The 108,838-nt window shown below is 64.3% G+C and carries 113 protein-coding genes, 1 tRNA gene and 1 pseudogene (1 of these 115 cut by a window edge); 58 read left to right on the top strand and 57 right to left on the bottom strand.

Annotated elements, in window-relative coordinates:
- The 4 genes from RAD16_RS03725 to RAD16_RS03710 form a co-directional block, all read left to right on the top strand.
- Positions 1 to 2,488 carry the 3' portion of a glycosyltransferase gene (locus RAD16_RS03725; RefSeq protein WP_458156526.1) on the top strand. It extends 182 nt beyond the left edge of the window, so the window shows 2,488 of its 2,670 coding nt (coding positions 183–2,670); its start codon lies beyond the left edge, outside the window; the stop codon is at positions 2,486 to 2,488.
- Positions 2,489 to 2,812: 324 nt separating this feature from the next.
- A tRNA-Lys gene (locus RAD16_RS03720) sits at positions 2,813 to 2,888 on the top strand.
- Between the two features lie 528 nt (positions 2,889 to 3,416).
- Positions 3,417 to 3,710: a hypothetical protein gene (locus tag RAD16_RS03715; protein ID WP_458156525.1), complete on the top strand. Its 294-nt coding sequence runs from the start codon at positions 3,417 to 3,419 to the stop codon at positions 3,708 to 3,710.
- Between the two features lie 486 nt (positions 3,711 to 4,196).
- Positions 4,197 to 4,706: a hypothetical protein gene (locus tag RAD16_RS03710; protein WP_458156524.1), complete on the top strand. Its 510-nt coding sequence runs from the start codon at positions 4,197 to 4,199 to the stop codon at positions 4,704 to 4,706.
- Positions 4,707 to 4,783: 77 nt separating this feature from the next.
- On the opposite strand, the gene RAD16_RS03705 is transcribed toward RAD16_RS03710, so the two are convergent.
- A complete protein-coding gene (locus tag RAD16_RS03705; RefSeq protein WP_458156523.1) occupies positions 4,784 to 5,449 on the bottom strand; it encodes a hypothetical protein in 666 nt (221 codons plus the stop codon).
- Positions 5,450 to 5,756: 307 nt separating this feature from the next.
- Here RAD16_RS03705 and RAD16_RS03700 point away from each other — a divergent pair, with 307 nt between their 5' ends.
- The 4 genes from RAD16_RS03700 (at position 5,757) to RAD16_RS03685 (ending at position 7,937) form a co-directional block, all read left to right on the top strand.
- Positions 5,757 to 6,230: a hypothetical protein gene (locus tag RAD16_RS03700; protein WP_458156522.1), complete on the top strand. Its 474-nt coding sequence runs from the start codon at positions 5,757 to 5,759 to the stop codon at positions 6,228 to 6,230.
- 163 nt (positions 6,231 to 6,393) lie between these two features.
- Complete coding sequence (locus RAD16_RS03695) at positions 6,394 to 6,564, top strand: hypothetical protein (RefSeq protein ID WP_326904485.1); 171 nt, start codon at positions 6,394 to 6,396, stop codon at positions 6,562 to 6,564.
- A gap of 703 nt (positions 6,565 to 7,267) precedes the next feature.
- The gene (locus RAD16_RS03690) at positions 7,268 to 7,507 is read left to right on the top strand and encodes a hypothetical protein (protein ID WP_458156521.1); all 240 of its coding nucleotides are present in this window, start codon (positions 7,268 to 7,270) and stop codon (positions 7,505 to 7,507) included.
- A 184-nt stretch (positions 7,508 to 7,691) separates the two neighbouring features.
- Complete coding sequence (locus tag RAD16_RS03685) at positions 7,692 to 7,937, top strand: hypothetical protein (protein ID WP_458156520.1); 246 nt, start codon at positions 7,692 to 7,694, stop codon at positions 7,935 to 7,937.
- Positions 7,938 to 8,019: 82 nt separating this feature from the next.
- On the opposite strand, the gene RAD16_RS03680 is transcribed toward RAD16_RS03685, so the two are convergent.
- Positions 8,020 to 8,412, bottom strand: a complete 393-nt coding sequence (locus tag RAD16_RS03680) for an NUDIX hydrolase (protein WP_458156519.1) — start codon at positions 8,410 to 8,412, stop codon at positions 8,020 to 8,022.
- 100 nt (positions 8,413 to 8,512) lie between these two features.
- Entirely contained in the window at positions 8,513 to 9,598 is a 1,086-nt protein-coding gene (locus tag RAD16_RS03675; RefSeq protein WP_458156942.1) for an AI-2E family transporter, read from the bottom strand.
- A 242-nt stretch (positions 9,599 to 9,840) separates the two neighbouring features.
- Here RAD16_RS03675 and RAD16_RS03670 point away from each other — a divergent pair, with 242 nt between their 5' ends.
- A complete protein-coding gene (locus RAD16_RS03670) occupies positions 9,841 to 10,068 on the top strand; it encodes a hypothetical protein (protein WP_458156518.1) in 228 nt (75 codons plus the stop codon).
- A 201-nt stretch (positions 10,069 to 10,269) separates the two neighbouring features.
- Positions 10,270 to 12,315 (top strand): acetoacetate--CoA ligase, encoded by a 2,046-nt coding sequence (locus tag RAD16_RS03665; RefSeq protein ID WP_458156517.1) that lies wholly within the window; start codon positions 10,270 to 10,272, stop codon positions 12,313 to 12,315.
- A gap of 7 nt (positions 12,316 to 12,322) precedes the next feature.
- On the opposite strand, the gene RAD16_RS03660 is transcribed toward RAD16_RS03665, so the two are convergent.
- On the bottom strand, positions 12,323 to 12,535 hold the full coding sequence (locus RAD16_RS03660) for a hypothetical protein (RefSeq protein ID WP_458156516.1): 213 nt from the start codon (positions 12,533 to 12,535) through the stop codon (positions 12,323 to 12,325).
- 206 nt (positions 12,536 to 12,741) lie between these two features.
- Between RAD16_RS03660 and RAD16_RS03655 the strand changes: the two genes are divergently transcribed.
- Positions 12,742 to 13,044, top strand: a complete 303-nt coding sequence (locus RAD16_RS03655; RefSeq protein WP_011087444.1) for a hypothetical protein — start codon at positions 12,742 to 12,744, stop codon at positions 13,042 to 13,044.
- A 106-nt stretch (positions 13,045 to 13,150) separates the two neighbouring features.
- Here the strand turns inward: RAD16_RS03655 and RAD16_RS03650 are convergent, their stop codons facing one another.
- Together RAD16_RS03650 and RAD16_RS03645 are read right to left on the bottom strand one after the other, a co-directional pair.
- Positions 13,151 to 13,387 carry a hypothetical protein gene (locus RAD16_RS03650; RefSeq protein WP_458156515.1) on the bottom strand — a complete coding sequence of 79 codons (237 nt, stop codon included), beginning with the start codon at positions 13,385 to 13,387 and terminating at the stop codon, positions 13,151 to 13,153.
- A 336-nt stretch (positions 13,388 to 13,723) separates the two neighbouring features.
- Entirely contained in the window at positions 13,724 to 14,008 is a 285-nt protein-coding gene (locus tag RAD16_RS03645; protein WP_458156514.1) for a hypothetical protein, read from the bottom strand.
- Between the two features lie 188 nt (positions 14,009 to 14,196).
- Here RAD16_RS03645 and RAD16_RS03640 point away from each other — a divergent pair, with 188 nt between their 5' ends.
- The 3 genes from RAD16_RS03640 (at position 14,197) to RAD16_RS03630 (ending at position 15,809) form a co-directional block, all read left to right on the top strand.
- Positions 14,197 to 14,784 carry a formyltransferase family protein gene (locus tag RAD16_RS03640; RefSeq protein ID WP_458156513.1) on the top strand — a complete coding sequence of 196 codons (588 nt, stop codon included), beginning with the start codon at positions 14,197 to 14,199 and terminating at the stop codon, positions 14,782 to 14,784.
- Positions 14,785 to 14,968: 184 nt separating this feature from the next.
- Entirely contained in the window at positions 14,969 to 15,319 is a 351-nt protein-coding gene (locus tag RAD16_RS03635) for a hypothetical protein (protein WP_458156512.1), read from the top strand.
- Positions 15,264 to 15,809, top strand: a complete 546-nt coding sequence (locus RAD16_RS03630; protein ID WP_458156511.1) for a hypothetical protein — start codon at positions 15,264 to 15,266, stop codon at positions 15,807 to 15,809. The genes RAD16_RS03635 and RAD16_RS03630 overlap by 56 nt, the downstream gene beginning before the upstream one ends.
- A gap of 52 nt (positions 15,810 to 15,861) precedes the next feature.
- Here RAD16_RS03630 and RAD16_RS03625 read toward each other — a convergent pair.
- Positions 15,862 to 16,262 (bottom strand): annotated as a pseudogene (locus RAD16_RS03625) (RidA family protein).
- Positions 16,263 to 16,414: 152 nt separating this feature from the next.
- Here RAD16_RS03625 and RAD16_RS03620 point away from each other — a divergent pair.
- Complete coding sequence (locus RAD16_RS03620) at positions 16,415 to 17,290, top strand: DMT family transporter (RefSeq protein WP_458156510.1); 876 nt, start codon at positions 16,415 to 16,417, stop codon at positions 17,288 to 17,290.
- Between the two features lie 200 nt (positions 17,291 to 17,490).
- Entirely contained in the window at positions 17,491 to 18,924 is a 1,434-nt protein-coding gene (locus RAD16_RS03615; protein ID WP_458156509.1) for a caspase family protein, read from the top strand.
- Positions 18,925 to 18,977: 53 nt separating this feature from the next.
- On the opposite strand, the gene RAD16_RS03610 is transcribed toward RAD16_RS03615, so the two are convergent.
- On the bottom strand, positions 18,978 to 19,937 hold the full coding sequence (locus tag RAD16_RS03610) for a LysR family transcriptional regulator (RefSeq protein WP_458156508.1): 960 nt from the start codon (positions 19,935 to 19,937) through the stop codon (positions 18,978 to 18,980).
- Between the two features lie 124 nt (positions 19,938 to 20,061).
- Here RAD16_RS03610 and solA point away from each other — a divergent pair, with 124 nt between their 5' ends.
- From solA to RAD16_RS03585, 5 genes are all read left to right on the top strand, one after another.
- Positions 20,062 to 21,231, top strand: coding sequence for an N-methyl-L-tryptophan oxidase (solA, locus tag RAD16_RS03605; RefSeq protein ID WP_458156941.1), 1,170 nt, complete (start codon positions 20,062 to 20,064; stop codon positions 21,229 to 21,231).
- A 76-nt stretch (positions 21,232 to 21,307) separates the two neighbouring features.
- Positions 21,308 to 22,120 (top strand): transporter substrate-binding domain-containing protein, encoded by an 813-nt coding sequence (locus RAD16_RS03600; RefSeq protein ID WP_458156507.1) that lies wholly within the window; start codon positions 21,308 to 21,310, stop codon positions 22,118 to 22,120.
- A gap of 98 nt (positions 22,121 to 22,218) precedes the next feature.
- The gene (locus RAD16_RS03595; protein ID WP_458156506.1) at positions 22,219 to 22,962 is read left to right on the top strand and encodes an amino acid ABC transporter permease; all 744 of its coding nucleotides are present in this window, start codon (positions 22,219 to 22,221) and stop codon (positions 22,960 to 22,962) included.
- Complete coding sequence (locus RAD16_RS03590) at positions 22,959 to 23,801, top strand: amino acid ABC transporter permease (RefSeq protein ID WP_458156505.1); 843 nt, start codon at positions 22,959 to 22,961, stop codon at positions 23,799 to 23,801. The genes RAD16_RS03595 and RAD16_RS03590 overlap by 4 nt, the downstream gene beginning before the upstream one ends.
- Positions 23,802 to 23,811: 10 nt before the next feature.
- Entirely contained in the window at positions 23,812 to 24,564 is a 753-nt protein-coding gene (locus RAD16_RS03585) for an amino acid ABC transporter ATP-binding protein (protein WP_458156504.1), read from the top strand.
- Between the two features lie 36 nt (positions 24,565 to 24,600).
- Here RAD16_RS03585 and RAD16_RS03580 read toward each other — a convergent pair whose 3' ends face one another.
- A complete protein-coding gene (locus RAD16_RS03580) occupies positions 24,601 to 24,840 on the bottom strand; it encodes a BrnA antitoxin family protein (protein WP_326904507.1) in 240 nt (79 codons plus the stop codon).
- A 3-nt stretch (positions 24,841 to 24,843) separates the two neighbouring features.
- On the bottom strand, positions 24,844 to 25,821 hold the full coding sequence (cysK, locus tag RAD16_RS03575; protein ID WP_458156503.1) for a cysteine synthase A: 978 nt from the start codon (positions 25,819 to 25,821) through the stop codon (positions 24,844 to 24,846).
- A 367-nt stretch (positions 25,822 to 26,188) separates the two neighbouring features.
- Here cysK and RAD16_RS03570 point away from each other — a divergent pair, with 367 nt between their 5' ends.
- Both RAD16_RS03570 and RAD16_RS03565 read left to right on the top strand, forming a co-directional pair.
- Positions 26,189 to 27,298: an acyltransferase family protein gene (locus tag RAD16_RS03570; protein ID WP_458156502.1), complete on the top strand. Its 1,110-nt coding sequence runs from the start codon at positions 26,189 to 26,191 to the stop codon at positions 27,296 to 27,298.
- A gap of 209 nt (positions 27,299 to 27,507) precedes the next feature.
- Entirely contained in the window at positions 27,508 to 27,726 is a 219-nt protein-coding gene (locus tag RAD16_RS03565) for a hypothetical protein (protein ID WP_458156501.1), read from the top strand.
- 1 nt (position 27,727) lies between these two features.
- Here the strand turns inward: RAD16_RS03565 and tgt are convergent, their stop codons facing one another.
- Complete coding sequence (tgt, locus tag RAD16_RS03560) at positions 27,728 to 28,861, bottom strand: tRNA guanosine(34) transglycosylase Tgt (protein WP_458156500.1); 1,134 nt, start codon at positions 28,859 to 28,861, stop codon at positions 27,728 to 27,730.
- A 257-nt stretch (positions 28,862 to 29,118) separates the two neighbouring features.
- On the opposite strand from tgt, the gene RAD16_RS03555 reads away from it, so the two are divergent.
- The 4 genes from RAD16_RS03555 (at position 29,119) to RAD16_RS03540 (ending at position 33,299) form a co-directional block, all read left to right on the top strand.
- Positions 29,119 to 30,252 (top strand): patatin-like phospholipase family protein, encoded by a 1,134-nt coding sequence (locus tag RAD16_RS03555; protein ID WP_458156499.1) that lies wholly within the window; start codon positions 29,119 to 29,121, stop codon positions 30,250 to 30,252.
- A gap of 129 nt (positions 30,253 to 30,381) precedes the next feature.
- Entirely contained in the window at positions 30,382 to 31,140 is a 759-nt protein-coding gene (locus RAD16_RS03550) for a TetR/AcrR family transcriptional regulator (protein ID WP_458156498.1), read from the top strand.
- A gap of 251 nt (positions 31,141 to 31,391) precedes the next feature.
- The gene (locus RAD16_RS03545; protein ID WP_458156497.1) at positions 31,392 to 31,994 is read left to right on the top strand and encodes a PepSY domain-containing protein; all 603 of its coding nucleotides are present in this window, start codon (positions 31,392 to 31,394) and stop codon (positions 31,992 to 31,994) included.
- Between the two features lie 267 nt (positions 31,995 to 32,261).
- Positions 32,262 to 33,299, top strand: coding sequence for an aspartate-semialdehyde dehydrogenase (locus RAD16_RS03540; RefSeq protein WP_458156496.1), 1,038 nt, complete (start codon positions 32,262 to 32,264; stop codon positions 33,297 to 33,299).
- Between the two features lie 120 nt (positions 33,300 to 33,419).
- Here RAD16_RS03540 and RAD16_RS03535 read toward each other — a convergent pair whose 3' ends face one another.
- The 7 genes from RAD16_RS03535 to coaD are packed head-to-tail and all read right to left on the bottom strand — an operon-like array spanning position 33,420 to position 37,250.
- Positions 33,420 to 33,815, bottom strand: coding sequence for a type II toxin-antitoxin system VapC family toxin (locus RAD16_RS03535; protein ID WP_458156495.1), 396 nt, complete (start codon positions 33,813 to 33,815; stop codon positions 33,420 to 33,422).
- Complete coding sequence (locus RAD16_RS03530; protein WP_458156494.1) at positions 33,815 to 34,057, bottom strand: type II toxin-antitoxin system VapB family antitoxin; 243 nt, start codon at positions 34,055 to 34,057, stop codon at positions 33,815 to 33,817. Before RAD16_RS03530 ends, RAD16_RS03535 begins: the two co-directional genes overlap by 1 nt.
- Before the next feature lie 56 nt (positions 34,058 to 34,113).
- On the bottom strand, positions 34,114 to 35,187 hold the full coding sequence (gene queA / locus RAD16_RS03525) for a tRNA preQ1(34) S-adenosylmethionine ribosyltransferase-isomerase QueA (RefSeq protein ID WP_458156493.1): 1,074 nt from the start codon (positions 35,185 to 35,187) through the stop codon (positions 34,114 to 34,116).
- Between the two features lie 51 nt (positions 35,188 to 35,238).
- Positions 35,239 to 35,703, bottom strand: a complete 465-nt coding sequence (locus tag RAD16_RS03520; protein WP_128951691.1) for a peptidylprolyl isomerase — start codon at positions 35,701 to 35,703, stop codon at positions 35,239 to 35,241.
- Positions 35,700 to 36,113, bottom strand: a complete 414-nt coding sequence (locus tag RAD16_RS03515) for a hypothetical protein (RefSeq protein ID WP_458156492.1) — start codon at positions 36,111 to 36,113, stop codon at positions 35,700 to 35,702. The genes RAD16_RS03520 and RAD16_RS03515 overlap by 4 nt, the downstream gene beginning before the upstream one ends.
- 14 nt (positions 36,114 to 36,127) lie before the next feature.
- Positions 36,128 to 36,715, bottom strand: coding sequence for a peptidylprolyl isomerase (locus tag RAD16_RS03510; protein ID WP_458156491.1), 588 nt, complete (start codon positions 36,713 to 36,715; stop codon positions 36,128 to 36,130).
- Positions 36,716 to 36,752: 37 nt separating this feature from the next.
- Complete coding sequence (gene coaD / locus RAD16_RS03505) at positions 36,753 to 37,250, bottom strand: pantetheine-phosphate adenylyltransferase (protein ID WP_458156490.1); 498 nt, start codon at positions 37,248 to 37,250, stop codon at positions 36,753 to 36,755.
- A 293-nt stretch (positions 37,251 to 37,543) separates the two neighbouring features.
- On the opposite strand from coaD, the gene RAD16_RS03500 reads away from it, so the two are divergent.
- Both RAD16_RS03500 and RAD16_RS03495 read left to right on the top strand, forming a co-directional pair.
- Positions 37,544 to 37,801, top strand: a complete 258-nt coding sequence (locus RAD16_RS03500) for a hypothetical protein (RefSeq protein ID WP_458156489.1) — start codon at positions 37,544 to 37,546, stop codon at positions 37,799 to 37,801.
- Positions 37,802 to 37,998: 197 nt separating this feature from the next.
- Complete coding sequence (locus RAD16_RS03495) at positions 37,999 to 39,852, top strand: potassium transporter Kup (RefSeq protein ID WP_458156488.1); 1,854 nt, start codon at positions 37,999 to 38,001, stop codon at positions 39,850 to 39,852.
- Between the two features lie 103 nt (positions 39,853 to 39,955).
- Here RAD16_RS03495 and gyrA read toward each other — a convergent pair whose 3' ends face one another.
- Positions 39,956 to 42,700, bottom strand: a complete 2,745-nt coding sequence (gene gyrA / locus RAD16_RS03490) for a DNA gyrase subunit A (protein ID WP_458156487.1) — start codon at positions 42,698 to 42,700, stop codon at positions 39,956 to 39,958.
- Between the two features lie 167 nt (positions 42,701 to 42,867).
- The gene (locus RAD16_RS03485) at positions 42,868 to 43,266 is read right to left on the bottom strand and encodes a DUF2306 domain-containing protein (RefSeq protein WP_458156486.1); all 399 of its coding nucleotides are present in this window, start codon (positions 43,264 to 43,266) and stop codon (positions 42,868 to 42,870) included.
- A gap of 301 nt (positions 43,267 to 43,567) precedes the next feature.
- On the opposite strand from RAD16_RS03485, the gene RAD16_RS03480 reads away from it, so the two are divergent.
- A complete protein-coding gene (locus tag RAD16_RS03480; RefSeq protein WP_458156485.1) occupies positions 43,568 to 43,918 on the top strand; it encodes a low molecular weight protein tyrosine phosphatase family protein in 351 nt (116 codons plus the stop codon).
- A gap of 11 nt (positions 43,919 to 43,929) precedes the next feature.
- Here the strand turns inward: RAD16_RS03480 and RAD16_RS03475 are convergent, their stop codons facing one another.
- Positions 43,930 to 44,424: a single-stranded DNA-binding protein gene (locus RAD16_RS03475; RefSeq protein WP_458156484.1), complete on the bottom strand. Its 495-nt coding sequence runs from the start codon at positions 44,422 to 44,424 to the stop codon at positions 43,930 to 43,932.
- Between the two features lie 451 nt (positions 44,425 to 44,875).
- Here RAD16_RS03475 and RAD16_RS03470 point away from each other — a divergent pair, with 451 nt between their 5' ends.
- The 6 genes from RAD16_RS03470 (at position 44,876) to RAD16_RS03445 (ending at position 52,462) form a co-directional block, all read left to right on the top strand.
- Positions 44,876 to 45,655 (top strand): outer membrane protein, encoded by a 780-nt coding sequence (locus tag RAD16_RS03470; RefSeq protein ID WP_458156483.1) that lies wholly within the window; start codon positions 44,876 to 44,878, stop codon positions 45,653 to 45,655.
- Between the two features lie 236 nt (positions 45,656 to 45,891).
- The gene (locus tag RAD16_RS03465; protein ID WP_458156482.1) at positions 45,892 to 46,560 is read left to right on the top strand and encodes an outer membrane protein; all 669 of its coding nucleotides are present in this window, start codon (positions 45,892 to 45,894) and stop codon (positions 46,558 to 46,560) included.
- Positions 46,561 to 46,790: 230 nt separating this feature from the next.
- Positions 46,791 to 47,543 carry an outer membrane protein gene (locus tag RAD16_RS03460; protein ID WP_458156481.1) on the top strand — a complete coding sequence of 251 codons (753 nt, stop codon included), beginning with the start codon at positions 46,791 to 46,793 and terminating at the stop codon, positions 47,541 to 47,543.
- 149 nt (positions 47,544 to 47,692) lie between these two features.
- A complete protein-coding gene (locus RAD16_RS03455) occupies positions 47,693 to 48,445 on the top strand; it encodes an outer membrane protein (RefSeq protein WP_458156480.1) in 753 nt (250 codons plus the stop codon).
- A gap of 350 nt (positions 48,446 to 48,795) precedes the next feature.
- Positions 48,796 to 51,777: an excinuclease ABC subunit UvrA gene (gene uvrA / locus RAD16_RS03450; protein WP_458156479.1), complete on the top strand. Its 2,982-nt coding sequence runs from the start codon at positions 48,796 to 48,798 to the stop codon at positions 51,775 to 51,777.
- 121 nt (positions 51,778 to 51,898) lie between these two features.
- Positions 51,899 to 52,462, top strand: coding sequence for a DinB family protein (locus tag RAD16_RS03445; protein ID WP_458156478.1), 564 nt, complete (start codon positions 51,899 to 51,901; stop codon positions 52,460 to 52,462).
- Between the two features lie 9 nt (positions 52,463 to 52,471).
- Here RAD16_RS03445 and RAD16_RS03440 read toward each other — a convergent pair whose 3' ends face one another.
- Entirely contained in the window at positions 52,472 to 53,008 is a 537-nt protein-coding gene (locus tag RAD16_RS03440) for an RNA 2'-phosphotransferase (RefSeq protein WP_458156477.1), read from the bottom strand.
- A gap of 73 nt (positions 53,009 to 53,081) precedes the next feature.
- On the opposite strand from RAD16_RS03440, the gene RAD16_RS03435 reads away from it, so the two are divergent.
- Complete coding sequence (locus RAD16_RS03435; RefSeq protein WP_458156476.1) at positions 53,082 to 53,405, top strand: hypothetical protein; 324 nt, start codon at positions 53,082 to 53,084, stop codon at positions 53,403 to 53,405.
- 49 nt (positions 53,406 to 53,454) lie between these two features.
- Here RAD16_RS03435 and RAD16_RS03430 read toward each other — a convergent pair whose 3' ends face one another.
- Entirely contained in the window at positions 53,455 to 53,682 is a 228-nt protein-coding gene (locus RAD16_RS03430) for a DUF433 domain-containing protein (RefSeq protein ID WP_458156475.1), read from the bottom strand.
- A 92-nt stretch (positions 53,683 to 53,774) separates the two neighbouring features.
- Between RAD16_RS03430 and RAD16_RS03425 the strand changes: the two genes are divergently transcribed.
- Entirely contained in the window at positions 53,775 to 54,416 is a 642-nt protein-coding gene (locus tag RAD16_RS03425; protein ID WP_458156474.1) for an HAD-IA family hydrolase, read from the top strand.
- Between the two features lie 29 nt (positions 54,417 to 54,445).
- The gene (locus tag RAD16_RS03420; protein WP_458156473.1) at positions 54,446 to 55,372 is read left to right on the top strand and encodes a nucleoside hydrolase; all 927 of its coding nucleotides are present in this window, start codon (positions 54,446 to 54,448) and stop codon (positions 55,370 to 55,372) included.
- Between the two features lie 54 nt (positions 55,373 to 55,426).
- On the opposite strand, the gene RAD16_RS03415 is transcribed toward RAD16_RS03420, so the two are convergent.
- From RAD16_RS03415 to RAD16_RS03405, 3 genes are all read right to left on the bottom strand, one after another.
- Positions 55,427 to 55,657 (bottom strand): hypothetical protein, encoded by a 231-nt coding sequence (locus RAD16_RS03415; protein ID WP_458156472.1) that lies wholly within the window; start codon positions 55,655 to 55,657, stop codon positions 55,427 to 55,429.
- A gap of 191 nt (positions 55,658 to 55,848) precedes the next feature.
- A complete protein-coding gene (locus tag RAD16_RS03410; protein ID WP_458156471.1) occupies positions 55,849 to 56,802 on the bottom strand; it encodes a YVTN family beta-propeller repeat protein in 954 nt (317 codons plus the stop codon).
- Positions 56,803 to 56,804: 2 nt separating this feature from the next.
- Positions 56,805 to 57,371: an SRPBCC family protein gene (locus RAD16_RS03405; RefSeq protein ID WP_458156470.1), complete on the bottom strand. Its 567-nt coding sequence runs from the start codon at positions 57,369 to 57,371 to the stop codon at positions 56,805 to 56,807.
- A 1,340-nt stretch (positions 57,372 to 58,711) separates the two neighbouring features.
- Between RAD16_RS03405 and RAD16_RS03400 the strand changes: the two genes are divergently transcribed.
- Entirely contained in the window at positions 58,712 to 59,137 is a 426-nt protein-coding gene (locus RAD16_RS03400; protein WP_458156469.1) for a hypothetical protein, read from the top strand.
- 417 nt (positions 59,138 to 59,554) lie between these two features.
- The gene (locus RAD16_RS03395; RefSeq protein WP_458156468.1) at positions 59,555 to 61,624 is read left to right on the top strand and encodes a DUF1217 domain-containing protein; all 2,070 of its coding nucleotides are present in this window, start codon (positions 59,555 to 59,557) and stop codon (positions 61,622 to 61,624) included.
- Between the two features lie 13 nt (positions 61,625 to 61,637).
- Here RAD16_RS03395 and RAD16_RS03390 read toward each other — a convergent pair whose 3' ends face one another.
- The 3 genes from RAD16_RS03390 to RAD16_RS03380 all read right to left on the bottom strand — a co-directional run bounded on the left by RAD16_RS03390 (position 61,638) and on the right by RAD16_RS03380 (position 64,718).
- The gene (locus RAD16_RS03390; RefSeq protein WP_458156467.1) at positions 61,638 to 62,498 is read right to left on the bottom strand and encodes a PCC domain-containing protein; all 861 of its coding nucleotides are present in this window, start codon (positions 62,496 to 62,498) and stop codon (positions 61,638 to 61,640) included.
- A 9-nt stretch (positions 62,499 to 62,507) separates the two neighbouring features.
- Complete coding sequence (locus RAD16_RS03385) at positions 62,508 to 64,115, bottom strand: acyl-CoA synthetase (protein ID WP_458156466.1); 1,608 nt, start codon at positions 64,113 to 64,115, stop codon at positions 62,508 to 62,510.
- Positions 64,116 to 64,220: 105 nt separating this feature from the next.
- The gene (locus RAD16_RS03380) at positions 64,221 to 64,718 is read right to left on the bottom strand and encodes a hypothetical protein (protein ID WP_458156465.1); all 498 of its coding nucleotides are present in this window, start codon (positions 64,716 to 64,718) and stop codon (positions 64,221 to 64,223) included.
- Positions 64,719 to 64,812: 94 nt separating this feature from the next.
- Between RAD16_RS03380 and RAD16_RS03375 the strand changes: the two genes are divergently transcribed.
- From RAD16_RS03375 to RAD16_RS03365, 3 genes are all read left to right on the top strand, one after another.
- On the top strand, positions 64,813 to 65,175 hold the full coding sequence (locus tag RAD16_RS03375; protein ID WP_458156464.1) for a hypothetical protein: 363 nt from the start codon (positions 64,813 to 64,815) through the stop codon (positions 65,173 to 65,175).
- Positions 65,176 to 65,266: 91 nt separating this feature from the next.
- Entirely contained in the window at positions 65,267 to 65,782 is a 516-nt protein-coding gene (locus tag RAD16_RS03370) for a DUF3828 domain-containing protein (protein WP_458156463.1), read from the top strand.
- 11 nt (positions 65,783 to 65,793) lie between these two features.
- The gene (locus tag RAD16_RS03365; protein WP_458156462.1) at positions 65,794 to 66,069 is read left to right on the top strand and encodes a GNAT family N-acetyltransferase; all 276 of its coding nucleotides are present in this window, start codon (positions 65,794 to 65,796) and stop codon (positions 66,067 to 66,069) included.
- A 49-nt stretch (positions 66,070 to 66,118) separates the two neighbouring features.
- Here RAD16_RS03365 and RAD16_RS03360 read toward each other — a convergent pair whose 3' ends face one another.
- Together RAD16_RS03360 and RAD16_RS03355 are read right to left on the bottom strand one after the other, a co-directional pair.
- Positions 66,119 to 66,517, bottom strand: a complete 399-nt coding sequence (locus RAD16_RS03360) for an SPW repeat protein (RefSeq protein WP_458156461.1) — start codon at positions 66,515 to 66,517, stop codon at positions 66,119 to 66,121.
- Positions 66,518 to 66,689: 172 nt separating this feature from the next.
- Positions 66,690 to 67,625, bottom strand: a complete 936-nt coding sequence (locus tag RAD16_RS03355; protein ID WP_458156460.1) for a tetratricopeptide repeat protein — start codon at positions 67,623 to 67,625, stop codon at positions 66,690 to 66,692.
- A 104-nt stretch (positions 67,626 to 67,729) separates the two neighbouring features.
- Between RAD16_RS03355 and RAD16_RS03350 the strand changes: the two genes are divergently transcribed.
- On the top strand, positions 67,730 to 68,005 hold the full coding sequence (locus RAD16_RS03350) for a GNAT family N-acetyltransferase (protein WP_458156459.1): 276 nt from the start codon (positions 67,730 to 67,732) through the stop codon (positions 68,003 to 68,005).
- A gap of 52 nt (positions 68,006 to 68,057) precedes the next feature.
- Here RAD16_RS03350 and RAD16_RS03345 read toward each other — a convergent pair whose 3' ends face one another.
- Positions 68,058 to 68,459, bottom strand: coding sequence for a DUF3597 domain-containing protein (locus RAD16_RS03345; RefSeq protein WP_458156458.1), 402 nt, complete (start codon positions 68,457 to 68,459; stop codon positions 68,058 to 68,060).
- Between the two features lie 335 nt (positions 68,460 to 68,794).
- On the opposite strand from RAD16_RS03345, the gene RAD16_RS03340 reads away from it, so the two are divergent.
- Both RAD16_RS03340 and RAD16_RS03335 read left to right on the top strand, forming a co-directional pair.
- A complete protein-coding gene (locus RAD16_RS03340) occupies positions 68,795 to 69,703 on the top strand; it encodes a DUF2189 domain-containing protein (RefSeq protein ID WP_458156457.1) in 909 nt (302 codons plus the stop codon).
- 135 nt (positions 69,704 to 69,838) lie between these two features.
- Complete coding sequence (locus tag RAD16_RS03335; protein ID WP_458156456.1) at positions 69,839 to 70,663, top strand: lytic murein transglycosylase; 825 nt, start codon at positions 69,839 to 69,841, stop codon at positions 70,661 to 70,663.
- Positions 70,664 to 70,735: 72 nt separating this feature from the next.
- On the opposite strand, the gene RAD16_RS03330 is transcribed toward RAD16_RS03335, so the two are convergent.
- On the bottom strand, positions 70,736 to 71,047 hold the full coding sequence (locus RAD16_RS03330) for a hypothetical protein (RefSeq protein ID WP_458156455.1): 312 nt from the start codon (positions 71,045 to 71,047) through the stop codon (positions 70,736 to 70,738).
- A gap of 655 nt (positions 71,048 to 71,702) precedes the next feature.
- Between RAD16_RS03330 and RAD16_RS03325 the strand changes: the two genes are divergently transcribed.
- From RAD16_RS03325 to RAD16_RS03305, 5 genes are all read left to right on the top strand, one after another.
- Entirely contained in the window at positions 71,703 to 71,855 is a 153-nt protein-coding gene (locus tag RAD16_RS03325; protein WP_007590701.1) for a DUF1127 domain-containing protein, read from the top strand.
- 125 nt (positions 71,856 to 71,980) lie between these two features.
- Positions 71,981 to 73,408 carry a methylenetetrahydrofolate--tRNA-(uracil(54)-C(5))-methyltransferase (FADH(2)-oxidizing) TrmFO gene (gene trmFO / locus RAD16_RS03320; RefSeq protein WP_458156454.1) on the top strand — a complete coding sequence of 476 codons (1,428 nt, stop codon included), beginning with the start codon at positions 71,981 to 71,983 and terminating at the stop codon, positions 73,406 to 73,408.
- A gap of 7 nt (positions 73,409 to 73,415) precedes the next feature.
- Positions 73,416 to 74,510 carry a serine/threonine protein kinase gene (locus tag RAD16_RS03315; RefSeq protein WP_458156453.1) on the top strand — a complete coding sequence of 365 codons (1,095 nt, stop codon included), beginning with the start codon at positions 73,416 to 73,418 and terminating at the stop codon, positions 74,508 to 74,510.
- Positions 74,511 to 74,602: 92 nt separating this feature from the next.
- Complete coding sequence (locus RAD16_RS03310; RefSeq protein WP_458156452.1) at positions 74,603 to 75,166, top strand: CAP domain-containing protein; 564 nt, start codon at positions 74,603 to 74,605, stop codon at positions 75,164 to 75,166.
- A 78-nt stretch (positions 75,167 to 75,244) separates the two neighbouring features.
- Positions 75,245 to 76,423, top strand: coding sequence for an aminotransferase class V-fold PLP-dependent enzyme (locus RAD16_RS03305; protein ID WP_458156451.1), 1,179 nt, complete (start codon positions 75,245 to 75,247; stop codon positions 76,421 to 76,423).
- Positions 76,424 to 76,449: 26 nt separating this feature from the next.
- Here RAD16_RS03305 and RAD16_RS03300 read toward each other — a convergent pair whose 3' ends face one another.
- Complete coding sequence (locus tag RAD16_RS03300) at positions 76,450 to 76,911, bottom strand: cupin domain-containing protein (RefSeq protein WP_458156450.1); 462 nt, start codon at positions 76,909 to 76,911, stop codon at positions 76,450 to 76,452.
- Positions 76,912 to 77,038: 127 nt separating this feature from the next.
- Between RAD16_RS03300 and RAD16_RS03295 the strand changes: the two genes are divergently transcribed.
- Positions 77,039 to 78,580 carry a winged helix-turn-helix domain-containing protein gene (locus RAD16_RS03295; RefSeq protein ID WP_458156940.1) on the top strand — a complete coding sequence of 514 codons (1,542 nt, stop codon included), beginning with the start codon at positions 77,039 to 77,041 and terminating at the stop codon, positions 78,578 to 78,580.
- 14 nt (positions 78,581 to 78,594) lie between these two features.
- Here RAD16_RS03295 and RAD16_RS03290 read toward each other — a convergent pair whose 3' ends face one another.
- From RAD16_RS03290 to yajC, 6 genes are all read right to left on the bottom strand, one after another.
- The gene (locus RAD16_RS03290) at positions 78,595 to 79,839 is read right to left on the bottom strand and encodes a threonine ammonia-lyase (protein WP_458156449.1); all 1,245 of its coding nucleotides are present in this window, start codon (positions 79,837 to 79,839) and stop codon (positions 78,595 to 78,597) included.
- Positions 79,840 to 79,884: 45 nt separating this feature from the next.
- On the bottom strand, positions 79,885 to 80,748 hold the full coding sequence (locus RAD16_RS03285) for a phytoene/squalene synthase family protein (protein ID WP_458156448.1): 864 nt from the start codon (positions 80,746 to 80,748) through the stop codon (positions 79,885 to 79,887).
- Positions 80,745 to 81,128 (bottom strand): Mth938-like domain-containing protein, encoded by a 384-nt coding sequence (locus RAD16_RS03280; protein ID WP_326904553.1) that lies wholly within the window; start codon positions 81,126 to 81,128, stop codon positions 80,745 to 80,747. Before RAD16_RS03280 ends, RAD16_RS03285 begins: the two co-directional genes overlap by 4 nt.
- Before the next feature lie 60 nt (positions 81,129 to 81,188).
- Complete coding sequence (secF, locus tag RAD16_RS03275; RefSeq protein WP_458156447.1) at positions 81,189 to 82,208, bottom strand: protein translocase subunit SecF; 1,020 nt, start codon at positions 82,206 to 82,208, stop codon at positions 81,189 to 81,191.
- Positions 82,209 to 82,218: 10 nt separating this feature from the next.
- Positions 82,219 to 83,823, bottom strand: a complete 1,605-nt coding sequence (gene secD / locus RAD16_RS03270; RefSeq protein ID WP_326904555.1) for a protein translocase subunit SecD — start codon at positions 83,821 to 83,823, stop codon at positions 82,219 to 82,221.
- Positions 83,824 to 83,892: 69 nt separating this feature from the next.
- On the bottom strand, positions 83,893 to 84,270 hold the full coding sequence (gene yajC, locus RAD16_RS03265) for a preprotein translocase subunit YajC (protein WP_028171851.1): 378 nt from the start codon (positions 84,268 to 84,270) through the stop codon (positions 83,893 to 83,895).
- 181 nt (positions 84,271 to 84,451) lie between these two features.
- On the opposite strand from yajC, the gene RAD16_RS03260 reads away from it, so the two are divergent.
- On the top strand, positions 84,452 to 85,444 hold the full coding sequence (locus RAD16_RS03260; RefSeq protein WP_458156446.1) for an ATP-binding protein: 993 nt from the start codon (positions 84,452 to 84,454) through the stop codon (positions 85,442 to 85,444).
- A 192-nt stretch (positions 85,445 to 85,636) separates the two neighbouring features.
- Here the strand turns inward: RAD16_RS03260 and RAD16_RS03255 are convergent, their stop codons facing one another.
- Both RAD16_RS03255 and RAD16_RS03250 read right to left on the bottom strand, forming a co-directional pair.
- Positions 85,637 to 87,040 carry a LysM peptidoglycan-binding domain-containing M23 family metallopeptidase gene (locus tag RAD16_RS03255; protein ID WP_458156445.1) on the bottom strand — a complete coding sequence of 468 codons (1,404 nt, stop codon included), beginning with the start codon at positions 87,038 to 87,040 and terminating at the stop codon, positions 85,637 to 85,639.
- A 109-nt stretch (positions 87,041 to 87,149) separates the two neighbouring features.
- Entirely contained in the window at positions 87,150 to 87,800 is a 651-nt protein-coding gene (locus RAD16_RS03250; RefSeq protein ID WP_458156444.1) for a protein-L-isoaspartate(D-aspartate) O-methyltransferase, read from the bottom strand.
- 240 nt (positions 87,801 to 88,040) lie between these two features.
- On the opposite strand from RAD16_RS03250, the gene RAD16_RS03245 reads away from it, so the two are divergent.
- Positions 88,041 to 88,412, top strand: a complete 372-nt coding sequence (locus tag RAD16_RS03245; protein WP_458156443.1) for a response regulator — start codon at positions 88,041 to 88,043, stop codon at positions 88,410 to 88,412.
- A 3-nt stretch (positions 88,413 to 88,415) separates the two neighbouring features.
- Here RAD16_RS03245 and surE read toward each other — a convergent pair whose 3' ends face one another.
- Complete coding sequence (surE, locus tag RAD16_RS03240; RefSeq protein ID WP_326904564.1) at positions 88,416 to 89,183, bottom strand: 5'/3'-nucleotidase SurE; 768 nt, start codon at positions 89,181 to 89,183, stop codon at positions 88,416 to 88,418.
- 386 nt (positions 89,184 to 89,569) lie between these two features.
- Here surE and RAD16_RS03235 point away from each other — a divergent pair, with 386 nt between their 5' ends.
- Complete coding sequence (locus tag RAD16_RS03235; protein WP_458156442.1) at positions 89,570 to 90,157, top strand: hypothetical protein; 588 nt, start codon at positions 89,570 to 89,572, stop codon at positions 90,155 to 90,157.
- On the opposite strand, the gene RAD16_RS03230 is transcribed toward RAD16_RS03235, so the two are convergent.
- The 11 genes from RAD16_RS03230 to RAD16_RS03180 all read right to left on the bottom strand — a co-directional run bounded on the left by RAD16_RS03230 (position 90,154) and on the right by RAD16_RS03180 (position 101,450).
- The gene (locus RAD16_RS03230) at positions 90,154 to 90,516 is read right to left on the bottom strand and encodes a hypothetical protein (protein WP_458156441.1); all 363 of its coding nucleotides are present in this window, start codon (positions 90,514 to 90,516) and stop codon (positions 90,154 to 90,156) included. The genes RAD16_RS03235 and RAD16_RS03230 overlap by 4 nt on opposite strands.
- A gap of 154 nt (positions 90,517 to 90,670) precedes the next feature.
- Complete coding sequence (gene serS / locus RAD16_RS03225) at positions 90,671 to 92,002, bottom strand: serine--tRNA ligase (RefSeq protein ID WP_458156440.1); 1,332 nt, start codon at positions 92,000 to 92,002, stop codon at positions 90,671 to 90,673.
- Between the two features lie 189 nt (positions 92,003 to 92,191).
- Positions 92,192 to 93,004, bottom strand: coding sequence for a twin-arginine translocase subunit TatC (gene tatC, locus RAD16_RS03220; protein WP_458156439.1), 813 nt, complete (start codon positions 93,002 to 93,004; stop codon positions 92,192 to 92,194).
- Positions 93,001 to 93,540, bottom strand: coding sequence for a Sec-independent protein translocase protein TatB (gene tatB / locus RAD16_RS03215; protein ID WP_458156438.1), 540 nt, complete (start codon positions 93,538 to 93,540; stop codon positions 93,001 to 93,003). Before tatB ends, tatC begins: the two co-directional genes overlap by 4 nt.
- 88 nt (positions 93,541 to 93,628) lie before the next feature.
- Positions 93,629 to 93,862: a twin-arginine translocase TatA/TatE family subunit gene (locus RAD16_RS03210; RefSeq protein WP_326904570.1), complete on the bottom strand. Its 234-nt coding sequence runs from the start codon at positions 93,860 to 93,862 to the stop codon at positions 93,629 to 93,631.
- A 167-nt stretch (positions 93,863 to 94,029) separates the two neighbouring features.
- Entirely contained in the window at positions 94,030 to 94,788 is a 759-nt protein-coding gene (scpB, locus tag RAD16_RS03205; RefSeq protein WP_458156437.1) for an SMC-Scp complex subunit ScpB, read from the bottom strand.
- Between the two features lie 21 nt (positions 94,789 to 94,809).
- Positions 94,810 to 95,649: a segregation and condensation protein A gene (locus RAD16_RS03200; RefSeq protein WP_298245628.1), complete on the bottom strand. Its 840-nt coding sequence runs from the start codon at positions 95,647 to 95,649 to the stop codon at positions 94,810 to 94,812.
- Complete coding sequence (nagZ, locus tag RAD16_RS03195) at positions 95,646 to 96,674, bottom strand: beta-N-acetylhexosaminidase (protein ID WP_458156436.1); 1,029 nt, start codon at positions 96,672 to 96,674, stop codon at positions 95,646 to 95,648. Before nagZ ends, RAD16_RS03200 begins: the two co-directional genes overlap by 4 nt.
- Before the next feature lie 52 nt (positions 96,675 to 96,726).
- Entirely contained in the window at positions 96,727 to 98,301 is a 1,575-nt protein-coding gene (locus RAD16_RS03190) for an SPOR domain-containing protein (protein WP_458156939.1), read from the bottom strand.
- 140 nt (positions 98,302 to 98,441) lie between these two features.
- Positions 98,442 to 100,232 carry an arginine--tRNA ligase gene (gene argS, locus RAD16_RS03185; protein ID WP_458156435.1) on the bottom strand — a complete coding sequence of 597 codons (1,791 nt, stop codon included), beginning with the start codon at positions 100,230 to 100,232 and terminating at the stop codon, positions 98,442 to 98,444.
- A gap of 9 nt (positions 100,233 to 100,241) precedes the next feature.
- Positions 100,242 to 101,450: a deoxyguanosinetriphosphate triphosphohydrolase gene (locus tag RAD16_RS03180; protein WP_458156434.1), complete on the bottom strand. Its 1,209-nt coding sequence runs from the start codon at positions 101,448 to 101,450 to the stop codon at positions 100,242 to 100,244.
- 136 nt (positions 101,451 to 101,586) lie between these two features.
- Between RAD16_RS03180 and erpA the strand changes: the two genes are divergently transcribed.
- Complete coding sequence (erpA, locus tag RAD16_RS03175) at positions 101,587 to 101,916, top strand: iron-sulfur cluster insertion protein ErpA (RefSeq protein ID WP_326904575.1); 330 nt, start codon at positions 101,587 to 101,589, stop codon at positions 101,914 to 101,916.
- An 8-nt stretch (positions 101,917 to 101,924) separates the two neighbouring features.
- On the opposite strand, the gene RAD16_RS03170 is transcribed toward erpA, so the two are convergent.
- On the bottom strand, positions 101,925 to 104,255 hold the full coding sequence (locus tag RAD16_RS03170; RefSeq protein ID WP_458156433.1) for an ATP-binding protein: 2,331 nt from the start codon (positions 104,253 to 104,255) through the stop codon (positions 101,925 to 101,927).
- 134 nt (positions 104,256 to 104,389) lie between these two features.
- Between RAD16_RS03170 and xth the strand changes: the two genes are divergently transcribed.
- On the top strand, positions 104,390 to 105,187 hold the full coding sequence (xth, locus tag RAD16_RS03165; RefSeq protein WP_458156432.1) for an exodeoxyribonuclease III: 798 nt from the start codon (positions 104,390 to 104,392) through the stop codon (positions 105,185 to 105,187).
- Positions 105,188 to 105,256: 69 nt separating this feature from the next.
- Here xth and RAD16_RS03160 read toward each other — a convergent pair whose 3' ends face one another.
- Together RAD16_RS03160 and ilvD are read right to left on the bottom strand one after the other, a co-directional pair.
- Positions 105,257 to 106,078: a tetratricopeptide repeat protein gene (locus tag RAD16_RS03160; protein WP_458156431.1), complete on the bottom strand. Its 822-nt coding sequence runs from the start codon at positions 106,076 to 106,078 to the stop codon at positions 105,257 to 105,259.
- Positions 106,065 to 107,789 carry a dihydroxy-acid dehydratase gene (gene ilvD / locus RAD16_RS03155; protein ID WP_458156938.1) on the bottom strand — a complete coding sequence of 575 codons (1,725 nt, stop codon included), beginning with the start codon at positions 107,787 to 107,789 and terminating at the stop codon, positions 106,065 to 106,067. Before ilvD ends, RAD16_RS03160 begins: the two co-directional genes overlap by 14 nt.
- Between the last annotated feature and the right edge of the window lie 1,049 nt (positions 107,790 to 108,838).

The following is a 108,838-nucleotide window of genomic DNA, read 5'->3' as shown; positions in this document are numbered from 1 at the left end:
CGCCGACCTGAAAACGCTGTCGACGATGACGCGCGCGATCCGCCTCTATTCGTCCACCGGCGGCGTGGAACTGGTGCCGCCGATCGCGGCCGAGTTCGGCCTCAAGGTCACCGTCGGTGCCTGGATCGACAAGGATCCAGATCGCAACAAGCGCGAGATCGAAGCCGCGATCGCGCTCGCCCGCAAGAACAGCAACGTCGTCGGCGTCGTGGTCGGCAACGAGGTGATTTATCGCGGCGAGCAGAAGGTCGAAGACCTCATCGACATGATCAAGAAGGTGAAGGGCTCGGTGCGCGTGCCCGTCACCACCGGTGAGATCTGGAACATCTGGCGCGACAATCCCGACCTTGCCTCCAACGTCGACTTCATCGCCGCCCACGTGCTGCCCTATTGGGAAAACTTCCGTTCGGACCAGGCGGTCGACCAGGCCGTCGACCGCTACAATCTGTTGCGCAATTTGTTCCCCGGCAAGCGCATCGTGATCGCCGAGTTCGGCTGGCCGAGCCAGGGCTACAATCTGCGCAACGCCGATCCGGGCTCGTTCCAGCAGGCGCTGACCTTGCGCAACTTCGTCAGCCGCGCCGAAGCCATCGGCATGGAATACAACATCGTCGAAGCCATCGATCAGCCCTGGAAGTTCTTCGAAGGCGGCGTCGGTCCGTATTGGGGCATCCTCAACGCCAACCGCGAGGCGAAATTCGCCTGGACCGGCCCGGTGGAGAATCCTGACTACTGGAAGCTGATGACGATCGCGCTGCTGGTCGGTATCCTCCTGTCGCTGCCGATCCTGCGGCTGGAACAGCCGACCGCCAAGCAGGCGTTCCTGCTGTCGGCGACCGCCAACGGCGTCGGCGCCTGGGCCGCGACTGTGTTCGCGTTCTGGAACGGCCACTACTTCATCTTCGGCTCGGCCTTCGCGCTGACGCTCGGCATGATCCTGCTTGTTCCGCTGGTCCTGATCGCGATGGCGCGCATCGACGAGATCGCGGCCGTGGCCCTCGGCCGTCCGCCGCAGCGGCTGCTCGCCAAGAGCACGCCGGTCGAGAACGCGCCGGAGAATTACTTCCCAAAGGTCTCGATCCACATCCCCGCTTATTTCGAGCCGGTCGAGATGCTCAAGCAGACGCTCGATGCGCTGTCGCGGCTGAACTATCCGAACTACGAATGCGTGGTCATCATCAACAACACGCCCGATCCCGCGTTCTGGCAGCCGATCCAGGACCATTGCCGCGCGCTCGGTGAACGCTTCAAGTTCATCAACGCCGAAAAGGTGCAAGGCTTCAAGGCCGGCGCGCTGCGCATCGCGATGGACCGCACCGCCGTCGACGCCGAGATCATCGGCATCCTCGATGCCGACTACGTCGTCGATCCCGACTGGCTGAAGGACCTCGTGCCGGCTTTCGCCGATCCGCGCGTCGGCCTCGTGCAGGCGCCGCAGGAGCACCGCGACGGCGATCTGTCGATCATGCACTACATCATGAACGGCGAATATGCCGGCTTCTTCGACATCGGCATGGTCCAGCGCAACGAGGCCAACGCCATCATCGTGCACGGCACGATGTGCCTGATCCGCCGCGCCGCGATGGACATGGCCGGCGGCTGGTCATCCGACACGATCTGCGAGGACTCCGATCTCGGCCTGGCCATCCAGGAGCTCGGCTGGACCACCCACTACACCCGCTACCGCTACGGCCAGGGCCTGCTGCCCGACACCTATGAGGCCTTCAAGAAGCAGCGCCACCGCTGGGCCTATGGCGGCCTCCAGATCGTCAAGAAGCACTGGCGCCACTTCCTGCCCGGCAAGAGCCGGCTGACGCCCGACCAGAAGCGCGAATACGGTTTGGGCTGGCTGAACTGGCTCGGAGCCGAAAGCCTCGGCGTGGTCGTGGCGCTGCTCAACCTCATCTGGGTGCCGATCGTCGCCTTCGCCGACATCGCCATCCCCGACAAGATTTTGACGCTGCCGATCATCGGCGCCTTCATCGTCTCGCTCGCGCACTTCCTGTCGATGTACCGCGCGCGCGTCGCGATCAAACCCGGCCAGATGCTGGGCGCCATGATCGCCGCGATGAGCGTGCAATGGACGGTGTCGCGCGCGGTCGCGCAAGGGTTGATCACCGAGCACATTGCCTTCGCGCGCACCTCCAAGGGCGGCCTGTCCCGGATGTCGATCGAGTTCCAGGCGTTCTGGGAGGCCGTGATCGGCACCCTGCTCCTGGTCGGCGCCGGCGTGCTGGTGGCGTCCAACAGCTTCCGGCAGATCACCGAGATCTACATCTTCGCCGGCGTGCTGGTGCTGCAGAGCCTGCCGTTCCTGGCGGCCGTGGCGATCGCCATCCTCGAGCTGAGCCGCATCAACTCGTTCCAGTTCTGGCGGGACAGCGCGATCCGCACGGCCGAGCTGATCGGCCTGCGCCCGGTCGCGCTGCCGACCCCCGCCGGCACGCCGCAGGCCGTGCCAAACGAGGTCCGGCGCGAGGCGAACTGACGGGACGAACATCGTCGGCGCGGGCAAGACGTCCGCGCCGACGGCCGTCCGCAGTGTTCGGCGTGGATAGCCACGCACCAATCAGGTTGAGATTTCCGGCCTAAACGACGGATAGCGCGGGCAAATCCCCGGTCCTGCCTCGAGTTTCGGCAGCCACCCAAGCTATTGACCTCCGCAGCCGGTGCCCCTACACAGCGCGGGCCGAAAGCATGATCCGGAAACAGCCGGTTTTCCCCGCGACGCGAATTTCAAGCGCAGCGGCAAGACATGCTTCTCGAATGTCCGACAACGATGGCGATCTCGAAAGCCATCCAGCGGCCATGGGAGCGCGTAGCTCAGCCGGTAGAGCACGTGACTTTTAATCACGGGGTCCTGGGTTCGAGCCCCAGCGCGCTCACCACTTAAAATCAAAGACTTAAACCCAAAGCTTCCACCGCCTGATTGAAGTCCAATTTCCGGCTGTGCACACGCCCTGCACACAGCCGGGGACCCATGAGGTACTGGACACCATCCGGCTTCCTTGTGTTGCTCGCGACCATCGTTCCAGTGCTGATCGGCGGGCGCTTGCAGAGATGCCATCGCAAGTGCGGACTTCTCCACACCCACGAAGGGCAGTAGCTCGCGCCCATTCCGCGGCCCAAGGGATCGATAATTTGCCTCCGGCTTGTGTCGCTTTTCGATGGCGGGATGCGGCTCCGAAAGATCACCTTCGGTGACATGCGCGAACAAACTCAATGCGTGAATTGGCAGAAGCAGGTTTGCCGCAGTCTACCAGAACGCCCCAACTGCCGAATTCTTATAGCCGGAAATCGGCCCGGCTAGTCGGCGAGAAAAGCGACCTCGTCAACGTATGGATGTAGGGTATATTGGCTGAGGTAAGAAGTTTCACTGTTCGTGCAGAGGTGCCCATCATCAAGGAACTGATCCAATGGCAACAGCAGAAGATGTGGAAATCGAAAGGCTTAAACTTGCGAATGATCTGGGGCGCTACGGCCTGAAGGGCACGCTCTATGGCGCATGGGCTGCGCTGGCGGCCTTCGTTATTATCGCCGTCGCTCAAATGGTAACGGGCAAAACGGTGGTAGACGGTTGGGCATTCACCGCGCTGGTGTTCATCATAGTGCTTCCAATCACCGCTTTCGGAGCCTTCGTGTTCCAAAGGGCTTTCTCGATCGAGGGCAAATTACCTGGCAGCAGCTTCAAAACTAGATCGGACGGGTAGCGATCGAGTGCACTGCGATTGAGTGCTAAGCTCATTCGTCACTCCGACAGCGCAATTGTGTGCACTGTCAATGTAATGTGAGCAGGTAGAGCGTACTAAACGGCCTATTTCTGAGAGAAACAGCGTGCGTGACGCAGACAGATTCTGTGGGCCCGCCAGCGAACGAGTCTGGCGAAGGCTCCGCGTCGGAATCCTCGTCACAGGGCTCGTCGTCAACCGTGAAGTCCTCGTCGACGTCGATGGTGCTGTCGAGCCCGTCGATTAGGCGTTTGATCTCGTCCCGGCCGGTCGCAGGCCGACGTTCTGCCCGACTTTGAGCGGGCGATCCGCGGCCCGTAATCGCCGGTCAGACCTGAGCACCAAATTGATCGACTCGTTCCAAGCCGCATCGGTCGTTTGGACGACGCGCGCCTCATCGGGAGCGCGGTACACACGCCCGCGCAGCATCAAAGATGCGGCATCTACTTTTTTCATTTGGAGGTCGAGATGCGTTTCGCTGAATTCGCTAAAATCACCACCGCTTTGCTTCTGTTTGCCGGAACGGCCTGGAACTGCGCAAGCATTCCGGCACAAGCTGGACAGGTCCAGCGGCTCACCAATCTCTACTACGAAGACATTTTTGCAGGCGTGAACTGCACAAACACGAATCACTGCAGCGGCGTCTCATCGCCGACTCCGTCGGACGGCTACCTTTCCATCAATCACGTGTACTGCAACGTTACGACGCGCGCGCAACTTCAGCTGATGTATTTTCAAGTCTGGACGGCACCTCCGAGCTCGGGCGGCACCGTGCTCCGGACCGTATTTCTCGGTTTTCCACCGGTCACCGCGAACGCAGCAAATGGATTCTATTTCTATAACTTCGATCAGAACGTTTTTTTCTTCGTCGGCCAGAACAGATATGTGGTACTGTCGGGCCAGACGATCCCGGGCGATACACAGGGGGTTAGTCTGAATTGCAGCATCACCGGCACCATGATTCCACCGCCCACGTGAGCGAGAATATCGGCGGTGCCATGGTCTGCAAGCGCTCCGCGCTCGCCAAAGCCCGTATTGGCGAGCCTGCGGTGTCATCAGCTCTCCGGCGCGGCAACCGTCGCCGGCGCAGTCAGTGGGGCTCCTCCAACCGAAACGGGCCCGACGGATTTCGACTGCCGGACCATCCGCTTGCGCAGCGCTGCGGGTAGTCCGTAGCGGGCATGCGCTTTCCGGATGGAGGACGTCACGTCCGACGTCATCGTGCTCTGCAGCGTGTCGACCTTCGCGATGAGCGTGGACAGCTGCGAGGATATCTTCCTCACATCGACCCGCTCGTCAGTGATGCTCTGTCGCAGCGACAGGAGCACCATTGAATCCTGCTGCATCAGAGCCGCATTTTGCTGCAAGGCCTGGTTGTTCTCCTGCAGCGAGGCCGTGTGCTGCTGCTGGGCCGACTGGATGTCCTTCAAGGCCGCGGCAACCGGGTCCGCCTTCGGCGCGGGAGCGTCCCCGCGCGGAAGCAATTCGGCCAAGCGGCTGACATTCAGCGACGGAAGGTCGGACGGCCAGGTGTAGATGGCGGCCGCGCCATTGATCGCCAGGGCACACACCGACAGGGCCAGGACCGATGTCCGGCTGGACTGCTTGATCGGCGCTGGAGCTTCAGGGGCTGCGGGCTCGGGCGCTGCGGCGAGCGCCAGTGCTGCGGGGTCGAGTTGTTCGACAAGGCCTTGCGCTTCGGATGTCGTGGTCACGTGCATTGACCTCAAATGAGCGGGCAAAAGGAGGCCAACGCCGGAACGTCCTCGCGGACCCCTCCTTTACGCAGCACTCACTTACAACTGTCGAAAATTGTGAGCTTTTCGGCTTAATTCCACGTTAGCGAAATGGCTGCCGGACCCGTCAAGCCAGCCCGGCAGATTACGGGGGGCGATGCGACAGCGCCCGCGGTGGCGGTTCGCAAGACGCCCCCGATCCCCAACTCAGGTTTGAACCTTTCGCGGGCGGGAACCTACCAATGCCCAGCCTCACCGCTACGCTACCCGCAGCTTATATTCAGAGATCAAAATGCGTTTTGCAGAATTTGCCACATCGGCTGTTGTTGCCGCGGCGCTCTTTGCTGGAAGCCAGGTCCATGCAGCGCCCGTCGTGGTCGGCACATACTATGACGAAACAATCAGCGGCACATGCAGCAGCCAAACCAATTGCAGCGTGTTCTTTGCGCAGACGCCAGCGAACAAGATGGTGATGGTCAAAAAGCTGCACTGCAAAATTCAAACCACGCAGCCCATTTACGTCGGCGGCCTGTTTATTTCAACGGACGGCATTCCAAACGCGATCCAACGCTGGTTACCGCTCCCCCTTCCGAACGTCGCATATACCGGGCCCGCATCCAACACGGACTTCAATGCGTACTTTGATATGACCACGGAATGGCTTATCGGCCAGGGACGCTTTCCATTCGTCAGAGTCAGCACGGCGACTACGAGCAATTCCGTGATCTTATGCACCCTGATCGGCGCGCTGGTCGATCCGTCATAGTCACCGGAGCGGAAGCTGCTACGCGATATTGAACCACGGTCGGTGGATGACAGCGGCGGCGGCCGGATCAGCACTGTCCCCTGTTCCATGCCCCTCACCCCAAAAAAGCCGGCAGACAACCCGTGAGAAAGGTGTAGGATTCGGCAAAATCCGGAGGAATGGCATGTTTGAAATCAGCGGTTTCGACACGGCAGGCGTCGTCAGCCTCAAGCGGCTGTCTCTCGCCGCCGCCCTCAAGAAGGCCAAAGAGCTGATCGAGGACGGGTGCTGGGACGTTCAGATCGTTGATCCAAATGGCCGGGTCTACACTTCGTTTGAGGAGCAGGCCGCCTAGCCGCCTCGCCTGCCCAGCCAGACGTCACCCAGCCGGATCGCGCTTCGCGAAGCCTTGGCGTGGCTAGGGCCATTTGGCGTGGCCAGGGTCCACCACGGTCCAAACGAAAAACCCCAGCGCCTGGTAGGGAGCGCTGGGGTGTTTTCAAAATATCAATCGGTAAAGCAATGGGGCCTTCGTAGCAGCGGCCTCAGAGATCGCGTGTGAACTGGTTCACACGTCGTCTGATTTTTCTATCCTCCCCGGCCGACATTGGACGAGGCATTGTTCAGCCATCGCTGTGTTGCTTCATCGCTCCAGCCGGGGACCGCGAAGCGCGCCCGGGGATCGACCTCCGCACCGGACGGATCGACCGCGGGATAGCGCGGATGATGTGTGCGGGGACGATGCACCGTCGCAGCGTTGGCAGCGGTACACAGGACAATCAACAGACCCATCGCCAGACCAGAGCGCATCGGACCAGATCCAATCGAACATCGCCCCTCGGCTGATGTGATGCGCCAACGGTCCCGCCGCAATCCGACATGGCATCACAGCTCGGCGATGGGCCGGTGGCGGCACGTTCTCGCGATAGTACGAACCGTGGCCGTGACGGATGTCACATTCCAGTGCCGCGGATCTGCTCCCGCGGCGGGGCGCGCCGCATTTGCGTTTGAGCTGCGCCACACCCCGCGTTAGCCTCAGCCTTTTTCAGGAGGCTCATTTGAGAACATTCATTTTCATCGCCGCCGTCGTGCTCCTTTCGACCGTCCCTGCCCGCGCGCAGGCACTGGTCGACCCCAACAAGGTTGCACCCGAATATCGCGAGGCGGCCGAGAAGCGCCGGGCCGAACAGGTGCGGCAGCGCGAATGCGCGCTCAAGGCGGATCTCGAGAAGGTGCTGCCACGGGATCGCACCGCCTATCTCAACCAGTGCCTGGATGCGATAGCTGCCAGGCAATAGCGGCCGCGCCTGCTGTCATCGCGACGGGCGGACGTCGCTCGGCCGTGAACGCTGAAGACTGGTCAGCCCCCCTGACCATTCAAACATTCTTCAGACATTTGGGCTCACGTGGCGATCCATTTCCAATGACCATTGTTGTCCGCGAATGAGCTCGGTCCAGATTCAGTGCACGCGGTGCAAGGGCGTGTTTCGCGATCGCGCCGGGCGATTGCAGGACGGCTATTCCAGGCAATGTCCGAGCTGCGAGGTCGTGCTGTTCTTCGCCGAAGACTCCCAGCACCCCTTCATCAAGCGCGCGATGCGCGATGCCCGCAAGATCCGTAAGGCGCTGCGCGAGGCCGAAGCAGCGCGGATCGCAGCACCGCAACCGCAGGCGGGGCCGTCGCGGAGATTTGCCGGACGAACGCGCGCGGCGCAGCGATCGGATTAGAGGGCGCGCCAAGCTATCCCGGGGCAACGCCGGGCGATTTGTCGCACCACAACGCGCTCGACCCGCACAGCGCGCGCGGCCCTCAGCTCCGGCGCCGCTTCCTCGGAAACAGGCGATCGCGGATATAGCGCGAGGTCGCAGTCAGGCGAATGCCGCGCGGCTTCTGCCAGGCGGCGCGATCGATCTCGTTCTTGTCGCCGATCGCCAGCCTGCCCTTGGCGCCCTTGGCGATGAAGATCGCATCGCTCATCTTGCGGCCGGAGCGCTTGTTCCGGGCCGTCACTTCCTTCCAGAGGCTGATCCGGCCGAGCTTCAGCTTGGGCAGCTCTTCCTTGATCTCCCGCCGCAGGCAATCCTTGTCGGACTCGCGCGCGCGCTTGCGGCCGCCCGGGAACATCCACAGGCCGTCCGATCGTCGTCTGACCAACAAAACCTTGCCGCGCCTTGCGGCAACCAGCTTGGAAGACTTCGCCATTCCTAATCGTAGGCTCGAAAACAGAATCTCGCCTATCGTAACTTGTCTAGGCCAATAGACAAGTTCGCCGGGAACTTTGATCACAGCGCATGCGGGAGGCTCAGCCTTCGCTCACTCCCGCCCGGTCCTCCGTCCGGATCCAGGCCATCGCCATTTCCCATGCCACGGACAGGATGATCGGCCCGATGAACAGGCCGACGATGCCGTGAGCGAGCGTGCCGCCGATCACGCCGACGAAGATCACGATGGTCGGCGTGGTCAGGCCGCGCCCCATCACCAGCGGCTTCAGCATGGTGTCGATGAAGCCGACGAGGACGAGGAAGATCGTCAGCAGCAGCGCCGTGGTGACGTCCTTGGCGGTCCAGATCCAGATGATGACGGGCAACAGCACGAGGAAGGCGCCGATCTGCACGATCGAGAGCAGCAGCACGATGAAGGCGAGCAGGCCCGCACTCGGCACGGCCGCGAGCTTGAAGCCGAAGCCGGCCAGCAGCGCCTGCACCACGGCGACGCCGATCACGCCCTGCGCCACCGCACGGATGGTGGCGCCTGCGAGCTCCAGGAAATGCTCGCTCTGCTCGGGCACGATCCTGACCAGGAAGTTGCGGCCGGCCGCGACCAGCCGCGGACCGTGCGGAAACAGGAAGCCGGCAACGAACACCGACAGCAGGAACTGGACGGTGCCGAGACCGGCATCCCCCGCAAGCGACAACAACGGTCCGGCCAGCGGCTGGAGATATGGCGCCACCTCGCGCAGCACCGCGCGGATGTTGGTGTAGGCCTGGTCCCAGAGCTCAAAGAGCCACGGGCCGACCAGCGGCCACGACTTCAGCTGCTCCGGCGCCGATTGCAGCGCGAGGTCGCCGGTGCTGAGCTGGTGCGCCAGCTCGCGCACGCCGTCCACGGCGCTGATGCCAAGCCAGGTCGCCGGGCCAATGACGATGCCGAGCGTGATCAGGGTGAGGATCGCCGCCGCGGTCTTGGGCCGGCCGCCGAGGATCTTGGCGACCCAGCTGAAGGCCGGATAGAACGCGACCGCGAGCACGCCGCTCCAGGCCAGGATCGGCACGAACGGGCGGATGATCAGGAAGGTCCAGATGATCAGCAGGCCGAGCAGACCAAGCCGGATCACGAGCTGGATGATATCCTCTCCCGTGAGGAGCTGACGGAGGCTTTTCACGGGCAGGGCTTTCCTTGCGGCATCACGCGGGTTCCGGCACTGGCACAATCCCGGGTTATTGCGAGCCCCGCATCCGCCGTCAAGACGACCGGTTCGAGGCCCGGCGCTGGAGCGACCTGGAACTTCCTGCAATGTCCGCCGGCGGGTTTGGCTAACGGCGATTAACCGGATTTCCGCAGGCCGGTTTACGCCGATGCAAACGCCCGTCCTTACGCTTGCCGTCGAACATCCGAGAAGACCGAGCTGCAATGGCCAACAGCATCTGGACGACCGAAGAATTCACCTGCGCGGGTTGCAGCATGAACTACACCGCGACACGGGAGGAGCACAGCGAGGCGCATACCGGCAGCTTCAAATGCAGCATTTGCAGCGGCGTGGTGCACAGCTGGTCCGGCAAGCATCATTTCTTCGGCTGGCAGGCGGTGAAGACCAGGCCGCCGGTGTTCGGACGGCGCTGGGCCGGGGTCGAGTGGTAGGCTGAGGCAAGCTTCGCACTGCCGTAGCCCGGATGGAGCGCAGCGAAATCCGGGACAGCAATTGCGTCATTCCATGATTCCCGGATCGCGCTACGCTCCATCCGGGCTGCGAACTGTCATTGCGCTCTGCGTGAGCGATGGCTTCTACGACGCTGCGGCAGGGGCTACACTTGCCCTCCCCGCAATAGAAGCCGTTACGCAATGACCGCTCCTTTCGTTCCCCAGATCGCCCTCTATCGTAACTGGCTCGCCGCGCAGCGCGGCCTCACCTTCGCGAATTACGAGGAGATGCGGCAATGGTCGGTCCGCGACCTCGACGCGTTCTGGCGCAGCATCTGGGACTATTACGATCTGCAATCGCCGACGCCGTTCGCGGCCGTAATCACCGAGCGCAAGATGCCCGGCGCGGTGTGGTTTCCCGGCGCGCAGGTGAACTACGCGCGGCAGGTGTTCCGGCACGTGGACGCGGCGCACGCCGCCGGACTGCCCGCGATCGTCAGTTGCGGCGAGGACGGCATAGTCACTGAGACGAGCTGGCCCGAGCTGCGGCGCAAGGCAGCCGCGCTCGCGCTGCATCTCAAGGATAAGGGCATCAAGCCCGGCGACCGCGTCGCGGCGTACCTCCCCAACATCCCCGAGACCATTATCGCGTTTCTCGCGAGCGCCAGCATCGGCGCAGTCTGGAGTGTTTGCGCGCCCGACATGGCCGCACCCGCCGTGATCGACCGCTTCAAGCAGATCGAGCCGAGAGTGCTGATTGCCTGCGACGCCGTCGCCTATGCCGGTCGCAAGCATGACCGCAAGGATGTCGTCGCCGAGCTGCGGCGATCGCTGCCGAGCGTCGAACACGTCATCCTGCACAGCGAGGCCGCCGCGCCCGCGGCGCCGGACGCTCTGCTCTCCGATATCACCGCAAGGACCGGCGCTGCGATCGACGCGTTCGAGCCGATGTGGCTACCGTTCGATCATCCGCTGTGGATCGTCTATTCCAGCGGCACCACCGGCCTGCCGAAACCCATCGTGCACGGCCATGGCGGCATCGTCATCGTGGTGCTGGCGTTGCTCGGCCTGCACAACGATATCGGCTGCTCCTATCACGAGAACTCGTTCGGCGAGCGCTATCACTGGTACTCGTCGACCGGCTGGATCATGTGGAATTCGCAGGTCGGCGGCCTGCTCAGCGGCACCACCTGCTGCATCTTCGACGGCAGCCCCGGCGGCGCCAAGGACAAGCCGGACTGGACCACGCTGTGGCGCTTCGTGGCGCAGTCGAAGGCGACGTTCTTCGGCGCGGGCGCGGCGTTCTTCGCGAACTGCGCCAAGGCCGAGATCGATCTTGCCGCCGCCGGCGATCTCTCACGCCTGCGCTGCCTCGGCTCGACCGGCTCGCCGCTGAGCGCCGACACGCAAGGCTGGTTCAACGACCGCTTCGCGGCGCTGTCGAAAATCAACGGCAGCAAGGCGCAGGCCGATATCTGGTGGGCCAACATCTCCGGCGGTACCGATTTCGCCGGCGCCTTCATCGGCGGCAACCGCGAATTGCCGCAGACGCCGGGCGCGATGCAGTGCCGCCTGCTCGGTGCTGCCGTCGAAGCCTTCAGTGAACACGGCCGCGCGGTGATCGGCGAGGTCGGCGAGCTCGTCTGCACCGAGCCGATGCCGTCGATGCCGCTCTACTTCTGGAACGACAAGGACGGTGCGCGCTATCGCGCCAGCTATTTCGAGACCTATCCGGATAATTTCGACGGCAGCGGCCGCGGGCCGGTGTGGCGGCATGGCGACTGGCTCAAGGTCGAACCGGACAGCTCCTGCATCATCTACGGCCGCAGCGATGCCACCATCAACCGCCACGGCCTGCGCATGGGCACGAGCGAGCTCTATTCCGCGATCGAGGCTCTGCCTGAGGTGCTCGACAGCCTCGTCGTCGATCTCGAATATCTCGGCCGTGACAGCTACATGCCGCTGTTCGTGGTGCTGCGCGAGGGCGTCGCCTTCGACGGCGCAATGCAGGCGAAGATCAACAAGGCGATCGAGGCCGGCCTCTCCCGCCGCTTCCTGCCGAACGAGATCTTTGCCGTCGCCGAGATCCCGCGCACTCTCTCTGGCAAGAAGCAGGAGCTGCCGATCAAGAAGCTCTTGCTCGGCCAGCCCGTCGAGAAGGTCATCAACAAGGAGGCGATGGCCAATCCCGCCTGCCTCGACTGGTACCTCGCCTTCGCGCGCGATTATCTCGCCCGGTCTGCGTGAGAGGCCTTCAGCCACCGCCGAAATTGGAGGGGTCGAGATTCCTGTTCTCCGATGGCGGGATCGGCGGCCACCCCGGAAACTTGTACCAGCCGGGCGGCACCGGCGCGTCCTCGGCGGGACGAACGACGACATGACGGTGCCTTGGCGCGCGATGCACCGGCGCGGCCAGCGCCGGCGCGCACAGCGAGATCAAGAGAGCGAGGGCCAGGACAGACCGCATTGAACGTGCTCCAGACGTCCACCCACCTCCCGATGTGGTGCGGGACTGACGCGGAGCCCACGGCCTTGCGGGTCACGATCGGTCACATCGGCGGCATTCCGGATGCGGCAAGCCCAGCCGATCGGCCGAATTGCACCGATGCCGTTTGCACTCCGTTCACCGATCGCGGCTAGATCAGGATGGAACCTCCGCCACGAACACCTGACATGGCTGACCTCAACGCCGTCCTCACCAGGCTCAACGACCGTCTGCTCCGCCTCGAGGGCGAGCTGTTCGTGCTGCGCTCGCTGGCGCGCGCGACACTGACGGCCGGCGACGATCATGCGGCGCGGATGCGCAAGCTGGTGGAGGCTGCGAAGGTTGCGCTCGACGACGAGGCGAAACGCGAGCTCGACAAGCCGACGCGCAAATATGTCGATGCGGCAACGGCGCTGGTGGAAGAGCTGCTGGTGGAGCCGACCCCGGCGCGTCCGCTCTTCACCGTCATCGATGGCGGCCGGCGCGACTGAACGTCCTAAAGCGCGATCAGATTAGGATGAATCGTCATCGCGCTTTAGGTTGTTGTTTGAGCATGATCTTTTCGGAAAACCGCTGCGCACTTTTCCGGATCATGCTCTAGCGAAGCCGCGTCGCACCGGGCTCGGGTGCATCCGCCGCGAGCCTGGTCAGTCCAGCCTCGATGATCGCGATCTCCTCGTCGATCTTGTCGATCGGCAGGCTGAAATCATAACGGCCGGACCGGCTTTTCAGATCGACTGCGAGCCGCTGCCTGTGCATCATCAGCTCGTCGAGGCCACGGCGGTTCTTCAGCCGCACATAGGCGTCCACAATCTGTTCAATTGCGCTCGGCATAACATCGGTCCCGGCGAAAAAACCCGCGCGGCGCACCCACGCCGGCGGGACCTTTTCGGTGTCGCGGTACGCAATACAAATCCGCGACGGATTCGTCGATACGACAAGCAGGTTGAGAACGTATTACCGTCTGATGATTTCGTGACGCGCGGCACGAAAAAGCCGCTGGCGACACGCCAGCGGCCAAAGCCGGGTTCGAAAACGGGTCCGTAATGAAATTTGGCCAGCCCCGGATGGGCTGGTTCTAACCGCACACAAAGATTCCTTCTGTTAAAAAATGAAACGGAGGAGCCGCCTCATTGATCATTTGCTGCCGACCGTGGCAGCGCTGCAACGCTAATCGACGACGCAAAAATACTTGCGCGGCAGCTTGCGGTAGGCGCTGTAGCGGTAATACGGCCTGTAAGCGTAGCCACGATAGATCGCCGGCGGCTCCTCGCCGTAATAGGCGTCGTGGTAGAAATTGTAAGGCACCCCTTCAACGCAGCGATAGGCATCCCAGGTCGGGCCGATGACCGGCGCCACCCCGATCTCGGGTGGCACTTCCGGGTAAGGCCCGCCAGCCCAGGCTGGGCCGGCCACGATCAGTGCCGCGAGGAGGAAAAACCACGGGCTTCGCATGCGCTCGCTCCCGATACGGTGCAGTCCGCGTATGGAAGCATCGGAGATGCCGGCTGCGCAATCGCGAATTTGATGCGCCCCGCGCCCTCGCATTGTTGATAACCGGGGCAAACGGCCCGCGGGTGGTGACAGGACGTCCGGACGTGTTATCGGGAGGATAACGCAGCTGCGAGACGGATCGGACACCCATGCGCATTACCCTCGTCGGCTCCCGCCATTTCGGCGTGACCACCCTGAACATGCTCCGGGAGCACAGCGTCTCGATCGTGCGGGTCGTGGTGGCCGATGCAGATGACCGCCTCGCCGCGACCGCCAAGGCAGCCGGCATCGACGTGGTGGTCCAGGCCAACCCGAAGCTCGTGGTGGCCTCCGAGATCGGTCCCGACACCGATCTGATCATCACCGCCCACAGCCACGCCCGGATCGGCAAGGACGCCCTGGCCGCGTCCAAGTTCGGCGGCATCGGCTATCACCCATCGCTGCTGCCGCGTCACCGCGGCAAGGCGGCGGTGGAATGGACCATCAAGGAAGGCGATCCGATCGCCGGCGGCACGATCTACCATCTCGCCGATCGCATGGACGCCGGCGCCATCGCCGCCCAGGACTGGTGCTTCGTCAAGAAGGGCGAGACCGCCCGCGAGCTCTGGGAGCGCGCGCTGGCGCCGCTCGGCCTCAAGCTGCTGGCCGACGTGATCGACTACATCAAGGTCCACAAGGCGCTGCCGGCCAAGACTCAGGACGAGCAGTTCGCGACTTCGGCGCCGAGTCTGTCCTGAGTTCCCTCCCGATGTTAACGATTAACGCGAAGCCGCATTGATTTTGCTTCGAAAATTGGAGCCAAAAACGCAAATAAACCATTGTTTCCACAGGAACAATTTTCGGTTTGGCATTGCAACAAATTTCCGTCACATTTCGTCCGAATAAGCGTCAGCATCTCAGACAGTTTCAAGGACGGAATTCATGCGTTTTGCTCGCATCGCGGCGTTCTGTGCCGCTTCAGTTTTCGCCGGCACCCTCGCCGCTCCCGCCTTCGCCCAGAGCCCCTATGACGGCAACTGGCACGTCACCATCGTCACCAAGAGCGGCACCTGCGAGCCGACCGCAAGCTCCATGCTGACGGTTGCCGACGGCAAGATCACCGCGCCCGGCGCTAACGTTTCCGGCACCATCGGCAGCGGGGGTCTTGTGAAAGTTTCGATCAATGGTGCATATGCCAACGGTCAACTCAACGGCAACGCCGGATCGGGGAAGTGGAATGGAGCATCTGCAGGCATACCGTGCAGCGGGCGGTGGGAAGCATCGCGCCAATAAACCTAGCGAGGCTCGCGCCTGGAACCGGCGGCTGCTGATTGCGGCCGCCGTCTTGTTTGCGGCGGGGCTCGTCAACTCTGAAAGCAAGGCCCAGTCCGGTCCGTTTGCCCCGCTGGCGGGCAGTTGGAGTGGCGTCGGCACCGTCACGCTGGACGATGGCTCGACCGAGCGGATTCGCTGCCGGGCCAAATATGCCCCGATCGGACCGACCATGGAGATGTCGCTGACCTGCGCCAGCGACGCCTACAAGTTCAACCTCGGTGCCAGCGTCCGGGCCGAAGGCGGCGCCATCGCCGGCAACTGGTCCGAGGCCAGCCGCAACATCTCCGGCTCCCTCCAGGGCCGCGGCGCCGGCGGCAATTACGAGCTGGTCGCCTCCACCGCCGGCTTCAACGCCAACATCTCGCTGAAGACGAGCGGCAACAAGCAGGCCGTCACGATGCGCGCGGACAGCCAGTTCCGCGGCGCCAACATCACGCTGTCGAAGTAAGACGACAGCACGGTGAGACGACAATCGGCCCGGCGATCTCGCCGGGCCTTTTTCATGCGCCTGGCACGAACGCCGTGACCTCGATCTCGACCTTGGCGCGCTCGTCCACGAGGCCGCCGATATAGAGCAGTGTCGAAGGCGGGAAATTGCGCCCCCTAGCGTCTCCTTCCAGGCTGCGCCGATGCCGGCGCCCGCCGCCTCATATTCGCTGCGGCTGGTCAGGTACCAGGTGAGGCGCACGATGTGCTCGGGGCCAGCGCCGGCCTCACTCAACAGTTTGATGATCCGCTTCAGGGCGGTGGCGACCTGCGCGGCCATGTCGGGCGCATAATTGCCGGTCTCGTCGCCGCCGGTCTGGCCGGCCAACACCACCCAGCGGCCCGGCCCTTCGGCCACGACGCCATGAGAAAAGCCGCGCGGTTTCTTCCATTCGGCCGGCTGCAGGATTTGCATGAGCGAAGTTCTCCCTTTTCTTGTCGTTGTTCATCCAAGCCTTAGCACGCCGCCCTGCATCGCTGCATCCGCAGATTTGGCCGTTGCAAACGGCCACGATGTCGCCGATACCGGCCGTCCTTTTGGATTCAACTCTCCCTGCATCCCGCCCGATGAGCACGACACCGTCCAAACCGATGGCTGCACTGTGGATGGCCGGCTGGCTGTCGATGATGCTGGTCATGGCGGTGGCCGGACGCGAGACCACGCGCGAGCTCAACGTTTTCGAAATCATGGAGATCCGGTCGCTGTCGGGCTTCGTGCTGCTGGCGCCGATCATCTACCGCGCCGGCGGCTTCAAGGTGCTCAGGACATCACGCCTGCAACACCACCTCGCACGCAACCTCGTGCACTATGTTGCCCAACTCGGCTGGTTCTTCGCGCTGACGCTGATCCCGATCGGCCAGGTGGTGGCGATCGAGTTCACCATGCCGATCTGGACCGCGATCCTCGCGGCGACGTTGCTGTCCGAACGAATGACGTCGTGGAAGGTGGCGGCGATCATGCTTGGCCTCATCGGCGTGATCGTGATCGTCCGCCCCGCGACCGGCGAGATCAATCCGGGTCAGCTCATTGCGCTTGGTGCTGCCATGGGATTTGGCGTGTCGATGGCGCTGGTCAAATCATTGACCCGCACCGAGAGCGCGCTCTCGATCCTGTTCTGGATGCTGGTGGTGCAGTCGGTCGCGGGCTTCGTCCCGACGCTGTTCGTCTGGACCTGGCCGTCCGCCCATGCCTGGGCCTGGGTCGGCGTGATCGCGGTCTGCGGCACATTCTCGCACTACTGCCTCGCCAGCGCGATGCGCTACGCCGATGCGACCATCGTGGTCCCCATGGACTTCCTCAGGGTTCCCCTCACCGCCACTGCCGGCTGGCTGCTCTATTCGGAGCGGCTCGACGCCTGGACCGTGCTCGGCGCGGCGCTGATCCTGTGCGGCAACCTCTTGAATTTGAAACCGGCGCCGCCCGTCCCCGCCCGCGCGCAGTGAACCCGTGCGCCATCTCGCGCGACAAACATAGTGGTCGAGCGTGATTTGGATCACGTTGGAGCGGCATTCCATCGTGCACATTCGACCGCGAAGTAATGGGTTGGGCGAACTGTCGTTTTGCTAGCGCGAAACCGGGCGTGTCGTGTAAGTTCGTTGCCGATTTGTTGCTGCCTGCAATTCGATTCTGTTGGGGATTTCAGATGCGCACTCTTACCCTCCTCGCCTCGCTGATGTGCATGGCGCTGTCAGTCAGCGCCGCACAGGCCGACCGCCGCGTCGCCTTCGTCGTCGGCAATGGCAGCTATAAGAACGTCGCACAGCTGCCGAACCCGCCGATCGACGCCAAGGCCATGGCGTCGACGCTGCGCAATGTCGGCTTCGAGGTGATCGAAGGATCCAATCTCAGCCGCGACCAGATGACGGAGAAGCTGCTCGATTTCGGCCGCAAGGCGCAGGGCTCCGACATCGCGCTGTTCTATTATGCCGGCCACGGCATCGCCGTCGGCGGCACCAACTACCTGCTGCCTGTCGATGCCGACATCAAGTCGGAGATGGACGTCAAGCTGGGCGCCGCCATCAACATCGACCTGACGCTCGAGCAGACCATGGGCGATGCCAAGGTCAAGCTCGTCTTCCTCGACGCCTGCCGCGACAATCCGTTCGCCGCCAAGATCAAGTCGAACTCGGCGACCCGCAGCGTCAACGTGCAGAGCGGCCTTGCCGAGATGAAGTCTGGCGAAGGCACGCTGATCGCGTTCGCGACCGGCCCGGGCCAGACCGCGCTCGACGGCCAGGAAGGGAACAACAGCCCGTTCACCCGCGCCCTGATCGACAACATCACCAAGCCGGGCATCGAGATCCAACAGGCGATGACCTCGGTGCGCGCCCAGGTCAACGAAGAGACCCACAAGGGCCAGCTGCCCTGGGGCCACACCAACCTGATCGGCGCGGTGTATCTGAACCAGGCGCCGACGACACAGGTCGCCAATGCGGCGCCGACCGCCGCTGGCGTCGTGCCGGCAGCGAGCGCCGGCAGCTCTGATGGTGTCGAACTCGAATATTGGCGCTCCGTGAAGGAGTCCAATAAGCCGGAAGAGCTCAACGCCTATCTCTCGGCCTATCCGAACGGCCAGTTCAAGGCGCTGGCGCTGGCGCGGATTGCTGCAATCAAGAGCGGCCCGTCGACCACGACGCGCAACCTGAATTCAGGCATCGATCCCGCCACCTTCACCGATGATGCGAGCCAGCTCACCGAGGACCAGATCGGCCTCGACAAGGGTCAGCGCCGCGACGTGCAGCGCCGCCTCACCGGCCTCGGCTTCGACACCAAGGTGACCGGCGTCTTCAGCGACGAGACTCGCACGGTGCTCAAGCGCTGGCAGGCGGCCCGCGGCTATCCCTCGTCCGGCTACCTCAACAAGCTTCAGCACAAGGCCCTGCTCTCCGAGATCGTGGCGGCCGCGCCGGCCACCGCGAGCGACGACAGCCCCAAGCCGGCCCGGCGTGCGGCACCTGCCCAGGCGCAGAGCGCACCGGTTCAGCAGCAGCACCGCAACAGCGGTGGCGGCGATGCCGGCGCAGCCTTCGTCGGCGGTGTCGTCGGCGGCATGATGGGCGGCATGTTCCGCCGCTGAGACGAAATCAAATCGCAAACAAAAAGCCCGGCTCACGCCGGGCTTTTTCGTTGCTAATAGTCCTGAGTGAACCAGGGCACGAGCGCCCGGATGCGCGGCATCGCCTGCATCGTAATGCTGGTCCGGGCCATCTCCGCGATACGCGGCGCCAGTAACGAGATATCGCCGCGGCGGGTCACCAGAAGCAGCTCGCGAAAAAATCCAGGGCCCGGTAGCGGCAGAGCGCTGACCTGCGCCGCGTGAGCCAGACCCTGCAGCAGACAGAGCGGCGTGGTGATCGCCACGCCCATCCCGGTCGCGACCATCGCAACCAGGCTGTCGGAGGTGTCGAACTCGAAGGCCCGCGGCGGACGAATACCCATACGGCTCAGATGGCGTTCGACCTGAGCGCCCACGTAAGACCGCTCGCTGTGCCGGACCAGCCGGTACCGGGCGAGGATTTCGCGCAAATCAAGGTCGGCGAATTCGCCTTCCAGTCCGCGTGGCACCACGAGCAGATACGGTTCGCGATAGAACGGGAAGCGTTCGACGTCATACAAATCGTCCATGGCATCGCACGTGATCGCCGCATCGATCATGCGCCGGACCAACGCCTCTGCATGCGAGTTGGCAAGACCCGACCATGCCGACAGGCTGAGCGCGATCGATCCCGTCATCAGCTCCTTGACGAGATGCGCGCCGACCGTGCCCGCGTAGGAATCGACGAGGCCGAGCCTCAGCTCAACACGCTCAGACTGTTCTGCCGCAGCGCGGAGCGTACCGAGGAGCGCTTCAAAGTCCCGGTTCAGATCGAGAACGCGGTCGGCAAGGATGCGTCCCGCCCGCGTCGCCGTGAGCGGCCTGCGGCTGCGGTTGAAGAACGCGACGCCGACCGCCGCTTCGGCGCGCCGCACCGCCTGAGATACCGCCGATTGCGTCATCCCGAATTGGCGGGACGCTTCCAGCATGCTGCCGGTATCAGCGACCGCGGCAACGATCTGGAGGCTTCGCAGGTCCGGAGGGGCTGAGGTCATTCCACGACTTAAGCAAAAGTCATGTGAACATGCAAATTTGCTTCATCATATGAATTATACTTGTCGGGTAGCCGATCTGGAGAGCAAGCTCTGTGCAGTTTCAATAATTGAGCAGCTTCAATTCATGAGCGAGCGAGCGGACATTCTGGTGATCGGCCTCGGCGCCATGGGCAGCGCGGCGCTCTATCAACTGGCCAAGCGCGGGGTGAAGGCGGTCGGCCTCGATCGTTTTGCCCCGCCCCACATGATGGGGTCCAGCCACGGCGAAACCCGCATCACCCGGCAGGCCGTTGGCGAAGGCCGCGACTACGTGCCCCTGGTGCTGGATTCGCACCGGATCTGGCGCGAGCTCGAAGCCGAGACGCCTGACCAGCTCCTCAACCCCTGTGGCCTCGTCGTCATGGCACCCGGCGTTGGCGAGACATCGCATCACGGCAAGCCGGATTTCGTCGCACGTTCGATCGGGGCTGCCCGTGATTTCGGCGTCGCTCATGAAGTGATCGACGGGCGAGAGGTGGCTCGCCGCTTCCCGCAGTTCCTGAACCTCGAGGGTAACGAGAAAGCCTATTACGAGCCCGGCGGCGGCTACGTTTTTCCCGAGCGCTGCATCAAGGCGCAATTGACGCGCGCGGAGCAGCTCGGAGCGGTGATCCGCACCGGGGTCGAGGTTCTCTCGCTGGCGCAGACAGGCTCCGTCGTTCGGGTGGAAACGTCCTCAGGCACATTCGAGGCGGATCAGGTGGTCGTGTCCGCAGGCGCCTGGAATGCGCACCTGCTCGGCGCCCCCTTCGACCGTCTGCTCACGGTGAAGCGTCAGGTGCTCCATTGGTTCGAACTCGAGGATACCAGCGCATATCGCGCCGATGCCCCCGTCTTCATCTGGATGCATGGCGCGACGGATGTTGATTATCTTTACGGCTTCCCGCCCCTGCCCGGCGATCGCCGTCTCAAGGTCGCGACCGAGCAGTACGAGACCAGCACGACCGCCGACACGATCGATCGCACCGTCGATCCGAGCGAGTCCGCACAGATGTACAGCAAGCACGTCAAAGGCCGGCTTGCAGGTGCGACGCCCCGTGTCGCGCACGCGGCCGCCTGTCTCTACACGGTGACACCCGATCGGGGCTTCATCATCGACCGGCATCCCGAGCAAGACAGGGTCCATGTCGTCTCCGCCTGCTCCGGGCATGGCTTCAAGCATTCGGCGGGCATTGGAAATCTTGTGGCTGGAATGGTGACCGACGGTCGAAGCCCGATCGACATCACTCCCTTCTCCGTGTCCCGATTTTCGTGACGTATGGCACGAACTTTGTAACGCGAAATAAGACGTCGAACGCGTATCGTGATTGCAATCCTGGAGGTGTCATCCGATGAGAAATTTGGTCCGGTTCATGGTGACAGGCGCGGCAGCGCTGCTTCTGCTTGGCAGCGCGCAGGCTGCTGATGGCGTCGATGCCATCAAGCAGCGCGGCACGTTGAACGTCGGCGTCAAGGCAGACTACAAGCCGTTCGGATATCGCGACCCCGCAGGCAACGTCGTCGGCATCGAGCCTGATCTTGCCGCAGACATTGCCAAGCGGCTCGGCGTCAAGCTCGAGCTCGTTCCCGTCGCAGCCTCGAACAGGATCGAGTTCCTTCAGCAGGGCAAGATCGACCTGCTGATCGCGACCATGTCGGACAGGCCTGAACGCCGCCGCGTCGTTCAAGCCATCGAGCCGCTGTATTATTCGGACTACGTGAACATCCTTCTCAACAAGAACGCCGGGATCAAGGACTGGGCTGACCTCAAGGGAAAGCCCGTCTGTGCGACGTCGGGAGCCTGGTACAACAAGGACATCGCCAAATCCTACGGCCCGGAAATCGTTGCGTTCGACGGTTCGGAGAAGCCTCTGTTCGCCATGAAGCAGGGCAACTGCATCGGCTATCTCTACGATCAGACCTTCCTTCAGGGCAAACTGATCGAAGACGAGTGGAAGGCGGATTATGCCCTGCCCCTGAAGGGTGTCCTGCCGTCGCCATGGATGATCGCCGTCGCGCTCGAGAACAGCAGCCTTCAGAAGCTGCTCGAAGACACGACGAAGGACTGGATGAAGACCGGCTTCATCGTGGACGAGGAAAAGAAGTGGGGCATTGCTCCGACCGAGTATTCGCTCTCCATGCATGAGCAATACAAAGGCAAATAGACGCCTGGAGCGGAGCGTCGGATCCATCTGGCGCTCCGCACAGGGCGTGCCAATGCACTGACACGAGGCATCGCCTCAACAATTCGGCGTCATGCAGAATGCAAGCAATCGCCAACTGGTTTCAGCGGCTCTATGAGACGACGGGGCTGAATTTCTCCGTATTCTACGATGCCTATGATTGGGACCGCTATTTCAGCGGGCTCAAGATGACGCTGCTTCTGAGTGTCACGACCATCGTGCTGAGCCTCATCATCGGCGCGGTGGGGGCTTTGCTGCAAGGCAGTCCGTCTACCCTGCTCCGGCTGCCCGTCAATGCTTTCGTGGTCGTGTTCCGCAACACGCCGCCGCTGGTCCAGCTCTTCTTTTTCTATTTCGGCCTCGGCACCATGCTTCCGGCCGTCGAGGCGGCGGGCATGCGCGTTCCACTGCTCAACAACGTCCAGTGGGCAATCATTTCGCTGTCGCTGTTTGCGGCGGCTTTCAACGTCGAAATCTTCCGCTCCGGCATTGAAGCGGTGCCGCGAACGACATTGGAAGCCGCGGAGGCGCTCGGATACACGCGCCTCAGGGCCTATATTCATATCGTCCTCCCGCTGGCCATTCGCGTCTGCCTTCCCGCGCTGAACAACAACCTCGTCAATCTGCTCAAGACGACCACGCTGGCCTACGCGATCGCCGTTCCCGAAACACTGTACGCAGTCAAGCAGATCTGGTCGGAATCGCAGAACGTCTTCGAGATGATGGTCCTGTTGCTCGCGACCTACGGCATCCTTGTCGGCATCCTGGTCTGGCTGATGCATCGCTGGGAGCGGGCGATGCGCATACCGGGATATGCGCGATGAACAACGCCGACCCCGGGGACAGGCTTGCCGTCCTTCTGCCGTATCGTCTCGCGCCGACCCGGATGTCCATTCGGATCGGCCCGCTGTCCGCCGCGATCCTCTGCTTCTGCGCCGTCATGGCGGCGTCGACCGCGTGGGCACAGAGCGGACCGGCGATGCTGTCGCCGCTGCAGGTCATCCTGAAATGGTCCCCGCTGCTGTTGTGGGGTTTCGGCTTCAACATCCTGATCTCGCTGCTGTCCATGGTGCTGGGGACCATTGCCGGGGTCGGCCTCGGTCTGGCCTTGTTGTCGGAGTTCCGGCCCCTCGCCGCCGTCAGCTGGCTCATCACTCAGTTCTTCCGCAACGCGCCCTGGCTCGTGCTGCTGTTCTTCGTGATGTTTCTGGTGCCCTTCCAGGTCACCCTGTTCAAGACGACCATCCCCTTGCCGGACTGGATCAAGGCGACGGTCGGCTTCGCATTGCCGGTCATGGCGAACGTCGCCGAGGTCGTGCGCGGCGCCGTCCGCTCCATTCCATCGACGCAATGGGAGGCAGCGGAATCGCTCTCATTCACACGGCGCCAGACCATGTGGCTGATCATGCTGCCACAATGCATCAAGCGAATGCTGCCGCCCTGGATGAACGTCTATGCGCTCGTTACGATGTCGACGGTGCTCGCATCGATCGTGGGTGTTTCGGAGATGCTGACGCTGACGGCGCAGGTGCATGCGGCCGAGGGCGGCAGACCGGAGCTGTTCGCGCCACTCTACGGTTTCGCGCTGCTGTGCTTCTTTCTCTACTGTTATCCGATCAACCTCTGGACCGCGCGTCTCGAGCGTCGGTACCGCGTGCTCTGAGGAGAAAAGCATGGCCACGAGCTGGACTCCGGATCAGCCCATCGTCCAATGCGTTGACGTCAGAAAATCCTTCGGCGCGCTCGAGGTCCTGAAAGGCATCAGCCTCTCGGTCAGGAAGGGCGAGGTGATCTGCATCATCGGCCCGTCGGGATCGGGCAAGTCCACGCTGATCCGCTGCATCAATGCGCTTCAGCCGATCTCTTCCGGCAGCATTCAGATCGAAGGCATCGAGGTCACCGATCCCCGGCTCGACAAGCTGGCGCTTCGCCGCAAGGTCGGGATGGTATTTCAGCAGTACAATCTCTTCCCGCACAAGACTGCGCTGCAGAACGTGATGATGGCGCCGATCCATGTCCTCCGCCAGAACCGTGCCGAGGTCGAAGCGCGCGCCCGGGCGCTGCTGGCCAAGGTGCGGCTCGCGGGAAAGGAGGACAGCTATCCCGGCGAGCTCTCCGGCGGACAGCAGCAACGCGTGGCGATTGCCCGCTCACTGGCGATGCGGCCGGACATCATGCTGTTCGACGAGGTGACCGCTGCTCTCGATCCGGAAACGGTCAAGGAGGTCCTGGTCACCATCCGGGAGCTGGCCGAGGATGGGATGACCTGCATCCTCGTCACCCATGAAATGAACTTCGCGCGCGAAGTCGCTGACCACGTCTACTTCACCGATCGCGGCGTGATCGTCGAGCACGGGCCACCGGCAACATTGTTCACGGCGGCCAAGGATGAGCGCACGCAGAGGTTCTTGTCGCAGGTGCTCTGAGGCCACTGCCACGATACCGCCGGGGGCCGGACGCGCCTACTTCCCCGCCGCCTTGCGCAGCGCCTCGTTGATGCGGTCCTGCCAGCCGGGGCCGCCCTCCTGGAAGAACTCCAGCACGTCCTGGTCGATGCGCAGCGTGACCTGCTCCTTGATCCCCGGCGCCACGTTCTGCTTCGGTGGCGCGGCGGCGACCTTGGCCGTCACCTTCTTGAACGCCGCCTCGGCCTCCGACCGCGCATCGCCCAGCGTGCGCGGCCGTCTCGGTTGGTCCGCCATGTCCTAGATTCCCTCAAACAGAGCCGTCGAAAGATACCGCTCGGAGAAGGACGGCACGATAGCCAGGATGGTTTTTCCAACAGCTTCCGGCCGCTTGCCGATCTCAAGCGCCGCGGCGATCGCCGCGCCTGAGGAAATGCCGCCCGGAATGCCCTCATGCCGCGCCAGCGCCCGCGCGGTCTCGATTGCGGTGGTCGAGTTGATCTTCACGATCTCGTCGATCACGGAGCGATCGAGAATGTCGGGCACGAAGCCCGCGCCGATGCCCTGGATCTTGTGCGGCGTGTGCTGGCCGCCCGACAGCACCGGGCTCTCCTCCGGCTCAACCGCGATCACGCGCAGCGAGGGCTTGCGCGGCTTCAGCACCTGGCCGACGCCGGTGATGGTGCCGCCGGTGCCGACGCCGGCGACGAAGAAATCGATGTTGCCGCCGGTGTCGTTCCAGATCTCCTCGGCGGTGGTGCGGCGATGGATCTCGGGATTGGCGAGGTTCTTGAATTGCTGCGGCATCACCGAGTTCGGCGTCGTCTTCAACAGCTCCTCGGCCGCGGCGATCGCGCCCTTCATGCCTTGCGCCGCCGGCGTCAGCACCAGCTCGGCACCGAGGAAGGCCAGCATCTTGCGCCGCTCGATCGACATCGATTCCGGCATCACCAGCTTGAGCCGGTAGCCGCGCGAGGCCGCCACGAAGGCGAGCGCAATGCCGGTATTGCCGGAAGTCGGCTCGATCAGCACCGTATCGGGCTTGACGATGCCGGCCTTCTCCATCGCGATGATCATGGCCGCGCCGATGCGATCCTTCACGCTCGCGGCCGGGTTGAAATATTCAAGTTTTGCCAAAATCGTCGCGTTCACGCCGTGCATGCCCGGCAGCCGGCGCAATTGCACGACCGGCGTGTCGCCAAAAGCCTCGACGATCGAAGAGTAGATCCGGCCGCGGCCGGGTTGGTGCGCTGCACCCGTTTTGGACGATGCGTCCATCATGAACTCCCTGTGGCGACGATTTGGACCGCTGTCGCAGCTGCCGGGCAGTTACCGACAGCCGGCGGCGAGGCGCAAGCGACAATCCGACCCGCATGGAACCCGTCCCGTAGCAAAATAATGTGAGCCGGTCGGCCGATCCGCCGTCGCTGGAATGGTCAGCCTCCCCGCCCTGCCTTTCTCCATTGTCAATCTCTTCACGATTGCCGTGCTGAACTGCTGCAACCAACGTCCGGCCTCCTGATCACAGCTTGTGCCTTAGCCAGATACCCTTCCGACAGGCGACGTCCGTTGCGGTCGGCCGGTCACGGCCGGGACGGCGCTGCCACAGCCGATCCGATGATGGGGTGGGAGCGGCAGGGAACGGATGATGCATCGACGGCTCGCCTTCATCGATACGCTGCGCGGCATCGCCGTCCTCTCGGTGGTCGTCCAGCATGCGCTCGAGGTGATCGTGCGGGAGCATCCGACCGGCGCGTATCAGGCGCTCTTTCACGACGCGATCGGCTACTACATGAATTTCGGCCGCTTCGGCGTGGTGCTGTTCTTCTTCGTCAGCGGCTTCGTCATTCCCTTCAGTTTTCCCGCCAGTGCCTCGCCCGTGCACGACTTTTCGATCAGCCGTTTCTTCCGGCTCTACCCAGCCTACTGGAGTTCGATCGCGCTGGGGCTTGTCACGATGCAGGCGCTCGAGTCCAGGACCTATCCGCTGTCGCAGATCGCCGCGAACCTGACAATGCTCCAGTCCTTTCTGGAGGTCCCTCACCTCTGGGACTTCTATTGGACGCTGACGATCGAGCTGCTGTTCTACGCCGTCTGCATCGGTCTGTTCATGGCAGGCCTTCTGAACCGGCGCCTCACCGCCGTTGCGATCGTCATCGCAACGGCTCTCGCCGGGATCGCAGTGGCCGTGCTGGTCGAAAACAGGGCAGCATGGGTCGTGATGGAGGCCGGGCTGAATTTGTCCGCGATGTTCCTCGGCAAGATCATTCGCGACACCGTCATCGGCGGAACGCTGCGATGGCGGCATGTCGTGATCTGCACGGCACTCTACGCTCTGTTCGCGATCACGTTGTGCAACAGCCGCTATGGCGGCGTGTATGATGGCAACTTCTTCTACAGCTATTCGATCGGGGGAGCCTATGTTTGCGCGGCGCTCGTCTTCATACTGTTCGCCGCGTTCGGCGAGCGGATGGCCTGGCGCCCGATCGCATTCGTCGGCGTCATCAGCTATTCGGTCTACCTGATGTCACCGTTCGCGATGGTCTGGGTTCACCATTACGCCTGGCTCGGCGACGGACCGCTGCCATGGTTCGCCTTCGTCACTACGGTCGTAGCGCTGTCCATTTTTGTCAGCTGGCTGTCATATTCCTTCGTCGAAAAGCCCTGGTTCTCGTTCGGACGCAGGCTTCGTTCGGATCGCAATGGGGCGGATGCGCTCGCGCCGGCACTCAGCCAACAAGGTGCGATGCAGTGAAGCCACGGCGCGTGAAGCAACGCGGCAGATTATCGCAATGCACACGAGCTGTTTGCGCTGCGATGGTTGCGACATGCTGGACCGAAAGAGCGCCAGCAGACACATCCCGGTGAGGCGAATTTTATAAAAGCCGACGCAATTGTGTTGCGACCTCGTCAACTGCTTATGCTTATGTTAGACTTACGTCTCAAAACAGGGAGGTCACCACGATGTCAGCAGTTGCTGAAGTGATGTCGACCGTCGTGCATCATCGCGATCCGCGTTGTAGCGATTTGCCAACCTGTCCGGTCTGCGCCGACTCCATGGTCGCCGCCGAAGCTTCTGCCTATGTCTCGGACCACATGATCTCTTATCTCTGGACCTGCGACAATTGCGGCTACGGCTTTGTGACCAAGCATGCCGTCAAGCAGCGGATCGTGTGCAACTGACCTAGCGCGGGGCGATATCGCCCCTCGCCCAGCCCTCGCGCGTACGCTGATAGAACTCCTCAAAACTTCCGTGTGCGATCGCGTCCCTGATGCCCTGCATCAGGAACTGGTAGTAAGCGATATTGATCTCGGACAGCAGCATCGCCCCCAGCGTCTCGCCCGCCTTGACGAGATGGTGCAGATAGGCGCGCGCATAGTTGCGCGCTGACGGCCACGAACTCTCCTCGTCGAGCGGGCGCGGATCGTCGGCATGGCGCGCGTTGCGCAAATTCACCTGGCCGAAGCGCGTGAAGGCCACACCATGGCGGCCATTGCGCGTCGGCATCACGCAATCGAACATGTCGATGCCGCGCTTCACCGCCTCGAGGATGTCGTCGGGCGTGCCGACGCCCATCAGATAACGCGGCCGATCCTGCGGCAGACGCGGCGCGGTCTCGTCGATCATCGCCAGCATCACCGCCTGCGGCTCGCCGACGGCGAGGCCACCAATCGCATAGCCGTGGAAACCGATCTCGACCAGGCCTTCGGCGCTGGCATGGCGAAGCTGCGGGATGTCGCCGCCCTGCACGATACCGAACAGCATGTAGCCGTCAGGCGCGCTCTCGAAGGCGCGCTTGCTTCGCTCCGCCCACCGCAGCGACAGCCGCATGGCGCGGTCGATGTCATCACGCTCGGCCGGCAGCCGCACGCATTCGTCCATCTGCATGGCGATGTCGGAGCCGAGGAAGCGCTGCACCTCGATCGAGCGCTCCGGCGAGAGCTCGACCTTGGCACCGTCGATATGCGAGCGGAAGGTGACGGCGTTCTCGGTGACCTTGCGCAGGTCCGACAGCGACATCACCTGGAAGCCGCCGGAATCCGTCAGCATCGGCCCATTCCAGCCGGTAAAGCGCTGCAAGCCGCCAAGCGCGGCGATCCGCTCGGCGCCGGGCCGCAGCATCAGGTGATAGGTGTTGCCGAGCACGATGTCGGCGCCGGCTTCGCGCACCTCACGCCAGTGCATGCCTTTCATGGCGCCGGCGGTTCCGACCGGCATGAAGGCCGGCGTGCGCGCCACACCATGCGGTGTGGTCAGGCGGCCGGTGCGCGCAGTACCATCGGTGGCGAGCAGTTCGAAATGATTGGGCAGATTCATGGGCGTGCTTATTGCGTGTCGGGCGAGGCCGATCAACCCGCTCGGTCCATGCGATGCCCCAGACTGGGACACATTTGACGCGCACTTGATGCCCGCCGCACCTTGCCAAACAAAACGATACAGTGTAGTTTTAGCGTGGGGGCTGGACGGGATGCCGCGGTGACTTTCGCCGGCGGCGGTATTTGCGTGATCGCCAGCCACCGACAATGTCCTCCGCTTCACCTTCGACTGACATATCCGGCCCCTCGCATGGCCGGATGAGGCAGGCAGGTGCCCGCCTGATTGGATCCCTGATCCTGACCTGCACCCTGGCGCTCGCCGGCTGCACCTCCCTGCCCCGCACGCCCTATACGGCCGCCGAGGCCAGCACATCCCGTGTGCTCGATATCGACGGCCTCCGCCGCTACGCCGACGAGCCGGTCACGAAATTCAGCTTCGACAAGGACACCAGCACAGCGTCGAAATCCTATCTGGCGCTCTCCGGCGGCGGCGCCGATGGCGCCTATGGCGTCGGCGTGCTCAACGGCTGGAGTGCCGCCGGCACACGGCCGAACTTCTCCGTGGTCTCGGGCGTCAGCACCGGCGGCCTGATCGCGCCCTTCGCGTTCCTTGGACGGCAATATGACGACACGCTGAAGGACGTTTACACCAGCGGCATCGCGGAGAGCCTGCTGAACGATCCGAGCATCATGCGTGTGCTGTTCGGCTCCGGCCTGTTCGGCAACACGCGGCTGCGCGAGCTCGTCGCCCGCTATGTCGGACCGGAAATCATGGCGCAGGTCGCGCGTGAAAACGCGAAGGGACGACGGCTGCTGATCGTCACCACCGATCTCGACACCCAGCGCACCGCGATCTGGGACATGGGCAAGATCGCCGCGGTCGGCACCCCCGAAGCGCTCAAGCTGTTTCGTGACGTGATGGCGGCCTCGGCCAGCATTCCCTTGGTATTTCCGCCGATCATGATCGACGCCGAAGGTCAGGGCCGCAGGTTTCAGGAGATGCATGTCGACGGCGGCGTGACCGCGCCGGTGCTGACGCTGCCGGAAGCCTTGCTGTTCCAGGGTAGCCGCCTGCCCGGCAACGCGAAGATGGACATCTACATCCTCGTCAACAAGAAGATCGAACGCAATTTCGAGCTGGTGTCCAACAGCACGATCGACGTCGCCTCGCGCAGCCTGTCGGCGATCACGCAGTCGCAGACGCGTTCGATCATCTTCTCGACCTATGATTTCGCCAAGCGCAACCGCCTTGGTTTCCACCTCTCCTATATCGCGCGCGATTATCCCGCGCCGCCGTCGGAAGGGTTCGACACCACCTATATGCGGGCACTGTATCAGTACGGATATGAGAAGGCGGCATCCGGCCAGGCCTGGACGTCCACGCTGCCGTGAGTGCTCGTGACGGAACGAGACCGTGATGAAACCGTTGACGATACGGCCAATTCGGCCAGATTCGCGATGACGCCCCCGCTCCTGCGCGATATAGAGCGAATGACGAGCAACGCGCAGGAATCATTGGGCATGGGATTGACTGCGACCAGGACAAGAGCGGCCACGCCGCGGCGCGAGGTGCCGAAATCGCGCGGCGGCCGGCCGACCAAGACCGCCGCCATCGAGCGCGACCAGCGTCTGATCGAGGTCGCCACCCGCCTGTTCCTGGATCGCGGTTTTGACGCGACCTCGCTCGATGCAGTCGCGGAAGCGGCGCGGGTGAGCAAACCGACCGTCTATTCCCGCTATGGCGACAAGCGCGGCCTGTTTGCGGCCGTACTGAGGCGCGAGATCGAGCGCTGGCTGGCGCCGCTGTCTGCGGCGGCGGAGACGCAGCTCTCAAGCGGCTCGGACATCCCGGTCGAACAGCGCCTGATCGAGATCGGGCGCGAGATGCTGACGTTCACCTGCGGACCGGACGCCGTCGCGTTCAGCCGAATGATGACGTCACAGGCCATCAACTTCCCCGACGTTGCCAAGCTCGGCAAGGAGGAAGGCTGGCTCAAGGCGGTCGCCACCACGGCGCGCTTCTTCGACCATCTGGTGGCCCAAAGTGCGCTCGACGTCGAAGACACCACCATCGCAGCCGAGGTGTTTCTCGACGTCGTCGTCGGCCACACCCACCGCATGGCGACGTTCGGGATGGCGCTGGAGCTGAAGGCTGCGGAAAAGCGGATGCGCGCTGCGATCAAGCTGTTCCTGGCCGGTGCGCTCGGCCCGGCCGACCGCGTCCAGAACGCTCCCAAAGACGCCCCCAAGGGCGCGCCGCGGCGACGCCCGTCCCGCTGACAATTCCGTGAGCTGGCGATCTATCCCCCGCTGGGCACGGCCGCGCGATTGACCAAAATAAAACGATACGGTATGGTTTAGTTATAAGCGATACGGACCGCTTTTTTCACCAGCCCCAAAAGAGGCCCGTATCGCTAAGATCGCCGCGGCGGGTACAGCCCGTCACGTCGTTCCGCGGCCGGCCGATGCCCAAGGCCGGCCGCGAATTCTTTACCATCATCCGGCACACTCGCTGGCCGAGGGTTTCGAGCATGACGACAGCAAAACGATGGACCTGGCACCTGCTTGCGATCGCCCTGCCCGCGCTGCTCCTCGCAGCGCCGACACAGGCGACCGTGACCGCGGGCACGTCGACTGCGCTTCACGACGAGACAGATGGGAGCGCCGAGGTCGATCGCCAAGCGGTCAGCCGCGAGATCGAACGATTCCGCGGCTCATCGATCTCGATCAGCCAGGCCATGGCGATTGCCGAGGCGCGTCACGCCGGCGCGACGACGGCAGACGTGAGCTTCGACGGAGGTTCGGGCGTGCCGGTCTACCGGGTGAAGACCCTGCACAATGACCGGATCTGGCGCCACACCATCAACGCCACGACCGGCGAGCTCGTCGGCGGCGAAGCGGCCCTTCCCCTCAGCGAGCTCGATCTCGAGGATCGCAGCAACCTCGCCGCGCTCGGTGCGATCAGACACCGCCTCGCGGATGCCGTGCATGTTGCCGAGCGCGCGGCCTCGGGCAAGGCGATCAGCGGCGGCCTCGTGCGCGAAGGCGGACGGCTGAACTTCGCGATCGTCGTGATCAGCGGCGACGACCTCAAGGAGGTCATCCTGGAGCCGCCCGGCGCCAAGACGAAGTAGACTACGAACTAGACGGCGAAGGAGACGACGTCCCGGCTGGCGGCCACAATCCCGCCGAAAGGCCATTGACGGGCGCCAGACTCTCCCGCATAAGTCGCCGCCATGTTCACGACCACTAAACGCACGACCAAAACCACCACGGCCTTCGGGGCCCGGGGAGGCGTGCGCACGTAGGTCGTCGACTTAAACGCATCAGCTCTGCCGAAGCCCCGCCCTTACAGGTCCGGGGCTTTTTTGTTGCCTAAATCCCAGCCCAACTGAAATGCAATGGAGGACAAAGTGAGTAACGATCCCGTCGTCGCGATTGTCGGCGTCACCGGTGCGGTGGGCGCCGAATTCATCGCCACCATGGACAAGCGCGGCTTTCGCGTCGGCAAGCTCAAGGCACTCGCCAGCGCCCGCTCGGCCGGCAAGACGGTGTCGTTCCGCGGCAAGGACGTCGTCATCGAGGAGCTGACCGAGCGCGCCTTCGAGGGCGTCGACATCGCGCTGTTCTCCGCCGGCAGCGGCATCTCGAAGAAGTTCGCGCCGATCGCGGTCAAGGCCGGTGCGGTCGTGGTCGACAACTCCTCCGCCTTCCGCATGGACCCCAACGTGCCGCTGGTGATCCCCGAGGTCAACGGCAACCGCATCCGCGACCACAAGGGCATCATCGCCAACCCGAACTGCGCCGCGATCACCGCACTGGTGCCGCTGTGGCCGATCCACCAGAAGAACCGCATCAAGCGCGTGATCATTTCGACCTACCAGGCGGCTAGCGGCGCCGGCGCGGCCGCGATGGAGGAGCTCGTCGAGTCCACCCGCGCCAATCTCAACGGGCAGGTCTATACGCCCAAGGTGATGCCGCACCCCTACGCCTTCAATCTCTTCAACCACAACACCGCCGTCGACCCCGAAACCGGCTACAATGACGAAGAGACCAAGGTCATCAAGGAGACCCGCAAGATCTTCGAGGACGAGAGGATCGCCATCGGCGTCACTTGCGTCCGCGTACCGGTGCTGCGCGCGCATTGCGAGGCCATCACCTTCGAATGCGAGAAGGAGATCACCGAGGACCAGGTCCGCGCCATCATGGCGCAGGCCCCCGGCGTGAAGGTCGTCGACGATCGCGTGAAGAACTACTTCCCGATGCCGATCGACGCCTCGGGCCAGGACGACGTCCTGGTCGGCCGCATCCGCAAGGACCTTAGCGACCCCAGCGGCCATTCGATCTCGATGTTCGTGGCGGCCGATCAGCTGCTCAAGGGCGCGGCGCTGAACGCGGTGCAGATCGCGGAGCTCTTGCCGCAGCGCGTGATGGCGTAACGGACGGTGTCGTAGGGTGGGCAAGGGCGCGCAAGCGCCTTGCCCACCGTTCTCACCGCGCATTCAAGAAAGACGTGGGCACGCTTCGCTTTGCCCACCCTACGGCGGCCGACCGCGCAATCAGGTCAAGGCAGCCACGACATCCGTCTTGGCAAAATCGGCTCCTTTGAAAAGGAGCGGCTCTGAGCGCGTTCTGGCCAAGGCGTAGACCGTACAATCAACGATGTTCAGCTGCGCCGGATGGCCCCCGCCCTTGCCGAAGCGCCGAAATGCCTCGAACGCACCTATCGCCATCTCAGCGTCAAACGGCACAACGGCGATCCCGGCCGTCTCCAACAACTCGTCGAAAAACTCGACAGCCGCCGCCCCGAAGCGAGCAGAGAGAACGATCCTGGTTTCCAGCACGGCGACTGCCGACATCGACAGGCTGTCGGCGTCCAGCATGGCGGTCCGATAGCGTTGCCCATCCGGCTCGTTGGTTACGGTCGCGACGATCGCAGATGTATCCAGCACCATCAGGACGGCAGCCCGAAACGGTCATAGCCGAGGATTTCGTCGGAGGATCGGGAATCCAGAACGGGCAAATTCGCGGTTCGTTCGAAGAACGTCGTCAGGGCGGCCTTTCTGTCCGCGACCGGCGGGACGACGCGCGACAAGCGCTCTTCGATGGCGCGCTCCAGCGCCGTCTCGATATCTTCCCCCGTCAGGCGGGCGAGGCGCTGGGCAAGCTCATCGACTTTCGCGGAACGGATGTTCATCGGGCCACTCGATCTACGCAAATGACGCGGCAATATAGCACAAAGATGCCTGGGGGTCACTCCCGCGCCCGGAACAGCAGGCACGCGTCGCCATAGGAATAAAACCGATAGCCGCTCGCGATCGCATGCGCGTAGGCCTGCTGCATCGTGTCCAGGCCCGCAAAGGCCGACACTAGCATGAACAGCGTCGACTTCGGCAAATGAAAATTCGTCATCAGCACATCGACGGCGCGGAAGCGATAGCCGGGGGTGATGAAGATCGAGGTCTCGGCCGTGAACGGCTGGATGGTGCCGTCCTCGCTGGCCGCGCTTTCCAGCAACCTCAATGACGTCGTACCGACGGCGACGATGCGGCCGCCGTTTTTCCGCGCGGTGTTGAGGCGCTCCGCTGTCTCGGCCGAGATCGTGCCCCACTCGGCATGCATCTTGTGGCCGTCGGTGTCGTCAACCTTCACCGGCAAAAACGTCCCTGCCCCGACATGCAGCGTGACGCGGTTGACGCTGACGCCGCGCGCCTGCAGCGCCTGCTCCAGCGCCGGGGTGAAATGCAGGCCCGCGGTGGGGGCTGCGACCGCGCCTTCGTTCGCTGCGAACATGGTCTGGTAGTCCGCGAGGTCCTGGTCGTCAGGCGTGCGCTTGGAGGCGATGTAGGGCGGCAGCGGCGGGCTGCCGAGATCGGCGATGGCCTGGTCGAGCGCGGGGCCGTGGAACGAGAACGACAGCGTCACCTCGCCGTCAGCCCCCTTGGCTTCGACCTCGGCGTCGAGATGGCCGAGCAGGCAGACCTTGCCTTCGTTGCCGAAGCGGATGCGATCGCCGGCGACCAGCTTTTTCGCCGGCTTCACCAGCGCCTGCCAGCGCGAGCCGTCGAGCCGCTTGATCAGCGTCGCCTCGATCTTCGGCTCGGTCTCGCGACCGATGCGGCGGCCTTTCAGCTGGGCCGCGATCACCTTGGTGTCGTTGACGACGAGCTGGTCGCCCGCCTTCAGCCATTGTGCGAGGTCGGCGATGGTCTGGTCGCGGAATGACCCGTTCTCCACGACGAGCATCCTGGCGGAGTCGCGCGGATGCGCGGGGCGCAAGGCGATGCGCTCGGGCGGCAGGTCGAAATCGAAGAGGTCGGTGCGCATTCATGACTTACCACCAGGGGCGCGCCAATGCGCGCCCCTGGACTGAGGAGCTTACTCCTTGTCGGCAGCCATCCGCGCCTTGACGATCTTGTCGGGGTTCTGCACCGGCTCGCCGCGCTTGATCTTGTCGACGTTCTCCATGCCCTCGGTGACCTTGCCCCAGACCGTGTACTGGTTGTCGAGGAAGCGGGCGTCGTCAAAGCAGATGAAGAACTGGCTGTCGCCGGAATCCGGGCTCGCCGCGCGGGCCATCGAGGTGGTGCCGCGCACATGCGGCTCCTTGTTGAACTCGGCCTTCAGCTTCTTGCCGGAGCCGCCGGTGCCGGTGCCGTGCGGGCAGCCGGTCTGCGCCATGAAGCCCTCGATCACGCGGTGGAACACGATGCCGTCGTAGAAGCCTTCACGAACCAGCTCCTTGATGCGCGCGACATGGCCGGGCGCGAGGTCAGGACGCATCTCGATGGTGACGGGGCCCTGCGTGGTTTCGAGGATCAGGGTGTTTTCGGTGACGCTCATGCTCGTCTCTCTTGTGTTGGAGGTGAAGTCTTCCGCCTGCTGCGGATCGGGATTGCGAATGGACGCCCCGCGGCCGCGCCGGCCATTGCATCGGTAAATGGCAACGGCGTGCAGCGTTGCAATGTCTCCATCACCGCGATGCGGTATTGCAGCCTGTCTTCGTCGGAGGCATCCGCGGACTCATAGGAAATGCGCGGATGGCCCAAAATGTTGCCGGCCCGGTTAAAGCTCACGATGACGGTGATGTCGAGTGGGTGAGCCTTGCTGGCCGGCGGCGGTTTCCAGCAGGTTTGCAGATGCCGGGAAATGTCCGCGATGGTGTCGACCTTGGCGTCCTCGGCAGCCGCGCCGATGGTGCCGAGCAGCACCACCGCAGCAGCCAGCCCGAGCATGTTGCCGCAGTGCGCCATCGTCCGCCCCTGTCTTATTTGATGTCGGAAGCGACCTGCACCTTCACCATCTTGTCGGGATCGGTGACGGTGCCGCTCGGCGAGCCGGCCGGTGCCTTCTTCAGCTTGTCGACCACGTCCATGCCCTGCACGACCTCGCCGATCACGGTGTACTGGCCATCGAGGCTGCCGCCGTCGGCGAACATGATGAAGAACTGCGAGTTGGCGGTGTCGACGCTGTCGCCGCGCCGGGCCATGCCGACGATGCCGCGTGCGAAATGCACCTTGGAGAATTCCTGCTTCAGGTTCGGATATTTCGAGCCGCCGGTGCCGTTGAATTTCTCGCCGTCACCGGTCTGCGCCATGAAGCCGTCCATCACGCGGTGGAACGGCACGTTGTTATAATAACCCTCGCGCGCGAGCTGCTTGAGGCGCTCGGCGTGCTGCGGCGCCAGATCGGTGCGCAGCTTGATGACGATGCGGCCCTTGGTGGTGTCGATGACGAGCGCGTTGGCCTTGTCGAGGTTCGCGGGCAGTTGCTGCGCCATTGCCGGGACCACGCCCAAGGGAACAGCCACGAGCGCGACGAACATCGTGGCAAGAATTGCGAGACGACGGATCATGGAAACTCCGGATCAGGTGAGATGAAAAAGCGCGCCGTTATCCGGCGAATTTTGCCTTGAGCTGGGATGCAACGAGCGGCGGTACGAAGGCCGAGATGTCTCCGCCCATGCCGGCGATCTGGCGCACCAATGTGCCGGTAATCGGGCGGACCAATGGAGAGGCCGGCAGGAAGACGGTTTGCACTTCGGGCGCCATGGTGCCGTTCATCCCGGCGAGCTGCATCTCGTAGTCGAGGTCGGTGCCGTCGCGCAGCCCCCGAATCATGATGGTCGCGCCGTACTTGCGCGCCGCGGTGACCGCGAGATCGTCGTAGGTCACAGCCTCGAGCGTGCAGCCGCCCTGGGCCGCCACCGGCCCGCAGACGTCATGAAGCATCTTGAGCCGCTCCTCGGTCGAGAACAGCGGCTTCTTGCCGGGATGGATCCCGACCGCGACCACCAGCCGGTCGCACAGCGGGGCGCTGCTCCGGACCACGTCCAGATGGCCGTTGGTGATGGGGTCGAAGGAACCTGGGTAGAAGGCAATGCGCGGCATGGCCCCGTCCTACCGCGCCCGGCCCGGCCCGGCAAGCCGGACAGGTTCCTTGCCCGTTTTCCCGCTGGTTTCCTGCTGGTTTCCTGCCCGTTTCCCGCAAATTGTGCCGCCGCTCATGTCGGCAGCCGGCCGTTTGTTTCGTCCTGAAGGGGCCCACGAAACAAAACGGACCGCGAACGAAACCATTTCCGCCGCCCGCGAAGACGTCCGGAAACTGGTCATGGTTAGTAATTCACCCAACGAATGACGGGCCGCACACTAGGCGCTAGCGGCCGCATCACAGGGGACCGTCAATGATCAAGACCTTCTCGGCCATCACTGTCGCTGCGTTTGTTGCCGCCGCCCTCACCGTCCTTCCCGGTTTCGCTCCGACCGTCGAAGCGAGCGTTCCGCAGCCGCTCGCCAAGAGCGACCGCCTCGATATCCGCACCATCGGCAAGGATTGCTCGCAGCAGGCCTGGCCGAACTTCGAAGCCTCCTGCCTGCGCCAGGCCGGCACCAAGGCCAACATCCGCGAGGCTCGCCTCGTGACCGCCGACCGCACGCCGTAGTTGCTGCTGTCAGCTTCGTGTCAGAGAAGCTTCCAGATATAAATTTCATGGATATTTGCGACGTCTCGTCGCAGACTGTCTGATGCTCGCGCTCGTCGGAATGGCCCGTCGGGCGCGATCCCATCGGGGGGTCGACATTGTCCAGTACGCCCGCAGTCGCTTCCGGTCATCACCACCCTGACCCTCTGCCGCTTGCCATGACCATGGGCGCCCTCGGGGTGGTCTATGGCGATATCGGCACCAGCCCCCTCTACGCCCTGAAAGAAGCCGCCAAGGCGGCTGCCCATGGCGGCACCCTCAGTCACGACGCTGTCCTGGGCGTTGCCTCGCTGATCCTCTGGGCGCTGCTGCTGATCATCTCGCTGAAATACGCGCTGCTGATCCTGCGAGCCGACAACCGCGGCGAAGGCGGCATCGTCGCGCTGCTGGCGCTGCTGCATGCCCGTCACGCCCAGCCCGGCACCTGGCGGGCGCATCTGCTCGTCGTCGGTCTCGTCGGCGCCGCGCTGCTTTACGGCGACGGCGCGATCACGCCGGCGATCTCGGTGCTGTCAGCCATCGAAGGTCTCAAGGTCGACGCGCCCTCGCTCGCGCCGGTCGTGGTGCCCGTCACCGTCGCCATCCTGATCGGCCTGTTCATGATGCAGAAGCAGGGCGCTGGTTTCATCGGCCGCATCTTCGGACCGGTGATGCTGGCCTGGTTCGTCGTGCTCGCCGCGCTCGGCATCCACGGCATCGTCAAGGCGCCGGCGGTGCTGGCCGCGCTCAGCCCATTCTATGCCTTCGACTTCCTGATCCACCAGGACTTCCACATCTCCTTCGCCATCCTCGGCGCCGCCTTCCTCGCGGTGACCGGCGGCGAAGCCATGTATGCCGACATGGGGCATTTCGGCCGCCTGCCGATCCGGCTCGCCTGGTTCGCGATCTGCCTGCCCGCGCTGGTGTTGAACTATTTCGGCCAGGCCGCGCTCCTAATCACCGATCCCACGATGATCGAGAACCCGTTCTTCCAGCTCTGCCCCGACTTTCTGCACTATCCGCTGGTCGCCTTCTCGACGGTCGCGACCGTGATCGCCTCGCAGGCGATCATCTCCGGCGTGTTCTCGCTGACCCAGCAATCGATCCAACTCGGCTTCCTGCCGCGCATGCAGATCCGCCACACCACCAGCGATGCGATCGGCCAGATCTATGTGCCGCTGGTGAACTGGCTGCTCGCCGCTGCCACGCTCGGCGCCGTCCTGAGCTTCGGCACCTCGGAGGCGCTCGCCGGCGCCTACGGCATCGCGGTGTCGCTGCTGATGGCGATCACCACGCTGCTCGCGGCCCTGGTCGCGATCCAGTGGGGCTATTCGCCGTGGCTCGTGGTGGCCGTGAACGGCTTCTTCTTCATCATCGACCTGATCTTCTTCTCCGCCAATTCGATCAAGCTGTTCGAGGGCGGCTGGTTTCCGCTGCTGCTCGCCGCACTCGTCGCCTTCCTGATGCTGACTTGGCGCGGCGGTGTGAAACTGGTCGAGGCCGCGCGCGGCCGCCTGCGCCAGCCCGAGGAGGATCTGATCGAGACGGCGGTGAACAAGTGCAGCGCCAGGCTGCCGGGCACGGCCGTATTCCTCGCCTCGGCGCCGAACGGCGTACCGCTGGCGCTGACGCAATTCGTCAAGCACAACCACGTCCTGCACGAACGCATCGTGCTCGTCACCGTGCTGATCGAGGAGGTGCCGCACGTCTCCGACGAGGCCCGCGCCGAGGTGATCGAGATCATATCCGGCATCACCCGCGTGGTTCTGCATTACGGCTTCATGCAGAACCCGACGATCTATGAGGGACTGACGCTCGCCTGTCGCCAGGGCAAGCTGCCCGGCATCGATCTCTCCGACATCACCTATTACGTCGGCCGCGAGACCATCATCCCGCGCGAGGACGTCCCGGGCATGTGGGTCTGGCGCGAAGGCCTGTTCGCCTTCCTCCAGCGCAATGCCGAACGCTCCGCCGCGTTCTTCGGCGTGCCGACCAAGCAGGTCGTGGAGTTCGGCACGGAGCTGGAGATCTAGCGCAACTGCGTAGCCCGGATGGAGCGAAGCGTAATCCGGGACTATCGAAGCTTGGCAAGAACCCGGATTTCGCTTCGCTCCATCCGGGCTACGGGGCTACGCGTTACTCTCCGTTCGTCTCCGTATTCGCCCCATTGCCGCTCTCGGCCTCTTCCGTGATGTGCTCGACCGACACCACGTGCTCATCCTCGGCGGTGTCGAACACGATCACGCCCTGCGTCGACCGGCCGGCGATGCGAATGCCTTCGACCGGGCAGCGGATCAGCTGGCCCTTGTCGGTCACCAGCATGATCTGGTCGGCGTCTTCCACCGGGAAGGACGCGACCAGATTGCCGTTGCGGTTGTTGACGCTCATGGCGACGATGCCTTTGCCGCCGCGGCCCGTGGTGCGGTACTCGTAGGACGAGGTCCGCTTGCCATAGCCGTTGACGGAGACGGTCAGCACCACCTGCTCGGCGGCCGACATCTCGACGTAGCGCTCCTGCGGAAGCTGGAAGCTGCCGGAGGTCTCCTCCGGCTCGGCATCCGCCGGGGCTTCCTCGGTTGCAGCCTCGCCGGCGACCGCGCGGCGCATCTTCAGATAGGCCGAGCGCTCATCGGATGTGGTCTCGACATGGCGCAGGATCGCCAGCGAGATCACCTTGTCGCCCTCGCCGAGCGCAATGCCGCGCACGCCCATCGAGGTGCGCCCGGTGAACACGCGCACGTCGGGGACCGGGAAGCGGATGCACTGGCCGCCGGCGCCGGTCAGCAGCACGTCGTCACGCTCGGTGCAGATCTGCACGTCGACGATCGCCTCGCCCTCGTCGAGCTTCATGGCGATGATGCCGGAGCGGCGGACGTCGACGAAGTCGGACAGCTTGTTGCGCCGGACGTTGCCGCCTGTCGTGGCGAACATCACGTCGAGCTGGGCCCAGGTGGATTCATCCTCAGGCAGCGGCATGATGGTGGTGATGCGCTCGCCCTGCTCCAGCGGCAGGATGTTGATCAGCGCCTTGCCGCGCGCATTCGGCGCGGCCATCGGCAGCCGCCAGACCTTTTCCTTGTAGACCTGGCCGCGTGACGAGAAGAACAGCACCGGTGTATGCGTGGAGGCCACGAACAGGCGGCTGACAAAGTCTTCGTCGCGGGTCTGCATGCCGGAGCGGCCCTTGCCGCCGCGGCGCTGCGCCCGGTAGGCCGACAGCGGCACGCGCTTGACGTAGCCGGCATGGGAAACGGTGACGACCATGTCCTCGCGCTGGATCAGGTCCTCGTCCTCGACCTCGCCTTCCTGCTCCATGATCACGGTTTTGCGCGGGGTGGCGAACTCGGCCTTCACCTCGGCCAGCTCGGTCTTGATGATGTCGAGGATGCGGGCGCGCGAGCGCAGGATATCGAGATAGTCGCCGATCTCGCCGGCGAGCTTTGCCAGCTCTTCGCCGATCTCGTCGCGGCCGAGCGCGGTGAGGCGCGCCAGCCGCAGCTCGAGGATCGCCCTCGCCTGCTCCAGCGACAGACGGATGGTGCCGTCTTCGTTGATGCGATGGCGCGGATCATCGATCAGCGTGATGATGTCCTCGACGTCGCGGGCCGGCCAGTCGCGCGTCATCAGGGTTTCGCGCGCGGCGGCCGGGGTCGGCGAATGCCTGATCACGCGAATGATCTCGTCGATATTGGCGACCGCAATCGCAAGGCCAACCTGCTCATGCGCGCGTTCGCGCGCCTTGCGCAGCTTGTACTTGGTGCGGCGGGTAACGACCTGCTCGCGGAAGCCGACGAAGATCGTCAGCATGTCCTTCAGGTTCATCGTCTGCGGACGGCCCGAGTCGAGCGCGACGGCGTTGACGCCGAAAGAGGTCTGCAGCGGCGTGAATTTGTAGAGCTGGTTGAGCACCACGTCGGGCACGGCATCGCGCTTGAGCTCGACGACCACGCGGTAGCCGTCGCGGTCGGATTCGTCGCGCAGGTCCGAGATGCCCTCGATCTTCTTTTCCTTGTAGAGCTCGGCGATGCGCTCGACCATCGTCGCCTTGTTCACCTGATACGGGATCTCGGTGATGACGATCGCCTCGCGCTCCTTGCGGACCGTCTCGAACTCGACCTTGCCGCGCATCACGATGGAGCCGCGGCCGAGATGATAGGCGCTGCGGATGCCCGCGCGTCCGAGAATGATGCCGCCGGTCGGGAAATCCGGGCCCGGGATGATGTTGTTGAGCTCGTCGATGGTCAGCGACGGGTTGTCGATCAGCGCGACGCAGGCGTCGATCACCTCGCCGAGATTGTGCGGCGGGATGTTGGTGGCCATGCCGACCGCGATGCCGCCGGCGCCGTTGACCAGCAGGTTCGGGAACCGCGCAGGCAGAACCACCGGCTCGCGCTCGGAGCCGTCATAGTTGTCCTGGAAATCGACCGTGTCGTCGTCGATGTCCTCAAGCAGCTTCAGTGCGATCTTGGTCAGGCGGGATTCGGTGTAGCGCATCGCCGCGGGCGGATCGCCGTCGACCGAGCCGAAATTGCCCTGTCCGTCGATCAGGGGCGCGCGCATCGAGAAGTCCTGCGCCATGCGCACCAACGCGTCGTAGATCGCCTGGTCGCCATGGGGATGGTACTTACCCATGACCTCACCGACGGCACCGGCGGACTTCTTGTGCTTCTTGTCCGGCGTGTCGCCGCGATTGTTCATCGCGTAGAGGATGCGGCGATGCACCGGCTTCAACCCGTCGCGCGCATCGGGCAGCGCGCGCGACACGATCACGCTCATGGCGTAATCGAGATAGGACTTCTTCATCTCCTCGTAGATCGAGACGGGGCGAATGTCCGAGGGTTGCGCCGGCTGGTCGCCGGGCTTGTTGTCGTCGTCAGCCAAGGGGAATCCGATGAAGTTTTATCTGGGAATCATATAGCGCATCGGCCCCCTGATAACCACCCTTGCGAGGTCCTGGGAAGCGCTTTTTCCGACTGTTTTTCCAGAGACTTACGCCCTTCCCGGCATCGCCCGGAGCGGGGCCGCAACGGGTAGTGCGGAACCGCTGCTTACGCCCCGAAAATCACCCGGTGCATGATGCGTCCGGGCACCAGCGTGAATAAGCCCGCCACCACCAGCGCGCCGATGAACGTCATGATCATGATGCGCCGGTGATCGGCGACGCGGTGGGTGTGTGCCCGCCACACCGCGAGCGGCAGCATGACCAGCGTGAAGATCGATAGCAGGTGGATCGGGCTGAACGGACCGACCAGGCGGATCTGGTGGATCCAGAAGGACGACGCGGCCACCGCGACCATCAGCACGACCCAGATCCAGCCGACCGTCCGGTGCGGCAGCGTGCCCTTGGGGGCGGCGAACTGGACGATGCCGAGCACGAACGCCGCCATCGCCGCGAAGGCGTGCAGCGGGATCGCCGGAGCGGCGTCAAACAATGGCGCAAGGCTCATGTGGCGCGTCCTCCGGTCGGGAATCGGCCATGTGAATAGGATTAACATGAAGTTAATACCATTCACATGGCAGCCCGTCAAAGGCTTGAGGCAGCACATGAGGCCAGCCCGGAAAAACCGAGCTTAGCCCGGCAATTGGCAAGAAATCTTGTCGCCTCACGCGAGCAGAGAGCCCGGGGACGAAACGCATCCCCCGGCTCATTTTCGTCAGCGAGGAGAAGGCGTGTATGTAACCAGAATCCGGCGCGATCTACCGCCGGATCGATCGGGCTGTCCCCGATCGTTCTCCTGGAGCGGTGAAATGACCAACGTCCTGTTCGTCTGCAGCGCCAACCGCCTCCGCAGCCCCACCGCCGAACACGTGTTTTCGACCTGGCCGGGGATCGAGACCGACTCCGCGGGCATCTCGAACCATGCGGACGTGCTGCTGTCCACCGAACAGGTCGAATGGGCCGACATCATCTTCGTCATGGAGAAGACCCACCGGAACAAGCTGAACCGGAAATTCCGCTCCAGCCTGAACGGCAAGCGGGTCATCTGCCTCGACATTCCGGACGACTACGAGTTCATGGATCCGGTCCTGGTCCAGATGCTCGAAAGCCGCGCGGGCCGCTTCCTGTCCGGACCCGCGCCTGATCGTCCCACCCCGTAGAAGGCCTGGCCTCAGAACGGGATGTCGTCGTCCATGTCGTTGTTGCGGCCACCGCCGCCAGCGGCCACGGCACGGCGCGGCGCGCTGCTGACCGGACCGGAGGAGCCGAAATCGCCGCCGGATTCATCGCCGAAGCTGCCGCCTCCCCCGCCGCCGCGACCGTCGAGCATCGTCAGGGTCGAGTTGAAGCCCTGCAGCACGACCTCGGTGGAGTACTTCTCGACGCCGCTCTGGTCGGTCCATTTGCGGGTCTGGAGCGCGCCCTCGATGTAAACCTTGGCGCCCTTCTTCAGGTACTGCTCGGCGACCTTGCAGAGCCCTTCATTGAAGATCACGACGCGATGCCACTCGGTCTTTTCCTTGCGCTCGCCGCTGTTCTTGTCGCGCCAGGTCTCCGAGGTCGCGATGCTCAAATTCGCGATCGGCCGCCCGTCCTGGGTGCGGCGGATTTCGGGATCCTTGCCGAGATTTCCAACCAGAATGACCTTGTTGACGCTTCCCGCCATCGCCGCTCTCCACTCCGAATGCCACTGAATTTCAAAAGGCCGAGCCCGCACCGCGATGCTCTGCCGCCCTGTTGAGGCGACCCTATACGCTTGCGAGGGCTGCTCAGCCCGTCACCCCTCAGGTTATCCCCACATATAGCATCGACCTCAGGTTTGTTCCAGATTTGTTCCTGCAACTTCGATCGTCCGTGGCTTGGGCTTGAAACCGGGAACATGTGGCAAAAAGCCTGGCGCCACATGGAACCTTTCCGGGTTCCCGTGCGCACAGAAAAGCGCTTAACATTCATCAAGTTAGACCCAACTCAGATGTCGCCGAACTGTTGCTTTTCGGAGACGGACTCTGCCTCCCCGCCAAGCTACGCTCGACTTTGGAATTGAGTTCATATGGGCGTCGCGCCTGATTAGCCGCTTCGGGGACAACAAGAAGCGGACTGAAACTGGGGAGACTGCAATGAATAAGATTTTGTTTGGTGCAATCGGTGCAGTGGCGTTGGGCCTTTCGGCTCCTGCAAGCGCAGCAGATCTCGCTGCGCGTCCCTACACCAAGGCTCCGGCTCCGGTGATCGCCACGATCTACGACTGGAGCGGTTTTTACATCGGCATCAACGGCGGCGGCGGCTCCAGCCACAAGTGCTGGGACTTCGTCACGCCCGTCACCGGCACTCTGCTCGGCGAAGGTTGCCACAACGCCACCGGCGGCACGGTCGGCGGCCAGGTCGGCTATCGCTGGCAGTCTGCCAATTGGGTGTTCGGCCTCGAAGGCCAGGGCAACTGGGCCGATTTCTCCGGCGACAATGTCAGCACGACGTTGTTCGGTACGGGCCTTCGCGATCGGTCCAAGATCAACGCGTTCGGTTTGTTCACCGGTCAGGTCGGCTACGCCTGGAACAACGTCCTGCTCTACGTGAAGGGCGGCGGCGCAGTGGTGAGTGACCGCTACCGGAGCTACGACACCGTCACCGGCCTCGAATTCGACCGCGCCAACGAGACCCGCTGGGGCGGCACCGTGGGCGCCGGCGTCGAGTTCGGATTCGCACCGAACTGGACGGTCGGCATCGAGTACGATCACCTCTTTCTCGGCAACCGCACCATCGGCTTCAGCGGTTCCGGCAACTTCCTGATCGCCCCGCTCGGCGCCGCCACACGCTCAGAGCGCATCGGTCAGGACGTCGATATCGGCCTGATCCGTGTGAACTATCGATGGGGTGGTCCAGCCATCGCCAGATACTGATATCCCGCTGATATCGCTAGGATTAAAAAGGCCGGCTTCGCGCCGGCCTTTTGCTTGGCGTTCCCAATTCGGTACAATGGGTCAGCTATTATTACGTTTTGTGACTGCTGTTGCTCTTTGGGCACACAACTTGCGGCTTTGCTGGTGTAAGCACGACGTCAGTTGGACCACGATGTCCGATCCTGCTTCCGACGCACGGAAGTCAAAATAGAAACTGGGACTGGGATTTGTTGAATATGAAGAAGATTTTCTTGGCTTCGGCCTGTCTGCTCGCCCTCACCGGTGCCGCGTCGGCTGCCGACCTTGCGGCTCGCCCCTACACCAAGGCTCCGGTGGCAGTGGCTTCGGTCTACAACTGGACCGGCTTCTACCTCGGTATCGTCGGTGGCGGTGCCTGGGAAGATGCGAACAGCCCGCGCATGCAGGGCGGGTTCGTCGGCGGCACCGGCGGCTACAACTGGCAGACCGGCAACGTCGTGTTCGGCGTCGAGGCTGATGGCTCGTGGGCTGACGTCAACGCCTCGGCGACTGCACTCGGCATCACCGTCGCCTCGAAGACCGACGCGCTCGGCACCGTCCGCGGCCGCATCGGCTATGCCGTCAACAACATCCTGTTCTACGGCACGGGCGGTTATGCCTGGATCGACAACAAGATCAGCGTCAGCGCGCTCGGCGTGACCCTCTCCGACAGCAAGTGGCACTCCGGCTGGACCGTCGGCGCTGGCGTCGAGGCGTTCTTCGCGCCGCAGTGGTCGGTTAAGGGCGAGTACCTCTATCGCAGCCTCGGCAGCGAGAACTACTTCTCGAATCTCGGCGTTCCGCTCGCTTCCGGCACGCTCAACTTCCACACCGTGCAGGTCGGCGTGAACTATCACTTCGGCGGCCCGATCGTCGCGAAGTACTGAGCTTCGTCTCACGACCGACGTCACATCGTCACGAAAGGCCGGCCTCGCGCCGGCCTTTTTGTTTTTGGCGCCCGACCCGCTCACCAGCATTTTCGGCCAGATGTGGCACCCGGGTGACACAACTTTTGGCTTTAGTAGTGTAAGGCAATGACATCAGTTGGGTCATTGGAGTCCGCTGCTCTTCCGCCGTCCGGAAGGCCACAACGAGAATCGAAACTGGGGAATCGATAATGAAGAAGGTTTTGCTGGCTTCGGCCAGCCTGTTCGCACTCAGCACGTTGGCACCGGCCTCGGCGGCCGATCTGGCGGCCCGCCCCTACACCAAGGCTCCCGTGGCTGTCGCCTCGGTCTACAACTGGACCGGCTTCTACATCGGCGCCAACGCCGGCGGCGGCTCGAGCCACAATTGCTGGGATACGACCTCTGCGTTTGGCGTGGCCGTTCCCGTCACGGCTGAGGGTTGCCACAATGCGACCGGCGCCATCGTCGGCGGCCAGATCGGCTATCGCTGGCAGTCCACCAACTGGGTGTTCGGCGTCGAAGCCCAGGGCGATTGGGCTGACCTGAAGGGCTCGAACACCAGCTCGCCCGCCGCTTTCTCCCCGCTGGTGAACACCACCAAGATCGACGCACTCGGCCTCTTCACCGGTCAGGTGGGCTACGCCTGGAATAACGTGCTCTGGTACGTGAAGGGCGGCGCGGCCGTCACCCACAACAAGTTCAGCGGCACCCTGCTTGGCGTCACGTTCGGCGACGCGAGCGAAACCCGTTGGGGCGGCGCCGTCGGCACCGGCATCGAATTCGGCTTCGCACCGAATTGGTCGGTTGCCGTCGAATACGACCACCTTTTCATGGGCAAGCACACCGACAGCTTCACGGTGCTTGGCGCCCCCTTCCGCGCCGACAGCATCAAGCAGGATGTGGATATGGGCACCGTCCGCCTGAACTACACCTTCGGTGGCCCGGTGGTGGCGAAGTACTGAGCTTCGCCTCGCCTACCGACGTCACATCGTCACGAAAGGCCGGCCTCGCGCCGGCCTTTTTGTTTTCGCGGGACACCGCGCCGAGCCGTCAAGGAATCGTAGGGCGCAAATCGCCCGCGCGAATTGGCTTGATGAGTTTGGGACGTGACATGAAAACCTGGGCGCTGGCCACTGTCGGCTCGTTCGCACTCGGCGCGGCTGTACCCGCCGGTGCCGCTGATCTTCCGCTCTACAAGGCGCCTGTGGCGCCGATCGCCGTCTACGACTGGAGCGGCGTCTATGCCGGCCTCAATGGCGGCGGCGGTTGGGCCCATGCCTGCTGGGCGGTGACCAGCGCGATTGGCGTCGCGGTCGATCCGGCGCTCGGCGAAGGCTGCCACAACGCCGGCGGCGGCACGGTCGGCGGACAGCTCGGCTATCGCTGGCAGAAGTCGCACTGGGTGTTCGGCCTCGAGGGCCAGGGCAACTGGGCCGACTTCAAAGGCAGCAATGTCAGTCTGGTGCTGGCACCACTGTCCAACCAGACCAAGATCGACAGCTTCGGCCTGCTCACCTGTCAGATGGGCTATGCCGTCAACAGCCTCTTGCTTTACGGCAAGGCCGGTGCAGCCGTGGCCCACGACAAATATGACCAGTTCATTCCGGGCGCCGTGCCGACCTTCAACAGCGTCAACCAGACTCGCTGGGGCTACACCATCGGCATCGGCATGGAATGGGGCTTTGCCCACAACTGGTCAGTCGGCGGCGAGTACAATCACGTCTTCCTCGGCCATCACAGCGCAGACTTCGCCACGCTGGTTGGCGGCCTGGCCGCGCACACCGAGCGGATCGGTCAGGACATCGACATGGGCCTGATCCGCATCAATTACCGCTGGGGCAACCCGGTCGTCGCGAAATTCTGAGCAAGAATACCGAAGCAAGAGTTTCTCGCAGGAACCTCCAAGTCCTGATCGGTAAGTCCTGATCGGTGCGGATCGCCCCAACTCCGCATCCAACCGCGAACGAAGGGCCGGCCTCGCGCCGGCCCTTTGCGTTTTGCTCGCGCTTTCCCGGCCTGTTCCGCGCCCCCCTGCTGCCAGATGCCGCCAACGCGCCAACAAACCGTTGACGATTCGCAAGTCCCACTGGAAATCCGCCTCCGTTCTTCCTACGTTCGCTGCCAACCCCATTGGCGCCGATCCCGGTTCCGGGCGAAGCGTGCCTTTACGTTGGCGCGATCGCGCGCTTTTGGGATTCCTTGAGGGCAACCCGGATGGATGAAGTGATCAAGGCGAAGCGCCAACAGCAGAACGCGGGCTCGAGCCTGCGCGCAATTACGATCCGTGGCGCGCGCGAGCACAACCTCAAGAACATCGACGTCGAGATTCCCCGCGACAAGCTCGTGGTGTTCACCGGCCTCTCCGGCTCCGGCAAATCCTCGCTCGCCTTCGACACCATCTACGCGGAAGGGCAGCGCCGCTACGTCGAGTCGCTCTCGGCCTATGCGCGCCAGTTCCTCGAGATGATGCAGAAGCCCGACGTGGACCAGATCGACGGCCTCTCGCCGGCGATCTCGATCGAGCAGAAGACGACCTCGAAGAACCCGCGCTCCACCGTCGGCACCGTCACCGAGATCTACGATTACATGCGCCTGCTCTGGGCGCGCGTCGGCGTGCCCTATTCGCCCGCCACGGGCCTGCCGATCGAAAGCCAGACCGTCTCGCAGATGGTCGACCGCGTGCTGGCGCTGCCTGAGGGCACCCGCCTCTATCTGCTCGCCCCCGTCGTGCGCGGCCGCAAGGGCGAGTACCGCAAGGAGCTGGCCGAATGGCTCAAGAAGGGCTTTCAGCGCGTCAAGATCGACGGCACCTTCTACGAGCTTGCGGAAGCGCCGACGCTCGACAAGAAATTCCCGCATGACATCGACGTCGTCGTCGATCGCATCGTGGTGCGCGCCGATATCGGCCAGCGCCTCGCCGAAAGCTTTGAGACCGCGCTGAAGCTCGCCGAGGGCCTCGCCGTGGTCGAGTTCGCCGACGCACCGGCGGCCGCGCCCGCGGAAGAGAAGGAGAAAAAGAAGACCGCAAAAATCCACGACAAGAGCGGGCCCGAGCGCATCCTGTTCTCGGAAAAGTTCGCCTGCCCCGTCTCCGGCTTCACCATCCCCGAGGTCGAGCCGCGCCTGTTCTCGTTCAACAATCCCTACGGCGCCTGCCCCGCCTGCGGCGGCCTCGGCGTCGAGCAGCATGTCGACGAAGACCTCGTCATCCCCGACAAGGAGCTCGCGATCGGCAAGGGCGCGATCGCGCCCTGGGCCAAGTCGTCGTCGCCCTATTACACGCAGACGCTGACGGCGCTCGGCAAGCACTACAAGTTCACACTGACCACCAAGTGGAAGGATCTGCCGAAGAAGACGCAGAACGCGATCCTCCATGGCTCCGGCGATGACGAGATCAAGTTCTCCTACGAGGACGGGGTGCGCTCCTACGACACCAAGAAGCCGTTCGAGGGCGTCATCACCAACATCAACCGCCGCTATCGCGAGACCGAAAGCGAGTGGGCGCGTGAGGAGCTGGCGAAGTATTTCCACGATGTGCCCTGCGGCGCCTGCAACGGTTTCCGCCTCAAGCCCGAAGCGCTCTGCGTCAAGGTCGGCAGCAAGCACATCGGCGAGATCTCGGAGCTGTCGGTCCGGAAGGCCGGCGAATGGTTCGAGACCGTGCCCGACGCGCTGAACGCGCAGCAGAACGAGATTGCGGGGCGGATCCTGAAGGAGATCCGCGAGCGCCTCACCTTCCTGCTCGACGTCGGCTTGAATTACCTCACGCTCTCGCGCTCCTCCGGCACCCTGTCCGGCGGCGAGAGTCAGCGCATCCGCCTCGCCTCGCAGATCGGCTCGGGCCTGACGGGTGTGCTCTACGTGCTGGACGAGCCCTCGATCGGCCTGCACCAGCGCGACAATGCGCGCCTGCTCGATACGCTGAAGCGCCTGCGCGATCTCGGCAACACCGTGGTCGTGGTCGAGCATGACGAGGACGCCATTCGCCTCGCCGACTACGTGCTCGACATCGGCCCCGGCGCCGGCATGCATGGCGGCCACATCGTCGCCGAAGGCACGCCCGCCGAGATCATGCGCAACCCGAAATCGCTGACCGGCAAATACCTCACCGGCGAGCTCGAGGTCGAGGTGCCGGAGCGGCGTCCGCCGAACCATCGCCGCACCATCAAGGTGGTCAACGCGCGCGGCAATAACCTCAAGAACGTCACGGCGGAAATTCCGCTCGGCCTGTTCACGGCCGTCACCGGCGTCTCCGGCGGCGGCAAGTCGACGCTGCTGATCGATACGCTCTACAAGGCCATCGCGCGCAAGCTCAACGGCGCCAGCGAAGGCGCAGCCCCGCACGACCGCATCGAGGGCTTGGAGCATATCGACAAGATCATCGACATCGACCAGTCGCCGATCGGCCGCACCCCGCGCTCCAACCCTGCGACCTATACCGGCGCCTTCACGCCGATCCGCGAGTGGTTCGCAGGGCTCCCCGAAGCCAAGGCGCGCGGCTACGAACCGGGCCGCTTCTCCTTCAACGTCAAGGGCGGCCGCTGCGAGGCCTGCCAGGGCGACGGCGTCATCAAGATCGAGATGCATTTCCTGCCCGACGTCTACGTCACCTGCGACGTCTGCAAGGGCAAGCGCTACAACCGCGAGACGCTCGAAGTCCTGTTCAAGGGCAAGAGCATCGCCGACGTGCTCGACATGACCGTCGAGGAAGCCGCCGAGTTCTTCAAGGCGGTCCCGCGCGTGCGCGAGACTTTTCAGACCCTGCACCGCGTCGGGCTCGACTACATTCACGTCGGCCAGCAGGCGACAACTCTCTCGGGCGGTGAGGCGCAACGCGTCAAACTGGCAAAAGAGCTGTCCAAGCGCGCCACCGGCCGCACGCTCTACATCCTGGACGAGCCGACCACCGGCCTGCACTTCCACGACGTCAAGAAGCTGCTGGAAGTGCTGCACGAGCTGGTCGCGCAAGGCAACACGGTCGTGGTCATCGAGCACAATCTCGAAGTCATCAAGACCGCCGACTGGGTCATCGACCTCGGCCCCGAAGGCGGCGACGGCGGCGGCGAGATCGTCGCCTGGGGCCCGCCGGAAGATATCGCGAAAGCGCCGCGGAGCTACACCGGCAGGTTTTTGGAGCCGGTGCTGAAGAAGGCAAGGAAGCCGAAGCGGCGGAGCACGAGCGAGGCGGCGGAGTAACGGCTTTGGCCGTAGGGCGGATTTAGCGAAGCGTCATCCGCCACTGCCCTTCGTAAGACCGGTGGGCTAGGCTTCGTCATGCTCGCCCGACGAACCACGCAGGACCCGGGAAAGGACCGACATGTCCGCAGGACTCGTCCAAACCTATCGCGCCTTCGCCCACAACAATGCCTGGGCGAACCATCGCCTGCTCTCCGCCTGCGCCGCGCTATCCCAGTCGGAATTCGACGCCCACCGCACCGGCTTCTTTCCAAGCCTGCAACGTACGCTGAACCACATCTACATCATCGACCTCTTCTACATCGATGCACTCGAGGGTGGCTGGCTCGGACCGGCGGCCTGGAAGAACGAGGTGCCCTTTCCTGCCCTCGCCGCGCTAAAACCTGCGCAAGCCGCGATGGACCAGCGCCTGATCGCCATCTGCGACGCCCTGACACCTGCGCGGCTCGATGACGTCGTGAAGATCAACCGCGATACGCGCGTGCAGACCGAGCGGTGCGACCGGCTGCTCATGCATCTGTTCCAGCACCAGATCCATCATCGCGGGCAGGCGCATGCCATGCTCTCCGAGACGGCCGTCGCGCCGCCGCAACTCGACGAGTTCTTCGCAGAAGGCGAAGCGCCGCTCCGGGCGGCCGAGTTCGCCGAGCTCGGCTGGACCGAGGAGACCGTCTGGAAATCCTAGCGGTGTAAGCTACGCCAAAAACTCCGGCGGCACATGGTCGGTCAGCCACACGCCATTGTCTGCGCGAAAGAATGTGAAGCCCCTGGCATGCATGCCGCCGGCATCGACCTTGAAGATGTGCGGCTTGCCGTGGCGCTGACCGACGCGCTGCGCCGTCGCCTCGTCGGAGGACAGGTGCACCTGCTGGCGCGCCTGCGGCTTCAGGCCCTCGGACAGGATCGCCTCGACGAACCGTGTCGCCGTGCCGTGATACAGGATTGACGGTGGCTCCTGCGCCGCCAGGCCAAGTTCAACCGAGACGGAATGGCCTTGCGCAGCGCGAATGCGATCAGCGTCGGGTGACAGTGAGAAGCGCTTCTTGTCGCTCTCTGCGACAACCCGCAGCAGATCGTCACGGCCAAACCTTGTGCCGGCAGCATTTGCCTTGGCGACCAAGTCGTCGACGCCGGCCCAGCCTTGCGAATCCAGCACGAGCCCGATCGCGTCCGGCTGATGACGCAAGATGAGGCTCAGAAACTTGCTGAGCTGGGTGTCATTGATCGGCATGGTTTCCCTTCCAGTCCCGCACCTCTACACTTACGCGTTCGACAAGGCCAGATGAGGCGATCTGGAGGGAGCGATGCCCAGCCGAACCTACACACTCTTCCGCAACGCTATCCTTGCCGGACAGCAGGTGACCTGCGTCTACGAGGGCCGACATCGCGAGCTTTGCCCGCATATCATCGGCACCGACAAGAGCGGTGAGGAAGCCGTGCTGGCCTGGCAATTTGCCGGCGAGAGCAGCGGGCCGCTGCCACAATGGCGATGCCTGAAGCTGGCCAACGTCGGCAGCGCCCGGGCACGCGACGGCCGCTGGCACGAGGGCGGCTCGCATCGGACGACACAGACCTGCATCAAGAACATCGATCTCGACATCAATGTTCACGTGCGCAAATTGCGGTGAGCGCCGCTAGCTGCCGACGAATTCGATGACCGCCTCGCCCCGCGGCAAGCTACTTAGCCGCTATGATCGGGTGATCGACCTGACGAGCGGCAAAGGCGAGCACCGCGTCGATGTCAGCCGCTTCCAGATATGGATAATCCTCGAGGATGCTCTCCCGCGACTGTCTCGCAGACAACAGCCCCAGGACGTCGGCAACCGTGATGCGCAGATCGCGAACGCAGGGGCGCCCATGCATACGCAGGGGGTCGATCGTAATCCTTGCCAGTAGCTCCGACATCTGTCACCTCTGGGGATATTCAATATAGCATCTTCGAGAGCATCTTTCAGCGCATCGCCATCAGGTCCGACGCTCGCACTTTTTCCTCCTCCATGCCCTATTCCCTCGCCATCTTCGATCTCGACGGCACGCTCGCCGACAGCTTTCCGTGGTTCCTGCGCACCATCAACGACGTTGCCGATCGCTTCGGCTTTCGCCGCGTCGCCGATGAGGATGTCGAGGGGCTGCGGCATGCGTCGACGCGCGAAATCCTCTCTCGGCTCGAGGTGCCCTTGTGGAAGCTGCCGGCGATCGCGCGGCATGCGCGGCGGCTGAAGGGTGAGGCGGCGGCGGAGATTTCGCTGTTTGCGGGCGTCGAGGCGATGCTGCGGACGCTTGCCGAAAACGGTGTGCAGCTCGCGCTGGTCACCTCCGACAGCGAGGCCAATGCACGCGAGAAGCTTGGCGAGGCCGCCGCGCTGTTCGCGCATTTCGACTGCGCAGCATCATTGTTCGGCAAGCCCGCGAAATTCCGCCGGGTGATCCGGCGCGCGGGCGTCGAGGCGAGCAAGGTCATTGCGATCGGTGACGAGGTCCGCGACATCGAGGCGGCACGGGCCGTGGGCATTGCCTGCGGCGCAGTCAGTTGGGGCTACGCGGCCCCGGCGGCGCTGCGGGCGCTTGCGCCCGATTACATGTTCGCGCAGATGGATGAGATCGCGGATACGATCTGCCTGACGCCGGCAAAAGCCTGATACACAATCACCCCCTCAAGGAGACGGTGATGACACTCACGGACGCAGCCCGCCTCAAACTCCTCACCCCGCCGGCCGGCAAGGTGCGTGTCGTGCTCGACACCGACACCTATAACGAGATCGACGACCAATTCGCGCTGGTGCAGATGCTGCTGTCGCCGGAGCGTTTTGACGTCGAGGCGATCTACGCCGCGCCGTTCTTCAATGCGCGCGCCGACAGTCCCGGCCACGGCATGGAGCTGAGCTATCAGGAAATCCTGCGCCTGCTGGAGCGCCTGAACGTTGCGCCAGATGGCCTGGTTCATCGCGGCGTCACTGATTATGTCGGCCCCGGCAAGACGGCACGAACCGCTCCCGCCGTCGACGACCTCGTCGCCCGGGCGCGCGCGGGCTCGCCGGACAATCCGCTCTACGTCATCGCCATCGGCGCCATCAGCAACGTCGCCTCGGCACTTCTCAGAGCGCCCGACATCATCGATCGCATCGTGGTGGTCTGGCTTGGCGGCCATGCCCTGGAGTGGCCCGACACTATCGAATTCAACCTCAAGCAGGACGTCGGCGGCGCGCAGGTGCTGCTCGACAGCGGCGTCCCGCTCGTCCTGGTGCCGTGCAGAGGCGTGACCTCGCGCCTTCACAGCACGGTGCCGGAGATCGAGCGCTACGTCGAACCCCACGGCAGCATCGGCGCCTTCCTTGCTCAGAGGTTCAAGGAGTATTCCGGGGATCACATGGGCTGGGCCAAGGAGATCTGGGACATGGCGCCGGTCGGCTGGCTGCTCAATCCCGCATGGGCACCGAGCGTCATCATCCCCGCCCCGGTTCTTAACGAACAGATGACATGGAGCGTCGATCGCCGGCGCCATCCGATCCGCTACGTGACCTATGTGGATCGCAACCCGATCCTGAAGGACTTTTTCATGAAGCTGCGGGACTTCGCCGCGTCGAAGGTGCCGTAAGGCGGATTAGCCCGCGGCTGCGCAGAGACCGCAGTCCGCTGGCTACCTACGCTGCTACACACCGTCGCGCGGCGGCTCGTGCTTCTCCATCGACAGCGCGATCCGCTCCAGATAGCCGTTCATCCGCCGGGTCTCGACGACCTGCTGCTCGTAGAGCTCGATCAAGCTCACACCCGACTTGGCACGCGCCTGCATGCCGGCCCGCCGGGAGAACCAGAACCACAGCCCGATCAGCACCAGGAATGGCAACCACGACACCGCAAGCTCAACCCATTTGCTATTCATTCAAAATATCTCCACGCCCCGCCGCACGTCCGGCACGGTCAATCCCGGATAGCATCTGTCGGCTCAGAGCGACATCCGGTTCGATGCGCGGTGCCGTAGCCCGGATGAGCGCAGCGATATCCGGGAAGCCCGGGGGTTAAGGAGAACTCTTTCCCGCATATCGCTGCGCTCATGCGGGCTACAAAACAGCCCTACTCAGTCTTGCGCAGGAACGCGCCGAACGCGCGCGGGCCGTCGCCGGTCTTGACCTCGCCGATCACCTTCAGCTCGGCGGCATCGATGATATCGAGCGTGTTGCTCTCCCAGCAGGCGACGATGACGCGCTTGCCGTCGGCGGTGGCGTTGATGCCTTCGGGATAGTCGCCGACATTGATGCGCTTGACCGGCTTCAGTGTCGCCAGGTCGAACACGCTGACGGTGCCGCCATATTGGTCGGTGACGAAGCCGCGCCCCAGCGTCAGCGCCACCGCATAGGGGCGCATCCCGACCGGCACGCGACCGATCTCGTTGCCAGCAGCGATGTCGATCACCGAGACGTCGTTGGACCCGACATTGGCGGTGTAGGCGCGCTTGCCCTCGGCATCGATGGTGACGCCGAACGGTCGGGTGCCGACCTTGATGACCGCCTTTTGCTCGCGCGTCGCGGTGTCCACCACCGACACGCTGTCGTCGTCGCGGTCCGCCGACAGCAGCAGCTTGCCGTCAGGCGTCACCGCAAGCCCCGAGGGTGAAGCACCGACCGCGATGCTGGCGGTGACGCTGCGGCTCGCCGTGTCGATCACCCGCACCGCCGCAGCATACCAGTCCGCGACATAAACCGTCTTGCCGTCGGGTGCGACGGCAATGCCGAGCGGTCCGCCGCCGACCTCAATGCGGCCGGCGACCTGGCGCGTGGCGGCGTCCACCACCGTCACCGCCTTGGCATCGGGGCTCGTCACATAGGCAAAGCGCCCGTCCGCGCTGACGGCGACGCCCGCCGGCTTGCCGCCGATCGGGATGGTCGCAACGCTACGCGCGGAGGCGAGATCCACGACCATCAGATCGTCGCTGAGCTGGTTGGTGACGAACGCCTCTTCGGCGGACGCGCAACCGACACCCGCGCGGCAAAGGCCGGCGGCGAGCGCCGCCAGGACCAGCGCGCGCACGGTCAGCTTCCGCTCTCGAGCTTCTTCTTGAGCGCCTCGAGCCCGGTCTTGTAGAGCCCGCTCACCGCGGTCTTGGCCGCCTCGTCACTCAGCTCCGGCGGCGGGTCGTTGTTGGGAAAGCCGCGGTAGAACGCGCCGGCCCATTCCAGCGTCGAGCCCTTGCCGTCGGCGCTCGGCGTCACCATCAAGGTCGAGGAATAATTGGTGACCGGCAGCACCTTCACGTCCACATTGGTGATCCGGTAGGAATAGGTCATCGCGGCCGCGTCGAACTTGTAGAGCTCCTCGTCGATGGTCGCGCCGCCGGTCAGGGTCAGCTTCCGCGTCGCACCGATCTCGTTGCCCTTCTCGCCCTCGGTCTTGGTGACGGGGGGCAGCCAGCTCATGTCCTGGAAATTGCCGAGCGCCGCCCACACCTTGGCCGGGGCTGCGTTGATTTCGATGGATTCCCGCACCTTCTGCCGGGTCGGCCCGTGGGCCCGGGCCGGCTCGAACCCAGCCGTGAAGGCCATCCCCGCCACCACCAGCGCCGCCACCCCGGCGATCGCCGTTCCGCTTCTCATCCTCATCTCGTTTCCTCACTCTTGGATCTGCGCGACTTGAGGCGCGCTGCGGTCATGGTAGCGCATTTTTCGACCATGGCGAGACTGGTTCGCGGCGCCGCTGTGGCGGGCCGAGCCCCATCCACGCCATCCCTTGCGTTGCCCGACGGGCAAAACACACGAGATCAGGGGCAATCCATCGGAAGCGAAATAATTCGCTTTACGCGAATTCGGAATTATCGCATATTGTGGCCATCCCAGCCCGGTCCGAGGGGCGTATCGCGATCGTCACGACACGCGGGGTGGGACGTGGTGGACGCGGGCAGCGCCGGCGCGATGGTGGTTTGCAGGGCGGCTCGCGCCGTGAGCAACACCCCGCGCGCACACGACCGGTGCAGCCCAGCGTACGGCAAAATCGTGTGGTCCTGGCGCCCGGGGTCTGTGCGCCAAGTCTTGTCGTGATGTGTCCTGCCCGACCCGGGCGCGCGCATCAGCGATCGGCAAGGCGACGGGGGCAATAGTGCATCGCTCCCCGGGGAGAGCGCGACATAAGCCGTAAAACCACTGCGCAGGGAAGGCCGGATGTTGGGCTTCACCTGTATGCCGCTGTGCATTACTTCCAGCGCATTACGCGCACAGCGGACCGCGGGTGCCAGCCGGCACCCGGCCTTCCCTGCGCCCTCGGCACTTTCGAGGGTGGCGAATGCCGCAAAGCTCGGGTCGGACAGGCCGCGAGAATGGGAAACCGCGTGTGCGGTTGAGACAGGAATGCGCGACGCTCTCGTGCCCCGGACGCAGCGCAGCGCCCCTTTGGCGGTGCGCTGCAGAGCCGGGGCCCATCCATCAGCGATCCGCGCGGCTTCCTGGGTCTCGGCTCAGCGCCGCAGCGCTTCACGCTGCAGCGCGTCCGGGACACGAATGGAGCGCAGTCCTTTGGTGCTGGCCGAAATAGGCCACTCGCAGATGTGAAATAGGCCACTAATGTCCATCGAATCGATATCGCCCTCTGGTAGGCTCTCCCTCAGAAAACAATGCCGGGGGGCATATGCCGGACGAGTTTGGAAGACTGACGTCGCAGGATCACGCCATCATAAAGCGATGGTGGGAAACCAAATGGAAGGGGCCGGTTACCTGTCCGGTGTGCAAAACGAGCGAATGGGTCACGGCCGATCACCTTGTCGTCGACCATCGCTTGGGAGCATATTGGGCTACCGATGGGACGGCTGCATATCCAAAGATACTAGTTACTTGCACAAACTGCGCCTACACAATGGCGTTCAGCGCGGTGCAGATGGGCGTCAGCCCGCCTTACGATGCATCTCGCGACTCGACGAATTTGCCCGCTCTTCCTGCAAAGGAGGAGCACCGTGGATAAGAACATCCCAAAGTTTTCGGATGCCACTGCCGGAGCTGCAATGCGGCCCCAATATATGGGGCGCACAGTGACGACTTACCCTGTTAGTGAATCTGAGATGGAGCACATTTCGTCGCTCAACGATCAAGTAACAACGCGATTTTCTTTAGCTAGTTTCCATGCTGCGCTCGCTGCTGGCATCTGGACCAATGCAGCCTTCGCCACAGAGATGTCGAGCCTCGCATATTTGTTCACGTATTTCGTTGCGCCGTTTCTCTTGGCAAACGCAATAGGTTGGATAATTGCTGGCTTTATCGCCCGCAGCAAAAAGGCTTCTGCATGGGAGAAGATAAAGCGGGAAGCTGAGCCGATGCAAACATTCGCGCAGGCGGCCGGTTTAGTCCTTACTGGACATACGCCACGTAGAGGGGGGCGCTAACTGCGGCTCCCTTCGATTACGATAAATTTCCGCCGGCGATCCGGCGGGGTCTCAGTGGGTAGCGCAGGCGCCACGGACAGCGCAGCGTCAACAAGCTGCGCAAGGTCCAAGCCTTGTCAGACACTCCCAGCGACTTCGCAGGCGTCGTCCGTAAGGCTTCAGGCCAGTGCCAGTCCTTCGATTTGAACAAATCGGGAACGCAACCCCCACGAAAGCTGCATTTGAGAAACATATGGAAACAACCAGAAACAATAACGGCATGCGGCATCTGGACGAAAACTGAAGCCTGAGATTGATTCGAAATCGCCTTAGGAAACGAAGCCCTGAGACAGTCTGCTGGCATGAGGCCGGCTCCCACCTCGCGACCCGGCAATGATTGACGGACGTCCGGGACACTAAAGCCGCGAGGAATGCGCGATGGTCACAACGTATTTCAGCTACAACTACATTGCGCACAATCTCAAGCAGTCGCTGACGCGGGTCGGGCAGCAACCGGACGTGGCGCGCGAGGCGGCCTATTACAAGGCCAACATCGGCAAGGTGAAGAACGCCGACGATTTGATGAAGGATTACCGCCTTTATCATTACGCGACGAAGGCCTATGGGCTCGAAGACATGGCCTACGCCAAAGCCTTCATGAAAAAGGTGCTGGAGAGCGACCTCTCCGACCCCAACAGCTTCGTCAACAAGCTGGTCGACAAGCGTTACCGGGAGTTTGCCGCGGCATTTTCCTTCAAAGGCAGTGCAACGCCGGTTGCGCAATCGGCTAACCAGACCGACGACATGATCGGCCTGTACACGGCGACCAAGCAGAAGCAGGTCGACGCACTTGCCGACGACTCCACGTATTACAGCGCCCACATCGGCAACATCACCAGCGCGGACCAGTTGCTGAACGACGACCGCCTTCGCAACTATGTCTATTCGGCATTCAAGATCGATGAGAGCAAGTGGCCGCGTGACACGATCAGTCAAGTCCTGCGCAGCGATCCGTCCGATCCGACCAGCTACGTCAGCACCACTTTCACGTCTCAGTTGAGCGGCCTTAACGCCCAGCTCACTCAGGCCAAGTCGGATGCCGCTGCCGCCACTCAGAAGATTGCCGACTACAAGGCTCAACTGTCGCAACCGGGCGCCGATGTGACCCAGTTGAAGGTCCAGATCCTGGTCGAGCAATATCACCTCGATACATCCAACAGCACCGTATCCGGCCTCAACGACCAGATCGCGACGATTGGCAACTTTGTAGATCTGGCCGGCGCGTTCGAGTTTTCGCCGGACGGGTCGCTTCCGTCAGGTGTGTCCGCGCAGACGGCCGCAAACGTCACACTCACGAAAGACCGGTTCGACGACAGCAAGTCCGCCGTTTATGCAGCGGCAAGCCCGCTGAGCGAAGCCCTGGCCATCAAGCAGTTCGGGAACGCCATCCCCACTGTCAAGTCGCTCCAGGCGTTCCTATCGACACCCGGCGTGTATGATTTTGCGCTGGGCGCCGTCGGCCTCGATCCCAAAGCGGTCTCGCAGGACACCATCAAGGCCGTCCTCGAAAGCGACATCAACAACCCCAAGAGCTTCGTCTACACCCTCAAGGACGATCGCTACGTCCAGCTCGCGCGCGCCTTCAACTTCGATGCAAAGGGCAATCTGACGACCCCCCTGGTGGCCCAGGATCCTGCTCAAGTCCTCGATATCGCGAAGAACTACGTCATCGCAGCGCTGAAAGACGCAACCCCTCAGGAGCAGAAGGCAGTTCGGGCGCAAGCCCAAAAAGACGCGACGGCCTATCAGGAAGCCATCGCAGACGTCAGAAGCGTGTCCGGCCTGCTGGCCAACCGGAAGATGATCGATTTCGTTCTCGTCGCCAAGGGCCTGGATCCCAAGAAGGTCAGCACCGAATTTCTCAAGAAGATCTTCGCCTCCGACCTGAGCAATCCCAAGAGCTTCGCGAACACGCAGAGCGATCCTCGCTATGCTGAAATCGTGGCGTCGTTCAATTTCGACAGCAACGGCAACGTCGCGCGCTTGCCGATGATGGGTCCGCAGGAACGGGATCAGTTCCGGGAAACCCAGGCGAACTATCTCCAGCAGAGCCTGGAGCAGCAGCAGGGAGATACGAATCCCGGCGTGCGCCTGGCGCTCTATTTCCAGCGCAAGGCGGGCGAGATCACGTCCGCATACGACGTCCTCGCCGACAAGGCGCTTTCGGAGGTGTTCAGGACCGCCTTCGACCTGCCCGACTCCATGGCCGCAATGCCGATCGATCAGCAAGCCAAGTTCGTGGACAAATTCATGAAGATCAAGGATCTGTCCGATCCCGCGAAGGTGGAAAAGCTGCTGAACCGTTTCTCAGCCATGTATGACATCAGAAACAGTCAGACCACCGGGCAAGGTTCATCTCCCCTGCTGAGCCTCTTTCAGGGATCAGGTTCAGGGTTCAGCGAATCCACCTTCCTGGCCATTGCCAAGCTAGGGTCCAGCCCGCGATGATCGCGCGCCGATACTAGCTCAGCACCTCGAGCACCAGCTCCATGGTCATCAAGACAGGGTTGTCGCCACGGATCAGACGGCCGTCCGCAACGCCGCCGGTGTAGTCGATCAGCGCAACGTCGAGCGCGGCTTCCAGCGCACCGGACGAGCCGGGCGCGATCGTGCCCGCCGTGATCGCGAGCTCTGTGGCGAACGGCTCGGTGACGCCGCCATGGGTGAAGCGCCCGCCGATGGTCGAGCCGACGCCGCCGTGGATTTTCGCGCGCGCGATGCCGCGGGCGCGGCAGAACTCTTCGAGGCAGCCGGCAAAATCCTGATTGGGCCTCAGCCGTAGCGCAAAGGCGCGGCTCGTCGTGCGCGCGGGCGTGCTCGCGGCCGCGACCGGGCCGAACAGCTTGAAGTTGGTCTCGGGGTCGGGCTCGGCGAGGAACGTCGCGCCATCGATGCCGAAGGCTTCGACCGCGAACGGCTCGGCGACGATGGTTTCATCCGGCATCATGTGGCCGCCGCCCGCCTTGCCGTCCGCCTCCATCCAAAGTCCGTGGCAATGAAAGAACGGCGCGCCGTCGCGCATCCCGAGCGTCATGCTGCCGAGCCTGGTGTGCGTCAGGCCCTTGGGCCGATACGTGTCGCTGTAGAAGGCGGCATTCTCGCCGGTCTTCGACAGCGCCGGCATCACATAGGCGAACGGCCCGAGCGCACCGCGGCCAAAGTTCAACACGCCGCCCGCAAAACCTTCCGCCGCAAAGCCGCGGCGTGCGGCTTCCAGCAGCGGCAGGCCTGCTTCAAGCGTGAACGAGAAGGCACGCCCCCTCGCCTCGACCCATTGGATGCGTTCGGCGACGGGTGCGCCCGGCTGCTTGATACTCCGCATCACCCGCACTCAGCCTGTCTTGGTCTTATCGAGATCGAGCAGCCCGCGCGCCTCGAGCTCGTCGCGCACCATCCGCTTCGGCACCTTGCCGTAGCCGGATTTCGGCAGCGCTTCCCAGAAGAAGAACCGCTTCGGCATCTTGTAGCGCGGCACTTTCGGCGAGAGGAACGCCGCCATCTCGGCCTCGCTCAACGGCTTCTCGCCCTCGCGCGCAACGCAGACGGCGACGCCGACCTCGCCCCAGGTCGCGTCGGGCACGCCGAGCACGGCGACCTCGCCGACCGCAGGATGGGTCAGGATCTTCTCCTCGATCTCGCGCGGATAGATGTTGGAGCCGCCGGAGATGTACATGTCGGAGGCGCGGCCGGTGATGTAGACGAACCCCTCCTCATCCATGTGACCGAGATCGCCGGTGCGGAACCAGCCGTCGCGGAACGCCTTCGCATTGGCCTCGGGGTTGTCGTAGTAGCCGGCGAGCACGGCAGGTCCGATCACGCAGATCTCGCCGCTCTGGTTCGCCTTGAGCTCGCGGCCCTCGTCGTCCTGGATCGAGACCTGCATGCCGGTGCGCTCGAAGCCGCAGGTGCCGATCCGGGCATGCGGACTATCTTCGGCGTCATGCAGCGCCGCCGGCAGCACCGTGATGTTGCCCGTGACCTCGCCCAAACCAAAATACTGCACGATGACCTTGCCGAGCTTATTCAGCGCGGTCTTCTGATCCTCTCGATACATCGGCGCGCCCGCATAGATCACGTGGCGCAGCGAGGAATGATCGTATTTGTCCACCGCGGGGTGCTCGACCATCATCTTCAGGATCGTCGGCACGGTGAAGAGGTTGCTGACCCGGTGCCGCTCGATCAGGCGGAACGCCTCGTCGATATCGAATTTTTCGGTCGGCAGCAGCACGGTGCAGACGCCGCGCGCGGTCTGCACCAGTTGATGCACGCCGGCGCCATGCGACAGCGGCGCCACCACCAGCGAAGCATCCGCTTCGGTCACGCCGGGCGTGAGGTCGGCCAGATGATTGGTGACGACAAAGCCCATCTGGCCGTGGGTCAGCACCGCCGCCTTGGAGAGGCCGGTGGTGCCGGAGGTGAAGAAGAACCAGCAGGGATCATCGTGCTCGACGGCGACGTTCTCGACCACCGCTCCCGCCTGCGAGGCGATAGCGTCGGCCACCGAGCGCTCGCCGAACGATGCCTTGCCGTCGAGACTCCAGGTGAATTCCAGCGCCCCGCCCTTCACGGCGGCGGCATGCTCGGGAAAATCGACATGGCACAGAAACGCCTTCGCGCCGGAGGCCTGCGCGAGGTAAGTGACCTCGTCCGGCATCAAACGGAAATTGGTGGGCACCCAGACCGCGCCGAGCCGGAATGCGGCGAACATCGAGACAAACATCTCGTCGCCATTCTTGGAATGGACGAGGATGCGATCGCCCTTGGCGATGCCGCGCGCGGCGAGCGCGGCGGCCAGCGCCGAGACCTGTGCATCGATCTGGCGCCAGGTCCAGGATTTGTCACCCCAGACGAAGCCGGGACGCGCCCCATGCCGCCGCGCATTCTGGGTCAGCATGTAAGCGAGATTCATGACGCGGCGGGACATGCGCAGGGGCTGCATCGGGCTTCCTCTTCAGCGGCGGACGGCGTGCGAGCTGCCCGCTTATTGAAGCCCATTTATCGCCATCACCCGCGCCCCTGCAAGGCCGCCGGGCGCGCACCAGATCTACGGCTGCTTGAACGCGAACGGCGTCGCCGTGATGGCCTTCTCCTTGGAACAGGCCTGCGCACCAAAGCCGCCGCAATAGCTGCCATGCAGATCGAAACGGACGGTGCGCGCGGCCCCGCGCTTCATCGGCGGCGCCAGGATCTTGTAGCTGCGGACATAGCCGTCGAACACAGGGCGCACGCTGCCGTCCGGCAGCGTCACCAGGATGGTCATGACGCAGCCGCCGGTTCCACAATAGGTGGTCTCGCGCGCGCCGCATTTGGTGTCGCGGAAATCCACGATGTCGTCGTCGCGGCCATCGCCGGTCAGGTCGACCTTGCGCACCGTGTCCGGCGCGAAGGTCACCGCGCCGCCGCCCTGGCTCTCGCATTCCTCATTGGCGTAGCGCACGGCCTTCTGCACGCCGGGCGGATAATCGGCCGGATCGAACGGCCTTGCGTCTTCGGCGCGTGCGGCAGAGGCGATGAAAACGAGCATGAGGATCAGACAACGCATGCGCGTTTGTCGCCGGCGCCGCCGCGATCGTTCAGGGAATTTTAAACATGATCGGCGCAACCTCGCGCAGTTCTCGCGTACAGAGTGCCGCATCATGGTCAAAGCGCCCGCCTTCCTCCTGTTGTCGCTGGCGCTCGGTGGATGCGCCGTGGCTCCACAGGCGCACCTCACCTCCTCCGATCCCGCCTTCAAGCCCGCGCGCTACGCCTGGGATGGCGCCGGCGAGGATCCCAATCAGCCACGCTCTGCTCCATCGCGTACAACGCGCGCCGCAAGCTCCGAGCGCAGCCGGTCGCAGGCCGGGCTTCAGCCCTATTCGAAGGAATGGTGGCAGGCTCAGGACGGCATCGAGGCCGAGCAGGACGCCAAGGTCAACCGTTCCCTCGTCATCTGCCAGGGCTGCCTGCCCCAGCAGCCGCAGCCGGAAGATTCAAGGCTTGCCAAGGCGAGCGATTGAACCGAACGGCCGCTCCATCGGTCTACAGAGATACGCGCTGACACAGGCCAAACCGGCCTGCGGTCACGCGCCATCATCTCAGGGACATTTCATGCTCACCCGTCGAATCTTCGTCGCCGCCTCTCTCTTTGCCGGCATCTCCCCCGCATTGGCCGAGACCCCTGCCCCAAGCGATCCCGTCGCCATCCTGACCGCGATCTACACCCGCGCCGCCAAAGGCAAAGGCGACGGCGGCGCCGCCTTCGTCATCGAGAACAAGGCGGCGAAAGCAAAATATCTGTCAAAGTCGCTGGTCGCGCTGTGGGCCAGGGCGGATGCGCACACGCCGAAGGGCGACGTCGGTCCGGTCGATTTCGATCCGGTCACCAACTCGCAGGAACCGGACGTCAAGTCATTCAAGGTTGACGCCGAGAAGATGGAGGCCGACAAGGCGGCGATCGCGGTGACCATCACCGGCCACCGCAACGATCGGAAACCAGCAGATCTGATCGTGCGTTACGACTTCGTGCGCGAGGCCGGCAACTGGCGGATCGACGACATCAGGGGCTCATCCGACGGCGAAGCCTGGTCGATCCGCAAGATGCTGACGGACTCGCTGAAGAGCTGACCGGAGACGACATGAGCGACGTCATCGACAACAAGGCCCATCATCGTTTTGAACTTGAGGTGGAGGGCTATCTCGCGACCGAGCATTACAAGCGCGAGAGCAATATCATCACCTTCGAGCACACCGACGTGCCGAAAGAGCTCGGCGGCAAGGGTGTCGGCTCAAAGCTGGTGCAAGGCGCACTCGACCAGGTCCGCGCCGCCGGCCTGAAGCTGATCCCACAATGCCCGTTCGTGAAGGCGTGGATCGAGAAGCATCCGGAGTATGCGGATCTGGTGACGAGATGAGCAAGCTCAGGCCCGCCGATCACGCGGCGCGCCTGCCGAAATCCCAGGCCTATTGCCCGTGCTTGAGCATATCCTGGTGACTCAGATCCCAGTCCTGCCACAGCTGGAGCACGCCGAGGATCACGGCCACAGCGCCGAGGCTCGTATGGTAGATCCGAAGAAAGCCTTCGCCGGAATAGCCAAGCACTAAGGGCGAGGCGATGAGCCACAGCCCGACCAGGATCGTCGCCACCTCCTGCCAGCGCTGCAAGGCGACATATTCGAGCTGGCTGAGGCCAAATATGACGAGGCCGATCGCGACCGTGTTCAGGACCATCATCTCGTGTCCAGTGATTCCCGCGCGATCCTGGATGGGAAACCACGGCGACGCGACAATCAGCGCGCCGAGCAGCATTCCACACCAGTCTTCCCATGTTCGATGAGCATTTAAGAAACCAAGGTCCAACATCGTACCCTCCTACAAAAGAGGCATACGTCAGCGGCTGGCGATCATCACACTCCGAATGTCTAGCGACCCGCCGGCCGCATTCGGGCGTATCTCTTATAACAAGACGTGGGGAACCGGTGCACTATTGCAAGACGGGCCAACGTTTTCATCAGCGAGGCGATCGAACACCTGCTTACAGCGCCCCAAGCTTCTGCAGTGCATCATGCGCCGTCTGCAAGCCCGGCTTCAATTCCAGCGCCTTCCTGAAATCGGCGATCGCACCCTGCTTGTCACCGAGCCGCAGCTTCGCCTGCCCGCGATTGTTCCACGAGAACACGTCGGAGGGATCGTATTGCAGCGCCTTGTCGTGGTCGGCAAGACCGCCCTTGTTGTCGCCCTGGTAGAGCCGGATCATGCCGCGGTTGCGCCAGCCGCGTGCGTCGGTCGGCGCGAGGCGGATCGCCTCGCCGTAATCGGCCACAGCGCGGTCGAGCTGCTCGCTGTCGCGATAGACGTTGCCGCGGTCGATATAGGCGATCAGATCCGGCGCGAGCTTGATCCGCATGCTGAAGTCGGCAAGCGCGTGCGTCGTGTCGTGCTTGCGGGCGTAGACGTAGCCGCGATTGGCGTAGGCGGTGGCGTATTTGGGATCGCGCTTGATCGCGGCGTCGAAATCGGCAATGGCGCCGTCGAGGTCACCCTTGTTGTAGCGGGACTCGCCGCGGTTGCTGTAGGTCAGCGCCATCGACGGATCGAGCTTGATGGCCTGGTCGTAATCGGCGATGGCGCGATCATAGTCGCGCTTGAAGCTGTAGACGCGGCCACGGTTGTTATAGGAGCAGGCATAGTCCGGATCGAGCCCGACCGCCTCGTCGAGATCGGACAGCGCGGCATCGAGCTCGCGCTTCTCGGTGAAGCCATGGCCGCGATTGCAATAGGCGCCGGCGAGCCGCTTGCCGGTCTCGCTCCTGGTCTCGATCACGGTCGAGCAGGCCTTGATCCGTTCGTCCGGCGTGGCAGTGAGGCCTACACAAGCCTCCCAGGCCGGACCACCTTCGGCCGCGGCCGGGACCGGCGCGGTGGTGGTCAGTGCAGCGAGCAGCGCCATGAGGCTAAGCGGGACACGCATTTTCGAGATATCTCCCCTGCGACGACCTTCCTTGGTCGCACCTTGGCAAGGGTCGGTTCAGGCGCCTAGATCAGTGAACACGCAGCGCATCGGAAGGATTTTGCATGGCGGCATTGGTACGCGACAACAAGGACAAGGACCGCTTCGAACTCGATGTCGGCAGCGAGATCGCCTTCGCCAATTACCGCCTGACACCGTCGGCCGTGATCATCACCCACACCGAGACGCCGCGCGCGCTGCGCGGCCGCGGCATTGCCTCCGAACTGGTGAAAGGCGCGCTCGACCTGATCCGCCGCGACGGCAAGAAGGTGATCGCCGGCTGCGGCTTCGTCGTCGACTATCTCGAGCGGCATCCGGAGGATGCGGATCTGGTCGCCTGAAAGCAAAAGGGCCCGCGAGGTCGCGGGCCCTTGGCAACGACCGATCAGTTGGTCAGTGCTTGATCTCCGGCGGCAGCTTGCCGCCATTGGCGGCGAGCTTGGACATGACCTGCTTGTGCAGCCAGACGTTCATGCTCGCGGAGTCGTTCATGTCGCCGCTGTAGCCGAGCTCCTTGGCGAGATCCTTGCGGGCAGCAAGGCTCGAGTCGATGTCCAGCGCCTTCATGAGATCGACGATCGAGGTGCGCCACTCCAGCTTCTCGCCCTTGTGCGCGGCGACGGCCGCGTCGACGATCGAAGCAACGTCCACGGTCGATGCGGGCGCGGCAGCCGGCGCCGATCCACTCGGCGCGGCGCTTGCGGGCGCGCTGCCCGACGGTGCGCTGCCAGCGGGTGCGGCGGAAGCCGGATGGCTGCCGAAGATCGCGCCCATGATTTTCCCGAATATGCTCATGTCTGCTCCCCGAAAAGGATCCGTTGGAAGGGCCTTGAATGGCACTTATAGACGAAGTTACTGCGTTACGCCCGCGAAGTTCTTGCGAACGATCAAGCAGCATCAGCTTATCTGCGGCGAAATGACGACCGAATGACACATTCGAGGTTGCACTGCGGCATCGAATCTCACCCAAGCGTGAGGGACATGACTCGGAAATGGGCGTACGCTTCACGTTCAGTTCGCGATGCCTTCCGGAATTCGCGTCTGGTCGGGATCGCGATCAATCAAGAAAAGCGGCCGCTTGCGCCGTTGCCGGCGCCAGATTCGGCTGCATGGCGAGGGAGCTAGCGACCATGGCGACACTCTACCAGGGCAATGTCCCCACGATGGCCCAGCCCAAAGACGCGGCTGGACCTGTGATCCGAACCATCCAACTGTCCGACCTGCACGACGCACTCCGGCGCGGCTGGGAGGATTTCAAGGCGGTGCCGAGCCACGCCATCATCCTCTGCGTGATCTATCCGGTGCTGGGCCTCGTGCTCGCCCGCGTGGTGATGGGCTATTCGGTGCTGCCGCTGCTGTTTCCGCTGGCCGCGGGCTTCGCGCTGATCGGACCCTTCGCAGCACTCGGTCTCTATGAGCTCTCTAGCCGGCGCGAGCGCTATGAGGAAGCCAGCGCCTGGGATGCCATGGACGTGCTCCGCTCGCCCTCCTTCGGTGCCATGCTCGGCCTCGGCACGCTGCTGCTCGCGCTGTTCGTGACCTGGGTCACGACCGCGCAGGCGATCTACGTCGCCGCGTTCGGCTATGAGGGCGTCTCCGGGATCTCGGATTTCCTGACGCGCGTGCTGACGACCCAGCAAGGCTGGTGGCTGATCGTGGTCGGCTGCGGCACGGGCTTCCTGTTCGCCCTCGCCGCGCTCTGCATCAGCGCCGTGTCATTCCCCTTGATGCTCGACCGCCATGCCGGCGCGTTCGAAGCCATGGTGACCTCGCTGCGTGTCGTCGCGAAAAACCCGGTGCCGATGGCGGCCTGGGGCGTGATCGTGGCGGTGCTGCTGGCGCTGGGCACGATCCCGGCCTTCGTCGGCCTTGCCATCGTCATCCCCCTGCTCGGCCACGCCACCTGGCACCTCTACCGCAAGGTGATCGTGTCGGAGCCCGGCGCGCGGCCGGTGCCGCCCCCGCCGCAGCGTCCGCGCAAGCCGGCCGCCGACTTCCCCGCCAACCTGTTCCCCTGGCGGAATCGGACGGACGCCTGACGATATCGTGACAAGCGATCCTGCCCGAGCGCGGCTCGGGCGGGCTTCGCGCGCTGTCATACGCCTTGCTTTGGCCGCTGTTACAACCGAGATTGTACTGCCGGTCAGATCACTTCACGGAATCCATTTCATCTGATGACCCCGACGATTTCTCGTCTCGCTCTCGCAGCCTTCGCCCTCTCCGCATCGATCCTGTCCGCCGAGCCAGCGCTTGCCGCTGTTGCCTGCGGCTCGGGCAATTTCGACGCCTGGCTTACGGATTTCAAAGCCGACGCTGCAGCCAAGGGCATCTCGCAACAAGCCATCACCGCCGGGCTTGCCGGTGTGACGCTCGACCAGAGCGTGCTCAACCGCGACAAGTCGCAAAAGGTCTTCACCCAGACCTTTGAAGAGTTTTCCGGCCGCATGGTGCCGCCGCGGATGACGCGCGGCTCCAACATGATGAAGCAGTACGGCTCGGTGCTCTCCCGCATCGAGCAGACCTACGGTGTGCCAGGCGAAGTGCTGGTCGCGATCTGGGGGCTCGAGACCGATTTCGGTGTCAACACCGGCAAATTCGCCACCATCCGTTCGCTGGCGACGCTGGCCTATGACTGCCGGCGCTCCGAGCAGTTTCGCGCCGAGCTGCTGGATGCGCTGCGCATCGTCCAGCGCGGCGATCTCGCCCCCGGCGACATGAAGGGCGCCTGGGCCGGCGAGCTCGGCCAGACCCAGTTCATGCCGTCGTCCTGGCTGAAATACGCCGTCGATTTCGACGGCAACGGCAAGCGCGATCTCTTGCACAACGCGCCCGACGTGCTCGCCTCCACCGCCAATTATCTTGCCGGCTATGGCTGGCAGAAGGGCAAGGACTGGCAGCCGGGCGGCCCGAACTTCGCGGTGCTTCAGCAGTGGAACAAGAGCGAGGTCTATTCCAAGACCGTGGCCTATTTCGCCACCCAGCTCGCGCACGCCCCGTAACTTGCGCGCCCCAAACGCATGGGGCCGATCGCCCGGCGACCGGCCCTCTCTTGGTTGCGTTGACCTACCCGTTTACTTGCCCGCGGTGGCCTGCATCGCCTTGTTCAGATGCGCTCCGCACGCACCCATCTTGCCGTTGAGCAGCGAGTCCTGAGCCGCGGCGATCTCCTTTTGCGCGACGAACTTGCTGTCGCCGTCGGCCATGTTCTCGATCGCGGTCTCCGTCTTCTCCAGATTGGCCCCGCTGCAGCCGCCCATCGCGGCGTGCTTGGCGGCCTGGGCCGGCGTGACGGCGAATGCGACGGCGGCAATTGCGATAACCCCGAGTAACTTCGTCATGATGTTACTTTCCTTCTCTTGTTCTTGGGCCAGAACCAGCAACATTGCCGGAATCTGCGGAACAACTCTTCTCCGGTCGCGGCAACATGTCGCAATAAATTCCCCGCGAGAATTGCGTGATGTTGCGCATCGCGCAGAGCCGCATGCAGAAATTCTGATTTTCATTACGGTTTGTAATCAGACGGTTGCGCGTTTGGCGTGTGTGCAGCGCACCAACGGCTTGGGGCGCTCGATCGGGCAAGGAGAGATATTTGACTGCGCCTCAAGCCGTGACGATCGACTCCAGCCCCCTCCGCGGGCCGATCGTTCCAGCTATCAAGCTCGGCCAAATCGCCCAATAATTGAATTTAAATTCATTACTACAGCCCGAGAGTCATGCGATTCGCGTATGCGAGACTTGGGCTTACAAGCCGGAGCGTCGCCTTGCGGATCACGAGAACGTAACTTATTTCCAGCAGCATCGGAACCGCAGAAATTGCTATAAATCCGTGATTTCACGGGCTTTTATTGCACCTCGCACGGGCATCCGCCCAGCTCTTGGGCGGGACTGCCAACAGGTTAATCGGCTCTTACCGATGCCATGCGTTCTTCGCTTAGCTGCATCGCAACATCGGAACTTTCGCACTGCACCACTCCCACCTATATTCATTTCAACGATGAGGCCCGGGCAAGGGCTGAATCGAACTACAGGAGACTATCAATGCTGCTCTCGCTCATCCGCATGATCCAGGCTTTCCGGGACTATCAGCGCAATGTTGCCGAGCTGTCCCAGCTCAGCGATCGCGAACTGGCCGACATCGGCCTCGATCGCTCGGACATCCCGCGCGTTGCCGCCGGTCAGTATCAGGGCTGATATCGTTCAGCCCTAACCGGACGAACCGATAGCGCCCGCCTCGTGCGGGCGTTGTCGTTTCTGATGGCAGAAAACTCGATCTCGGCGATTCCACTGACGGCCGAAAAGCGCTACCTGTCCGCCCCATGACAGGACTCCCATCCAATACCGTGCACGTCATCGGCGCCGGCCTTGCCGGTTCCGAAGCCGCCTGGCAGGTGGCTAAATCGGGCGTGCCCGTGGTGCTGCACGAGATGCGGCCGGACCGCATGACCGAGGCGCACCGCACCGACGGGCTCGCCGAGCTCGTCTGCTCCAATTCGTTCCGCTCGGATGACGCCGCCAACAACGCCGTCGGCCTGCTCCATGCCGAGATGCGCCGGCTCGACTCGCTGATCATGCGGGCGGCCGACGCCAACCAGGTGCCCGCCGGCGGCGCGCTCGCGGTCGACCGCGACGGCTTCTCGGCCGCCGTCACCAAGGCGCTGAACGACCATCCCCTGATCGAGATCGCCCGCGGCGAGATCGCAGGCCTGCCGCCCGCCGACTGGAGCAACGTCATCGTTGCGACCGGCCCCCTCACCTCCGCGCCGCTGGCCGACGCCATCCGCGAACTGACCGACGAGAACGCGCTCGCCTTCTTCGACGCGATCGCGCCGATCGTGCACCGCGAATCCATCGACATGTCGGTGGCCTGGTTCCAGTCGCGCTACGACAAGGTCGGCCCCGGGGGTAACGGCGCCGACTACATCAACTGCCCCATGACCAAGGAGCAGTATGACGGCTTCGTCGCCGCGCTGATCGCGGGAGAGAAGACCGAGTTCAAGGAGTGGGAGACCAACACGCCCTATTTCGACGGCTGCCTGCCGATCGAGGTGATGGCGGAGCGTGGCCCCGAGACGCTGCGCCACGGTCCGATGAAGCCGGTCGGCCTCACCAATCCGCACGATCCCAGCATCAAGGCCTACGCGATCGTGCAGTTGCGCCAGGACAACAAGCTCGGCACGCTCTACAACATCGTCGGCTTCCAGACGAAGCTGAAATACGGCGAGCAGCAACGCATCTTCCGCACCATTCCGGGGCTGGAGAAGGCTGAGTTCGCCCGCCTCGGCGGCCTGCATCGCAACACCTTCCTCAACTCGCCAAAGCTGCTCGACGGCCAGTTGCGCCTGCGCGCGCAGCCGCGCCTGCGCTTTGCCGGCCAGATGACGGGCTGCGAGGGCTACGTCGAGTCCGCCAGCGTCGGCCTGATCGCCGGCCTCTATGCGGCAGCGGACGCGCGTGGCGAGACACTGGCGAGCCCGCCCAGCACGACGGCGCTCGGATCGCTGCTCGGCCACATCACCGGCGGCCATATCGAGACCATCGAGCCGGGCACGCGCTCGTTCCAGCCGATGAACATCAATTTCGGCCTGTTCCCGCCGCTCGCGAGCGCGCCGACCAAGAAACCGGATGGCACGCGGCTGCGGGGCAACGAGAAGACGGTGGCCAAGAAGCAGGCGATGAGTGCGCTGGCGCTCGCCGATCTCGATCGCTGGATCGCCGATCACCTGCGCATTGCCGCCGCCGCGTGAGTTTTCGATGAGCCTCCCCAAAGACGACGCCGCGACATTGTCGGCGCGCTGGACCGAGGGCGTGCTGCTGAAGCGCGACGTGTTCTCGACCGTTGAGCGCGGCCGTTTTCGTGGCGACAGCGGCGAGGTCGATGCGGTGCTGCGCCGGCTCGACGAAGTGCCGTGGTGGTCGTTCCTGCTCGCCCGTCACCTGTTCGCGCGCGAGAAGCATGCGCTCGCGCTCGCCAGGGGTCTCGACGTCGGTCCCGAGCTGCTGTGGGCCGGACGCCGCGCGCTGGCGCGCGGCTTCGTCGACGGCGTCGCGCTGCATCTGGCAAAGCCGCATGGCGACCTCGCCTATTTCCGCTCGGCCAAGGCGGCGCTGCGCCGGCTGCGCCGCGCCGGCATCTGCCACAACGATCTCGCCAAGGAGCAGAACTGGCTGGTCGGCCGCGACGGCCGCGCCTATGTGACCGACTTCCAGCTCGCGGCCTGCTTTAACCGCCGCGGCCGGCTCTACCGCATCCTCGCCTATGAAGACCTTCGGCATCTGCTCAAGCACAAGCGCTCCTACGCGCCCGAAGCGCTGACGCCGCGCGAGCGAAAGATCCTCGCCAAGAAATCCTTCGCCGCTAGCCTGTGGCTCGCCACCGGCAAGAAGGTCTATCGCGCGATCACGCGCGGCCTGTTCAACTTCACCGACCGCGAGGGCGGCGGCCGCCGGCTGGTCAACGACGCGCCGGTGCTGGCGGAGCTGATCCGCAAGAACCCAGCCGTGCGCGACACCGCCATCGTCGCCTTCGCCGATCGCCGCTCCGGCGTCGGGCTCTACGCCTTCGTCGAGGCCGATCAGGCCGCGCTCGAGGGCCAGCTCCGCAACGAGCTCACCGCTGCCAAGGGCCCGAAGCCGCCGGAGCACATCCAGGTCGTGCACGCGCTGCCGCGTGATGCCGGCGGCAAGCCGCGCACCGAGATCCTGCAACTGGTCGCGATGAACCAGCTCGATTTGATCGAGCCGATGATGAAGAACGACCAGGACCGCGCCTTCCTCAAGGACATCCTGGAGCAGCGCAAGAACCTGCGCGACCGCTTCAATTTCGAGGCGGATTTGCCGACGAGCTAGCGTAGGGCACGCCTTGAAGCGTCCACATTGGCGATAGAGAAGCGTTCGGATCATTCGGGCTTGGCGGGGTTATGGGCATTCGGGGGACGACAATGCATCGCGCGGTTGGCGGCCTGATCACCGGCCTGCTGCTGTTGACGGCCGCGCCCGCCTTGGCCGAGACCCCGGCCGAGCAGATTTCCAGCTTCCGTCTCAAGAACGGCGAAGTCCGCGTCGTCCGCGATTCGACCCTCGACCGCATCGCCATGGACCAGGCCCGCGCCATGGCGGCAAAGGACGACCTCAGTCACGACGCCCTCGGCCCGTTCAACCGGCGCGTCGCCCCGGCCGGCGCGGGCCGCGCCGCCGAGAACATCGCCTACGGCTACGACAATTTCGAGAAGACGCTGGGCCAGTGGATCGACTCGTCCGGGCACCGCAAGAACCTGCTCCTGCACAACGCCTCCCGCGTCGGCATCGCCAGCGCCAAGAATGCCAGCGGCAAGCGCACCTATTGGGCCATGGTGATCGCCGGCGACTACGAGCCGAAGGGCAAGAAGGGCAAGGACAAGAACAAGGATAAGGAGCCGCTCGTTGCCGTGAAGCGCGAGGCCGCGCCGGCAAGCAAGCCGAAATCCACCAACTGCCACGTCAAGCTGCTCGGCCTCTGCATCTGAGGCCAAGCCCGGCCATCTTGCCCGTAGTCTTTGATGTGTCTAATCCATGCACGAAGATCGCAAGACGCGGAGGCGTGGGTGATGGACATCGACCGAATTCGTGCCGACACGCCGGCCGCCGCTCGGCTCGCCTATCTCCACAACGCAGGCGCGGCGCTGATGCCGGCGCCGGTTGTCGCGGCGATGAAGGACCACATCGATCTGGAGAGCGAGATCGGAGGCTATGCAGCTGCCGACCGCGAGGCGCGCCGGCTTGATTCAGTCTACGGCTCGGTCGCACGTCTGCTGAATGCCGCGCCCGACGAGATCGCCCTGGTGGAGAACGCGACGGTTGCCTGGCAGATGGCGTTCTACGCGCTGCCGCTTGGCAAGGGCGACCGGATCTTGACCGCCGAGGCGGAATACGCTGCCAACTATGTCGCCTTTCTTCAGGTCGCAAAGCGCACGGGCGCGGTCATCGACGTGGTGCCGAGCGATGCCAGCGGCGAGCTCGACGTCCAGGCGCTCGAGCGCATGATCGATGCGCGCGTCAAACTCATTGCCATCACCTGGGTCCCGACCAATGGCGGGCTGGTCAATCCCGCGGCGGCGATCGGGAAGATCGCGCGTGCACACGGCATCCCCTATCTGCTCGACGCCTGTCAGGCGGTCGGACAGATGGAGGTCGACGTCGAGGCCATCGGCTGCGACATGCTGTCCGCAACCGGGCGCAAATTCCTCCGCGGCCCGCGCGGCACCGGCTTTCTCTACGTCCGCCGGGCACTGCTGCAGCAGCTCGAGCCGCCGATGATCGATCACTTCGCCGCGCCCTGGGTCTCGCGGGACGCCTATCAACTGCGGGACGATGCCCGCCGCTTCGAGACCTGGGAGAACAATTACGCGGCAAGGCTCGGTCTCGGCGCGGCCGTCGACTACGCCCTCGCGATCGGCCTCGGCCCGATCGAGCAGCGCTGCCGCATGCTTGCGGGCCGCCTTCGTAGCGGACTCGCGTCCGTGCGCGGGGTCACCATTCGCGATCTCGGGCGCAGCCCCGGCGCCATCGTCAGCTTCACGGTGGAGGGGTATGAGGCGGATGCCATTGTTCGCAGCGCCGCCGCGGCGGACATCACCATCGGCGCGTCGGATCCGGCGAGCACCCGCATCGATGCCGAAGCGCGCGCGCTGCCGCCAGTCGTGCGCGCCTCGCCGCACTACTACAATACGGAGGCCGACATCGACCGGCTGATCGGCCACATCGCGGGGCTGGCGCCGCGGTAGCATGGCGCCGGACCCACGGCGTAGATTTAGGTTCTTGTCGTCAGTGCCGACAACTGGTCGGTGTCGAAGCGCGCGCGCAACTCGCTGATGGCTTTGGCATCCGGCGGTCCGCTGGCGGTCAGCTCGGCCAGTTCCTCGAAGTAATGCTCGTGCCCCGGCGGCGACACGGTCATGAGCACGCGCGCAGGCCGATCGCTGACATTGGTGATGTTGTGGGGAACGCCGGGAGGAATGAACAGGTAAGTCCCCGGCGTGGCGCGGACGACCTCTTCGGCGACGTGCCATTCGCATTCGCCTTCAAGCATGTAGAAGGTCTCTTCCTGCACACGATGAACGTGGCGGCCCGTGGCGAACCCGGCCGGAATCGTCCAGTCGAACATGCTGGTGTGACGGGTGTCCTCCCCCGTCACCAGAAAGGCCATCGGCTGGCCGCGCAGCATTACTCCCCCGGTTTCGCCGGGCCTGCGGATGAGCGGTTTTGCGTTCATGTGGTCCTCCACGGCTGGTCATTGCGTTGCACGGCTACGCCGCCATCATGGTCTGCTCACTCTCGGAAGTGGCAAAACAGCGCGGAAATCATTGCAAAAAACCTGCGAAATGTGCCCTTCTTCGAGGATGGCCGCGATCCTTGAATTTGGTCCCTTCCGCCTCGACACCGATGCAGGGATTCTGTTCCGCGGGGCCGAGCCAACCCCGCTCGGCCGGCGTGCGGTGCTGCTCCTGGCCCTGCTCGTGCGGCGGGCCGGGGCGCCGGTATCGAAGGATGAGCTGATCGAGGCTGCCTGGCCCGCCCAGGCGATTGAAGACAGCAATTTGACCGTCCAGATGGCGGCTGTCCGGCGTACGCTGGCCGACGTCTCCGGCGAGGCGCAATGGATCGAGACCCTGCCACGGCGCGGTTATCGCTATGTCGGTCCGGCGGTGACGGCGTCCGACCCGGACCGGTCATTCGCACCATCGCTGACATTGCCCGACAGACCATCAATCGCGGTGTTGCCCTTTGCCAATCTGAGCGGCGATGCGGAGCAGGACTATTTTGCCGACGGAATGGTCGACGACATCATCACTGGCCTGTCCCGCATCAACTGGCTGTTCGTGATCGCGCGAAATTCCACGTTCACCTACAAAGGCCGCGCGGTTGACGTGAAACAGGTCGGCCGCGAGCTCGGTGTGCGCTACGTGCTGGAAGGCAGCGTCCGGAAGACCGGCGGCAACGTGCGCATCACGGGGCAGCTGATCGATGCGTCGACCGGCATGCATGTGTGGGCCGAGCGCTATGATCGCCGGTCCGAGGATATTTTCGCGCTTCAGGACGACATCGCTATTTCCGTCGTCGGCGCCATCGCGCCGAGCCTGCGCCGCGCCGAAATCAACCGGGTCAAACGCAAGCGGCCCGACAGCCTCGACGCCTATGACCTCGTCCTGCGTGCCCAGCTAGATGTCGATTCCGGCATGCCGCAACAGGTGACGCAGGCGCTTGTGCTGCTCGAACACGCAATCGCGCTCGAGCCCTCTTATGCATTGGCGCACGGCAACGCTGCGATGTGCCATCATTGCCTGTTCCTTCGCGCTGGTTTGCAGGAGGCCAGCCGCGCAGCCTCGATCCGGCATGCGCGCTCGGCCATTGCCCACGGGCAGGATGACACGGTTGCCCTCACGCTGGCGGGCTTTTCGATCGGGATGGATGGACACGATCGCTCCGCGGCATTCACCGCGCTCGATGCTGCGCTTGCGATCAGCCCGTCGTCAGCGCTGACTTACATCCTCGGCAGCGTCATGCTCGGCTGGGGTGGCGATGCCGACCGCGCCATCGAATGGAGCGAGCGCGGCATGCGGCTGAGCCCGTTTGACTCCTGGGCCTTCGCCGCCTTCGACGCCCAGGCGATGGGCCATTTCCACCGCGGCCGCTATGAAGAAGCCTGTCTCGCCGCCTACCGCTCCGTTCAGGCTAATCCGCGCCACAGCATTACCCATGTGCAACTGGCCGCAGCGCTCGCAAAGCTCGGCCGATTGCAGGAGGCAAAAGCGGCCGCGGCCCGGGTGCTGGAATTGCATCCGACCTTCCGCTACGGCCGTCAATTCCAGGGAGTCAATTGCGCTCCGGCGCTCGCAACTTCGCTTGGTGAGGCTCTCCGTGCCGCGGGGCTGCCGGAGTAACCTTCAAACCCGCTTCAGGTGCAGCGCGCGCTCAGTCCCGATGCCCCGAGCTTGGCCATGACCTCGTCGAGATGCGCGCTGTCGCGGGTCTCGATGACGAGCTGCAGCAGCGTGGCCTTGGCCGGCAGGTCCGAGAAGGTCCGCTGATGCGAGACCTCGATGATGTTGGCGCCGGCTTCGGCCAGCAGCGAGGCGACGGCAGCCAATTGCCCGGGCCTGTCGGGGATGTCGAGGGACAGCTGGGTCAGCCGTCCCTCGCGCGCCAACTCGCGCGTAAGGACGGAGGCAATCAGCCGCGTGTCGATATTGCCGCCGCTCAGCACGAGGCCAACCTTCCGGCCCTCGAAGCGGGAGGGATCGGACATCAGGGCGGCGAGACCGGCAGCGCCGGCGCCCTCCACGACCGTCTTCTCGATCGAGATCAGGGTAGCGACCGCACGCTCGAGCTCGGCTTCGTTGACGAGCGCGATGTCGTCGACGAGACGGCGGACGATCTCGGTGGTGATCTTGCCCGGCGATTTGACCGCGATGCCTTCGGCGAGCGTGTCGCCGCGCGCCGGCAGATTGCCGTCATGGATCGCGTTGTACATTGAGGGATAGAGCCAAGCTTCGACGCCCAGGATCCGCAGCGACGGCTTGATGGATTTCGCGGCAATGCCGATGCCGCTGATCAGCCCGCCGCCGCCGATCGGAACGACCAGCGTGTCGAGTTCGGGCACCGCCTTCATCATCTCCAGCCCGACCGTGCCCTGCCCGGCGATGACAAGCGGATCGTCGTAGGGATGGACGAAGATCATGCCGCGGGCTTCGCCGTGGCCGCGCGCATAGGCGGCCGCTTCTTCCAGCGTCGCGCCCGTCACCACCACCTCGGCGCCGTGATGCCGGGTGTTCTCGACCTTCACCATGGGCGTGCCGACCGGCATCACGATGGTGGCGGGAATGCCGAGCCGCTTGGCGTGATAGGCGACGCCCTGCGCGTGGTTGCCCGCCGACATCGCGATCACGCCCCGTGCACGCTCCTCGGGCGTCAGCGCCGTCAGCCGGTTAAGCGCGCCGCGCTCCTTGAACGAGGAGGTGAACTGGAGGTTCTCGAATTTCAGCCAGATGTCGCAGCCGCAGATGCCGCTCAGCGTGCGGCTGTAGCTGCAGGGCGTCTCGACGACAGCACCGCGGATGGTCTCGGCGGCGGCGTGAATGTCGCCGGGAGACACCGGCAAGCCGGTGAGATCGGAGGACATGGTTTGGGACAAGTCAGCCATGGGACAGCATAGAGCATTTGCCCGGCGCGAGCGATAAGCCAACCGCTATTTGGTAAATTCCCGCGAACGTGAAGCCCGCCACAGCGTCCACAGCGTCCGCAGCCGCGATACCGGCTGGGGCGCAAACGGGTTGCGTCCCGGTTGCGACAGGCGCTTGAGCTCGGCCCGCGCCTGCGCCAGCGGCAGAAACGCGGGACGCACCGATGCCGGCACTTGCGCCAGCAGCGACAGGGCCGTGGTCAGATGCTGCAGCGCCTCGCCCGCAAGCTGCTCCAGCACGGCGCGCAGGTTCGGCGTGTCCTTGCCTGCAAACACGTCCTCCATCTGACAACCATGGCTCGCCAGCACCTGCTGTGGCAGGAACAATTGCCGGTGCGCGGCATCGCGCGGAAGGCTCGCGATCACCTGCACGATGCCCTGCGCCAGCCCCGCATGCCGCGCGAGGTGCTCAGCGGCCTCGGGCGGTGCGCCCATGATCCGGGCGGCCAGACCGAGCAATGCCGACGAGGTCGCGGCCAGATAGCCCTCCAGTGCCGTCAGCGTCGGCATCGGGTCGTTGTAGAGGTCGAACTGGTGCTCATCGATAAGCAGCGACAGCGGCTCGACCGGCAGGTCGAAATCGCGGATCGCACGCAACAGCTCGGCCGCGACCGGATTGCCCTCGGCACTGCCGTGGACGAGACCGGAGAACAGATCGGTCCACCATTGAAAGCGAATCTCGCCGGGCAAGGGCTGGCTGACCTGGTCGCGGACGCGGACGATCTCGACATTGAAGGCATAGAGCGCCAGCAGCGCGCGGCGCTCGGCAGCAGGCGCGAACAGGGTCGCCGCATAGCGCGGAAAGTCGTGGCTGCGCACGAGATCGGCGCAGAAGGTCACGGTGTCGGGCGGCGGCGCAGGGCTGCTCATGGCACGGCGATCAGGGCGGCGGCGACGCGCCGCCGTTCGCCGATCATGATGTTGTATGTGCGCACGGCGGGACCGGTCTGCATCGTGTCCAGCACCACCCTTACCGCCTTGAGCGCCTGACGCAGCTCCGGCGGCGGCAGCCAGTGCCCGGTCCCGGTGCCGACCAGAAGCGTGTCGATGCCGTTGGCGGCCGCAAACACCCGGTCCAGCGAGTAGCGGTCAATCTTGCTGGGGTCGGTCACGTCCCAGGCCCAGATCGCGTCTGGCAGGCACAGCAGCGATCCCCGATGCGACATGCCGGCGAAGGCGAAGCCGCCCTTGCCATAGGCATCGATCGGCGCCGAGCGCGGGAAATGCGGTGCGTTGGGATCGCCAGCCATCAGCTTCGTCCGAATGAGCTCAACGCCCTCGCAAACGCATGCGAGGGCCTGCGGTTCGGATCATGCCTTGTTTTTCTTCGCCGGCGTAGCCGTGTCCGGCGCATCTTCGCGATGCTCGCCGACACCGAGATAGATCAGGATCGGCGCAGCGATGAAGATCGAGGTGTAGGTGCCGACCAGCACCACGCCGAACATCATCACCGCGGTGAAGCTGTGGATGGCGTGACCGCCGAACACCAGCAACGCCAGCAGGGCCAGCGTCACGGTGACGTGGGTGATGATCGAGCGCGACAGCGTCGAGTTGATGGACTCGTTGAGCAGCTGCGGCATCGGCATCTTCTTGTAGCGCCGCAGCATTTCACGGATGCGGTCGTAGATGACGACGGTGTCGTTGAGCGAGTAGCCGAGAATGGTGAGCAGCGCCGCGATGCTGGTCAGGTCGAAATCGACCTGGCTGACCGACATGAAGCCGATCGTCAACACGATGTCGTGGACGTTGGCGATCATGGCGCCGAGCGCGAACTGCCATTCGAACCGGAACCAGAGATAGATCAGGATCGCGACGATCGCGAGCATCAGGCCGAGCATGCCATAGGCCAGCAGCTCGCCGGCGACGCGCGGACCGAGCACCTCGACGCGGCGGTATTCGATGGAATCGCCGAGCGCGTTGCGGACCTTCTGCACGGCTTCCTGCTGGGCGGCATCGCCGCCCGGCTGCTCCGCGACGCGGATCAGGACGTTCTCGGGCCCGCCGAACTGCTGCAGCTGGATTTCGCCAAGACGCAAGCCATCCAGCGTCGTGCGCATCGCCGCGATGTCGGCGGCGCCGGATTTGGCGCGCACCTCCAGCAGCGTGCCGCCCTTGAAGTCGATGCCGAGGTTCAGCCCGTGGGTGAAGAACAGCGTAATGGCAACGATCGACAGCGCCGCCGAGATCGGGAAGCTGATCCGGCGGAAGCGTGTGAAGTCGAAATGCGTATTGTCCGGGACAATGCGCAGCGACGGCAGCAGGCCGAGCGCCGCGACCACGGTGAGGATGGCAATGAGGACGCCGAGCCCGATGAGAACGGTATGATTCACGATCAGGCTCCTAGATCGGCACGCTCTGCGGCCGCTTCCACCGCACCCACCAGGCGACGATCAGCCGGGTCAGGGTGAAGGCGGTGAACACCGTGGTGATGATGCCGATGCCGAGCGTCACGGCAAAGCCGCGCACCGGGCCGGTGCCGATGTAGAACAGAACCGCAGCGGCAATGAAGGTGGTGATGTTGGAATCGAGGATGGTCGCAAGCGCCCGCTTGAAGCCGGCGTCGATCGCCGAGATCGCATTGCGGCCGCCGCGCAATTCCTCGCGGATGCGCTCGTAGATCAGCACGTTGGAGTCGACCGCGATACCGACGGTCAGCACGATGCCGGCGATGCCGGGCAAGGTCAGCGTGGCGTTGAGCAGCGACAGCAGGCCGAAGATCATGGCGACGTTGATGGCGACCGCGATGTTGGCGAACACCCCGAACAGCCGGTAGGTCAAGAGCATGAAGATGATGACCAGGATCGAGCCGACGTAAGCCGCAAGCTCGCCCTTCTCGATCGAGTCCTGGCCGAGGCCGGGACCAACGGTGCGTTCCTCGACCACGGTCAGCGGCGCCGGCAGCGCACCGGCGCGCAGCAGGATCGCGAGATCGTTGGCCGATTGCACGGTGAAATTGCCGGAGATCTGGCCCTGGCCGCCGGTGATAGGCTCACGGATGACGGGCGCCGAGATCACCTTGTTGTCGAGCACGATGGCGAAGGGCAGCCCCACGTTCTCCTGCGTCGCCTGCGCGAACTTGCGCGCGCCCGACGTGTTGAACTTGAAGCTGACGACCGGCTCACCGGTGCGCTGGTCGAAGCTCGCCTGCGCGTCGGTCAGATCGCCGCCGGCGACCAGCACCTGCTTCTTGACCACGTAAGGCGTGGGCGGCGGCGAGGCGCTCATCAGCAGCTCGGATTCCGGCGGCAACCTGCCCTGCTGCGCCTGATCCGGCGGCACGGAGGTGTCGACCATGCGGAATTCCATCTTCGCGGTCTTGCCCAACAGCTCCTTCAACCGGGTCGGGTCCTGGAGGCCGGGGACCTGCACCAGGATGCGGTCGTTGCCCTGGCGCTGGATCACAGGCTCGACGGTGCCGAGCTCGTTGACGCGGCGCTCGACGATCTGGATCGACTGCTCGATGGTCTTGCGCATGCGGTCGAGCATCGCGGCCTGCGGGATGGTCAGGCGGATCACGCCGCCGCCGGCATCAGCCACTTCGAGGTCGCGCTGACCGCTGGTGCCCATCAGACCGCCCAGCGGCTGCGACAGCTCGCGCAGCTTGGCGAGTGCCGGCTGCACGTCGGTTTCCTTGGTGATGCGAACCTCGGCCGCGTCGTTGCGCACGGTGACGCCGCCGGTGAAGCCGATCTTGGCATCGCGCAGGGTGCGACGAACGTCGTCGCGGACCTGGTCCAGCCGTTCCTTCTTCACGTAGTTGGAATCGACCTCGAGCAGCAGATAGGAGCCGCCCTGGAGGTCGAGGCCGAGCACGAGCCGGCGCTGCGCCCAGGCGGGCCAGGTCTTGACCTGCGCTTCGGGGAAGAAGTTCGGGACCGCGCAGAGGCACACGATCAGCGCCGTCAGGATAATCCCGAGCGCCTTCCACCGCGTGAAATACAACATCGACTGGACCTGTCAGATCAGGAGACTTGCAGGATACTTGCAGGAAACTTGAAGGACTCGCGGAAGCGCTCACTTCGACGCGGCGTCGTCCTTGGCGGTTTCCTTCGCGCTATCCTTGGATTCTTTCGCCGGCTCGCCCTTGGCGCGCACGCCCGAGATCATCTGGCGCATCTGCCGCACCCGCACGCCGTCGGAAATCTCGAATTCGATCTGGTCGTCATCGACGACCTTGGTGACCTTGCCGACGAGACCGCCCGAGGTCACGACGGTGTCGCCGCGGCGGATGTTCTTCACGAGATCAGCGTGGTCGCGGACCTTCTTCTGCTGCGGACGCAGAATCAGGAAGTACATGATCACGAAGATCAGGGCGAACGGCAGCAGCGACATCAACATGCTGTTGGTGTCACCGGCGCCCGCGGCCTGGGCATACGCAGGGGTAATCAGCATTCGGACGATCCTCGTGGAAACGGGGGAAGCCGGTCAGGCCCTCAAAGCCGACCGGTTCGGTCAAATTCGCGCGGACTATAGCGGCCATTGCCCCAATTGCAACGCTGCCAGTCCGGCGATTTGGCCACCTTGCGGCGCGCCGTCAGGCCCGATAAAGGCTGCATTCTCAGGAACTTCGGACATGCCCAAAAAACCAAGCAAAAGCCCGGCCGGCAAAGGCCCCCGTACCCCTGCCAGGAAGCTCGCCGCCGTCGCGGCAAAACGCCCCAAGGGGGCCGTCAAGGCGCCCCTCAACGCATCCCCGGACCTGTCCCAGGAGCGCATCGTCCGCGCGCTGGAGACCATTGCGACGCACCTCGCCGCCCAGGGCAAGTCGGCCGTCGAACCCGAGGCGTTCGAGCGGGCGGACGCCTATGTCTGGCACCCCGACGGCCGCCTTGCTGCGGTGCCGCGGGTCAGCCGCGTCGAGCTGTTCCTGCTCAAGGGCGTCGACCGGATGCGCGACATCCTGATGGAGAACACCGAGCGCTTCGCCAATGGGCTGCCCGCCAACAACGCCCTGCTCTGGGGCGCGCGCGGCATGGGCAAGTCATCGCTGGTGAAGGCGGCGCATGCCAGCATCAATTCGCAACGCAAAGCCTCCGACAAGCTCAAGCTGATCGAGATCCACCGCGAGGACATCGAAACGCTGCCGATGCTGATGGAGAAGCTTCGCGACGCCGACTTCCGCTTCATCGTCTTCATCGACGACCTCTCCTTCGACGGCAATGACGCGTCCTACAAATCGCTCAAGGCCGTGCTCGAAGGCGGCATCGAGGGCCGGCCCGAGAACGTCATCCTCTACGCCACCTCCAACCGCCGCCATCTGCTGGCGCGCGACATGATCGAAAACGAACGTTCGACCGCGATCAATCCCGGCGAAGCGGTCGAGGAGAAGGTCTCGCTGTCGGATCGCTTCGGCCTGTGGCTCGGCTTCCACCGCTGCAGCCAGGACGAATACCTCGCCATGGTGCGCGGCTATTGCAGCCATTTCGGGATCAAGGTCGACGACGAGGCGCTGGAGCGCGAAGCGCTGGAATGGTCGACCACCCGCGGCTCCCGCTCGGGCCGCGTCGCCTGGCAGTTCGTGCAGGAGCTGGCGGGCCGGCTGGGTGTGAAGCTGACGACGAAGTAGCCAGAGCTGCCACCCCATACTCAACTGTTATTCCCCGCGAAGGCGGGGAATCCAGTACGCCGCGGCTTATCGGCTCAATAACCACTGTCTCTGGAATACTGGATCGCCCGCTCCAGTGCGCAATTGCGCACAGGGCAGGCGATGACAGTTTACTTATGGAGACGCTGTGCCCTGATTTCAGAGCCCCTCGCCTCACGCGCCATTCAGGAATTGAAGCGGGTCAACCGGGCTCGATCCCTTGCGGATCTCGAAGTGGAGCTGCGGCGACGCCACCTCCCCGGATTGACCCGACTTGGCAATGACCTGACCGCGCTTGATGGTATCGCCGCGCTTCACCAGCAGCTCACTCGCATGGGCATATGCGGTGACGTAGCCGTTGGAGTGCCGAACCAGGACCAGATTGCCGTAACCCTTCAGTTCGTTGCCGGAGTACGCAACGACGCCGTCTTCAGCCGCCTTGACCGGCGTGCCCTCGGGCACCGCGAGATTGATGCCGTCGTTGGACTTGCCATTGGTCTTGGCGCCGTAGGTCGTGACTACCTTGCCGCGGACCGGCCAGCGGAAGGTCGGCAGCGCGCTGGTGGTCTCGGCAGCCTTCGCCGGAGCCTCCGCAGGCTTCTCTTCGACATTGGCCGTGGCCTGGGCCAGACGCGCGCTCTGCACGGGCGCGGCGACAGCGGCCATCTTGGTCGCGGGCGCGGGCGCCGCGGCGACCGGCTGGAGCGTACCGGCAACCGGAGCAGCACCGACCGGAACCGCAGCAACCGGCGCCGCGACGGCGGCGGTCTTTGCACCGGGCACGGTCAGCTTGGTGCCGAGCTTGAGCTTGGCCGAGGGATCGAGGCCGTTGGCACGCGCCAGCTCAGCCGCCGAGATGTGGTTCTTGCGGGCGATGCTGGCGAGCGTGTCGCCACGATTGACGAAGTGGGAGCTCGGCGGCGCAGCCATGACGGCAACCGGCTTCACAGCCGGCGCCAGCGCGGGAGCCGCCGCGACCGGAGCCATCGCCGGCGCGGGCGCAGCAGCGACGGCGCCCGCATGCGGGATGATCAACTGCTGACCGGGCGAGAGCGAGCGCGGGCCCTTGTAGCCGTTGGCGGCAAGGATTGCCTGCGGCGTGACGTGATAGCGCTTGGCGAGCACCTCGAGCGTGTCGCTGGTGCCGACGATGATCTTGGTCCCGCCGGCCGGCTGAGCCGCTGCGACCGAGCGCGGCGGCACGGCGGCCGTCGTTTCAAGATGCGGCTGCGCCGGGGGCGCGTAGGAGCCGACCCCGCGCCCGCCTCCGGACACGCCGCCACCGCTCGCAACGGGATAGGATTGCGGCGCCGCCACCGCCGGCGGCGGCAAGGGCTGCGACTGATAATAACCGGGCTGCGTCTGCGGCCGCGCATATTGCGGCAGCTCACGCTGCTGCGGCGGCGGGGCCTGCTGCACCGATCCGGTCTGATCAGACGCGAAGGGGTTGGAGAAGTTCGACTGGGACAGACGCGACGACATGTCGGCGCTGCACCCTGCGAAGCTGAAGGAGATCAGCGCCAGCACCGCGACCTGCGGTACGCGGCGCGAGTAAAGCAACTCGGCGACGACAAACATGGTTACTCACTCGTACGCAACAGAACTGGTCTTTTAAGTAAACACGTCGCGAGTAAATAACGGCTTAACCCTTCCAATAAGACGTTGGCAGCACAGCCAATCCGGAATTCTACAGCTCCCGCGCCACCCCGGGCAGCGCCGGCACGAAGCGGACCTCGACGAGTTCCTTGCGCTCGATCCCGGTCTCGGTCCGGGTCAGCCGGACCAGCGTCTGCACGCCCTGATGCGGGCCGACCGGGGCGATCAGGATGCCGCCAACCTCGAGCCGCTCGATCAGGTTCTCGGGAAGCTGCTCCACCGCGGCGGTGACGATGATGCGGTCGAACGGGCCGATATTGGGCGGCAGGTTGAGACCGTCGCCGAGCATCACCTCGACATTGTGACACTCCAGCTTTTCAAGCCGGGCGCGTGCAGTGTCGGCGAGCTTGCGGTAACGCTCGACCGTCAGCACCTGCCCTGCGAGCCGCGACAGCACGGCGGCCTGGTAGCCCGAGCCGGCACCGATCTCGAGCACGCGGTGCTTCTTCTGAAGCTGGAGCTGCTCGGTCATGTAGGCGACGACGAAGGGCTGGCTGATGGTCTGCCCGCATGCGATCGGCAGCGCGCTGTCACGATAGGCGCTCTCGCGATCGGCAGCGTCGACGAACTCGTCGCGCGGCACTTCCTCCATGGTCCGCAGCACCGTCTGGTCGCTGATGCCCCGACGCCTCAGCGTGAGCTGAAACATCATCTTTTCCGGCGGGTGCTGATTGGAGGTCATCGCTACTTGTATCGTCTCGTCAGGTCCGGATCGGCGCTTGTGATCGCCAAGCACGGGCACGAATCCTGTTCCTGTCCAGGAACCCATGATAGCCTCTTGGCTGCGGTATTTGACCACAAATTGGCTTGCTGGGGACTGGCCGCAAAAGGCCATTTTCAGGTGTCCGTTCGCCGAAACGCGCATTGCGTCGATTCGTGTTATCTGCGAACCTTTTCCGCAATGGGCAAGGACTCACCGACAATGACCGCGACAGGGCTTTCCGGCCGCTCTGTATTCCTCGTCGAGGACGAGGTGATGATCAGGATGATGGTCGCGGATATGCTCGAGGAGCTCGGCTACAAGGTCGCAGCCGAAGCCGGCGACATCACCGAGGCCATGCGGCTCGCCCAGGCCACCCAGTTCGACATCGCCATCCTCGACGTCAACGTCAACGGCAAGGTCATCTCGCCGGTGGCCGACGTCATCAAGGCCAAGGGCTGCCCGTTCATCTTCGCGACCGGATACGGCTCCTCCGGCCTGCCCGAGCAGTACCGCGACCGGCCGGCGCTTCAGAAGCCATTCCAGCTCGACGCGCTCGGCAAGACCATCGAAGCCGCCCTTCGCGGCGGCTAGCCGCTACTTCAGCGTCGCACTCAGCGCTTCCGAAAACGCCTCGTTGGTACGGTCGAGCCGAAGCGGCGTGACCGAGACGTAGCGCTCGCGGAGCGCCGCGAGATCGGTGCCCTCGGCGGGCGTATCCATCATCGCCGCGCGCTCGAAGCCGATCCAGAAATAGGGATTGTTGCGACCGTCCCGGCGCTCGTCGATCTTGAGGAAGCCCAGATTGCGCTTGCCCTGCCGGGTAACGCGAATGCCGAGTACATCCTCCGGCGCGCAGGACGGGAAGTTGACGTTGATGACGGTGTCCTTGGGAATGCCGGCCTTGATCACCTTGCGCAGGATGTCGGGACCGAACTGGCGCGCGGTGTCCCATTGCGGCCGATCACGGGTCTCGACGCTGAACTCCTGCGACAGCGCGAACGATGGGAGCCCCAGAATGGTGCCTTCCAGCGCGCCGGCGATGGTGCCGGAATAGACCACGTCCTCGGCGACGTTGCGGCCCTTGTTGACGCCCGACAGCACGAGGTCCGGCGGCTTGGTGCCGAGGATGTGCCGCGCGCCCATGATCACGCAGTCGGTCGGCGTGCCGCGCACCGCAAAGTGCCGCGGGCCGACCTCGCGCAGGCGCAGGGGATCGTTCAGCGACAGCGAATGCGACACGCCGGACTGGTCGAGCTCGGGCGCGACCACCCAGACATCGTCGGACAGCGCCTTGGCGATTTCCTCCACGACCTTGAGGCCGGGAGCGTGAATGCCGTCGTCATTGGTGCAGAGAATGCGCATACGAGGGTCGATTCCTGAAGCCGTTTGGGCCGTCTTATCCGGCTGGGGCCGATCAGGCAAACCGGACACGGCCGGGTCCGGGGCGCGGGCGAGACCTCATTTGTGATCTGGCTCATTGCCGCGGCGCAGCACCGGATCCTATTTTCAGATGATATCCTGTGGCGACGGGACGCCCCATGACCCGCTTTGCAGCCCTGATTTGCCTTGGAGCTGGCCTTGGCCTGAATGCGCTCGCCGCGCTTCCGGGACAGGCCCAGGATTCAAAGGATTCAGGCACTGCGGACCGCTGCTTCCCCTGGCAGGAGTTCCGGGGTGGCGCCTGCGTGGCCAAGGCTGCCCCTCTTGCTCCGGCGCCTGCGGGACCACGGCTCCCGAACCCGCCCGCTGTGCCGGAGCGCGGCGAAACGGCCGCCCCGCCGGCCTGCCCCGCCAACAGCCATCTCGATGCGGCGAGCAACGTCTGTGTGGCCGATGCCCCGCCACCGCCAGTTGCGCCACCGCGCGCGCTGATCACCATCACCTGCATCGGTGGCGCGGCGAGCAACGGTCAATGCGCCTGCCCCGCCGGATTCCAGTTGATGCCCGCAGGCAATGATGCCGGCGGCACCTGCGTGCGGACCAATGCGGAGAATTGCCTGGGCGGCGCGATGACGATCAGCGGTGAGTGCTTGTGCAACGGCCAGGTGACGATGTCTGGACAGATCTATGACCTCGAACTCTCGCGCGGCAGATGCGTGCCGAAACGCTGCCCGCGCGAGGGCCCTTGCACGACGGCAGCAGCAAAGCCGGAGGCATCGCCAAATCAGTCATCGCCAAGATTGTCGTCGGACGAACCCGAGCGGTCGCGCACATGTGCCAAAGGCCTGGTCGCGACACGCCACGGCTGCGTGCCGGCTCGACATCGGTCACACACAATCGATCCCGGGACGCTGCTGCGAATGGCGCCGAGTTATTCGAGCCCGATGCAATATTAGCGTCGGATGCGCCATTGCGGCAGGAAGCGCGCGAGCCGGCCTTCGGCGCGCAGCTTCATCGCCGGCACGACGGGGCTGACGACGGGCGTCTCGATCACGCCGAGTGCCTTCAGTTGCGCAACGATCGGGTCCGATGCCGCTTCCTGCGGAAAACGTTCACGCGCAACCGTCAGCGCCTTGTCGAAGTCCGCGGCATTCACGCCGGGCTTGGCCCGCCGGCTCTGCACGAGATCATCGTCCCAGAGCCGCGCGATCCCGATGTCGAGCACGCCGCGCAAACGCTGATCAACGGCCTGGATGCCGGCACCCGTCACCGCCCATTGTCGGCCAACCCAGAAGATGTCGCGGTGCAAGGCCATGAACGATGGGTTCGCGTTGTCGGGTGGCCGGCAGGATAACCGGCCGCCCGATCTTCGCAACCAAACGTTTCCGCGTTTCAGACTGGCAATGCGCCCTATTTAGTTTGACGCGTTTTCTTGACGCGAACCGGTACCCACTTCGCTCGAAAACGCTCTAGTCGCGCGCGACCACCTTGAGTCCGCCCATATAGGGCTGGAGCACGTCGGGAACGGCGATCGAGCCGTCCTCCTGCTGATAGGTCTCCATCACAGCGATCAGCGCACGGCCGACCGCGGTGCCGGAGCCGTTCAGCGTGTGCACGAAGCGCGGCTTGCCGTCCGGACCGCGCGAGCGCGCATCCATGCGCCGCGCCTGGAAATCGCCGCACACCGAGCAGCTCGAGATCTCGCGGAACATGCCGCCGTCGCCCTGCCCGGGCATCCACACTTCGATGTCATAGGTTTTTTGCGACGAAAAACCCATATCTCCTGCGCAGAGCGTCATCACGCGGTAATGCAGGTCGAGCTTCTGCAGCACCTGCTCGGCGCAGGACAGCATCCGTTCCAGCTCGTCCTTGCTGGTCTCGGGCGTCGTGATCGAGACCAGCTCGACCTTTGTGAACTGGTGCTGGCGGATCATGCCGCGCGTGTCGCGCCCGGCAGCGCCGGCTTCGGCGCGGAAGCATGGCGTCAGCGCGGTGAGCCGCATCGGCAATTGCTTCTCGTCGAGAATGGATTCGCGCGCGAGATTGGTGAGCGAGACTTCCGCGGTCGGGATCAGGCCGAGGCGTTCGGTCTTGAGCCGCTCGTGATCGGGCGAAGCGAGCAGCTCGCCCTTGATGGCCCAGAACTGATCGTCCTCGAATTTCGGCAACTGCCCGGTGCCGAACATCACCTCGTTGCGCACCAGCAGCGGCGGATTGATCTCGGTGTAGCCGTGCTCGTTGGTGTGCAGGTCGAGCATGAACTGGCCGATCGCGCGTTCGAGCCGCGCCAGCCCCTTCTTCAGCACGACGAAGCGCGCGCCCGACAGCTTTGCTGCCGCCTCGAAATCCATGTAGCCGAGCGCGGTGCCGAGATCGTCATGCAGCTTGGGCGCAAAGCTGTAGTTGCGCTTCTTGCCGAACACATGGTGCTGCACGTTGCCGTGCTCGTCGACGCCATCGGGCACTTCGTCGAACGGAATGTTCGGGATCGCCGACAGCTCTTTCGTCAGCTCTTCGTCAGCGGCTTTCGCGGCCGCCTCGAGTTCCGGCATCGTGGTCTTGAGCTCGGCAACTTCAGCCATCAGCTTGGCCGCGCGCGCCTCATCCTTGGCCTTCTTGGCGTCGCCGATTTCCTTGGAGGCCGCATTGCGCCGCGCCTGCGCCTGCTCCGAGGCCAGGATCGCCGCGCGCCGCCTCTCGTCGATCGCGAGCAGCGAGCCCGACAAAGGCGTCAGGCCACGCCGGGCGAGGCCGGCGTCGAAGGCTTGCGGATTGTCGCGGATCGATTTGATGTCGTGCATGCCATAGTCCTGAATCAGCGCGAAAACATACAGCGGCGAACGTTGTACGTCAGCGCGTTCCCCCTAGCACAGCTGTCATCGCCCGCGAAAGCGGGCGATCCAGTATTCCAGAGACGTCAGTGATGCTCAGAGGGGGCGCGGCGTACTGGATTCCCCGCTTTCGCGAGGAATGACAGCGGTGGTAGCCGCCTACTCGGCCGGATTGGCCGGCGTCGACACGTCGGTGCCGGTGCTTGCCTGCGAGGCAGCCGCCTTCTTCTCCACCATCGCCACCGCGATGATCGAGCCCTCGTAGAGCGCCAGCAAGGGGATCGCGAGCGAGCACTGGCTGAGCACGTCGGGCGGCGTTAGCACGGCCGCGATCACGAAGGCGATGACGATGAAATAGCGGCGCTTCTCACGCAGCATTTTCGAGGTCACGATGCCGATGCGGCCGAGCAGCGTCAGGATCACCGGGAGTTGGAAGGCGATGCCGAAGGCGAAGATCAGCGACATCATCAGCGACAGATATTCGCCGACCTTGGGCAGAAGCTGGATCTGCGCGGTCTCGTCGCTGCCGGCCTGCTGCATGCCGAGCGAGAACCGCACCAGCATCGGCAGCACGACGAAATAGACCAGCGCCGCGCCCAGCACGAAGAAGAACGGGGTCGCGACCAGATACGGCACGAAGGCCTGCTTCTCGTGCTTGTAGAGGCCCGGCGCGACAAACATGTAGATCTGTCCCGCAACGATCGGGAACGAGAGGAATCCGGCGCCGAACAGAGCGAGCTTGAGCTGGGTGATGAAATATTCCAGCAGCGCGGTGTAGATGAACTTCGAGTTCTCGGGGCCCGCAACCCACACGAACGGCCAGACCAGCACGTTGTAGATCTGCTTGGCGAAGAAGAAGCAGAAGATGAAGGCCAGGCCAAAGCCGAGCAGCGCCTTGATCAGCCGCGAACGCAGCTCGATCAAATGGTCCATCAGAGGGGCTTTGCTGGCCTCGATATCGGCGTCGGTCATGACGCTTTGGCGTCCTTGATCGCCTCGGATGGCGCGGTGTCCTGAGTCACCGAGGTCTGCGTAGCCTGTGCCTGCTCGACCTCACGGGTGATGGCGAGCGGCTCGTTCACGGCCGAATGCGCCTCGGCTTCCACGAAGGTCTGCGGCGTCGGTGGTTCCGGAGTGGTCGGGGTCACCGGCGCTTCACTTGAAGTTGTCGGCGGATCAATCGCCGTGGTGGTGGTCGTCTCGGCCGGCTTGTCGAGCGCATCGACGCGGAGCGCGTCGCTGACGTCCTTCTGCAGCGAGGTCAGCGGATTGTTGCTGGCGAAGCCGGTCGCGGCTTCCTTGACCTCATCAAAGCTCTTCTTGAGGTCGGCCATCTCGGCCTCGCGCATCGCTTCCTGGAATTGGCCCTGGAATTCGGCGGCCATCTTGCGGGCCTTGCCCATCCACTGCCCGACCATGCGCAGCACGCCCGGCAGCTCTTTCGGGCCGATGGCGATCAGGGCCACGACCCCGATCAGGACCAGTTCACTCCACCCGATGTCGAACATGAGGTCTTCCGTTCACGCCAGCCGCAGCCGGCCCAATCCCTTGCGCGCAGGATCGGGGCCGCTACCCGCGTCTCGCGTGCTCTCTGGCTCAGACGGCCTTGCTGCCGACGTCGGACCGGGCCGCAGTCGGGGCGGCATTGTGCTCGAGGGACTTGGCCGGCTCGGGCTTGTCGGCGACCTTGTCGTCGTCCTGCATGCCCTTCTTGAAGGCCTTGATGCCCTGGGCCACGTCGCCCATCAGATCCGAAATCTTGCCGCGGCCGAACAGCAGCAGGACCACTGCGATCACCAAGATCCAGTGCCAAATGCTGAGTGAACCCATCCTGCAACCCTCCAAACACGCATGGCCGGGGACCCGGCCGATCTTCACCGAAACGTAGGCTTGGCAGGCCTCAAAAACAAGGACCAAGGCAGCGCCAATTCGCTGTCGGCGCTACGTAATCTTGCTGAGCGTTAACTGGTCGCAGGGGCCCCTAGAAGGCCGGAGGATCACTCCTCGCTGCCGCCCTCGCCACCCTCATTGCCGCCTTCCGGCGGCGTCTCGGGCTCAACCGCGGGCGCCAGCGCCAGATCGAGCTCCTCGCCCGGTTCCAGCGGATCCTCGTCCTCGCGCAGCGCCGGGTCGTCCGACGGCGTCGGCACGCTGAATCCGGTCGGCAGGCGCGAATCCAAGAGGCCCGTGCCCTTCAGCTCTTCCAGACCCGGCAGGTCGCCGAGCTGTTCCAGCGTGAACTGCGACAGGAAGTCCTCGGTGGTTCCGAACGTCAGCGGACGGCCGGGCGTCTTGCGACGGCCGCGTGGCTTGATCCAGCCGGTTTCCAGCAGCACGTCGAGCGTGCCCTTCGAGGTGACGACGCCGCGGATCTCCTCGATCTCGGCGCGCGTCACCGGCTGGTGATAGGCGATGATCGCCAGCACTTCGATCGCCGCACGCGACAGGCGGCGGGTCTCGGTGCTCTCGCGCGTCATCAGCCAGGACAGATCGCCGGCGGTGCGGAAGGTCCATTTGTTGGCGACCCGCACGAGATTCACACCGCGCAAGGCGTAGTCGGCCTGGAGCTGCTCGAGCGCGGCCTTGACGTCCACGCCGTCAGGCATGCGCTTGGCCAGCGTCGCGGTATCCAACGGTTCACTCGAGGCGAACAGCAGCGCTTCCAGCAGCCGCAATTCCTCAGGACGTGCCTGAGCCTGGGACTCGTTCTCCATCGGCTCGGCCTCTTCTACCCGCACTTCAGCCAGGCTTGCCATGGCAGATTCTCCTTCTTGCACTTAAGCGACCGGCGCGTCGGGCGCAGGAGCTGCGTCCGGAACCGGCTTAGGACGCCCCTTCCGGAAATAGATGGGCGCGAACGCCTCTTTCTGGTTCAGCTCGAGCTGTCCTTCACGCACCAGCTCGAGCGCGGCGGCGAAGCTCGAGGCGAACACCGTCGCGCGCTGCGTCGGATCGGCGACGTGACGGATCAGGAAGTCGTCGAGCACGCCCCAATCGTCCTGCTCGGTGATGCTGCCGACCAGCCGCTCCAGCGTGGCACGCGCTTCCGCAAGCGACCACACCGTGCGCTTGGCCAGATGCACGCTCGCGAGCACGCGCGACTGGCGCTGCGAGGCATAGGCGGTGAGCAGGTCGTACAGCGTCGCGGTGTATTTCGGATGCTTGATCTCGGCGATCTGCTCGGGCTCGCCGCGCGGGAAGATGTCGCGCAGCAATTGCTGCCGGTTCATCAGCCGGTTGGCGGCCTCGCGAATGGCTTCGAGGCGCCGCAACCGGTTGGCAAGCGCGGTCGCCATCTGCTCGGCGCTCGGACCTTCCGCGCTCGGCGGCTCCGGCAGCAGCAGACGCGATTTCAGGAAGGCGAGCCACGCGGCCATGACGAGATAGTCGGCGGCGAGCTCGAGCCGGATCTTTCGCGCGGCTTCGATGAAGTGGAGGTACTGATCGGCCAGCGCCAGGATCGAGATCTTGGCGAGATCGACCTTCTGCTGCCGCGCCAGCGCGAGCAACAGGTCGAGCGGGCCTTCGTACCCCTCGACGTCCACCACCAACGCCGGCTCACCCTCGGCGAGCTCTGCGGGCCGCCCGGTTTCAAACGATAGGATTTCTGCGGTCATGCGGATGCCGTGTTTGCCCGTGCGATCAATGCGTCCAGTTCGGCGCGCGCGGCCACGCGGTCGAACGGCTGCGGTGCCTTGCGTGCGGCGAGCGCGGCGTTCGCGCGCTCAAGTGCCCTGCCCGACAATTCCGGTGTCTGGCCTGCGACCTCGCGCATCTCCTCGATGTTGCCGTTGCAATGCAGGGCCATGTCGCAGCCGGCCGCGAAGATGGCGCGAGTCCGTTCGGCGATATTCCCCGACAGCGCGTTCATCGACACGTCATCACTCATTAACAAACCCTGGAACCCGATTGCGCCGCGAATCACCTGAGCGATCATTGTCGCAGAAGTCGTCGCCGGATGGGCGGGGTCGACCGCGCTAAACACAACATGTGCAGTCATCGCCATCGGCAGATCCGCCAGTGGCTTGAACGCCGCGAAGTCGGTTCGTTCCAATTCGTCGCTGGGCGTATCGACCGTCGGCAGCTTGAAATGGGTGTCGGCGGTGGCCCGGCCATGGCCGGGGATGTGCTTGAGGACCGGCAGCACGCCGCCCTGCTCCAGGCCCTCGGTCACCGCACGGGCGATCGCCGCGACCTTGCCTGGCTCGGTGCCGTAAGCCCGGTTCCCGATGACGGCATCGGCGCCCTGCACCGGCACGTCAGCCAGCGGCAAGCAATCCACGGTAATGCCGAGATCGGCGAGATCGGCCGCGATCAGGCGGGCGCTGAGGCGCGCCGCCGTGAGGCCGAGCGCCGAATCAGTGTCGTACAAATTCGCGAATACGGCCCCCGGCGGATAGACCGGCCAGTGCGGCGGCCCAAGCCGTTGCACGCGTCCGCCCTCCTGATCGATCAGAACGGGCGCATCGGGCGCGTTTGCAACTGCCCGCAATTCCGCAACCAGCGCAGCCACTTGAGCCGGTGTCGCGACATTGCGCTTGAACAGGATGAAGCCCCATGGGCGCTCGGCGCGGATAAACTCCCGCTCGATAGCGGTCAGTTCCGTTCCGGAAACGCCGGTAATGAAGGCCCGCGTGCTCATAACGGCCGATTAACCCTGCCCCGTCAGGGGGTCAAGGAAACGGCCGATAATACTACGGGATAAAGCACTGCCCGCCGGCCGACATCAGCTCCTTGCAGAACTGGCTGGCTTCCTGCCGCGTTTTGTAAGGCCCGACCATCGCACGGTATTTGACCGTGCCGTCGGGCCGGTCCACCCGCTTGATCACAGGCGAATGGGAGCCCAGCACGGAGGCGTATTTGCCCTGCGCCACACGGAACGACGACCGGGCGGCAGCCTCGGTGTCTTGCGAGGTGACCGACACCAGGAAGCCCCCGCCGCCCGTATCGGGAGCAGCGCTCGGCGCAATCTGCGTCGGGCTGGTCGCAGCCATCCGCTGCGCCGGTTCTGCCGGCGATGACTGCGGCGCCAGCGAGAGCGGCTGGTTGGCGCTGGCATTGGCCGAGGTCGGCGGATTGCGCGGCGCGGCCGGTGCAGCAGCGGGCGCGGCAACAGGCTTCGGCGCCGTTGCGGACGGCTTGGCGGTCGCCGCCGATTGTGGCGTGCCGCTATCGGTCTGATCACCCCTCACGGCCACGGTCCTGATCGCCCGCGGCGCGTTGTTCGGCATCGTCCCGTTGCTCGGAACTGGACCCGCGCCTGGCGGCATGGCCGCGGACGGCGAGACGCTTGCCACCGGTGGCGGATTGGCATTCGGGTTCAACGGCGGGAACACGACGCGGGGACCGCTCGCTCTGGCGTTGACGTCGACAGGCGCTTCCTCGCGCGGCACGATCTTCTCGCCGCCGTCGCCGGTGACCATGCGATCAGGCACCTTGGCCCCTGATTCCGTCGGCGCCGGCACGATCTTGGTCGGGGTGTTGTCGGCCTTGATGATCGGCGGCTCGCCGCTGCGGGGCGAGCCCACATAGGTCTTGTACGCGAACGCCGCGCCAGTGCCGACCACGGCGAGCGCGAGGATCGCCGCGACCGTCATCATGCCGCCGCGCTGCTTCTTCGGCTCGTCCAGATCAGCCTCGGGATAGTCGCTCTGGAACGCGTAGGGATCGTCGGGATAAGCGGGCTCGCGCTGATAATCCTGCTCGCCCGACTCCAGCCGCCCATACAGCGCGTCGTCGTAACGCGACGGATCGGGCTGCTGCTGATACGGCTCCTGATAGGCTTGGTGCTGATACGCCTGATCGTGCTGCTGGTAGGCTTGATCCTGATAGGCCTGAGCCTGCTGATAGCCGTGGTCCTGATAGGCCTGCGGCTGTTGAAGCTCGGGCTCGGGCGCGGTCGGCTGGGCGGAATAGCGATGCAACGGATGAACCGGGTTGGCTGAGACGGGATAGTCAGGCTCCGGCGCGGGGACCGGCTGCGGCTGCACATTGGCGCGCCGCATCCATGAGGGTGGCCCGGGCGGCGGCGGGGCTTGCTCGGCATAGTCCTGCTGATAATCGTCCTGCTGGTAGTCCCGATCCTGATAGTTTTGGGTGGTCACTGCCGGCTGCGGCGCGCTCGGGTGGCCCTGCGCTGCGAACGGATCGGTCTGTCCGATCAGGCGGGCGAGTTCGGCCAAGGGATCATTTTCCGCCTTCGCACGCTGATCGCTACCGCGACCATAGTCATCGGAAGGAAACGGTCTGTCCTGATATCGTTCGGCCATCGTGATGATGCGTCCCTTCGGGAAAGCCGCGCGCCCCTCGACCAAGGCGCGGCTTTCGACCCACAAGGCTTCAACCAAGTCTAAGCGATCCGGCTTCTGCCGGTTACCCCCAATATTCCTCTTAAGTAGTTCGCCCCAAACTACCGCATCTCGTCCGGGGCATGGACGCCGAGGATGGCGAGGCCCGATGCCAGGACCGAGACGACGCCCTGGACCATGGCCAGTCGCGCCTTTGTAAGATCTGCATCATTATTGATAATGAAGCGTAAATAGGGCAAATCGCGCCCCTTCGTCCAAAGTGCGTGAAATTCGCTCGCTAAGTCATAGAGATAAAAGGCAATACGGTGCGGCTCGTGGGCCGCGGCAGCCGCTTCCAGCATCCTCGGATAAATTGCGAGGCGCTTGAGAAGATCAAGTTCAACGGGGTCCGACAGCCGTTCCACCGCCGACTCACTCAGCCAGGCGATGCGCTTGTCGGCATCCTCGGGCAGTTCCGGGAACACCTCGGCCCGCGCGTTGCGGAAGATCGAATGGCCGCGGGCGTGGCCGTACTGAACGTAGAACACCGGGTTGTCGCGCGACTGTTCCATGACCTTGGCGAGGTCGAAGTCGAGCACCGCGTCGTTCTTGCGGTAGAGCATCATGAAGCGGACAGCGTCCTGGCCGACTTCATCCACCACCTCACGCAAGGTGACGAAGTCCCCGCTCCGCTTGGACATTTTCACGGGCTCGCCGTTGCGCAGCAACTTCACAAGCTGGACGATCTTGACGTCGAGCGCGCCCTTGCCCGACGTCGTCGCCTTCACCGCCGCCTGCATGCGCTTGATGTAGCCGCCATGATCGGCACCCCAGACGTCGATCATCTCCGCGAAACCACGGTCGAACTTATTCTTATGATAGGCGATGTCGGAGGCGAAGTAGGTGTAGGAATTGTCCGACTTGATCAGTGGCCGATCGACGTCGTCGCCGTAAGCGGTCGCCTTGAACAGCAGCTGCTCGCGGTCTTCCCAATCCTCAACCGGCGCGCCCTTGGGCGGCGGCAGGCGGCCTTCGTAGATGTCGCCCTTGGCCTTCAGGAAATCGATGGTCTCGGCAACCTTGTTGTTGCCGGTCTCGATCAGCGAGCGCTCCGAGAAGAACACGTCGTGACGGATGTTGAGGGCGGCGAGATCGTCCTTGATCTCGTCCATCATCATCGCGATCGCTTTGGCCCGCACCGTTGGCAGCCACTGAGCCTCAGTCATCGCGAGCAGCTTGTCGCCGTGCTCTTTCGCCAGCGCCGCGCCCACCGGCTTCAGATAGTCGCCGGGATAGAGACCTTCCGGGATCGCGCCGATGTCCTCGCCGAGCGCCTCGCGATACCGCAGGAACGCGGAGCGCGCGAGCACGTCGACCTGGGCGCCGGCGTCGTTGATGTAATACTCGCGGGTGACGTCATGGCCGCCGAACTGAAGCAGGCTCGCCAGCGCATCGCCGAACACGGCGCCGCGGCAATGGCCGACATGCATCGGTCCGGTCGGATTGGCCGAGACGTATTCGACATTGACCTTGGAGCCGCCGCGAACGCGGCCGTAGTCGGCGCCCTCGCGCAACACGGTGCGCAGCGCCTCGGCCCAGGCCGCCGGCTTGAGCGTCAGGTTGATGAATCCAGGACCGGCGACATCGACCTTGGCGATCAGCGCATCCGCCCGCAGCCGCTCGGCGATCTGCTCAGCGAGATCGCGCGGCTTCGCCTTTGCCTCTTTCGCAAGCACCATCGCGGCGTTGGTCGCCATGTCGCCATGGGTGGCGTCGCGGGGCGGCTCGACCACCACGCGCGCGAAATCGATGCCCTCGGGCCAGCTGGCTTCCGCCGCAAGCGCACGGCAGACGGCGTGCACGCGAGCGAGCACGTCAGCGAACAGATGCAGGGATGAGGATGTGTCGGGCATGGGCGCCGCCTAACGCAAATCCGGGGTCGAGTCAAAAAGCCGCTGGTGCTCGGTTAGGGCGAAACGGTCGGTCATTCCGGCAATGAAATTGCCGATCCGCCGGGCCCGGTCGCCCTCATCGTCGGCCTCTGCCCCGAGCAGCCATTCCGGCGGCAGCTCGCTGGGGGAATTCTGGTACTTTGCGAACAGGTCGAACAGGATCTGCTCCGCCTCGCCCATCACCCGCATCACCCGCTTGTGGCGGTACATGTGCTGGTACAGGAAGCTCTTGATGGCGGCCTCTTCCTCGGCGACCTCGGCGGGGAACGCGACCAGCGCCCGGCTCTGCTGGCGCACGTCCTGGGCCGATTGCGGCCTGACCGCGGCAATGCTCTTCTGCGTCTCCGCGAACACCGCGCCGATCAAATGCGAGATCAGCTCGCGCACCAGCTCGGCGCCGCGCCGGACGTCCTCGAGGTCGGGGTAATGCGCCGAGGTCTCGGCGATGATCTCGGCCGTGAGCGGCATCACCTTGAGATCGTCGAGGTGGAACAGGCCCGCGCGCAGGCCGTCATCGATGTCGTGGGCGTCATAGGCGATGTCGTCGGCGATCGCCGCAACCTGTGCTTCGAGCGAGGCGAAGCTCCACAATTCGAGATCATAGACCTTGATGTAGTCGGCGATGCCGACGGGAATGCCGTGCTCGCGATAGCGCCCGACCGGCGCGCCGCTGCGATCGGCCAGCGGACCGTTGTGCTTGACGATGCCCTCCAGCGACTCCCAGGTCAGGTTGAGCCCGTCGAACTCGGGATAGCGGTGCTCCAGCGAGCCGACGACGCGCAGCGCTTGAGCGTTGTGGTCGAAGCCACCAAAATCCTTCAGGCAGGCGTCCAGCGCCCGCTCGCCGGCGTGCCCGAACGGCGGGTGGCCGAGATCATGGGCCAGCGCCAGCGTTTCCGTGAGGTCCTCGTCCAGCCCGAGCTGGCGGGCCAGCGCACGGGCGATCTGCGCCACCTCGAGCGAATGGGTCAGCCGGGTGCGGTAATGATCGCCCTCATGGAACACGAATACCTGGGTCTTGTACTTCAGGCGGCGGAACGCGGTGGAATGGATCACCCGGTCGCAATCCCGCCGGAACGGGCTCCGGGTCCGGCTCGGCGGCTCGGCGACCAGCCGGCCGCGGCTGCGATCGGGATCGCAGGCATAGGGCGCGCGGGGGGCTGCCATTCCGACGGACACGACGAATTTAGTCCCTATCCATTTGATTCTGCGTATCCTTGCACTTAACTATGCCGGATGCGGGATACCAAATGAATTGGCCAAGTGAATCTGCCAAGTGAATTTGGTATGACCGCGGGACTATCGGAGACCAGCCATGACGACTGACGTGACCATCAGTGACCGCGCCGCACGCCGGATTGGGGAGATCCTCAAGGGCGAAGGCGCCGGCGCGATGCTGCGCATCTCCGTCGAGGGCGGCGGCTGCTCCGGCTTCCAATACAAGTTCGACATCGACCGCGACCGCACCGACGACGATCTCGTGATCGAGCAGGAGAATGCGGTGGTGCTGGTCGATTCCGCCTCGCAGCCGTTCCTGGCGGGCTCGCAGGTCGATTTCGTGGACGATCTGATCGGCGCCTCGTTCCGCGTCAACAATCCCAACGCGACCGCGTCCTGCGGCTGCGGCACCAGCTTCTCGATCTGACGCGCGGTTTAAGCGCCCGTCATCTGCCTTTCCTCGTCCGTCCACTCCACATCATCAGGCATCAGCTCCGGCTGCAGCGGCGCGTCCTCCGACATCGCATGGCCGTCCAGCGCGCGCAGCAAGGCGGCGGCAAGCGCGGGCTTGCGCAGCGGCTTTGCCAGGAAATCCGACATGCCGGCTTCGCGGCAGATCTTGACGTCTTCGGGGAAGGCATTGGCGGTCAGCGCAATGATCGGCAAGGCCGCAAAGCGCCCGCCCTGCGCGCGGATCGCGCGGGTCGCGGCAAGGCCGTCCATGTCGGGCATCCGCACATCCATCAGCACGACGTCGTAATCGCCCTCTGAGGCTGCCTCGACGGCCTGGACACCGTCGGTGACGACGCGCAGCTCGACCTCCAACGCCCCCAGCATCTTGCTCACGACCATGCGGTTGACGGCATCATCCTCGGCGACCAGCACCTTCAAAGGCCGATCGAGTTCGGCGATACGCGCCTTGAGCGCATCGGCCTCATCGCTCCCGGCTGCCTGATCGGAGGCCTGCGCCTGGCTCCAGGGCAGCACCAGGGTGAAACGGAAAGTGGAGCCCAGGCCCGGCGTCGAGGTGACGCCGATCGTGCCGCCCATCTGCTCGATGATGCGCCGGGAAATCGCAAGCCCAAGCCCGGTGCCGCCGAAACGGCGGCTGATCGAGGCGTCGGCCTGCGCGAAGTCGCTGAAGAGCTGGCCGACCTTCTCGGGCGCAATGCCGATGCCGCTGTCGGTCACGGCCCATTCGACGGTGGCGAGCAGGTCACGGCGCGCCTGGCAGGTCGCCGAGATCGTCACCTCGCCCGCATCGGTGAACTTCACCGCATTGGAGGCGAGATTGAGCAGCACCTGGCGAATGCGCGCGACGTCGCCGCGTAGCGTCAGCGGCAGGTTCGGATCGAGTTCGACCCTGACCGCGATCCCCTTGCTCTTGGCGCTGGCGCGCGCGACCGTCGCAACGGTCTCGACGAGAGCCTGCGGCGCGAAGTCGATCGCCTCGAACTGGAAGCGGCCGGCCTCGAGCTTGGAGAGATCGAGAATGTCGTTGAGGATGCGCTGGAGATTGTCGCCGGACTCACGGATCGTGGTGACGGCCTCGCGCTGCTCCGGATCGAGTTTTGTTTCGAGCAGCATGCTGGCAAGCCCGAGCACGCCGTTCATGGGCGTGCGGATCTCGTGGCTCATCACGGCGAGGAAATCCGACTTCGCCCGGCTCTCCGCTTCGGCCTTCTCCGCGCGCCAGCGCTCGGTGACGTCGCGGCCGAAGCCGCGATAGCCGAGGAACTGGCCGTCGCGATCATAGGCGGGCTTTGCGGTCAGCGACCACAGCCGCGCCTCGCCGCCGGCGACGACCTTGAGGTTCATCTCGTGCAGCGGCTCGGCATGCTCCATCAGGCCGACGACGTTGTAGGCGGCCGCCTTGTCGTCGGGACAGAGCATGTCGAGCACGTCGACGAAGTGCGAGCCCTTCAGGAGCGGCAGCGGCAATTGCGCGACGTCGGCGAAGCGTTGCGGCACGTCGGTGAGATGGCCTTCGGCGTCGGTCTGCCACAGCCAGTCGCTGGCGTTCTCCTGGAAGTCCTTCAGCAGCAGCGAGATGATCTCGGTCTGGCGCTCGAGCTCGAGCTGGGCCTTGAGATTGCCGAGGAACAGATTGCCCTGCGAGACGATGTTGCGCGCCATGAAGAACGCGAACAGCAGCAGGAACACCGCGGTCACCAGATACGGCCCGGTGCCGCACAGCAGCAGCGCGCCGGTGCAGGCGACGGTCACGGTGGCGAGATAGACGAGGCCCGCGCGCGGGAAGGTCGACAGCGTGAAGGCGCCGCCGGACATCGTGCCGACCATCAAACAGGCCAGGATGAGCTGGCTGGTCGGCCCGACCCGGCTGAACAGCGCAAGTGGCAGGGTGCCCCAGATCGCGGCGAGGAAGAAGGCCTGGCGCATCATGAGGCGGGCGGCGCGGAGCGAGGCTTCCTGCGGCGGATTCTGATGCGAGCGCCGCCACGAGCGCACGGCGAGCGAGGCCGTGACGGCGAGGGTCATGCCCCAGACCGCGAGGAAATCGTTCCAGCGCCTGCCCCAGAACAGGATCAGCACGATGGCGACGTTGAGCATGGTGACGGCCATCGTCACCGGGATCAGCCGCGTCACCGCGTCGATCTGCTTGGCGCGAATCCGGCGCAGCTCGCGCTCGCTGAGATCGGCGGTCAGGCCGTCCTCGATCTCGAAGCCGCCGAGCCAATATAGGAACGCACCGACCAGCCCGTCGCGCGGCTCAGCTCGTTGTGCAGTTTTGACCGGCCATCCCATCCACGGAACCTTTTCCGTATCAATGGCCTGCGGCCCGCTTAAGCCGGGTTAATTTTGTGGGAGATTTTGCGGCGTCCTTGACGGGCGCGTTGGCAGTTTGTTCTAACCATGGCCCCTGCCCGGAGCCTGCCGACATGCCCATCAGAGTAGCCACCTGGAACGTGAATTCGGTCCGGCAGCGGATCGACCTGCTGCTGACCTGGCTGAAAGAGTGCCAGCCGGACATCGTCTGCCTGCAGGAGATCAAATGCGTCGATGAGGCGTTCCCGCGGCTGGAGATCGAGGCGCTCGGCTACAACGTGGTCACCCACGGGCAGAAGACGTTCAACGGCGTCGCGCTGCTCTCGAAGCTGCGGTTCGACGAGACCAAGTCGGGGCTGGCCGGCGACGACGAGGACGCCCATGCCCGCTTCCTCGAGGGCGTGGTGACGCTCAAGTCCGGCGTGATGCGCATCGCCTGTCTCTATCTGCCCAACGGCAATCCGGTCGGGACCGAGAAATATCCCTACAAGCTCAACTGGATGTCGCGACTTCTTGAGTACTCGAAGGAGCGTCTTAAGACCGAGGAGCCGCTGATCCTCGCAGGCGACTTCAACGTCATCCCACATGCCCGCGACGTCCATAACCCCGCTGCCTGGACCGAGGACGCGCTGTTCAAGCCCGAGACGCGGGAGAGCTTTCAGGCACTGCTCGGCCTCGGCCTGACCGACGCCCTGCGCGCCGTCACCGACGAGCCGGGGCTCTACACCTTCTGGGACTACCAGGCCGGCGCCTGGCAGAAGAACCACGGCTTGCGGATCGATCATCTACTGCTGTCGCCGCAGGCCAGCGACAAGCTCGCCAATGTCGGGATCGACAGCTATGTGCGGGCCTGGGAGAAGCCGTCGGACCACGTGCCGGTGTGGGCGGATCTGGATCTGGAGGCGGCGTAAGCGGCGGTCAGATAGTGGGCACGGCGCCCAAGGCGCCTTTGCCCACCCTACGGGACCGGGGTTGCCGTTCTATTCGCGGCGGCCCTGCACCCACTGCTCCAGCATTTGCAGGCACATGGCGCGGTCGTCGTCGGAGGCCTTGGCGAAGGCGCGGTTGTAGCTTTCCTTGATCCAGGTCTCTTCGGTGCCGGCGCTATCACGGGCCAGCGTCAGCCACATCAGGCCGCGTGCGGCCTGCCGCGGCAGGCGGTCGCCGTTGAACAGCATCTGGCCGAGCAGCGCCTGAGCCTCGTGCTGGCCCTTCTGGGCGGCCAGACCGAGCCAGCGCGCGCCATAGCGGAAGTCCTCGCGCGAGGCGTCGGGCGTCTTCAGGTACAGCCGGGCGAGATCGTACTGGGCGTCCGCGTTGCCGAAATAGGAGGCCGCATAGGAGAACATCTCCCGCGCCCGGTCCTGGTCCGGCTTGACCTTCGAGTTCGGGATGCCGCTCAGATAATAACGGCCGAGCGCGACGAAGGCATTCGCCACGATCTGCGCCTGCGGCGCCGACGGGCTGTCGTCGGCATGCGCGTTGGCAATCCGGCTGAAATATTCAAAGGCGCGCACATCGTCCTGGGCGACGCCGTCGCCATTGGCATACATGCGGCCGAGCTTGAATTGCGCGCCGGGATGACCGCCTTCGGCGGCATATTGCAGGGCGCTGAGCGAGGTTTCCTGGGCGGGCGGCGCCACCTTGCTGCGCACCGCACCCGCAGCACCGGGCAGCGTGGTCACGACCGGGATGGTGGCGTCCTTGTTATTGGCCGGCGAGCCGTCGAAGGCGAACGCCGGCACGGCCAGCGCACTGGCCCCCAACACAAACGCAACAATGGCACGCCTAGATGTCCGCATAGCACTGTTTCTCGTGCGCGCCGCCCGGATGGGTCACTGCCCCTCCGACCGCTGGTCCAACCTGCTGAGCATACTTCCAGAGCGCACCCGACGTGTGATTAGTCGCGCGAGCGCTCCATTTGGTCTTGCGCTGAGCCAGCTCAGCGTCACTCAATTTTACGTTAAGGGTACCGGCGTCGGCGTCGATCTCGATGATGTCGCCGTCCTCGAGCAGCCCGATCGGGCCGCCGATGGCCGCCTCCGGGCCGACATGGCCGATGCAGAAGCCGCGGGTGGCGCCGGAGAAGCGGCCATCGGTGATGAGCGCGATCTTGCCGCCCATGCCCTGGCCGGTCAGCGCTGCGGTGGTCTGGAGCATTTCCCGCATGCCGGGGCCGCCCTTGGGGCCCTCGTAGCGGATCACGATGACTTCGCCTTCGCGATAGGTGCGCTTCTGGACCGCCTCGAAAGCATCCTCCTCACGGTCGAAGCACCTGGCCGGACCGGTAAACTTGAGGTTGGACATTCCCGCGACTTTCACGATCGCACCTTCTGGCGCCAAATTCCCCTTCAGACCGACCACACCGCCCGTGACGGTGATGGGTTTGTCTGCCGGGTGCACCACGTCCTGGTGCGGATTCCACTTCACGCTTTTGAGGTTTTCGGCGATCGTTCGACCGGTGACCGTAATGCAGTCGCCGTGGAGAAATCCGTTGTCGAGCAGCGTCTTCATCAGAAGCGGTATGCCACCTACTTCAAACATGTCTTTGGCGACATAACGGCCGCCCGGCTTCAAATCCGCGACATAAGGTGTCTTTTTGAAGATTTCGGCGACGTCGAACAGGTCGAACTTGATCCCGCACTCGTGCGCGATCGCCGGCAGGTGCAATGCAGCATTGGTCGAGCCACCGGATGCGGCGACGACGGCCGCGGCATTCTCCAGCGCCTTGCGTGTGACGATGTCGCGCGGCCGGATATTGGACGCGATCAGCTCCATGACCTTCTCGCCCGCGGTCATGCAGAAGGCGTCGCGGATCTCGTACGGTGCCGGGGCACCGGCCGAGTAAGGCAGCGCGAGGCCGATCGCCTCGGAGACGGTCGCCATGGTGTTAGCGGTGAACTGTGCGCCGCAGGCGCCCGCCGAGGGGCACGCCACGCGCTCGATCTCGTCGAGGTCTTCGTCCGACATGGCGCCGACCGAGTGCTTGCCGACGGCCTCGAACATGTCCTGCACGGTGACCTGCTGGCCGCGGAAATTGCCGGGCAGGATCGAGCCGCCGTAGATGAAAATCGAAGGCACGTTGAGGCGGACCATCGCCATCATCATGCCCGGCAGCGACTTGTCGCAGCCGGCGAGCCCGACGAGGGCGTCATAGGCATGACCGCGAACGGTCAACTCGACCGAGTCGGCGATGCATTCGCGCGACGGCAGCGAGGAGCGCATGCCGTCATGGCCCATGGCGATGCCGTCGGTGACGGTGATGGTGCAGAATTCGCGGGGGGTGCCGCCGGCGGATGCGACGCCCTTCTTCACCGCCTGCGCCTGGCGCATCAAGGCGATGTTGCACGGAGCGGCCTCGTTCCAGCACGAGGCGACACCGACGAAGGGCTGGTGGATCTGCTCGGTGGTCAGACCCATGGCGTAGAAATAGGACCGGTGCGGCGCGCGCGCAGGACCTTCCGTCACGTGACGGCTCGGCAGCCTGTGCTTGATGTTGCTCTTCGCGCCCATCACGACCAGTTTCCTTGGCTAACCCTTGTCAGACCCGGAACATCAGACCCAAGATTTGAATCGACCTTGGGATTTCCCGTTGCCTGCAAGGGACCAGCCCAGCCCCTGAAAACATTAGAGCGATTTTATTCATGTTCGGGTGTGGCCAAAAAGCGGCGCTGATGCGAACGCCCGGTGATGAGGGTTAAATCCACCGTGAGTGTTGCGTGGACAGCACAATCGTTACCGGGAAGACACGGATCGGCTTACCACAATACCCTCGCGAAGATGACAATCCACAACTTGAGATTTTAGGACACAAGGAGCGCGCCCAGTTTTGCGGCGAGGACTGCGCACATTCGAAGTGAGTCGGCGCACACTCTCCCTCCGTCATCCTGAGGCGCGAGCCACGGGACGCAACGCGTCCCGTGGGGAGCTTCGAAGGATGCGCGGCCCGGATGCAGCCGGGCCGTCGCCCTTCGAGGCCTCCGCTTCGCTCCGGCGCCTCAGGGTAACGGTGATGGATTGGCACACGCTTTCTCCACCTCGTCATTGCGAGGAGCGAAGCGACGAAGCAATCCAGAATCCCTCCGTGGAAAGATTCTGGATTGCTTCGCTACGCTCGCAATGACGGAACAAGGGGCAGCATCGTCAGCCTCCAACGCGCGTTTCAACTCGCAGACACGCCTTTGCGTCCTCGCGGCTGATTTCACCCGAGCTTTGCTAATCATTCCACCCTCTCATCCAAGAGGGCGCAGGGAAGGCCGGGTGCCGGCTGGCACCCGCGGTCTGCTGCGCGAAAGGTAGCGCAAAGAGACCGCACAGCAGCATACAGGTGAAGCCCAACACACGGCCTTCCCTGCGCGATGGTTGGACGGCTTATGCCGCGCTCTCCCGGGAGCCGAGTTCCCTTTGGCCTCCCTCACCTTCGCGAAAGTCGCCAGCACCGCGCCGGTTGACGCTGATGCCGCATCCACGAAAGCTTGACCGTAGCAACGACGGCCAGGACCACACGGTTTTGCCGTACGCACGGCTCGCTCCTCGCCGCAGTTTTCCCGACCCTGTCGACG

Source organism: Bradyrhizobium sp. 18BD, assembly GCF_054185225.1.
The sequence above is the reverse complement of the archived record's forward strand: the minus strand, read 5'-3'. Positions and strand labels throughout refer to the sequence as shown.

What these genes read in the sequence shown, in the direction of transcription:
- RAD16_RS03715 (WP_458156525.1), top strand. Translation starts at nt 3,417, where the DNA reads ATGGCAACAGCAGAAGATGTGGAAATCGAAAGGCTTAAACTTGCGAAT.
- RAD16_RS03710 (WP_458156524.1), top strand. Translation starts at nt 4,197, where the DNA reads ATGCGTTTCGCTGAATTCGCTAAAATCACCACCGCTTTGCTTCTGTTT.
- RAD16_RS03705 (WP_458156523.1), bottom strand. Translation starts at nt 5,449, where the DNA reads ATGCACGTGACCACGACATCCGAAGCGCAAGGCCTTGTCGAACAACTC.
- RAD16_RS03700 (WP_458156522.1), top strand. Translation starts at nt 5,757, where the DNA reads ATGCGTTTTGCAGAATTTGCCACATCGGCTGTTGTTGCCGCGGCGCTC.
- RAD16_RS03695 (WP_326904485.1), top strand. Translation starts at nt 6,394, where the DNA reads ATGTTTGAAATCAGCGGTTTCGACACGGCAGGCGTCGTCAGCCTCAAG.
- RAD16_RS03680 (WP_458156519.1), bottom strand. Translation starts at nt 8,412, where the DNA reads ATGGCGAAGTCTTCCAAGCTGGTTGCCGCAAGGCGCGGCAAGGTTTTG.
- RAD16_RS03670 (WP_458156518.1), top strand. Translation starts at nt 9,841, where the DNA reads ATGGCCAACAGCATCTGGACGACCGAAGAATTCACCTGCGCGGGTTGC.
- RAD16_RS03665 (WP_458156517.1), top strand. Translation starts at nt 10,270, where the DNA reads ATGACCGCTCCTTTCGTTCCCCAGATCGCCCTCTATCGTAACTGGCTC.
- RAD16_RS03660 (WP_458156516.1), bottom strand. Translation starts at nt 12,535, where the DNA reads ATGCGGTCTGTCCTGGCCCTCGCTCTCTTGATCTCGCTGTGCGCGCCG.
- RAD16_RS03655 (WP_011087444.1), top strand. Translation starts at nt 12,742, where the DNA reads ATGGCTGACCTCAACGCCGTCCTCACCAGGCTCAACGACCGTCTGCTC.
- RAD16_RS03650 (WP_458156515.1), bottom strand. Translation starts at nt 13,387, where the DNA reads ATGCCGAGCGCAATTGAACAGATTGTGGACGCCTATGTGCGGCTGAAG.
- RAD16_RS03645 (WP_458156514.1), bottom strand. Translation starts at nt 14,008, where the DNA reads ATGCGAAGCCCGTGGTTTTTCCTCCTCGCGGCACTGATCGTGGCCGGC.
- RAD16_RS03640 (WP_458156513.1), top strand. Translation starts at nt 14,197, where the DNA reads ATGCGCATTACCCTCGTCGGCTCCCGCCATTTCGGCGTGACCACCCTG.
- RAD16_RS03635 (WP_458156512.1), top strand. Translation starts at nt 14,969, where the DNA reads ATGCGTTTTGCTCGCATCGCGGCGTTCTGTGCCGCTTCAGTTTTCGCC.
- RAD16_RS03630 (WP_458156511.1), top strand. Translation starts at nt 15,264, where the DNA reads ATGGAGCATCTGCAGGCATACCGTGCAGCGGGCGGTGGGAAGCATCGC.
- RAD16_RS03620 (WP_458156510.1), top strand. Translation starts at nt 16,415, where the DNA reads ATGAGCACGACACCGTCCAAACCGATGGCTGCACTGTGGATGGCCGGC.
- RAD16_RS03615 (WP_458156509.1), top strand. Translation starts at nt 17,491, where the DNA reads ATGCGCACTCTTACCCTCCTCGCCTCGCTGATGTGCATGGCGCTGTCA.
- RAD16_RS03610 (WP_458156508.1), bottom strand. Translation starts at nt 19,937, where the DNA reads ATGACCTCAGCCCCTCCGGACCTGCGAAGCCTCCAGATCGTTGCCGCG.
- solA (WP_458156941.1), top strand. Translation starts at nt 20,062, where the DNA reads ATGAGCGAGCGAGCGGACATTCTGGTGATCGGCCTCGGCGCCATGGGC.
- RAD16_RS03600 (WP_458156507.1), top strand. Translation starts at nt 21,308, where the DNA reads ATGAGAAATTTGGTCCGGTTCATGGTGACAGGCGCGGCAGCGCTGCTT.
- RAD16_RS03595 (WP_458156506.1), top strand. Translation starts at nt 22,219, where the DNA reads ATGCAAGCAATCGCCAACTGGTTTCAGCGGCTCTATGAGACGACGGGG.
- RAD16_RS03590 (WP_458156505.1), top strand. Translation starts at nt 22,959, where the DNA reads ATGAACAACGCCGACCCCGGGGACAGGCTTGCCGTCCTTCTGCCGTAT.
- RAD16_RS03585 (WP_458156504.1), top strand. Translation starts at nt 23,812, where the DNA reads ATGGCCACGAGCTGGACTCCGGATCAGCCCATCGTCCAATGCGTTGAC.
- RAD16_RS03580 (WP_326904507.1), bottom strand. Translation starts at nt 24,840, where the DNA reads ATGGCGGACCAACCGAGACGGCCGCGCACGCTGGGCGATGCGCGGTCG.
- cysK (WP_458156503.1), bottom strand. Translation starts at nt 25,821, where the DNA reads ATGGACGCATCGTCCAAAACGGGTGCAGCGCACCAACCCGGCCGCGGC.
- RAD16_RS03570 (WP_458156502.1), top strand. Translation starts at nt 26,189, where the DNA reads ATGATGCATCGACGGCTCGCCTTCATCGATACGCTGCGCGGCATCGCC.
- RAD16_RS03565 (WP_458156501.1), top strand. Translation starts at nt 27,508, where the DNA reads ATGTCAGCAGTTGCTGAAGTGATGTCGACCGTCGTGCATCATCGCGAT.
- tgt (WP_458156500.1), bottom strand. Translation starts at nt 28,861, where the DNA reads ATGAATCTGCCCAATCATTTCGAACTGCTCGCCACCGATGGTACTGCG.
- RAD16_RS03555 (WP_458156499.1), top strand. Translation starts at nt 29,119, where the DNA reads ATGAGGCAGGCAGGTGCCCGCCTGATTGGATCCCTGATCCTGACCTGC.
- RAD16_RS03550 (WP_458156498.1), top strand. Translation starts at nt 30,382, where the DNA reads ATGGGATTGACTGCGACCAGGACAAGAGCGGCCACGCCGCGGCGCGAG.
- RAD16_RS03545 (WP_458156497.1), top strand. Translation starts at nt 31,392, where the DNA reads ATGACGACAGCAAAACGATGGACCTGGCACCTGCTTGCGATCGCCCTG.
- RAD16_RS03540 (WP_458156496.1), top strand. Translation starts at nt 32,262, where the DNA reads ATGGAGGACAAAGTGAGTAACGATCCCGTCGTCGCGATTGTCGGCGTC.
- RAD16_RS03535 (WP_458156495.1), bottom strand. Translation starts at nt 33,815, where the DNA reads ATGGTGCTGGATACATCTGCGATCGTCGCGACCGTAACCAACGAGCCG.
- RAD16_RS03530 (WP_458156494.1), bottom strand. Translation starts at nt 34,057, where the DNA reads ATGAACATCCGTTCCGCGAAAGTCGATGAGCTTGCCCAGCGCCTCGCC.
- queA (WP_458156493.1), bottom strand. Translation starts at nt 35,187, where the DNA reads ATGCGCACCGACCTCTTCGATTTCGACCTGCCGCCCGAGCGCATCGCC.
- RAD16_RS03520 (WP_128951691.1), bottom strand. Translation starts at nt 35,703, where the DNA reads ATGAGCGTCACCGAAAACACCCTGATCCTCGAAACCACGCAGGGCCCC.
- RAD16_RS03515 (WP_458156492.1), bottom strand. Translation starts at nt 36,113, where the DNA reads ATGGCGCACTGCGGCAACATGCTCGGGCTGGCTGCTGCGGTGGTGCTG.
- RAD16_RS03510 (WP_458156491.1), bottom strand. Translation starts at nt 36,715, where the DNA reads ATGATCCGTCGTCTCGCAATTCTTGCCACGATGTTCGTCGCGCTCGTG.
- coaD (WP_458156490.1), bottom strand. Translation starts at nt 37,250, where the DNA reads ATGCCGCGCATTGCCTTCTACCCAGGTTCCTTCGACCCCATCACCAAC.
- RAD16_RS03500 (WP_458156489.1), top strand. Translation starts at nt 37,544, where the DNA reads ATGATCAAGACCTTCTCGGCCATCACTGTCGCTGCGTTTGTTGCCGCC.
- RAD16_RS03495 (WP_458156488.1), top strand. Translation starts at nt 37,999, where the DNA reads ATGACCATGGGCGCCCTCGGGGTGGTCTATGGCGATATCGGCACCAGC.
- RAD16_RS03485 (WP_458156486.1), bottom strand. Translation starts at nt 43,266, where the DNA reads ATGAGCCTTGCGCCATTGTTTGACGCCGCTCCGGCGATCCCGCTGCAC.
- RAD16_RS03480 (WP_458156485.1), top strand. Translation starts at nt 43,568, where the DNA reads ATGACCAACGTCCTGTTCGTCTGCAGCGCCAACCGCCTCCGCAGCCCC.
- RAD16_RS03475 (WP_458156484.1), bottom strand. Translation starts at nt 44,424, where the DNA reads ATGGCGGGAAGCGTCAACAAGGTCATTCTGGTTGGAAATCTCGGCAAG.
- RAD16_RS03470 (WP_458156483.1), top strand. Translation starts at nt 44,876, where the DNA reads ATGAATAAGATTTTGTTTGGTGCAATCGGTGCAGTGGCGTTGGGCCTT.
- RAD16_RS03465 (WP_458156482.1), top strand. Translation starts at nt 45,892, where the DNA reads ATGAAGAAGATTTTCTTGGCTTCGGCCTGTCTGCTCGCCCTCACCGGT.
- RAD16_RS03460 (WP_458156481.1), top strand. Translation starts at nt 46,791, where the DNA reads ATGAAGAAGGTTTTGCTGGCTTCGGCCAGCCTGTTCGCACTCAGCACG.
- RAD16_RS03455 (WP_458156480.1), top strand. Translation starts at nt 47,693, where the DNA reads ATGAAAACCTGGGCGCTGGCCACTGTCGGCTCGTTCGCACTCGGCGCG.
- uvrA (WP_458156479.1), top strand. Translation starts at nt 48,796, where the DNA reads ATGGATGAAGTGATCAAGGCGAAGCGCCAACAGCAGAACGCGGGCTCG.
- RAD16_RS03445 (WP_458156478.1), top strand. Translation starts at nt 51,899, where the DNA reads ATGTCCGCAGGACTCGTCCAAACCTATCGCGCCTTCGCCCACAACAAT.
- RAD16_RS03440 (WP_458156477.1), bottom strand. Translation starts at nt 53,008, where the DNA reads ATGCCGATCAATGACACCCAGCTCAGCAAGTTTCTGAGCCTCATCTTG.
- RAD16_RS03435 (WP_458156476.1), top strand. Translation starts at nt 53,082, where the DNA reads ATGCCCAGCCGAACCTACACACTCTTCCGCAACGCTATCCTTGCCGGA.
- RAD16_RS03430 (WP_458156475.1), bottom strand. Translation starts at nt 53,682, where the DNA reads ATGTCGGAGCTACTGGCAAGGATTACGATCGACCCCCTGCGTATGCAT.
- RAD16_RS03425 (WP_458156474.1), top strand. Translation starts at nt 53,775, where the DNA reads ATGCCCTATTCCCTCGCCATCTTCGATCTCGACGGCACGCTCGCCGAC.
- RAD16_RS03420 (WP_458156473.1), top strand. Translation starts at nt 54,446, where the DNA reads ATGACACTCACGGACGCAGCCCGCCTCAAACTCCTCACCCCGCCGGCC.
- RAD16_RS03415 (WP_458156472.1), bottom strand. Translation starts at nt 55,657, where the DNA reads ATGAATAGCAAATGGGTTGAGCTTGCGGTGTCGTGGTTGCCATTCCTG.
- RAD16_RS03405 (WP_458156470.1), bottom strand. Translation starts at nt 57,371, where the DNA reads ATGAGGATGAGAAGCGGAACGGCGATCGCCGGGGTGGCGGCGCTGGTG.
- RAD16_RS03395 (WP_458156468.1), top strand. Translation starts at nt 59,555, where the DNA reads ATGGTCACAACGTATTTCAGCTACAACTACATTGCGCACAATCTCAAG.
- RAD16_RS03390 (WP_458156467.1), bottom strand. Translation starts at nt 62,498, where the DNA reads ATGCGGAGTATCAAGCAGCCGGGCGCACCCGTCGCCGAACGCATCCAA.
- RAD16_RS03385 (WP_458156466.1), bottom strand. Translation starts at nt 64,115, where the DNA reads ATGCAGCCCCTGCGCATGTCCCGCCGCGTCATGAATCTCGCTTACATG.
- RAD16_RS03380 (WP_458156465.1), bottom strand. Translation starts at nt 64,718, where the DNA reads ATGCGTTGTCTGATCCTCATGCTCGTTTTCATCGCCTCTGCCGCACGC.
- RAD16_RS03375 (WP_458156464.1), top strand. Translation starts at nt 64,813, where the DNA reads ATGGTCAAAGCGCCCGCCTTCCTCCTGTTGTCGCTGGCGCTCGGTGGA.
- RAD16_RS03370 (WP_458156463.1), top strand. Translation starts at nt 65,267, where the DNA reads ATGCTCACCCGTCGAATCTTCGTCGCCGCCTCTCTCTTTGCCGGCATC.
- RAD16_RS03365 (WP_458156462.1), top strand. Translation starts at nt 65,794, where the DNA reads ATGAGCGACGTCATCGACAACAAGGCCCATCATCGTTTTGAACTTGAG.
- RAD16_RS03360 (WP_458156461.1), bottom strand. Translation starts at nt 66,517, where the DNA reads ATGTTGGACCTTGGTTTCTTAAATGCTCATCGAACATGGGAAGACTGG.
- RAD16_RS03355 (WP_458156460.1), bottom strand. Translation starts at nt 67,625, where the DNA reads ATGCGTGTCCCGCTTAGCCTCATGGCGCTGCTCGCTGCACTGACCACC.
- RAD16_RS03350 (WP_458156459.1), top strand. Translation starts at nt 67,730, where the DNA reads ATGGCGGCATTGGTACGCGACAACAAGGACAAGGACCGCTTCGAACTC.
- RAD16_RS03345 (WP_458156458.1), bottom strand. Translation starts at nt 68,459, where the DNA reads ATGAGCATATTCGGGAAAATCATGGGCGCGATCTTCGGCAGCCATCCG.
- RAD16_RS03340 (WP_458156457.1), top strand. Translation starts at nt 68,795, where the DNA reads ATGGCGACACTCTACCAGGGCAATGTCCCCACGATGGCCCAGCCCAAA.
- RAD16_RS03335 (WP_458156456.1), top strand. Translation starts at nt 69,839, where the DNA reads ATGACCCCGACGATTTCTCGTCTCGCTCTCGCAGCCTTCGCCCTCTCC.
- RAD16_RS03330 (WP_458156455.1), bottom strand. Translation starts at nt 71,047, where the DNA reads ATGTTGCTGGTTCTGGCCCAAGAACAAGAGAAGGAAAGTAACATCATG.
- RAD16_RS03325 (WP_007590701.1), top strand. Translation starts at nt 71,703, where the DNA reads ATGCTGCTCTCGCTCATCCGCATGATCCAGGCTTTCCGGGACTATCAG.
- trmFO (WP_458156454.1), top strand. Translation starts at nt 71,981, where the DNA reads ATGACAGGACTCCCATCCAATACCGTGCACGTCATCGGCGCCGGCCTT.
- RAD16_RS03315 (WP_458156453.1), top strand. Translation starts at nt 73,416, where the DNA reads ATGAGCCTCCCCAAAGACGACGCCGCGACATTGTCGGCGCGCTGGACC.
- RAD16_RS03310 (WP_458156452.1), top strand. Translation starts at nt 74,603, where the DNA reads ATGCATCGCGCGGTTGGCGGCCTGATCACCGGCCTGCTGCTGTTGACG.
- RAD16_RS03300 (WP_458156450.1), bottom strand. Translation starts at nt 76,911, where the DNA reads ATGAACGCAAAACCGCTCATCCGCAGGCCCGGCGAAACCGGGGGAGTA.
- RAD16_RS03295 (WP_458156940.1), top strand. Translation starts at nt 77,039, where the DNA reads ATGGCCGCGATCCTTGAATTTGGTCCCTTCCGCCTCGACACCGATGCA.
- RAD16_RS03290 (WP_458156449.1), bottom strand. Translation starts at nt 79,839, where the DNA reads ATGGCTGACTTGTCCCAAACCATGTCCTCCGATCTCACCGGCTTGCCG.
- RAD16_RS03285 (WP_458156448.1), bottom strand. Translation starts at nt 80,748, where the DNA reads ATGAGCAGCCCTGCGCCGCCGCCCGACACCGTGACCTTCTGCGCCGAT.
- RAD16_RS03280 (WP_326904553.1), bottom strand. Translation starts at nt 81,128, where the DNA reads ATGGCTGGCGATCCCAACGCACCGCATTTCCCGCGCTCGGCGCCGATC.
- secD (WP_326904555.1), bottom strand. Translation starts at nt 83,823, where the DNA reads ATGTTGTATTTCACGCGGTGGAAGGCGCTCGGGATTATCCTGACGGCG.
- yajC (WP_028171851.1), bottom strand. Translation starts at nt 84,270, where the DNA reads ATGCTGATTACCCCTGCGTATGCCCAGGCCGCGGGCGCCGGTGACACC.
- RAD16_RS03260 (WP_458156446.1), top strand. Translation starts at nt 84,452, where the DNA reads ATGCCCAAAAAACCAAGCAAAAGCCCGGCCGGCAAAGGCCCCCGTACC.
- RAD16_RS03255 (WP_458156445.1), bottom strand. Translation starts at nt 87,040, where the DNA reads ATGTTTGTCGTCGCCGAGTTGCTTTACTCGCGCCGCGTACCGCAGGTC.
- RAD16_RS03250 (WP_458156444.1), bottom strand. Translation starts at nt 87,800, where the DNA reads ATGACCTCCAATCAGCACCCGCCGGAAAAGATGATGTTTCAGCTCACG.
- RAD16_RS03245 (WP_458156443.1), top strand. Translation starts at nt 88,041, where the DNA reads ATGACCGCGACAGGGCTTTCCGGCCGCTCTGTATTCCTCGTCGAGGAC.
- surE (WP_326904564.1), bottom strand. Translation starts at nt 89,183, where the DNA reads ATGCGCATTCTCTGCACCAATGACGACGGCATTCACGCTCCCGGCCTC.
- RAD16_RS03230 (WP_458156441.1), bottom strand. Translation starts at nt 90,516, where the DNA reads ATGGCCTTGCACCGCGACATCTTCTGGGTTGGCCGACAATGGGCGGTG.
- serS (WP_458156440.1), bottom strand. Translation starts at nt 92,002, where the DNA reads ATGCACGACATCAAATCGATCCGCGACAATCCGCAAGCCTTCGACGCC.
- tatC (WP_458156439.1), bottom strand. Translation starts at nt 93,004, where the DNA reads ATGACCGACGCCGATATCGAGGCCAGCAAAGCCCCTCTGATGGACCAT.
- tatB (WP_458156438.1), bottom strand. Translation starts at nt 93,540, where the DNA reads ATGTTCGACATCGGGTGGAGTGAACTGGTCCTGATCGGGGTCGTGGCC.
- RAD16_RS03210 (WP_326904570.1), bottom strand. Translation starts at nt 93,862, where the DNA reads ATGGGTTCACTCAGCATTTGGCACTGGATCTTGGTGATCGCAGTGGTC.
- scpB (WP_458156437.1), bottom strand. Translation starts at nt 94,788, where the DNA reads ATGGCAAGCCTGGCTGAAGTGCGGGTAGAAGAGGCCGAGCCGATGGAG.
- RAD16_RS03200 (WP_298245628.1), bottom strand. Translation starts at nt 95,649, where the DNA reads ATGACCGCAGAAATCCTATCGTTTGAAACCGGGCGGCCCGCAGAGCTC.
- nagZ (WP_458156436.1), bottom strand. Translation starts at nt 96,674, where the DNA reads ATGAGCACGCGGGCCTTCATTACCGGCGTTTCCGGAACGGAACTGACC.
- RAD16_RS03190 (WP_458156939.1), bottom strand. Translation starts at nt 98,301, where the DNA reads ATGGCCGAACGATATCAGGACAGACCGTTTCCTTCCGATGACTATGGT.
- argS (WP_458156435.1), bottom strand. Translation starts at nt 100,232, where the DNA reads ATGCCCGACACATCCTCATCCCTGCATCTGTTCGCTGACGTGCTCGCT.
- erpA (WP_326904575.1), top strand. Translation starts at nt 101,587, where the DNA reads ATGACGACTGACGTGACCATCAGTGACCGCGCCGCACGCCGGATTGGG.
- RAD16_RS03170 (WP_458156433.1), bottom strand. Translation starts at nt 104,255, where the DNA reads ATGGGATGGCCGGTCAAAACTGCACAACGAGCTGAGCCGCGCGACGGG.
- xth (WP_458156432.1), top strand. Translation starts at nt 104,390, where the DNA reads ATGCCCATCAGAGTAGCCACCTGGAACGTGAATTCGGTCCGGCAGCGG.
- RAD16_RS03160 (WP_458156431.1), bottom strand. Translation starts at nt 106,078, where the DNA reads ATGCGGACATCTAGGCGTGCCATTGTTGCGTTTGTGTTGGGGGCCAGT.
- ilvD (WP_458156938.1), bottom strand. Translation starts at nt 107,789, where the DNA reads ATGGGCGCGAAGAGCAACATCAAGCACAGGCTGCCGAGCCGTCACGTG.